The sequence below is a fragment of the Frondihabitans sp. OV104 genome (assembly GCF_057787745.1).
The window spans coordinates 1189551-1304526 of the sequence record NZ_CM173541.1 but is presented as its reverse complement, the minus strand read 5'-3'; the positions used below and the strand labels follow the sequence as shown (position 1 = coordinate 1304526).

The window sequence follows — 114976 nt, the reverse complement described above, 5'->3', positions numbered from 1 at the left end:
CTCTGAAGTACGACGTGACCGTGTCCCGCGACGAGGACGCCTGGCGCGTCGAGATCGCCCCGATCGGCGGCACGGCCACAGCCCGCTGGCTGGGCGAGGCCGACGACGTCGCACGTGCCTTCATCGCCGACTTCGAAGACGTCGAGCCCGACACGATCGAGCTCGACATCGTCGTCGAGTACCCGGGAGACGTCGAGGCTCAGCTCGACCGTGCCGCCCAGCTCCGCACTGCGTCCGACGAGGCGCTCGATGCCGAGTGGAACGCCCTCGGCCGCGCCGCCGACCAGCTCGATGCGGCCGGCGTGACCAAGCGCGACATCGGCGACATCCTCGGGCTCGCCGTCCCGCGCGTCCGCAGGATCCTGCGCGGCGGTGCTCGCGAGAACACCTCGCGCCTCGACGCGCAGTAGTCATCGAATGACGCGCAGTAGTCATCGAAGCAATATAAGAAATTCAAGGGGAGTCCCCAGGACTGGTGCCTTGCGCACGGGGGAGGGGTGCGTGCAACACTGGTAGGGCATCACTCGTCGTGGAGTGGAACGCACTCACCACCGTCCACCATCAATCCGAGTCCACGACGAGACTGCCCCGCCAGGCCGCATCCAGGTCTGCGGTTCCGGCGTTCCCCGACGCCCGGCTTCGTCGCGCGCTCCCGGGAGTCCCGTGACCGACACCTCCACAGCACCCCGCACACTGCGCACGCCCCGCGCCGGCGCAGCGCCCGCCGTCGGGCAGCCGCACGAGCTGACACCCCGCGCCGTCGTCGGCATCGCCGTGCTCGGCCTCGCCACATTCTTCGCCATCACGACCGAGCTCATGCCCGTAGGGCTCCTCGGCTCGATGAGCTCGAGCCTCGGCGTCTCGGTCTCGTCGATGGGCCTCGTCATCACGGTCTACGCGGTCGCCGTCGCTGTGCTCGCACTGCCCCTCACACTCGCCACCACGCGCTTCCCGCGTCGGGCGATCCTGGTGGCCACCCTGGGCGGCTACGCGCTCTCGAACCTGCTGATCGCGCTCGCGCCGAGCTTCGCCGTGGTCTGCGCGGGCCGTGTGATCGGCGGCGTAGCCCACGCCCTGTTCTTCTCGGTCGCATCCGCGTACGCCACGAAGATCGTCCCGCCGCGTCTGGCCGGCCGGGCGATCGCGTTCGTCTACTCCGGCTCGTCCCTCGGCTTCGTGATCGGCGTCCCCATCGCCACGACAGTCGGAGAGCACGCAGGATGGCGCCTTGCCGTCGGCGGCGTCGCAGTGGCGAGCGCGCTCCTGGCCGTCGTCGCACTGCTGTTCCTGCCGTCGGTCCGCGGCGAGTCCCAGCCTCACCTGGGCTCCGTGAAGTCCTGGGCGCGATCCGGCCTCATCGCGGTCGCGATCGCCGACCTGCTCCTCTTCGCCGGCCACTACGTCGTCTACACCTACATCGGCCCGTACCTCGAGGGCGCGGGCCTCGGTCACGACTACATCGGCGGCGCGCTGCTCGTCCTGGGCGGCACCGGAATCATCGGGCTCGTCGCGGCCGGCTCGTTCGTCGACCGGGCGCCGCGGCAGACGCTCCTGGTGGCCGTCGCCGTCATGGTCGCCTCGATCGCGGCCCTGCCGCTCGTCCACGGCTCGCTCGTCGGCACGTTCGTCGTCGCGGGCCTCTGGATGGCCGCCAACGGCACGACGGGCACCCTGTTCATGGCGGCGGCGATCCGCACCGGCGGCGTCAGCCCCGACATCGCCGGCGCGATCATCAACGGCGCCTCGAACATCGGCATCGCCGGCGGTGCCGCAGTCGGCGGCGCCGTCTACAGCGGAGCCGGCCTGGGCGTGCTTCCGCTCGCGGCCGCTGCCGTGCTCGTCGTGAGCTTCGGCGTCGTCCTCGCAGCCCGCCGCGGCTTCCCGGTCCACGGTCACTCGCAGGCGACCCTGTCGACGACGTCGATCCCCGTCATCACGACATCAATCCAGGCCATCACGACGTCGATCCCGACCGTGATCACGTCATCGATCCGCACCATTCAGACGCACACGGCCGCGATCCGCACCGTACCGGGCCACGGCGGCTGACGTCGCGCCCCGGGCATCCGCCCGTCCGACCCGAAGCGATCGAGACGAAGACTGTGTCCGCGAGCGGCGGGGGTTCGGTCTCGGGACGCTTTCCCTGGGCGTGAATTCACGCCCAGGGAAAGCGTCCCAGCGAGAACCCCGGGGGGAGCCGCCCCGTCAGGTGCGGTCGGGTCTGCAGCTGAGATCGGGTCAGTAGCTGTCGTCCACGACGAGCTTGCCGTCGACGACCTTGAGCGAGACGTAGACGTTGAAGGTGGTGTCGTACGAGTAGGGGTAGGAGGTACCGAGGAACTCGTCGGTGTACTTCTCGGTGACCGAGCCCGAGCCGCCCTCGCTCGTCACGGAGATCGAGTCGCCGTTCAGCGACACCGCCAGCGTCGGCTGCTTCGTGACCTTGTACGAGACCTTCGTGTAGCCCGAGCCCGGTCCGTAGAAGGGGCAGTCCGAGTCGAGGTCGCCGCGAGTCGACTTCTCGCACGTATCGATCAGGTCGGTGACGATCTTCTCGGCGTCGGTCGTCAACTGGTCCGTGGGCTTCGCCTCGAACTGCGCCGAGGCCCCGTACGACGACGAGCCGGCGCCCACCGCGATCTTCTGGACGGTCGATCCGAAGTAGTCCGTTCCCGCGATCGACAGGTCGTAGACGCCCGGGTAGGCCGTCAGCTCGAGTCCGCTGTCCGACAGCGCGCCCACCGCGGTCCCGCCGGCGGTCACGTCCGAGGTCGCGAAGATCGTGTCGGCCCGCACGTCGACGGTGGACGTCAGGGGCTTGACCTTCCACTCGTCCTTGAAGCACCAGCTCGTCCCGGTGCGCGTGAGCTGCAGGATGGCGTCCTGCTGCTTCCCGCCGACCGAGAAGGCCGCCGCCACGGTGGCGATGTCGCCCGACGTGGTCACCTTTCCGATGGCGACGTCGGTGATGCGCGCCGACGCCTTCGACAGGACGGCGTCCGTCATCATGCCGCCCGCCGCTTTCGCGCTGCCTTCGAGCTTCGCCGCGGCAGTTGCGTCACCGCGCGACAGGTCTCCGAGGTAGGCCTCGGCCACCGGCCCGGGGCCGTAGACGCTGGTGCGGAGCGTCGTCGCGGTGATGGCGCCGCCGACGACCAGCACGATGACGATGCCCGCCGCGATGAGAGATCGAAGCAGGATCCTCCGCGCCCTGGGCGACATCGGCTTGGCGGGGGCGAACACGTTCGACGCACCGACGGCCGTCGGGGCAGTGCTCGTCAGGGCAGTGCTCGTGGGTGCGGTGCCCGTCGCCGCGGCGCCCGCCGCGTCGCGCCCGGCGACGAAAGCGAGCGCCCGCAGCGCTCCCGGCGGAAGCGCGGGGACGACCCGCGGCGCGACGTAGCGCGCGACCGCCTCGATAGCGAGGCCCCACGCGGCCACGACGGCGACCGTCCACGGGGTGACGCCGGCGGAGCCTCCGCCGCCCAAGGCCGAGACCTGCACCGAGAAGACGACGGTGCCGACGATGAGCAGGCCGAGGCCGGCGAGGGCGTAGACGACGGGAGCGACGATCCAGTCAAGGAGGTCTCGGCGCGATCCGCCGCGGCGCACGGCGAGTGCGAGCCCCGCAAGCACTGCCGACGCCACGACGGCCACGACGAGCAGCCAGTACCAGCCGGGCGAGTGCGCGAAGACGGTCGCGGTCTGGGCCGGCGCCGAGTTGCCGCTCGCCATCGAGAGGAGCGATCCGACCGAGTCGGACGTCGACACGCCGCCGAGGAACCCGAAGGCGATCGCGACGGCCACGATGTTGCCGATCAGCAGCGGGTAGGCGCCCGCGGAGCTCGGCCGGGTGATGAGCGCCATGACGACGATCACCAGTCCGATCAGAAGACCCAGCGCCGCGAACTGCAGCGCGGCGGTGCGGATCCATCCCAGGATGCGCGTCGCCGTCGGGTGGACGCCGGCGAGCCGGACGTCGCGCGCGAGGAACGACCCCGCGAATCCGACGACCAGGGCCACCACGATGGCGAGGCCGGTGACCGCGTTGATGCGGTGGATGCCTGACAGCGCCTCGGTCGGCAGGCGGATTCCGAGCGCCAGGCCGATCAGCAGCGTCGTCAGTGCCAGGGCCAGGCCGGTGATGGCCGACGTGACCAGCGTCTGGCCGCGATCGAGGCCAGGTCGACGCGCGTACCGGGCGAGCAGCACGATCGCGGCGATCTGGGCGAGCGCGATCATCACCGGGACGAAGCCGAGGTGGGCCGAGCCGGACACCGTCGTGAGGTACTCGAGGCTGCCCGCTATGCGGAGGCGGCCGAGGTCGGCCAGCAGCACCAGCTGGGCCGGCGCACCGGCGAGGATCGTGAAGATGCTCGAGGCGTCGACCTGCGGAAGCGACGACGTTCCGGGCAGGGGCGACGCGTCGCCCGTCGAGGTCGATCCTGCTCCCGATCCGGACGCCGACGCAGCCAGCACGAGTGCCGTCAGCAGGAGCGACAGCACCGCCACGACGTAGGCCGCCACGAATCCGGCCACGCCCGTGACGGCCGCGACGATCCAGTCGCGGCCGGTCAGCGAGCGCATCACCAGCGAGACGCGCGAGGACGCCTCAGGCGGGGGTGGGGCCACGGGCGGCACTCCGGCCGGCTGAGAGGGCGCGAGGCTCTCGGGACTGCTGTCGTCGCTGCTGCCGGTGCCCGGCACAGGGGGAATGGTCACGTTCTGATCCTCTCGGTGTGTCGAGAGGTCGGATGGACCGGTTGAGTGAATCGCGCCCCCCGACGATGCGTCAATGCTACGGGAACCTGAGGATGCCCTGTGACTCGGTCCGAAGAGGGGTCGAATGCCGGCGCGATCGGCGTGCACGAGCCCGCAGATGCGTTTCGGGTGTGTTGCAGTATCCGATGGAGCCCCTCCGCGGCGTGCCGGCGGTGCGAGAATGAGCCCATGTTCGGCAGACGACTGCGAGGCACCGACTCGCCCATCACCCGTGACACGGGATTCGGCATCGGGGCGCAGGTGCATGTGGTCGACTCGCTCGAAGACCCCGCCTCGCCGTTCCCCGACGGACCCACCGGCATAGTCGTGCGCGCCGGCGGCTCGGCCTGGCAGCCGGTCTCGGTCATCGGCGGGTCGTCGCGCGTCTGGACCATCCAGTTCGACACCCCGCAGTACACACCCGACCTCGAGGGGCCGATCGCGATGTGCCAGCTTCCCGAGCGCCAGCTCCGCCTCGCCCCGCCCGTCGATCGCTGAGCCGCAGGCGGGTCACCCGTTCGAGGGGCGCTCGTTATGGGACTTCCAGGGCGCAGGAACCGGCCCGTACGGTCGTCGCATGATCTCTCCGCGCCTGGCCATCGCCGCCACCGTCCTCACGGTCGCCATCGCCGTGCCGTCGGTCGTCGTCGCGGCCGAAGCCTCGTCGGCCAGCACCGTTCACACCTCGTCCGTGAACAAGGTGACCCCCAAGTCGACCACGTACAAGAACTGCACCGAGATCCACAAGCACTGGTCGGGTGGCATCGCCAAGAAGGGCGTCACGACCAACACGACGCACTCCAAGGGCAAGACCTACCACCGGGCGCTCAAGGGCACGGTCAAGCACGACACTGCTCTCTACAACGCGAACAAGAAGTCGGACGCCGACAAGGACGGCATCGCCTGCGAGAAGTCCTAGGCGACCCGTTCTCTCCTCCGCCGGCGCGCGATTCCCGACCTCTTCCGAGAGGCCGGGAATTTCTGCGTCCGGGCCGCGTTGAACCGAACTGTATGCAGACGCATACAAACGGAGGTAGGGTAGAGGTCATGAGCAACGAGAGCGGCATGCAGTTCGGAATCTTCAGCGTCGGCGATATCACCACCGACCCCACGACCGGCGTCACGCCGACCGAGCACGAGCGCCTGAAGGCGATGATCACCATCGCCAAGCACGCGGAGGAGGTCGGCCTCGACGTGTACGCCGCCGGCGAGCACCACAACCCGCCGTTCGCGAACTCGAGCCCCACGACGCTCCTCGCGATGATCGCGGCACAGACCGAGAAGATCATCCTGAGCACGGCTACCACGCTGATCACCACGAACGACCCGGTGAAGATCGCCGAGGACTTCGCACTCCTGCAGAACATCACCGACGGGCGCGTCGACCTGACGCTGGGACGCGGCAACACCGGCCCGGTCTACCCGTGGTTCGGCAAGGACATCCGCCAGGGCATCAACCTCGCCATCGAGAACTACGCCCTGCTGCACCGCCTCTGGACGGAGGAGGTCGTCGACTGGAAGGGCCACTTCCGCACCCCGCTGCAGGGCTTCACAGCCACGCCGCGCCCCCTCGACGGCATCGCGCCGTTCGTCTGGCACGGCTCGATCCGGTCCACCGAGATCGCCGAGCAGGCCGCATACTACGGCGACGGGTTCTTCGCCAACCACATCTTCTGGCCCGCCTCGCACACCGCTCAGATGGTGCAGCTCTACCGCGAGCGGTTCGAGCACTACGGACACGGCAAGGCCCACCAGGCCTACGTCGGCCTCGGCGGCCAGGTCTTCATGGCCAAGAACTCGCAGGACGCGGTCAGGCAGTTCCGGCCGTACTTCGACAACGCCCCGGTCTACGGCCACGGACCCTCGCTCGAGGACTTCACCGCGCAGACGCCCCTCACGGTCGGCAGCCCGCAGGAGGTCATCGACCGCACGCTCGGCTTCCGCGGCTACGTCGGCGACTACCAGCGTCAGCTCTTCCTGATCGACCACGCCGGCCTGCCCCTCAAGACCGTGCTCGAGCAGCTCGACCTGCTCGGCTCCGAGGTGGTGCCGGTGCTCCGCCGCGAGTTCGCCATCGGGCGTCCAGCCGACGTGCCGGATGCACCCACGCACGCGAACCAGGTGGCTCGCGCCGCCGAGGCGACTCCGGCTGTCTCCTCGGCCGACCCCGCAGCTGTCCCGGCGCTCCGATGAGCGCCGCACCCTCGGGCCTGCCGGCCAAGCGCATCGCCGTCGTCTCGGCCGGGCTCAGCCAGCCCTCGTCGACCCGTCTGCTCGCCGACCGCCTCGCCGAGGCCACGACCCGCGGCCTGGCGTCGCTCGGGGAGTCGGCCGACGTCGAGGTGATCGAGCTGCGCGATCTGGCGCACGACATCACCGACAACCTGCTGACCGGCTTCCCGTCGCCGGCCCTCGAGGCGGCCATCGCGGCCGTCACGAGCGCTGACGGCGTCATCGCCGTCAGCCCGGTGTTCACGGCGTCGTACAGCGGCCTGTTCAAGTCGTTCTTCGATGTCGTCGACAAGGATTCGCTCGCAGGAACTCCGGTCCTCATCGGCGCCACGGCCGGCTCCCCGCGCCACTCCCTCGTGCTCGACCTCGCCCTCCGGCCCCTGTTCGCGTATCTGCGCTCGGTCGTCGTGCCCCTCGGCGTCTTCGCCGCATCGGAGGACTGGGGCTCGGGCGACGAGACCACCACGACCCTCCCCGACCGTGTCGCCCGCGCCGGCGAGCAGCTCGCCGAGCTCGTCGCCGGTCACACGACGCGCCGCCCGGGTGCGTTCGACGCCGACGCCGTCGTGCCGTTCGAGGAGCAGCTCCGGCGCCTGTCGGCCGAATAGCAGGCCCGCCCCCGTCGGATCGGCACGGCCCCTCCCGATCCCGGGAGGGGCTGTGCCGTCTCGGCGGGGGCAGCAGGAAATGTCGGAGGCCTCCCGTACGTTGGGCCCACCATGAACGACACCGCCATCGCCTCCGCCACCGCCGAACTCGAGCGCTACCGCCAGCGCCGCCGTGAGCGAGCCACCGGCCCGCAGGGCTTCCTCGCCCTGACGAACACGCAGTGGGTCGACTCGGCGCAGCCGGTGTGGGGCGTGCCGGGCACCTGGGCTCCGGCGCCGAAGGGCCTCGGCGGCCTCGCCCTGACGGCGACGGAGGCCGACGGCGTCGTCGTCGACGGCGACGTGGTCGACGGCACGGTCTACGTCGCCGGCGACGACGCCATGGTGCCGTCGACGCTCCGCTTCGCGTCGGGGGCGACCGGCACCGTCATCGCCAACGACGACCGCTCGTCGTACGCCCTCCGGGTGTGGGACACCTCGTCCGACGCCGCGCAGGCGTTCGGCAGCGTCGACTCGTTCGACTTCGACCCGTCGTGGGTGGTCACCGCCGACTTCGTCCCTACCGAGGAGGGCGCGCAGGTCGACATCCGCCACCAGAAAGACCTCGAGCTGAGCCGCCCGCAGCCGTTGCCCGGCCTGATCCGCTTCAGCCGCGACGGCGTCGACTACGAGCTCGCCGCCTTCCCGTCCGGCGACGGCGACCGCCTGCAGCTCGTGTTCGGCGATGCGACGAACGGCGACAGCACCTACTCGGTCGGCCGCTTCCTCTTCCCGACGCCGTCCGACGACGGCACGATCACGCTCGACTTCAACCGCGCGGTCCTTCCACCCTGCGCCTTCTCGTACAACTTCAACTGCCCGATCCCGCCGAAGCAGAACCGCTTCGCGATCCCGATCGAGGCCGGCGAGAAGAACGTGCTCGCGAAAGACGGCTCGCTGCTTCACGCCTAGGCTGACGACATCCCGCGCGCCGGTAGAGTCGAACGTATGTTCACCGTGCTCGCCCGCCTGCCCGGCGAGGGGGTTCGGGCGACGCCGGTGACGCGGGGGCGCGGCGGCGCACTGGAGGTCGGCGAGGGGCGCGAGTTCCTGCCGTCCGAGATCGATGACGTGATCGTCGAGGGCGAGCACGCGGCGACGCGCTGGGTGTGGGACGACACGGCGCGCTGGTACCCGCGGCTGCTGGAGCGCGGCCTCCGGGTCGAGCGCTGCGTCGACCTCCGGCTGCTGCATGCGATCCTGCGGCGCTCCGCCTTCGCCGTCGGCGCTGAGATCCACGGGGAGGCCCCGGGCGTGTGGGACGCCCCTCAGGCCGCTCCGCACGACTCCGGCGCGCTGTTCGTCGTCGAGCCGGAGTCGCTGCCCGACCCCGTGGGCGAGTTCCTGCGCCAGAGGGCCGCGATCGAGGCCAGCGTCGAGCGACCGCGACTGGAGCTGCTGGCGGTGGCCGAGTCGACGGGCGCGCTGATCGCCGCCGAGATGCGGCACCGGGGCATCCCGTGGTCGGCTGAGCGCCACGACGACCTGCTCACGACCCTGCTGGGGCCTCGGTCGTCGATCGGCGCACGGCCGGCCGCGATGCAGCGCGACCTCGCCGAGATCCGCGTGGCCCTCGCATCACCCGACCTCAACCCCGACTCGCCCGGCGAGCTGCTGAAGGCCCTTCGCGGCGCCGGTCTCGACGTGCGGACCACCCGCCAGTGGGAGCTCCGGGAGCTGGAGCATCCCGTCATCGAGCCTCTGCTCGCCTACAAGAAGAAGCAGCGCCTGTTCGCCGCGAACGGCTGGGCGTGGGTCGACGAGTGGATCGTCGGCGGGCGGTTCAGGCCGGAGTACGTCCCGGCCGCCGCCGCGACGGGCCGGTGGGGCACCTCGGGCGGCGGAGCGCTGCAGCTGCCGAAGGCCGTGCGCGGCGCGGTGATCGCCGACGACGGCTGGACGCTCGTCGTGGCCGACGCGTCGCAGCTCGAGCCGCGGATCCTGACCGCCCTCTCGCGCGACCGGGCCATGGCCCGGGCCGGCGCCGGAGACCTCTACGAGGGGATCGTCGCGACCGGGGCCCTGGCCACGCGCGCCGAGGCGAAGGTCGCCATGCTGGGCGCGATGTACGGCGCGACCTCGGGCGACGGCGGCCGCCTCATGCCCCGCCTCACGAGAGCGTTCCCCGACGCGATCGCGTTCGTCGAGAAGGCGGCGCGCGAGGGAGAGCACGGGGGAGTGGTGCACACCCTCCTCGGCCGGACGTCGCCCAAGCCGGGTGGCGAGGCGCTCCCGCCGGAGATGGGCACCGGAGACGTGGGCACCGCTGAGCGTGCCTGGGGCCGTTTCACGCGCAACTTCGTCGTGCAGGGCACCGCCGCCGAGTGGGCCCTGTGCTGGATGGGGTCGTTGCGGCGCCGTCTGGCCGAGCGCTTCGGCACCGACGACGACGCGCCGCACCTGGTGTTCTTCCTGCACGACGAGGTCGTCGTGCACGCGCCCGAGCAGAGTGCGGCCGAGGTCGCGGGCCTGGTCGAGGAGGCCGCGGCGGAGGCCGGGCGCCTGCTGTTCGGGTCGGCTCCGGTGCTGTTCCCTGTCACGGTGGCGACCGTGCGCTCGTACGCCGATGCCAAGTAGAGGGCGATTCCGGGTTCCCGGGGATTACACAGTTGTGATTTCCAGGCTTGATCGGCCATAATTCACACAGAACCACCACGAAGCATCCGTTCACCAGGTCGATGGGGAAGTCGCACCTAATCGAACGGAGGAATCGTGGCTGCAACAACCAACACTGCGTCGGTGGCGCAGGGCGTCCTTTTCGTCCACTCGTCCCCACGTGCTTTGAGCCCGCATGTCGAGTGGGCTGCTGGTCGAGCCCTCGGCCGTGCGGTCAACTTCACGTGGGCTGATCAGCCTGTCCTGAAGGGCTCGCTTCGCGCTGAGTTCCACTGGGAGGGCCCCGCCGGCACCGGCGCCGCCATCGCGTCCGCGTTGCGCGGGTGGGAGCACCTGCGCTATGAGGTGACCGAAGACCCGTCTGACGGGGCTGACGGCGGGCGCTGGATGCACACGCCCGACCTCGGCGTCTTCTTCGCGCAGACCGACTCCGTGGGCAACACGGTCGTGCCCGAAGACCGGATCCGCTACGCGATGGAGATCGCAGGATCGAACACCCTCGAGCTCCACCGCGAGCTGCGTCTCGCCCTCGGCCAGGCGTGGGACGACGAGCTGGAGGCGTTCCGCCACGCCGGCGAGGGCAACCCCGTCGTGTGGCTCCACAAGGTCGGCTAGACGCGTCAGACTGCACCACGTGCGGCCCCATCGACACGGGGGCGTGCAAGACGAAGGCCCGGTCGCGAGACCGCGCCTTCGTGCGTCCGCCAGACCACGGATCGGCCGCAGGCGGCCGCCGCTCAGACGGCGGTGGTGGTCACCGGAGACGCCGGACGACCGGAGCCTGTCGAAGGTCCGGCGCCGCAGGCGACCGCCGCTCAGACAGCGGTGGTGGTCACCGGAGACGCCGGACGACCGGAGCCTGTCGAAGGTCCGGCGCCGCAGGCGGCCGCCGCTCAGACGGACCTGAGGGCGACGACCGCGTTGTGCCCGCCGAACCCGAACGACGTCGAGATCGCCACGATCGGCTCGTCGCCGATGGCGCGCGGCTCGGTGACGAGGTCGATGTGGATGCTGTCGTCCATCTGGGTCGTATTGATCGTCGGCGGCAGCGTCTTCTCGGCGAGGGCCTTGACCGTGAACGCGGCCTCGATCGCCCCGGCACCGCCGAGCAGGTGACCGGTCGACGACTTGGTGGCCGAGATCGCGATGCTGCCGAGATGGTCGCCGAACACGCGCTCGAGGGCGCGGATCTCGGCGATGTCGCCGACGGGCGTCGAGGTCGCGTGGGCGTTGATGTGTGCGACGTCGGTGCGCTCCACTCCGGCGCGCTCCAGGGCGTTGATCACGGCGCGGGCGCCACCGGTGCCCTCCGGGTCGGGAGCGGTGATGTGGAAGGCGTCGCTGGTGACGGCGCCGCCGAGCAGCTCGGCGTAGATGCGGGCACCGCGGGCGAGGGCGTGCTCCTCGGTCTCGATGACCAGGGCGGCACCGCCGGCGCCCAGGACGAAGCCGTCGCGGGTGACGTCGTAGGGGCGCGATGCAGTGGCCGGGTCGTCGCTGCGCGAGGAGAGAGCGTGCATCGCCGCGAAGGCGGCGAGGGGGAGCGGGTGGATCGAGGCCTCCGACCCGCCGGCGATGACGATGTCGGCATCGCCGTTCTGCAGGTGGTCGTACGCATTGGCGATCGACTCGGTGCTGGAGGCGCAGGCCGACACGACGGTCCGGGCACCGGCACGGGCACCCAGCGCCATCGAGACGGCGGCGGCCGGGCCGTTCGGCATGAGCATGGGGATCGTCATCGGGAGGACGCGGCGGGCGCCCTTCTCGCGGAGGGTGTCCATGCCGTCCGTCAGGGTCCAGATGCCCCCGATGCCGGTGGCCCAGTCGACCAGGAAGCGCTCGGGCACGACCTCGGGTGATCCTGCGTCCGCCCAGGCCTCGCGCGCAGCGATGAGCGCGTACTGGCTGGAGGGGTCGAGGCGCTTCGTCTCTTGACGGGTCAGCACCTCGTCGGGCGAGACCTTGACGCTGCCCGCGAAGCGGATGGGGAGGTCGTACGTCTCGACCCACGGCTCGTCGACGGTGCGGATGCCGCTCTCTTTGGCGAGCAGCGCGGTCCAGGTGTCGGCGAACGTTCCGCCGAGGGGGGTGGTCGCACCGATGCCGGTGACGACGATCTTCTTGGTCACAATGGTCTCCTAAACGATCGGGGCGACAGGCCCCGGAAACAGCGCTCGGCCCGCGCCGAGACGACGCGGGCCGAGCTGCGGGACGACTAGCCCTGAGCCTTGGTGATAAAGGTCACGGCGTCGCCGACGGTCTTGAGGTTCTTGACCTCGTCGTCGGGGATCTTGACGTCGAACTTCTCTTCGGCGTTGACGACGATCGTCATCATCGAGATCGAGTCGATGTCGAGGTCGTCGGTGAACGACTTGTCCATCTCGACGGTGTCGGTGGCGATACCGGTCTCGTCGTTGATGAGCTCGGCCAGGCCGGCCAGGACTTCTTCGGTGGACTGTGCCATTGTTGTTCTCTCCTTGAGGTGTCGTTGTGACCGGGGTAAATCCTATTGCACGGTGTCAGCGCGGGTGCACGGCACGCTGGACCGGTGGTTTTCGAAGGGCTCCGCTCGGCTTCGAGGGCGCAGGAACTCGGGCCCCTACGGCAGCACGACCACCTGGGCCCCGAACACCAGGCCGGCCCCGAACCCGATCTGGAGCGCGAGTCCGCCCGAGAGCTCCGGGTGCTCCGCGAGCAGGCGGTGCGTGGCGAGCGGGATGCTCGCCGCCGAGGTATTGCCGGTGGTCTCGATGTCGCGCCCGATCACGACCGTGTCGGGCAGGCCGAGCTGCTTCGCGAACTCGTCGATGATGCGCATGTTGGCCTGGTGCGGCACGAAGGCAGCGAGATCGGAGGCCTGGATGCCGGCCTTCTCGAGGGCGAGCTTCGCGGCCTTGGCCATCTCCCACACGGCCCAGCGGAAGACCGTCTGGCCCTCCTGGCGGATGGTCGGCCAGGCGATGTCGCCGGCTCCCTCGCGGTAGGCGCGGGTCGTGGCGGTCATGCCGATGGTGTCCCACTTCGACCCGTCGGAGCCCCACACGGTGGGCGAGATGCCGGGGGTGTCGCTGGGGCCGACGATCGCGGCGCCCGCGCCGTCGGCGAGGAGGAACGAGATGGAGCGGTCGGTCGGCTCGATGATGTCGCTGAGCTTCTCGGCGCCGACGACGAGGACGTACTCGGCGATACCCGACTTGATGAGGGCGTCGGCCTGGGCGATTCCGTAGGCGTACCCAGCGCAGGCGGCGCTGATGTCGTAGGCCGCGGCGGGGTTGGCCCCGACGCGCTCGGCGAGGAGCGCCGCCATCGACGGGGTCGGCACGGTGTTGCTGATCGTCGCGACGAGCACGGCGCCGATCCGCGACGGGTCGATGCCGGCCTTCTCGATGGCCTCGCGCGACGCGGTCTCGGCGAGGTCGATGGCCTCGACGTCGCGGCTGGCGCGCATGCGGGTGATGACGCCGGTGCGCTGGCGGATCCACTCGTCAGACGAGTTGATCGGCTCGATGATGTCGGCGTTGGGCACCACAACGTCGCCGCGCGCGGCGCCGAACGAGTAGATGCGCGTGAACTCGCGGGTGGGGTTCTGGAGGAGGGTCGGGGTCATGAGGCTGCTCCCTGCAGGAGGTCGACGGCGGCCCGGAGGTCGTCGGGGGTCTTGATGGCGACGGTCGGAAGCTTCTCGCCCGACGGGCTCTTCAGACCGCGCTTGGCGAGGCCGACGAGGGCTCCGGCGGGGGCCAGCTCGATGAGCCCGGTCACGCCCGCGGCGGTGAACGACTCCATCGTGCGGTCCCAGCGGACGGGCGAGGCGACCTGGTCGACGAGCAGGTCGACGAACCGGCGGCCGTCGGCGATCTCGGACCCGTCGAAGTTGGTCCAGAGGCGCGTCGTCGGGTCGGACGTGGCGATGGCGGCTGCGGCCGTGCGCAGGGGGTCGACGGCCGAGCCCATGTAGCGGGTGTGGAAGGCGCCGGCCACCTGGAGGGCGATGACGCGGGCCTTGGCCGGAGGCTCCTCGGCCAGGCGGGCGAGGGCGTCGAGCGCACCCGCCACGACGATCTGGCCGCCGCCGTTGAAGTTGGCGGGCTCGAGGCCCAGCTCTGCGAGCTTCGCCAGGACCTCGGTCTCGTCGCCGCCGAGGACGGCGCTCATTCCGGTGGGCTCCGCGGCCGCAGCGGCCGCCATGCCGGACGCCCGGACGGTGACGAGGGAGACCGCGTCGGCCTCCGACACCACGCCGGCGAGAGCGGCGGCGGTGAGCTCGCCCACCGAGTGGCCGGCGACTCCGGCGACGGCGGAGCGGTCGACGCGGTCGAACAGCGCGCGGGCCGTCACGAGGCCGGCGGCGACGATGAGCGGCTGCGCCACCGCGGTGTCGCGGATCGTGTCGGCGTCAGACGAGGTGCCGTGCGCGACGAGGTCGACACTCGATGCGTCCGACAGCTCTTCGAGCTGGGCGCGCGCCGCGGGGTCGTCGATCCAGGGAGTGAGGAAGCCGGGGGTCTGCGATCCCTGGCCGGGAGCTACGAGAACGATCACCGGACCATCCTGCCAACCAATCGAGCCACGGCGCTGTGGCGACTCGACCAAGAATCCGGCCGAGCGTTGTATGAGTCGCTCACTTGGCGGCGCCTCCGCGCTTAATTCGACGCGTCGGGGTGTCGGGATCGGCGATCGAGCCCAGGATCAGGGCGGCCTGCAGGATCAGCGCCTCGCGGGCGCCGGTGGCGTCCCACCCGATCACGTCGGTCACGCGCTTGAGGCGGTACCTCACCGTGTTGGGGTGGACGAAGAGCTCTCGGGCCGTCGCCTCGAGGGATCGGCCGTTGTCGAGGTAGCACCAGAGCGTGGTCAGCAGCTCGGACGAATGCGCCTTGAGCGGCCGGTAGATGCGGTTCACGAGCGTGGTCCGGGCGACGGGATCGCCGGCGAGGGCGCGTTCCGGCAGGAGGTCGTCGGCCTGAGCCGGTCGGGGTGCGTTGCGCCAGGCACGCGCCACGGCGAATCCGGCGAGAGCGGCCTTGGCGCTGCCGGACGCGTCGACGAGCCCGGGCACCTCGTGGCCGAGGACGAGCGGCCCGTCGCCGAAGCCGGGCTCGAGTGCCTGCGCGATCTCGGTGAATGACGGATGCAGCTTGGCGGTCGCCGGCGCGGCGGTGATCGGAGACGAGGCGACTCGTCCTGCCGGATGACCACCGTCGGCGGCCGTCGTGCTGAGCTCGTCTTCGGCGTCGGACTCGGCGCGGCCGATCACGAGGACCAGCCGCGACCCCTGAACGCCGATGAGCACGTCGGCGTCGAGGTGCCGGGCGGTGCGGCGCAGCACGTCGACGTCGAGCATGCGCGGGGCCGTGCCCACGAGCACGGCGACCTCGCCGTGGCCGTGCCAGCCGAGGGCCGCGATGCGCGACGGCAGCTCGTCGTCGTACTCGCCCGAGAGGATCGAGTCGACGACCAGGGCCTCGAGCCTGGCGTCCCACAGGCCGCGCGCTTCGGCGGCGCGGGCGTACACGTCGGCCGCGGCGAATGCGATCTCGCGCGAGTAGAGCAGGATCGCCTCGCGGAGGTAGCTGTCGCGGTCTTGCACGCGGTCTTCGACCACCTCGCAGGTGACGCGGATCAGCTGCAGGGTCTGTTGGAGGCTGACGCTCCGGAGCAGCTCGCGAGGAGCCGCTCCGAACACGTCCGCCGCGATCCACGGCGTCGCCTTGGGGTCCTCGAACCAGCTGATGAACGACGAGATTCCGGCCTGGGCGACGAGGCCCACGGCCGAGCGCCGCCCTGGTGGCATGGAGCCGTACCAGGGCAGCGTCTCGTCGAGCTTCTTGATCGTCGCGGTGGCGAACTCGCCCGAGACGGCCCGAAGCCACGCCAGCGTCTTCTTCTTGGCCGCCGGGTCTTGAGTGCGCGGGGCGCTCACGACCGGATCAGCTCTCCCCGCCGGCCGACCCCGAGGTTCCGGCCGTCACCTCGTGCAGCTGGTAGCGGTCGATGGCCTGCTGCACGACGCTCGGGTCGACCTCGCCGCGCTTGGCGAGAGCCTGCAGCGTGCGGACCACCATCGACGGGCCGTCGATCTTGAAGAAGCGTCGGGCGGCCGGACGCGTGTCGGAGAACCCGAAGCCGTCGGCGCCGAGCGTGTAGTAGTCGCTCGGGACGAACTGGCGGATCTGGTCCTGGACGGCGTGCATGAAGTCGGAGACCGCGACGACCGGCCCCTCGGCACCCTGCAGCTTCTGCGTCAGGTACGGGACTTTCGGCTCGTCGTTCGGGTAGAGGAAGTTGTGCTCGTCGGCGGCGAGGCCGTCGCGGCGCAGCTCGGTCCAGCTCGTGACGCTCCAGACGTCGGCCGCGACGTTCCAGTCCTCGGCCAGGAGCTGCTGCGCCTCGAGCGCCCACGGGACGCCGACGCCCGAGGCGAGGAGCTGCGCGCGCGGCCCCAGGTTCTGCGCCTCGGAGATGCGGTGGATGCCCTTGACGATGCCCTCGACGTCGACGCCCTCGGGCTCCACAGGCTGCTGCATCGGCTCGTTGTACACCGTGATGTAGTACATGACGTTGGGGTCGGGGTGGCTCGCGTTGCCCTGGTCGTCGGTGCCGTACATGCGCTCGACTCCGGCCTTGACGATCTGGCCGATCTCATAGCCGTACGCCGGGTCGTAGCTGACGACGGCCGGGTTGGTCGAGGAGAGCAGGTGCGAGTGTCCGTCGGCGTGCTGCAGGCCCTCGCCGGTGAGCGTGGTGCGGCCGGCGGTGGCGCCGATGATGAAGCCGCGTGCCATCTGGTCGCCCGCGGCCCACATGGCGTCGCCGGTGCGCTGGAAGCCGAACATCGAGTAGAAGACGTAGACCGGGATCAGCGGCTCGCCCTGCGTCGAGTAGCTGGTGCCCGCAGCGGTGAAGGCCGCGAAGGCGCCGGCCTCGTTGATCCCGACGTGGATGATCTGGCCCTGCGGGCTCTCCTTGTAGGCCAGGAGCTGCTCGCGGTCGACCGACGTGTAGGTCTGGCCCTTGGGGTTGTAGATCTTCGAGGTCGGGAAGTACGCGTCCATGCCGAACGTGCGCGCCTCGTCGGGGATGATCGGGACGATGCGGTGGCCGAAGCCGGGTGCGCGCAGCAGGTCTTTCAGGAGGCGCGCGAACGCCATGGTCGTGGCGACCTCCTGCTTTCCCGAGCCCTTCTTGACGACGCCGTAGGCGGCCTCGTCGGGCACGGGGATCTGCGTGAACTTCGATCGGCGCTCGGGGATGTACCCGCCGAGCTCGCGACGGCGCGCCTGGAGGTACTCGATCGCCTCGTCGTTCTGACCGGGGTGGTAGTACGGCGGCAGGTACGGGTTCTCTTCGAGAGTCGCGTCGGTGATGGGGATGCTCATCTCGTCGCGGAACTTCTTGAGGTTGTCGAGTGTCAGCTTCTTCATCTGGTGGGTCGCGTTGCGGCCCTCGAACGACGGGCCCAGGCCGTAGCCCTTGACCGTCTTCGCCAGGATGACCGTGGGCTGGCCCTTGTGCTCGACCGCCGCCTTGTAGGCCGCGTAGACCTTGCGGTAGTCGTGGCCGCCGCGCTTGAGGTTCCACACGTCGTCGTCGGAGTAGTTCTTGACGAGCTCGAGGGTGCGCGGGTCGCGGCCGAAGAAGTTCTCGCGCACGTAGGCGCCCGACTCGGCCTTGTACGTCTGGTAGTCGCCGTCGGGGGTGCGATTCATCAGGTTGACGAGCGCGCCGTCGTCGTCGCGGGACAGCAGTTCGTCCCACTCGCGACCCCAGACGACCTTGATGACGTTCCAGCCGGCTCCGCGGAAGAAGCTCTCGAGCTCCTGGATGATCTTGCCGTTGCCGCGGACCGGGCCGTCGAGGCGCTGCAGGTTGCAGTTGATGACGAAGTTCAGGTTGTCGAGGCCGTCGTTGGCCGCCACCTGGAGCTGGCCGCGGCTCTCGACCTCGTCGAGCTCGCCGTCGCCGAGGAACGCCCAGACCTGCTGGTCGGAGGCGTCCTTGATGCCGCGGTTGGTGAGGTACTTGGCCTGCTGGGCCTGGTAGATCGCGTTGATCGGTCCGAGGCCCATCGACACGGTCGGGAACTGCCAGTAGTCGGGCATGAGCCGCGGGTGCGGGTACGACGACAGGCCGTCGACGCCGTGCGACTTCTCCTGGCGGAATCCGTCGAGCGCGTGCTCGTCGAGGCGGCCCTCGAGGAAGGACCGGGCGTACATGCCGGGGGAGGCGTGGCCCTGGAAGAAGATCTGGTCGCCGCCGCCGGGAGCGCCCTGCGCACGGAAGAAGTGGTTGTAGCCGACCTCGTAGAGAGCGGCCGACGAGGCGTAGGTCGAGATGTGGCCGCCGACCGAGATGCCGGGTCGCTGCGCGCGGTGCACGGTGATGGCCGCGTTCCAGCGGATCCACTTGCGGTAGCGGCGCTCGAGGTCTTCGTCGCCCGGGAACTGGGGCTCGTTCTCGGGGGCGATCGTGTTGATGTAGTCGGTGGTCGGCACCATCGGCACGTTGACGTGCAGATCGCGCGACCGCGACAGGAGACTGAGCATGATCTCGCGAGCGCGCTCGTGGCCGTGAGTCGCGACGAGGGCGTCGAGCGACTCTCTCCACTCCGCGGTCTCTTCGGGATCCCTGTCGAAATCGTCGACCGAATACGGATCCTGATCGTTTACCGACACCCTTGACCTCGTTCGTTTTGTAGGCAGACACAGTCGTGTCGAGCACATCATCGTCCGGGGGTGGGGACGGGTCGGGCCCGACGACAACACTCTACTGACTCCGGCCGGGAGCGCCTCTCAGTCGCAGTCCTTGCATTCCCGGAGCGCAGGCGTAGCATTGCCAGCCGTGCCTCGCGCCACCTCTGCGAGCCACGATCTGAGAGGACAACACAGCATGGCTCTGGAGAACGACGTCCGGGCTCCCGACTTCGACCTGCCGAACCAGTACGGCGAGCACGTCCGTCTGGCCGACTTCCGCGGCGTCAAGCCAGTCGCCCTCGTGTTCTTCCCGCTCGCCTTCTCGAGCACCTGCACCACCGAGCTGTGCCAACTCCGCGACAACATCGCCCTCTTCAAAGACCACCGGATCGAGCTCATCGGCATCTCCGTCGACTCGAAGGCGACGCTCCGATCGTTCGCCGAGACCGAAGGCTACGACTTCACGCTTCTCGCCGACTTCTGGCCGCACGGCGAGGTCGCGAAGGAGTACGGCGTCTTCCTCGAGCACAAGGGCTTCGCCAACCGTGCGACGTTCCTGATCGACATCGACGGCGTGATCCAGGAGCATTTCGTCACCGCGCCGGGTCAGGCGCGCGACATGGCCGACTACCGGGCTGCGCTCGACGCGCTCGTGCCCGTGGGCGTCTGATCCGCTTCCTGAACTGAGCCGCTTCCTGAACTGAGCGTCATCCTTGCCCAAGGACGAGGGCGCGCTTCGCGAGGATCTCGCCCCGTGAGTGCGAGCCCCACGAGGAAGCGCGGAGTTCCTGCGCCCCCTCACAAGGACGAACCCCTCGAGCGTCCTTGCGAGCAGAGCGGTTCTAGCGCAGGAACTCGCTGACGACCGCCTCGCCCGGCCTCGCCGGCGCGTCCGCGCCCGCCCGCCGACGCCCGAGCAGCCAGAGTCCGAGCGGCAGGGCGAGCGCGCCGATGACGGCGAGCCTCAGGTCGAGGCCGTCGAGCATGACGGCGAACGGCGGTGCGATCAGCAGGACGGCCGCCACCGCGATGACCCACGCCGCAGGACCCCGACGCCCCGCTGGCAGCGCCGCCGGCGGCTTCTCGAGCCGGCCGACCACCAGCGAGACGGCGAAGGCCAGGCCGATGACCGCGAGGTACATCGGGATGCGGGTCAGCCACCAGACCCGCGATCCCGGGTCGGGGAAGGGCGCGCCGACCGCGAGCAGGGCGCCGTTGACGATGATCAGCAGCGGCAGGTGCCACAGGTAGACGGTCATGCCGCGGCTGCCGACCAGAAAGACGACGGCCCGCGCCGCCTTCGTCTGCATGAGCCGCGCCAGAGCCGGGCGGAGCAGCCGCAGCAGGCAGAGCTGAGCGATGGCCAGCAGCATGAGCGGCGTCATCGGCGGGTTCAGGTCGACGAGCATGTTGGCCGACCAGCGGTGCGATCCGGTGAGGGGGAGCATCGCGAGGTACGCCGCCGCCGCCACGACGATGAGGACGACCGGCCGGGCGCGCTCCAGCCAGCCCGCCGCGTAGGCGAAGCCGAGCTGCTGCGCGAAGAGCCACACGAAGACGAGGTTGAGCAGCCCGACGTTCGTCACGTGGGTCTGGTAGCGGACGACGTCGACCGCGAAACCGCCGACGAACAGGACGATGAGCGTGACGACCGGGCGTGTCGCCTGAAGGTGCGCCATCGCGGGCACGAACAGCTGCGTGATGCCGTAGGCGGCGAGGAACCAGAGCGGGGAGCCGATGCCCGCGGCCGTCTCGTCGAGGACCCCGGCGTCGACGCCGAGCGCGGTCGCCACGAGGAGGCCGACCGCCAGGAACACGTAGATTCCGGCCGCCGGGCGTCCCAGGCGCTGCAGTCGTCCGCGGACGTAGTCGCCGGCGTCGCCGCCGCGGCGTCTCGTCGACGCCCACGCCGTGGCGCTGGCGAACCCGCCGACCACGAAGAACAGCGGCATGATCTGCCCGACCCAGGTGGCCGCGTCGAACCACGACTCGCCCTCGAGGGGCCTGGTGGTGACGATCCCGCCCGACGCGTCGACACCCACGCCGACCATCAGCACGTGGATGACGACGACGAGGAGCACGCAGGCGACCCGGGCGAGGTCGACAGTAAGGTCTCGACCCGACAGATCCGCGCCGCCCCCGCGCGAACCCTGAGCAGCAGCGTTCATGACGGCACGCTAGCCCGCCGCGCCCCGAAAGCGCATCATCCTCTCGGCCGGTCTTGGCTAGCATGGACCCTGCGCACGCTCCCGACGGAGTGCTGCGGGCCTTTAGCTCAGTTGGTAGAGCGCCACGTTTACACCGTGGATGTCATCGGTTCGAGCCCGGTAGGGCCCACTCCCGCACCCGCAGTGCCACGCCCCGCCACCCGCACCCGCTAGGGTGCCGCACGTGACCACCGTCGAGAGCAGCACGCCGGCGGAGGCCGCCGTGCCGCGCCGACATCGACTGCGCCTCGAGACGACGGCGGCCGTGTCTGCCGTGACGGTGACGGTCGCGCTCCTGCTGTTCCTCGGGGCGACGCGCAGCTCGCCGGTGTTCTTCGGCGACGAGATCGGCTACCTCGCCAACGCCATCGCGCTGGCCGGGGGGCCGCACCTGCAGCTCGACGCCGGCTCGTACTACCCGGGCTGGTCGTTCGTGCTGGTGCCGCTGTGGTGGGCGTTCCGCGACCCGCTGGCGATGTACCAGGGCGCGGTCGTGCTCTCGGCGCTGTCGCAGGTCGCGACGATCCCCGTGCTCGCGCTCCTCGGCCGACGCCTCGGTCTCACGACCGGGCAGTCGCTCCTCGCCGCGTGCGCCGTCGTCGCCCTTCCGGCGCACGCCCTCCTGGCGGGATTCGCCCTCGCCGAGAGCTTCGCCGGCCTCCTCGTCGCCGCGACCGCCCTCGCCGTAGTCGCCGCCGCGCAGACCGGCGACCGCCGCTGGTTCGCGGCCGCCGGTGCCCTTGCGGGCGCCGCGTTCGTCACCCACGGCCGCCTGGCGCCGCTCGTCGCGGCCACTCTCGTCTGGGCAGCCCTCCTCCTCTGCCGCAAGAACCGGCGTGCCGCCGCCGCCCTCGCCCTCCCCGCCCTGCTCGTCGCAGGGGCAGGCTACGCCGTCTACCGCCATCTCGAGCTCACGGTCTACGGATCGACGGCCCGCGAGTCGACGGGGATCGCCCGCCTGCTCGGCAGCGAAGCCGGCCCGACGGCGCTCGGCGGCAGCGGCCAGGCCTGGTACGCGCTGGTGGCGACGGCGGGCCTGGCGATCCCGGGCGTGCTGCTCGGCGTGCGGGCCGTGGTCGCCGAGGTGCGGGCGCGCCGGTTCGGGTGGGCGTCGTGGGGCGCGGTCGCGTTCCTGGGCCTCGTCGCCATCGGCGTCACCTACGTGAGCCACGCCGTCGGCCGGAGCGAGCGCCTCGACCTGTTCTTCTACGGCCGGTACCTGCAGCCGGCGACCGACCTGGTCGCCCTCCTGGGGCTCGTGCAGCTCGTGCGGCTGAGACCCCGGCACCGGTTCAGGAACTCGGCCCTCGTTCTCGCGTCCCTGATCGCCGCCGCCGCGGCCTACTGCCTGCTCGCGGCCGCCGCCGTGCCCGCCTCGCGCGAGACCCGGGCCGGCTGGAACGCCATGAACGTGCTCGGACTGTCGCCGTTCACCTGGCACCACGGCCGCGAGGTCACAGTGCCCGCGGTGCAGGCCTCGCTCGTCGCCGCAGCGGCCCTGGCTCTGCTGCTCGTGCTCCGAAGGATCCCGCGCGGCCCGACCTGGATGCTGACCGCCGCAGTCGCTCTCGCCCTCGCGGGGTCGATCGTCGGCCAGGCGCGCACCGTCGTGCCCGCCTACTCCTCGTACGCGAGCGCGTTCGTGCTTGCGCCGCTCGTCGAGAAGGAGCCCGGCGCCAGCGTCTCGTTCGACGTCAGGCGCAACCCGCTCCGCCCCGTCACCGGCACCGCCATCAGCCAGAACGCGTACCAGTTCTTCCTCGCGCCGACCGTCGTGCCGGTCATCGACACCGGCGACGCGATGCCGACGACCGACCTCGTCATCACGCGCAGGAACTGGCCGGCGGGCATAGCCGCCGGCTGGAGGCTCATCGCCAACGACGCCCGCTACGACAACTCGCTGTGGGCGAGGCCCTGAGCCGTCGGGGTCAGCCGAGGAACGTGCGCGAGCCCCAGCTCGTCGTCGTGCCGACGGCCTTGCGGGACGGGAACGGGTTCGCGGAGTCGCCCGTGCCGGCGAAGACGTACATCTGGCCCGACTTGCCGATGGCCATCAGGTCGGCCTTGCCGTCGCCGGTGAAGTCGCCGGGCGTGAAGATCTTCGTGTAGTTGCTCCAGCCGGTCTGGGGCACGGTCGTCTTGACGAGGCCGGCGACGGTCGGGATGTGCGTGTAGAGGGCGAGACCGCCTGACGAGTCGCGAGCCAGCAGGTCGGAGTACCCGTCGCCGTTGAAGTCGGAACCGCCGACGACCAGGTTCTTGGAGTTCCAGCCGGAGGCCAGCTGCACGCGGCCGCTGAACCTCCCGGTCTTGTCACCGAGGTAGAGCCACAGGACGCCGACCTTGTCGACCGCGGTGATGTCGGCGTAGCCGTCGCCGTTGAAGTCACCCGCCGACGCGATCTTCGTCATGGTCGACCAACCCGACGCCGCGGTCACGCGCGTGCCGAGCGAGCCCTTCGGGCTGACGGGGAAGTAGTACAGCGAGCCCGAGGTGCCGCGCGCGTAGAGGCCCGGGTTGCCGCTCGACGTCGCCGTGCCCACGGCGGCGAACGCGTTGTACGAGTTCATGCCGGTGCCGAGCGACACGTTGGCGGGGGAGAGGAAGGCGCCCTTTCCGTCACCCCGGTAGTCGTAGAGCGTGCCGGTCGAGGTGATCGCCAGGATGTCGGTCCTGCCGTCGGCGTTGTAGTCGTGCAGGCGCGTCGTCGGCGTGTTGGTGAACTGGTACGTCGGATCGGCCAGCAGGCGGAGCGACGTCATCGTGCCGTTGTAGGCGTCCTGGTCGCCGGGGAAGGGCGACTCCTTGTCGGAGTACTGCCAGAGGGACCACGCCGCCCAGTTCTTCGGGACCGCTCCGGGGCCCGCGGCGGCGTTCGACGTGTACTTCGCGAAGAACAGCGGGTTGGCGGTGAAGCTGGTGGTCGAGCTGCCGACGCACCTGGCCCAGAAGTCGGCGTTGGTGTAGATGACCGGGATGCGGGTCGTGTTCTTGGCGACCTGAGCCGAGAACGCGGAGATCCACGAGCGCATCTCCGACTGCGACATGTCATAGCAGGCACCGATGTCCGGCTGCTGGGCCTTCGTGTTGACCTCGAGGTCGAGCATCGGCGGCAAAGTCGATCCGCCGGGCGACCAGAGCGCCCCCTGCGGCGTCTTCGACCTCTGCGAGTTGAAGTAGTCGGCCTGCTGCACGGCGCGGCCGGCGTTCGTCGAGGCGGTCCCCACGTTCGGCGCAGCCAGGTGATAGGCGCCGCGGACGTAGCCGGCCTTGAGAGAGCCGTTCCACTGCGCAGCGAAGTTGTCGTTGACGACCTTCACACCACCGCTGGCCTTGATGTACACGAACCGCGCCTTGTACGCGCCGCTGTAGAGCGACGACCACTTGGCGTCCGAGATCGCTCCCTGGTACTGGCTGACGTCGAAGCCGCGGATGCCGGTCGGTGCGGTGGTGGCGGCATCGGCCGGCGCGACCCCCGCGACGGCGACGAACCCGGACACGACGAGACTCGCGAGGCCGACGATGGCGACGCGACGAATGGAACGGTGCATGGAGCGATTCCCCCTGTTGGTGCGATGGTCGTCTTCAGCGTACGTCGCGGATCACTCCGTTCCCACCCGTCTGCAGGATGACCTGCCCGAGGCCGTCCCTCGCGCCACCGCCTGACGCCGGAGCCGGGCGGGTTAACCCGCTCCCCGGCGCGTCCCCCCGCCGACGGCGGCAGGGAGCACATATCATTCCGCCATGAAGTACCAGCGGGAATCGAGTGTGGCGGGGACGGTGACGGCCATCATGGACGCTGACGAGCACCCGATCCGACACGCGATCTACACTCCCGCCGACGGCGTCCCGATCGTCCGTGCGGATGACGATCCCGCCTTCATCGAAGACACGCTGCCCCGGTCGCCGCGGTCCGCGTTCGACGCCGCGCCGGCGACTCCGGTCGCGCCCGAGCCCGACGAGACCAGGCCCAGCGAGACCAGGCCCAGCGAGACCGAGCCCGACGAGACCGAGCCCGACGAGGCGTTCCCCGAAGAGACCGTTCCGTACGCTCCCGGCGACGTCCCCGAGCCGATCGACGACGGGCTGACCGACGAGGAGCGCGGATACCCGATTCCGCCTCAGCGCGGGTCCCTCGACGACGACGTCCTCGTGCCCCTGGTCGAGCGCCACACCACCGACACCGCGACCATCGACCTCATCGGCATCGTGCAGGCTCAGATGAAGCTCCGACTCGCCGAGGCGCGCCGCTTCGCCGAGTGGGAGGCGCAGATCCAGCGGATCGGCACCGACGAGGCACTCGAAGAGCTGGAGCGGACCCGACTGCACTTCACAGGCGTCATCCCGATCCAGACCGGCCCCACCGTCATCTCGATCGTGCAGTCCCCGCCGCCCGTGCTCATCACGATCGACCAGGCCCCGACCGGCGAGGCCCTCGTGCCCGAGCGCATCCTGCCGGTCATCGAGACGTCCCCGATCATCCCCGCCGGCACGGTGCCCGACCCCGCAGTGAGCACCAACGCGCACGTCGAGCGCGCACGCATCTCGGATGAGGAGCTGCTCGACACTCCCGGCGAGGCAGCCCCGGCCTCTCGGGCCGCCGCGAAGCCCGCCCCGTCGTCGCTCACGCTGACGCGCACGGCGATCCCCGCCCTCTCCGTCCTCGCGGCGCTGGTCGTGATCGCCGGCATCGTCACCACCGCCGTCGGAGCACCCCTCGCGGTGTCCGGCGCCCTGGCGGCGGTCTCCGTCCTCGCCGCCGCCTGGCTCGGCATCGTCGCGGGCCGTCAGGCTCTCCGGCTCCGCTCCTCGGGGGCGGCGACCGGCCGCACCGGCGCCGCGCTGGTCGCGGGGCTCGTCCTCGGCACGGCCGTCGGCGAGGGCCTCGTCACCTCGCCCGCACCCGAGTTCGCCTGGCAGGGCTACCTGCTCTCGCTCGCGAACGTGCAGGGCGTCGACACGCTCCTGTCGGTCGTCGCCGGCTGCGTCGCGGCCCTGGTGCTCGCGTTCGTCGTGGTCGTCGTCGTGGACCGCACGAGCGAGTCCGCCCCGGCGTCGTAGGCGTCCTGGGCGCGAGGTCCGCGCAGACTACGCTGGGAGGCGTGGTCACACTCGATGCCGTCGGCGCAGCCGTCGAACGCCTCTGGCCCCTCAGCGGCGCCTCCTCCTGGGACTCCCCGGGGCTCGCCGTCGGCGATCCCGCTTCGGAGGTCCGGCGCATCCACCTCGCCGTCGACGCCGTGCTCGACACCGCCGACGAGGCCGTCGAGGTCGGGGCCGATCTGCTGCTCGTGCACCACCCGCTGCTGTTCCGCGGCGTGACGACGGTGGCGGAGTCGACGACGAAGGGCGCCGTGATCGCTCGGCTGATCCGGGGATCCTGCGCCCTCCTGGCGGCCCACACGAACGCCGACGTGGTCGTCACGGGCACATCTCGCGCCATCGCCTCGCGCCTCGGGCTGACCGGACAGCGTCCCATCGAGGCGAGTACGCCTGACACGGGCATCGGGATCGTCGGGCGCGCCGCGCAGCCGATAACCCTCATGACCCTCGCGCGCGCCCTCTCGGACTTCCTCCCGCCGACGGCCGGGGGAGTCCGCGTCGCCGGCGACCACGACCGCGTGGTCGAGACGATCGCCCTCTGCGGAGGGGCCGGCGATTCCCTCCTCGACGACCCGTCGGTCGTCGCCTCCGACGTGTACATCACGAGCGACCTGCGCCACCACCCCGCCTCCGACGCCCGCGACCGCATGCTGCTCGGCCGAGGCCCCGCCCTCATCGACATCTCGCACTGGGCGAGCGAGTGGCTGTGGCTCGAGCAGGCGGCAGTCGAGCTCCGCGCCGAGCTGCCCGGCGTCGAGATCACCGTGAGCGAGCTCCGCACCGACCCCTGGGACTTCGCGGTCGTCCGCTGACCCGCCCCCTTTTTCGACACACGATCCGAGTGAGAACCCCATGCCATTGACAGCCAGCCCCGCCGACCAGGCCCTCCTGCTCGACCTGCAGCGACTCGACACGTCGCTGCAGCAGCTCGCGCACCGCGCTCGCGCCCTTCCCGAGAACGCGAAGCTGGCCGACATCGAGAAGCAGGTCGCGTCCCTGCGGGTCCGCCTCACCTCCGAGGAGGCCGTCTCGGAGGCGGCCCAGCGCGAGCTGACCCGCGTCGAGTCCGACGTCGCCGTCGTCGACGCCCGCGTCGAGCGCGACAACGCGCGCCTGCAGACCTCCTCGTCGCAGAAAGACATCCAGGCCCTCGAGCAGGAGCTCGCCGCCCTCGCTGGCCGCAAGAGCGACCTCGAAGACACGGAGCTCGAGGTCATGGAGCGGCTCGAAGGGGCGAACGGCGTCGTCGCCGGCACGCGGGGCGAGCTCGACGAGCTCGGTGCTGCCCGCGCCGCACTCGAGGCTGCGCGCGATGCGTCGCTCGAGGTCGTGGAGGGCGAGCGCGTGCAGGCCACGGCCGATCGGGCGACGCTCGCGGGCCGAGTTCCTGCGGACCTCCTGGCCCTGTACGAACGCCAGCGCGAGCGCTACGGAGTCGGCGCCTCGCACCTCCGCGCCCGCGTGTCGAGCGCGAGCGGAGTGGAGCTGACCGGCAGCGACCTGGCCATGGTGCGCGCCGCCGCCCCCGACGACGTCGTGCTCTGCCCCGACAGCGAGGCGATCCTGGTGCGCACCGACGAGTCGGGCATCTGAACCCCTCTAGACTGGGTGACGCGAATGGGTCGGCAAGACGGTCGCGTCGCCTCACCTCCGGGTGCGGCGCCGAGGAACGTCCGGGCTCCACAGAGCAGGGCGGTGGGTAACACCCACCCGGGGCAACCCGCGAGACAGTGCAACAGAAAGCAGACCGCCACGGCGCACCTCTTCGGAGGTCGCCGGGGTAAGGGTGAAACGGTGGTGTAAGAGACCACCAGCGGTTCGGGTGACCGGCCGGCTCGGTAAACCTCGCCCGGAGCAAGGTCAGACAGAGAACGATTCAGGCGGCTCGCCGAGTTCTCGGGTAGACCGCTGGAGCGCTGCGGCAACGTAGCGCCGAGATAGATGACCGTCCATGCCGTGCAGCGCCGAGAGGCGCCACACGGCAAGACAGAACCCGGCGTAGCAGCCGGCCCATTCGCCCCCGGATCTCTCTGGGAGATCAGTCTCCCTGGGAGATCAGTCTCCCTGGGAGATCAGTCTCTCTGGGAGATCAGTCCCTTCGAGAGATCAGAACTCCGGCTGCGACTCCGCGGCCAGAGCGGCCGCACCCATGATGCCCGCGTTGTTGCGCAGCTTCGCCGGCACGATCTCGGCCCGCAGGCTGAGCAGGGGCAGGAACTCGTGGTACTGCTTCGACACGCCGCCGCCGACGACGATCAGCTTCGGGTACAGCAGCGCCTCGAGGCGCGAGTAGTACTTCTGCAGGCGCTTGGCCCAGTGCTTCCACGACAGCTCGTCGCGCTCCTTGGCGGCGAACGACGCCTTCGTCTCGTAGTCCTTGCCGTCGATCTCGAGGTGGCCGAGCTCGGCGTTCACGATCAGCACGCCGTCGTTGATCAGCGCCGTGCCGATGCCGGTGCCCAGCGTCGTCATGATGACCAGGCCGTCGACGCCCTTCGCGGCGCCGTAGCGCGCTTCGGCGTAGCCGGCGGCGTCGGCGTCGTTCACGAAGTGGATAGCTCGACCGAGAGTGCTCTCGAAGAGCTTCTCGGCCTCGAAGTCGATCCACTTCTTCGACACGTTCGCAGCCGACAGCGTCTTGCCGTCCATGATCGCCGCCGGGAAGCAGACGCCGACGTGCAGGTCTCTCGCATCGTCGCCGAGCTCGTCGAGGATCTCCTTGACGACGCCGACGATGTCGTCGGGCTCGCCGCCCTTCGGGGTCGACTTCTTGATGCGGTCGGTGACCAGCTCGCCGGTCTCGACGTCGACGATCGCGCCCTTGATGCCGGTGCCGCCGATGTCGATGCCCACAGCCTTGTTTGCCACGGTCGTGCCTCTCGTTTGAACGCTAATAGGTGGTGAGAACTTCTGCGCCGCGCTCGGTGACGACGAGCGTGTGCTCGAACTGCGCGGTGAGCGAGTGGTCGCGGGTCGCGACGGTCCAGTCGTCGCCCCAGATGTCGGCGTCGATGCCGCCGAGGGTCAGCATCGGCTCGATCGTGAAGACCATGCCGACCTCCATGACGTCGTCGAACTGCGGAGCGTCGTAGTGAGGGATGATCAGCCCCGAGTGGAACGCCCGGCCGACGCCGTGCCCGGTGTAGTCGCGGACGACGCCGTAGCCGAAGCGCCTGGCGTACATCTCGATGGCGCGGCCGACGACGTTGACCTCGCGACCCGGCGCGACGGCCTTGATGCCGCGCTCGAGGGCGAGGCGGGTGCGCTCGACGAGGTCGACGACCTCCGGGGTGCCCTCCCCGACGACGAAGGTGCGGTTCGTGTCGCCGTGCATGCCGTCGAGGTAGGCCGTGATGTCGATGTTGATCAGGTCGCCGTCCTCCAGGACGGTGTCGTCGGGGATGCCGTGGCAGATGACCTCGTTGACCGACGTGCAAACCGACTTGGGGTAGCCGCGGTAGCCGAGCGTCGACGGGTACGCCCCGTGCGAGACGACGTAGTCGTGGCCGACGCGGTCGAGCTCGTCGGTCGTGACTCCGGGTCGGATCGCCTCGCCGACGGCCGTGATGGCGTCGGCGGCGATGCGGCTGCTGCGGCGGATGGCCTCGATCTCGTCGGGGGAGTAGAGGTCGCCCAGACCGGTCTCGTGGGGCTCGGCGTGGCCGACGTACTCGGGACGGTCGATCGACGGTGGGACCGGACGCTGCGGCGAGATCCGGCCGGGGGTCAGGTGACCGCGTGAATCCCGGGGCATGCGATCCAGCTTAGGGTCTCGGCCGTGCGGCGGGTGACCGCAGGGACGCATCGAGGCTGTCCACTGTCGCTCGGCAGAGAACCCGTCTAAGCTCCGGCTAACTGAATATCTGTCGACTTTTTCGCTAAGTCGACGTGAGAAGAATGCGACACCCGAATGTCCTTCCCGATCTCTCCGATGCGAACGGCGACGGCCTCCGTGGTCGTGGCGCTGTGCGTCGCGCTGACCGGATGCGCGCTGATCCCCGGCGCGCCCGGCGGCAGCAGCACGCCCCTGCCCACCGTCACGTCGGCGCCGTCCACGAAGGCGAAGACCTCGCCGGCGGTCTCCGATGCCCAGATGGTGCAGTGGCTCGACAGCGCGCCGGTTCCTGCGCTGTGCACCGCCCCGGCCGGCACCCTCGAGGCGGGCCGGCTGCCGGCGTTCACGGGTCAGGCCGGTCAGGAGGTGGGCCTGCCCTGGGTGACCGACGCGCGCGGCCGCCTCAAGCAGGACCTCATCGCGCTCGGCACGTTCGGCCCCGGAAGCGCGACCCTGATCGCCACGCCCCTCTGGTGCACCGGGGGAACCTCCTCGACCGAGCAGCTCGCGATCTACCAGAGCGCAGGAACGAGCCTCAAGCTCGTCACCACGTTCGATCTGGGCGCGGCGAAGCAGGCGAACGCCCACGTCATCAAGATCACCGCCGACGACAGCCGCCTCGAGGTGCTCTGGGGGACGCCGGCGATCGACCAGGACTCGAGCGACACGGGCCTCTGGTCGCGGGCGTCCTTCGTCGTGGTCGGCAGCATCATCACGGAGTCGGGCCTGCAGTCGAGCGCGAGCGTGCCGCAGTAGGCTCCAGCTCATGGCTGAAGAATTCTGGTTCAACACGAAGACGCACCAGGTCGAGGAGGGCATGGTGTCTCCCGCCGTCGACCGCGCCGGCCCGTACGCGACCCGCGAAGAAGCTGAGCACGCCCTCGCCCAGATCAAGGCGAACAGCGACCGATGGGCCGCCGAAGAGGCCGAAGACCGCTAGAGGACGGTCGGGCGGTACGTGATCGGCAGGCGCCGGTCGCGACCGAACGCCATGCCCGAGATCTTCGGCCCGATCGCGCCCTGGCGGCGCTTCCACTCCGAGCGGTCGACGAGCTTGGTCACCTCGGCCACCACCTCGGCGTCGTAGCCGAGGGCCACGACGTCGGCGGCACCGAGCGCCTTCGTGATGTACGCGTCGAGGATCCCGTCGAGGATCTCGTACGGCGGCAGGGTGTCCTGGTCGACCTGTCCGGGGCGCAGCTCGGCCGACGGCGGCTTGGTGATCGAGTTCTCGGGGATCGGGCCGCGCAGGCCCTGCGCCTCGGCGAACTCGTTGCGCCAGCGAGCGAGCTCCCAGACCATGGTCTTCGGGACATCCTTGATCGGAGCGAATCCGCCGACCGAGTCGCCGTAGATGGTCGAGTAGCCGACCGACAGCTCGGTCTTGTTTCCCGTCGTGAGCACCAGGTGGCCGTCGAGGTTGGACAGCCCCATCAAGATGAGTGCCCGGGCCCGCGCCTGCACGTTCTCGGCGGCGAGTCCCGTCAGCTTCAGTTGACGCTCGAACGGCTCGACCAGGTCTCTGATCGGCTCGACCGAGTACTTCACGCCGATGCGCTCGGCTACATCGTCGGCGTCGCTGCGCGAGTGGTCGGACGACCACTGCGAGGGCATGGACACGCCGTAGACCCGGTCGCCGCCGAGCGCATCGGCCGCGATGGCGGCGCAGACGGCCGAGTCGATGCCTCCCGAGAGTCCGAGGATGACCGACGTGAAGCCGTTCTTCTGCACGTAGTCGCGGAGGCCGGTGACCAGGCCGTCCCAGAGCTGCTGGCGGTCGTCGGGCAGCTCGGCGACGTCGGGAGCGATGGGCTCGAGCTGGCCGAAGGCCGGGGTCTCGACGTCGACGCGACGGATGCCGGCGGGCATGGTGCGGCCGGTCGAGTGCTCGGGATCGAGGTCGACGACGAGCAGGTGCTCACGCCACTGCGGGGCCCGCGCCACGATCGTGCCGGCACCGTCGACGACGACGCTGTCGCCGTCGAACAGGAGGTCGTCCTGGCCTCCGACGATGTTCACGTAGGCGACGAACGTGTCGTTCTCGGTCGCGCGGTGCTGGACCAGGGGCAGGCGCACCTCGTCTTTGTCGGCGATCCACGGGCTGGCGTTGACGACGAGCAGAACGCCCGCGCCCGCCTCCATGACGCGGGCGACAGGGCCGCCGTCGCGCCAGAGGTCTTCGCAGATGATGACCGCGACGTCGATGCCCTTGACCCGCACGACGAGCAGCTCGTCGCCCGGGATGAAGACGCGGTACTCGTCGAAGACCGAGTAGTTGGGCAGGTGGTACTTCGCCGTGGTCGTCACGACACGCCCGCCCTGCAGCACGCTCGCGCAGTTCTTCGCGATGGCGGTCGGCGCGTTGGAGGTGTCGAGCAGCCTCGGCTCGAACGGCCCGTCGGGGTGCCCGACGATCACGGCGAGATCGCCGAGGCCCTCGGCCTCGAGACGCTCCGCGAGCTTCTCGACCGCGTGACGCGAGGCCTGGAGGAAGCTGGGGCGGGAGGCGAGGTCTTCGATCGGATAGCCGGTGAGGCTCATCTCGCCGGCGGCGACGAGGTCGGCGCCGGCCTTTCGGGCTGCTTTCGCGGCGGCGACGATCTGGTCTGCGTTGCCCGCCAGATCGCCCACGGTGGGGTTTGTCTGAGCGAGCGCCAAGCGGAGTCGGGGCATGTCCACTAGCCTACTGATGGCGCTTCGCCGCCCGGTCGGCACACGCAGAAAGGCCTGAATGGACAAGCAGACGGACTTCGTTCTTCGCACCATCGAAGAGCGGGGCATCAAGTTCATCCGACTCTGGTTCACCGACGTGATCGGAACCCTGAAATCGGTGGCCATCGCGCCCGCCGAGGTCGAGGGCGCATTCGCCGAGGGCGTCGGCATCGACGGCTCGGCCATCGAGGGCCTCACCCGCTCCTACGAGGCCGACGTGCTGGTGCACCCCGACCCCACCACGTTCCAGATCCTCCCGTGGCGCGGTACCGAAGACCCCACCGCCCGGATGTTCTGCGACATCGCGACGCCCGACGGCGCGCCCGGCGTGTCCGATCCGCGCAACGTCCTCAAGCGCACGCTGGCCCGCGCCGGCGACCGCGGCTTCACGTTCTACACGCACCCCGAGGTCGAGTTCTACCTGCTCAAGTCGTCGAAGGTCGGCCCCGAGGGCCCCGAGCCCGTCGACCAGGCCGGCTACTTCGACAACGTCCCCGGCGGCACCGCCCACGACTTCCGCCGCCGCTCGGTCCGCATGCTCGAAGACCTCGGCATCTCGGTCGAGTTCAGCCACCACGAGGCGGGCCCCGGCCAGAACGAGATCGACCTGCGCTACGCGGATGCGCTGACGATGGCCGACAACATCATGACCTTCCGCACCGTGGTGAAGGAGGTGGCGATCGAGCAGGGCGTGTACGCGACCTTCATGCCCAAGCCCCTCCAGGGCCACCCGGGCTCCGGCATGCACACGCACCTCTCGCTCTTCGAGGGCGACGCCAACGCGTTCTACGAGGCCGGCGCCGAGTACCAGCTGTCGAAGATCGGCCGTCAGTTCATCGCGGGGCTCCTGCGCCACGCGCCCGAGATCACCGCCGTCACGAACCAGTTCGTGAACAGCTACAAGCGCCTCTGGGGCGGCGACGAGGCTCCGAGCTTCGTCACCTGGGGTCACAACAACCGGTCCGCCCTCGTGCGCGTTCCGCTGTACAAGCCCAACAAGGGCCAGTCGAGCCGGGTCGAATACCGCGCGATCGACTCCGCGGCCAACCCGTACCTCGCCTTCTCGCTGCTCCTGGCCGCCGGTCTCAAGGGCATCGAGGAGGGCTACGAGCTCCCCGCCGAGGCGGAGGACAACGTGTGGAGCCTCTCCGACGCCGAGCGCCGCGCCCTGGGCTACAACCAGCTGCCCGCCAGCCTCGACCACGCCCTGTCGCTCATGGAAGACAGCGAGCTCGTCGCTGAGACGCTGGGCGAGCACGTCTTCAACTACGTGCTCAAGAACAAGCGCCAGGAGTGGAAAGACTACCGAGCTCAGGTGACGCCGTTCGAGCTCCGCTCCAACCTCGAGATGCTCTAGCAGCCGCACCCCTGCGAGACCTCCCGTGCCCCGATCTGCGACCGCCCTCACCGATCTGGCACGGGCGGGGTTCGCCGACCTCCGGGTGAGCCGCGACCTGCTCGACGCTCTCATCGACGTCGAGCCGCAGGTCGCCGAGTTCGTGCGCGCGCTGTCGCAGAGCCCCGACCCCGACGGCGGGCTGCAGAGGCTCAGCCGCCTGATCGAGCGGGCTCCGGAGGCGGTGGGCGAGTTCCTGCGCGCGGAATCCCTGCCGAGCCCGACGGCGAGCGAGGAGCGCCCCGGCGACCGGCTGATGCTCGTGCTGGGCGCCTCGGAGGGGCTGGCCGACTTCCTGTGCCGGCGCCCCGCCTCGCTGCGGAGCCTGCTGCGCAAGACCTGGACGGTCCCGCACCAGGACGACTACGAGCGCGACCTCCTGGCGGCCGTCGCCGGCCTGACGGGCGACGACGCCCGGACGGCCCTGCGCGTGGCCTACCGCGAGCACCTGGTCTCGCTGACCGCGTTCGACCTGTCGCTCTACGACCCGGTCGCCGGCCTCGACGTCGTGGCGGCCGCGCTGGCCGACCTGGCGGGGGCCGCTCTCGAGGCGGCTCTCGATGTCGCGCGCCGTGAGGTGTCGTTTCCCGAGCACGAGATCGGACGCACACGGCTGGCCATCATCGCCATGGGCAAGGCGGGCGCCCGCGAGCTGAACTACATCAGCGACGTCGACGTCATCTTCGTCGCCGACGCCGCCGACGGCCTCGACGCCGAGCGAGCCGTGCAGATCGCGACGCGGCTGGCCGTGCACACGACGCGCACGCTCTCCGACCTCGCGCCGGAGGAGCCGCTCTGGGAGGTCGACGCCAACCTGCGCCCCGAGGGCAAGAACGGCGCGCTGGTGCGCACGCTCGCCTCGCACGTCGCCTACTACGAGCGCTGGGCGAAGCCGTGGGAGTTCCAGGCCCTCCTGAAGGCCCGTCCGATCGCCGGAGACCTCGCCCTCGGCGGCGAGTACGTCGAGAAGCTCGCGCCCATGGTGTGGCGCGTGGCCTCGACCGAGAACTTCGTCGAGTCCACGCAGCGGATGCGGGAGCGTGTGCTGTCGCACATCCCGCCCGCCGAGGTCGACGTGCAGCTGAAGCTCGGGCCCGGGGGCCTCCGCGACATCGAGTTCACGATCCAGCTGCTGCAGCTCGTGCACGGCCAGGGCGACCCCGACATCCGCCAGCGCTCCACGCTCGGGGCGCTCGGCGCCCTGGCGATCGCGGGGTACGTCGGCCGCGCCGAGGCGGCCGAGTTCGACCGCGACTACCGCGAGCTGCGTCTGCTCGAGCACCGGATCCAGCTGTCGCGCATGCGCCGCACTCACCTGATGCCGCGCGATGAAGACGACCTGCGCGTGCTGGCCCGGGCGACCGGGCTCGCCCCGAGCGCCGAGGAGCTCCGCGAGCACTGGCACGGCATCCGCCGCCGGGTGCGCCGGCTCCACGAGCGCCTGTTCTACCGGCCGCTGCTGTCAGCCGTGGCCCGCCGCCCCGAGGAGGAGCTCTCGCTGAGCACCGGCTCGGCCGTCGCCCGCCTGCAGGCGATCGGCTTCCGCGACCCCAAGGGCGCGCTCGCCCACATCGCGGCGATGACGGCTGGCGTCTCGCGCCGCGCGAGCATCCAGCAGCATCTGCTCCCGGCCATGCTGCAGTGGTTCGCCGACGGCACCGACCCCGACCTCGGCCTGCTGGCCTTCCGCCGCCTGAGCGATGGGCTGGGTGAGACCTACTGGTTCCTGCGCATGCTCCGCGACTCGTCGGGCGCCGCCCAGCGGCTCACGACCGTGCTGTCGAGCTCGCGCTTCGTCGCCGACCACCTCGAGCGCATCCCGGAGGCTGCGGGCTGGCTGGAGTCCGACGACGACCTGCGTCCGCGCACCCTCGACGAGCTCCGGGCCGAGGCGAACGCGACGGTCGCACGGCACGAGGGCGACGACCAGGCCGCCCAGGTGCTTCGGATGGCACGGCGCCGCGAGATCCTGCGTCTGGCCCTCGGGGGCATCGTCGGCGTGATCTCCATCGACGAGATCGGCCGCGGCCTGTCGGACATCATGACGGCCGCCATCGGGGGAGCCCTCGACCTGGCGCGCCGCGGCGGCCGGGCCGACGGTCTCGAGTTCGCCGTCATCGCCCTGGGCCGGTACGGGGGGCAGGAACTCGGGTTCGGCAGCGACGCCGACGTGCTCTACGTCTACCGCAGCCTCGACCCCGCCGACACGACCGCTCAGGCGCGGGCGGTGGCCATCGTGGCCGACCTCCACCGCCGCACCGACGACCCGCAGATGCCCCTCGACCTCGACGCCGGGCTCCGCCCCGAGGGCAAGAACGGCCCCGTCGTGCGCTCCCTCGACTCGTACGCCGCCTACTACGGCCGTTGGGCGCTCACATGGGAGGCCCAGGCGCTGCTGCGGGCGCGCGGTGCCGTCGGCGACGCCGGGCTGCTGGCCGACTTCGAGTCGCTCGCCGACACGGTGCGGTACCCGGCGCGGCTGTCCGAGCAGGACGTCCGCGAGGTGAAGCGCCTCAAGGCCCGCGTCGAGTCGGAGCGCCTTCCCAAGGCGGCCGACCCGACCCGTCACCTCAAGCTCGGGCGCGGCTCGCTCAGCGACGTCGAGTGGTTCGTGCAGCTGCTGCAGCTGCAGAACGCCGCCACCACGCCGGGCCTCCGCACGCCGTCCACGCTCGACGCCCTCGCGGCCTCGGTGGAGGCGGGGCTCGTGACGGTGCGCGATGCCGACCGGCTCCGCGACGCCTGGGTCATCGCCTCGCGGGCTCGCTCGGCGGTCATGCTGTGGACGGGGCGCACGAGCGACAGCCTCCCGGCCGACCGCCGCCAGCTCGAGGCCGTCGCCCGCCTCCTGGAGTACCCGCCGAACTCGGCCAGCCAGCTCGAAGAGGACTACCTCGCCGTGACCCGTCGTGCGCGCCACGTGTTCGAGGCCGGTTTCTACGGGCTCGAGAAGTCGCCTGAGCCGAGCGTCTGACACGCTCCCGCAGGCCCGGGCGTCTCTGCGACACGCCCGGGATGCGCTGCTCGGCGACAGCCCGGCGAAAAACTTGAGCTGTACCCCGGAATCGAGCGTTGTACCCCGCAGAATGTGACGGCCAGGTTACGAGGGCGTGTCCCCCGATCATCGGCGGGACGAGTGCCGCCGACGGGGGCCAACCGAATGGGGGTCATGGCGGAGCCGCTATCGAGACGAGGCCCCCGCCCAAGCGCCTGCTGGCCTGCACGCGATGCTGAGCATGGCTCGGAGACACCGCGGACCTCTCAAACGGGGGACACGAATAGGCAGAGAGTGTCGGGCGTGTCTCGTGTCGGCATTTCGCACGACACGAAACCGGGGACTCCGACGTACCCCGATCGGCGAGGGCCGCTCGCTCCGTGCGGACCGCTTGTAGCCCCGTATCGATTGGGCTAGAAATTGAGTCACCCGAACGACCGATTCCCCGATGACGCGGAAGCCACCCCCACCGAGTACATGCAGGCGGCACCGTGCTGACGTTCATTCTTCAAATCCGACACGAGATCCAGGGACACCCCGAGGTGTACCTGTTCTCGGTCTACTCGATCATGATCTGGGTCATGTGGATCATCAAAGTGGTGATCTCCCGGAACTACCGTCCGTTCACCGGGCACTTCACCGGCACCGCCAGTGTCGTGGTCCCCGTGGTGGACGAGCCAGAGGACCTCTTCAGGGACGTCATCGGCCGCATGGTCGAGCAGGGTCCCGACGAGATCATCGTCGTCATCAACGGCAAGCCCAACCCGACGCTGCAGGCCATCTGCGAGGAGTTCGCGCCCCTCGTCACCTGGACGCACACGCCGATCCCGGGCAAGCGCAACGCCGTCATGATCGGCACGGAGCTGTCCAAGGGCGACATCACGGTGCTGGTCGACTCCGACACCGTCTGGACTCCCGGCACGCTCGAGGAGCTCCTCAAGCCGTTCGCCGAGGCGAACATCGGCGGCGTCACGACGCGTCAGCGCATCCTGGAGCCCGAGCGCAGCTGGATCACCCGCTGGGCCGACTGGCTCGAGAACAGCCGCGCGCTGTACTCCATGCCCGCTCAGAGCGTGCTCGGCCAGATCGGCTGCCTCCCGGGCCGCACGATCGCGTTCCGTCGCGACATCCTCGTCCGCGTCATGGACAAGTTCATGACCGAGAAGTTCATGGGTGTCTTCCTCGAGGTCAGCGACGACCGCACGCTCACGAACCTCACTCTCAAAGAGGGCTACCGCACCGTGTACCAGTACACGAGCCTCGTCTACACGGACGCCCCGTTGAAGATCAAGAAGCTCTTCAAGCAGCAGCTCCGCTGGGCTCGCGGCAGCCAGTACAACACGCTGCGCATGATGCCCTGGATGCTCGGCCACGCGCCGATGCTCGCGTTCTTCTTCGCGATGGACATCGTGCTCCCGTTCGTGCTCCTCGGCGTCGTCGGCGGCTGGATCTACAACGGCATCACCGGTCAGGGAATCAACCTCTACACGGGGATCCTGCACGAGTACGGCTTCCGGGCAGGCATCCTGGCGATCGTCGCCCTGATGGTCCTCTCGTCGGTCCTCAGCATGGCGATCCGCCAGATGCGCCACCTCAGCGAGAAGCCGGGCGACTTCATGCGGCTTCCGGTCTTCATCATCGTGTCGACGTTCTTCCTGATGCCCATCCGCATCATCGGCTTCTTCCGCATGGGCCACTCGGCCGGCTGGGGGACCCGAGCCGGTGCCTACAGCGGCGGCGAGGTCACCGAGGAGGTGGCCGCCGAGGTGGAGCGTCGCGAGGAGACCATGGTCACGCCCATCGACGCCCTCGAGGCCCAGTTCGACGACGTGCCCGGTCAGCCCTCGGTCGACACCCTGTTCGACTTCGGCACGCAGGCCGACCCCGAGTCGGGCACGGTCCTGATCAAGAGCCGTCGCGCCGCCACGACCGCGGTCGTGGACGCACCGACCCCCAAGGCCGCACCCCGCCGCCGCTTCAACATGAAAGCCGGATGGCCGTACCTCATCGGTACCGCGATCCTCGTCCTGGAGGCACTCTTCATTGTCTGAGTACCGAGAGTCCGTGATCACCCCGCTCAGCCGGCCCGCCGGCAGCGCCTGGTGGACCACCGGCAAGAAGAACTCGCGGATGAGCGCGCTGGGCGCCACGATCATCGTGGTCGCGCTCGCCCTCATCACGTGGCTGGTCTGGATGTCGCCCACCGACAACGTCGTGCGCAAGGTCGTCGGCGATGTCGTCAAGCCCATCTCGACGAACATGGAGCTGAAGAACGACCGCGCCGACCTGCTGACGCAGCTCGTCTCGACGAAGTCGCGGATCAACGACCAGTCGGCCGAGCTCGCGAAGCTCAAGACGGAGCTCGCGGCAGCGACCGGCAAGTCGACCGCCCTCGAGACGAAGCTCTCGAAGGCCATGGCGACGTCCTCCAAGTCGGCCGGCCAGGTGAAGGACCTCAAGTCGCAGATGGCCTCGTCGGGATCCTCGGCCTCCGGCACCGCGGGCTCCGGCACGTCGAACGCGGCCTCGTCGGGTTCGACGACTCCGACGACGACGACGGGCGACACTCCCGGAGCGCCGAGCGGCGGCACCACCACGACGCCGACCAGCCCCATCGTGACCGGACCGACCATGCCGACCACGCCCAGCCTCGCGTCGATCAAGAAGCCGACCTCGAAGTACTTCGGCCTCTACACGCAGCAGTCGCCCTTCAACTGGGCTGAGAACGACGACGTGTCATCGAAGGTCGGCGTCAGCCCGAACATGTCGGGCTACTTCCAGGGCTTCGACTCCGACTTCCGCGCCGACGCCGTGCAGCGCTCGTGGGCCAAGGGCCAGCTGCCGTTCCTGACCTGGGAGACCCAGCCGCTCAAGGCCGCCAACAACCTCAACACCCAGCCCGACTACGCGCTCTCCAAGATCATCGGCGGCGACTACGACGCCTACCTGACCAAGTACGCGAAGGCCGTGGCCGCCAACAAGCAGCCGCTCGCCATCCGCCTTGACCAGGAGATGAACGCCGACTGGTACCCCTGGGGCGAGAACACCAACGGCAACTCCAAGGGCCAGTTCGTGCAGATGTGGGACCACGTGCACCAGATCTTCGCCGACAACGGAGCCAACGACTACGTCGTCTGGGTCTGGTCGCCCAACCGGGTCGACAACCTGAACTCCACTCAGTCGCAGCAGGCGTACCTGGCGAACTACTACCCCGGTCCCGACGAGGTGGACTGGGTCGGGATGTCGGGGTACCTCCGCCCGCCGTACTCGAACTCCGAGACCTACTCGTTCCAGCACACGTTCCAGAACACGCTGACGCAGCTCCGGGCGATAGCCCCGGACAAGCCGATCGTGCTCTCCGAGATCGGAGCCAGCGAGAACGGCGGCCAGAAGGCCAAGTGGATCACCGACCTGTTCACGAACCTGGACGCCCCCGTCAACTCCGACATCATCGGCTTCGGCTGGTTCAACCACACGGTCACGTCGACGACGAACGGCACCCAGTACACCAACGACTGGCGCATCGACTCCTCGGGCAGCTCCATCACGGCCTTCACGAACGGCATAGCCACCGTCCAGGACCAGTACAAGCTGAAGCCCACGGGGTAGGAGCCCACCACGCTTGCCCATTCGGCTGCCGCGGTGTCTCGCACCGCGGCAGCCACCCCCTCATCTGCTCCACAACCACAGGTACGTTCGGCGTACCCGCATCAGGGAGACCATCATGACCGCATCGAAGAAGCCCTCCGCCCCGGCGGACAGCGCCCCCAAGCCCGTCATCTCCGTCATCGGCACCGGCTACCTCGGCGCTACCCACGCGGCCGCCATGGCCGAGATGGGATTCGACGTCATCGGCGTCGACACCGACCCCGCGAAGGTCGAAGCGCTCAGCGCCGGCCGCGTCCCGTTCTTCGAGCCCGGCCTGCCCGAGCTCATCGTCAAGCACGTCGGCACGGGGCGCCTCCGCTTCACCAGCGACCTCGCCGACGCCGTGTCGCTCGCCGACGTCCATTTCATCTGCGTGGGCACCCCGCAGCGTCGGGGCAGCCACGCCGCGAACCTCACCTACGTGGAGGCCGCCACGAAGGCCGTCGCCGAGTCGCTCAGCCACGACGGCATCATCGTCGGCAAGAGCACTGTGCCGGTCGGAACCGCGGCACGGCTCCGCAAGCTGGTGGCCGACGCCAAGCCGGCCGGCATCGACACCCAGGTCGTGTGGAATCCGGAGTTCCTGCGCGAGGCCCACGCAGTGGAAGACACCCTGCGCCCCGACCGCATCGTCTTCGGCGGCACGGACGCCAAGAGCGAGGCGATCCTCCGCGAGGTCTACGCGGCTCCGATCGCGACCGGAACGCCGGTCATCTCGTGCGACCTCGCCACCGCCGAGCTCGTCAAGGTGAGCGCCAACGCGTTCCTCGCCACGAAGATCTCTTTCATCAACGCCATCTCGGAGCTGTGCGAGGTCGCCGGCGCCGATGTCCGCGTCCTCGCTGACGCGCTCGGCCACGACGACCGCATCGGCCGCAAGTTCCTGAACGCCGGTCTCGGCTTCGGCGGCGGCTGCCTCCCGAAAGACATCCGCGCCCTGATGTCGCGCGCCAACGAGCTCGGTGCGGGCCGCGTCGTCGGCCTGATGCAGGAGGTCGACGAGATCAACATGCAGCAGCGCCAGCGCGTCATCGACCAGGCGATCGACGCCTGCGGCGGATCGGTGCTCAACCGCAAGCTCGCCATTCTCGGCGCGGCCTTCAAGCCCGACACCGACGACGTCCGCGACTCGCCCGCCCTCAACGTGGCCGCCGCACTGCACCTGCGCGGCGCCCAGGTGCTCGTGGTCGACCCGGAGGCCTCGCAGACGGCCCAGCGCTCGTTCCCGACGCTGTCGTTCGCCGACAGCCTCGACGAGGCCGTCACCGACGCCGACGCCGTGCTCCTGCTCACCGAGTGGCCCGTCTTCGTCAACGCCGACCCGGAGCACCTCGCCGAGCTCGCCGCCAACCCGGTCGTGCTCGACGCCCGCAACGCCCTCGACTCCGAGGTGTGGTCGGCCGCCGGCTGGGAGGTGCGCCCCCTCGGTGGGCGCATCGTCGCTCGCCAGCGCCGCGTGCTCGAGGGAGCCGCGCTTCCCGCGTAGCCAGTCCCGTCCTCTCGAGCGTCGGCCTCGCCCCTCCGGGGGCGGGGCCGTTCGCGTGTCCGCAGCGGCCGTCGTCTCCGGCCCTTCCGCACGACGGAGCCCCGCCCGTCCGCACGACGGAGCCCCGCCTCCCGCGCGAACGCGGGGACGGGGCTCCGGGGGAGACGACGGCCTACTACACGCCGAAGTACATCTCGAACTCGAACGGGTGAGGACGCTGCGCCATGGGCAGGATCTCCTTCTCGCGCTTGTACGCGATCCAGGTCTCGATGAGGTCTTCGGTGAAGACGTTGCCCTTGGTGAGGAACTCGTGGTCCTCCTCGAGAGCGAGCAGAGCAGCGTCGAGCGAGGCGGGGACCTGGGGGATGTTCTTGGCCTCCTCCGGGGGGAGCTCGTAGAGGTCCTTGTCGACGGGCTCGTGCGGCTCTATGCGGTTCTGGATGCCGTCGAGACCGGCCATGAGCTGGGCGGCGAACGCGAGGTACGGGTTCGAGGCGGCGTCGGGGACGCGGAACTCGATGCGCTTGGCCTTCGGGTTGGTGCCCGTGATCGGGATGCGGATCGCAGCCGAGCGGTTGCCGGCCGAGTAGACCAGGTTGACGGGGGCCTCGAAGCCCGGGATCAGGCGGTGGTACGAGTTGATCGCCGGGTTCGTGAACGCGAGCACGGCGGGGGCGTGCTTGAGCAGGCCGCCGATGTACCAGCGGGCGAGGTCGCTGAGTCCGCCGTAGCCGTTCTCGTCGTAGAAGAGCGGCTTGCCGTCCGACCAGAGGGACTGGTGCGTGTGCATGCCCGAGCCGTTGTCGCCGAAGAGCGGCTTCGGCATGAAGGTCGCGACCTTGCCCCACTGCTCCGCGGTGTTCTTGACGATGTACTTGAACTTCAGGATGTCGTCGGCCGCGTGGACCATCGTGTCGAACTTGTAGTTGATCTCCTGCTGGCCGCCGGTGCCCACCTCGTGGTGCGCACGCTCGAGCTCGAGGCCGGAGTCGATCAGCTTGAGGCTGATGTCGTCGCGGAGGTCGGCCGTCTTGTCGACGGGCGAGACCGGGAAGTAGCCGCCCTTGTAGGCGGTCTTGTTCGCGAGGTTTCCGCCCTCTTCGGCGCGTCCGGTGTTCCAGGCGCCCTCTTCGGAGTCGACCGAGTAGAACGAGCCGTTCTGCTTGACGTCGTAGCGCACGTCGTCGAAGACGTAGAACTCGGCCTCGGGAGCGAAGAAGGCGGTGTCCGCGATGCCGGTGGAGGCGAGGTAGCGCTCGGCCTTCTTCGCGACCTGACGGGGGTCGCGCGAGTAGAGCTCGCCGTTGCGCGGGTTGAAGATGTCGAACACCAGGATGAGCGTGCGCTCGGCGCGGAACGGGTCGACGTAGCCCGTGGTCACGTCGGGGATGAGCTGCATGTCGGACTCGTGGATCGACGCGAAGCCGCGGATCGACGAGCCATCGAACAGCTGACCGACGGAGAAGAACTCCTCGTCGACCGTGGATGCGGGGATGTTGAAGTGCTGCTGGACACCGGGAAGGTCGGTGAACCGGATGTCAAGGAACTTGACGTCGGTGTCCTTGATGAAGCTCAGCACCTCGGAAGAATCTTTGAACATACGCGAAGTCTCTCCAATGGCGTGGAACGTGGGCGAAAGCTGGACGCCTCCAGTCATGAGGCTATTGACGGGGGGTTTCGGTGCGGTGACCAGAATGTTTCCGGGATGTTACGGGTGCCGTGCTCAGAGTGCTCCCGCAGGGCATCGATAGGCTCATCCCCATGTCGAGCAGCGCCCCGCCCCCACTCCCGCCGAGCGACGACCGCCCGCCGTATCCGGGGCACGACCTCGGGCTCCCCGAGTCGGGTCCGCGCTCGATCGGCCGGTTCGGCCGACGCCTGATCGCCCTGGTGATCGACTGGGGGATCGCCGTGCTGGTCTCGGTGCTGTTCTTCCACTACAACTCGCTTGCGACGCTCGGCGTCTTCGCGCTCATGCAGGTGCTGTTCATCATCACCCTCGGCGGCAGTCTCGGCCATATCGCCTGCCGCATGCGCGTCGTGCCGCTGCCGACCGGCTACATCGGCGTGTGGCGGCCCATCGTCCGCACGATCCTGCTCTGCCTGGTGATCCCCGCCGTCATCTACGACCGCGACCAGCGGGGCCTGCACGATCGCGCCGTCGGCGCTGTCCTGGTCAGGATCTAGCCTCGAGCGCGACTCGCGATCAGCGCGGACGCCCCGAGCGCATGCGCATCGGGTCGACGCCCTTGGGGATCGGCAGCTTGTTCTGGCCGAGCGACTCGAGGCGGTTCGACACGGCGAGCACCTCGTTGCGATCGATGGCCTTCTTGACCTTGTTCATGCGACGAGCCAGCTTGTGCAGCGGGATCGAGTCGGCGTCGGTGCCGACACTGAGGACGGTGATCGGGACGCCGGGCGTGATCCGCGCGACCTTGCGCTTCTCTTCGTCGACGATCTTCTGAGTCTGGCCCCGGGTGCCCTCGGTCACGAGGACGACGCCGGGTCGGCCGATGGCGCGGTAGACGGCGGCCTGGCTGCGGCCGTTGACGGCGACCGGCATCTCGCTCGCCCGCCACTGGCGACGGAGGCCGCTCTTGAAGACGGCGCCGACCGCTCCGGGCTGGCCGGCGATCTGCGAGTAGGCGGCGCGCTCGGCGAGGCGTCCGAGCACGAGCATGAACAGCAGCACGCCGAGCATGACGCCGACGACGATGTAGAGGATCGTGCCGAGGATGTTGCCCCCGGCGACGAGAGCGAGCACGACGAACGCGATGACGGGCACCACGAACGACGCCAGCATGAGCCAGATCGACTTGGGGTCGTGACGCCGGGTCATGGTGAAGACCTGGTACATCTGCTTGATGCGACCGGGCTCTTTTTCAGGGGTCGAAGATGCGTTCTCCGAAGACTTGCTGCGTGCCATGCTGACTAGGATACGTGGTCCCGCGCCGGGTGGCGGTCCGGCTTCGGGTTGCGCGCGGCCCGCGTTACTCACCGCGGGGATCGGTCCACAGGGTCCCCGATGATCCACAGGCGCAGGAACTTCCGTCCGGCCCCCTCCCGCTCCGCCAGGCTCGACGGCATGTCCTCCTCCGTCGCCGCGGCCGTCGCGCCCCACGTGCTCGCCGAGTCGCCCCGCGCCCGCCTCCTCGTCTGGCCGTCCGCCCCGCAGACCGTCGCGAAGGTCTTCCTCGGTCCCGACGGCCGCCGCCGGGCGCTGGCCGTCGCCGCTGCGCTGGCTGCGGTCGACCACCGCCATATCGCGCCCCTCCTCGGAGTCGTCGAGGTCGACGGCCGTCCGGCCGTGCTCCTCCCGCGCTTCGTGCCGCGGCCCGTGTCCGAGCTCCTCGCTGCGCGCGGGCGCCTGTCGGCGGGCGAGGCGGTGACGCTGCTGGTCCCGCTGCTGCTCGCGCTCCTGCACGTCGAGCGGCGCGGCCTCGACGACCGCGTCGATCTCGCCTCGAGCCTGACGCTCGATGACGTCCTGCTGGACGCCAGCGGGGCGCCCGTGCTCGTCAGCCTCTCGGCCGCACCACCGCGGGGTGCCGTGAGCCTCACGCGGGACGCCGGTGCCGCCGGGGCGGCCCGCCGCATCGTCGCCGAGGTGCTGGCGTCGACGCCGGGCGGTCGCAGCACCGTCCGGACGGCGCTCGGCGACGCGACCCGACCCGGCGGCTTGGGCATCGACTCTCTTATCGAGCTGCTCTTCGACCTCGACGATCCTGCGCCGCTGGAGGAGCCGCTGGCGCGGCCCGCACCGCCGCCCGAGGCGTCGACCGCTGCGCCGCCCACGGCACCGCCCGCCCATCACCTCGACGGCGTCGTCCCGGGCCTCGACCTGGCGCGCGCCGCCGTCGGCGAGCCCGGCGGCCTGGCCGCTGACGCATTCGGCCTGGCCGCGCACGTCATCGGCCGCGCCGTGGCCGCGGCGCGCGATGTCCGCCCGAAGGTCTGGCTCGGTGCCGGGGTCGTGGCGGCATCCGCCTTGGGCGGCCTCGTCCTGACCGAGACGGAAGGTCCGCCCGCCGAGCCCGGCACCCGGTCCGGTCCTGCCCCGGCACGAGCCGACGCACGGCGCACTGATCCCCCCGAGGCTGCCGGCCGCTCATCACCGCCAGTCTCCACCGGAGGCACGACAGCCGACGCTCTCCTCCGCGGCGACGACGCGACCGCGGCCGCCCGAGTGCTGCTGCGCCTCCGCGAGGACTGCCTCACGGCGCTCGATGCCGCATGCGTCGCGGGCGTCGACCAGGCCGATTCGCCGCTGCTGGCCGACGACCTGGCGGTGGTGGCTGATCCTGCGCGTCTGGCGGAGGCGCGTTTTCCGAGCATCGCCGGGATGGCGGGGGAGTACGGCGGGGCCGTCCTCTTCGAGCTCGGCAGCGGCCCGGACGACGAACCGGCCTCCCTCCTCGTGACGAGGACGGAGGCCGGTTGGCGACTGCGAAGCCTGGGCTGAGGCTTGCGGGTGGAGCTAGATGCCGAGCTTCCCGGCGAAGTCGCCTCCCTCGAGGCGGTTCTTGACCGCGACGAGGAAGCGGGCGGCGTCGGCACCGTCGACGATGCGGTGGTCGTACGAGAGCGCCAGGTAGACCATCGAGCGGATCGCGATCGACTCCGAGCCGTCGGCCGTGACGACGACCGGCTTCTTGACGACGATGCCGGTGCCGAGGATGGCCACCTGCGGCAGGAACACCACGGGGGTGTCGAACAGCGCGCCGCGCGAGCCGGTGTTGGTCACCGTGAAGGTGCCGCCGGACAGCTCGTCGGGGGTCAGCTTGTTGTCGCGGGTGCGACCGGCGAGATCGGCGATCGACGCGGCCAGGCCGGCCAGGTCGAGCGACGCGGCATTCTTGATCACCGGGGTAAGCAGGCCGCGCTCGGTGTCGACGGCCATGCTGATGTTCTCGGTGTCGGGGTAGACGATCGAGTCGCCCTCGACGGTGGCGTTCAGCTTCGGGTAGGCCTGGAGGGCCTCCGCCGCTGCGAGCGTGAAGAACGGCAGGAACGACAGCTTGTTGCCGGTCTTGGCCTGGAAGTCGCCCTTGACCGCATCGCGGAACTTCGCGACCTTGGTGACGTCGACCTCGACCACGCTGGTGAGCTGCGCGGTGGACTGCATCGACTCGACGGCGCGCTGGGCGACGACCTTGCGGAGGCGGGTCATCGGCACCGTGGTGCCGCGCAGGTCGGACACCGGCAGCGGCTCGTAGGACGACGAAGCCGCGGGGGCCGAGGCGGCGGGAGCAGCGGCGGCCGGAGCGGCCTTCGCAGCGGCCTCGGCCGCGGCCAGGACGTCTTCCTTGCGGATACGGCCGCCGACGCCGCTGCCGGAGAGCGTCGACAGGTCGATGCCCTTCTCGTTGGCGAGCTTGCGGACGAGAGGGGTGACGTAGCCGACGGGCCCGCCGGCCGAAGCCGGGGCTGCGGGCGCAGCGGGCGCCGGAGCAGCGGGCGCCGGAGCAGCGGGCGCCGGAGCAGCGGGCGCCGGCGTGGCAGGCGCGGGAGCAGCGGGCGCTGCAGGTGCCGGTGCGGCGGCGACCGGAGCCGGCGATGCGGGTGCCGCGGCGGCCGGAGCCGGGTCGACGGCCGGAGCGGGCTCGGGAGCCTCGGCCGGGGCGTCCTCGCCGGGGGCGGGCGCTGCATCGGAGGGGACCTCGGCGGGAGCCTCGGTGGCGGGCGACGGCGACTCGTACCCTTCGGACGACTCCTCGGTCTCGGAGTCCGCGGCGGGGGTGTCATCGGTCGATGCCGGACCGGTGCCCGGAGCCTCGGCCTCAGGGGCATCGCCCGTGCTTCCGGTATTGCTGCCGTCGCCGATCTTGACGAGGGCGGTGCCGACCTCGACGGTCTCGTCCTCGGCGACGAGGATCTCCTCGATCACGCCCGCGATCGGCGACGGGATCTCGGTGTCGACCTTGTCGGTCGAGACTTCGAGCAGAGGCTCGTCGACCTCGACCCGGTCGCCGACATTCTTCAACCAGCGGGTGACCGTGCCCTCGGTGACACTCTCACCGAGTGCCGGGAGGTTGACGGATTCGCTCATCAGGGGAACTCCTTCTGCGGTTCTAACTATGAATTGTGGGACAGCGCCTCGGCGGGGATGGTGCTGTGAAGCTACATCGCGTGGAGCGGCTTGCCGGCAAGCGCCAGCATCGCCTCGCCCAGGGCCTCGTTCTGGGTCGGGTGCGCGTGGATCAGGCTCGCGACGTCTTCGGGGTAGGCCTCCCAGTTGACGGTGAGCTGCGCTTCGCCGATGAGCTCGCCGACGCGGGCGCCGATCATGTGAACTCCGATGACGGGGCCGTCGACGACGCGGATGACCTTGATCGACCCGGCAGTGCCGAGGATCGAGCTCTTGCCGTTGCCGGCGAGGTTGTAGTCGTAGGCGGCGATCTTGTCGGCGCCGTACTTCTCGGTGGCCTTGGCGGTCGTGAGGCCGACGGAGGCGACCTCGGGGTCGGAGTACGTGACCTTCGGGATGTTCGCGTCTTCGATGACAACCGGCTTGAGGCCGGCGATCTCCTCGGCGACGAAGATGCCCTGCTGGAAGCTGCGATGGGCGAGCTGGAGGCCGGGGACGATGTCGCCGATGGCGTAGACGCCGGGGACGCTGGTCGCGAGGCGCTCGTCGGTGAGGACGAAGCCGCGGTCCATGGTGACGCCGATCTCCTCGTAGCCGAGGTCGGCGGTCACCGGGCCGCGACCGACAGCGACCAGGAGGATGTCGGCCTCGAACGTCTTGCCGTCTTCGAGCGTGACGACGACGCCCTGGTCGTCCTGGGTCACGCTCTGGAAGCGGATACCGAGACTGAAGGCGATGCCGCGCTTGCGGAACGCCCGCTCGAACGACTTGGAGATCGACTCCTCCTCGTTGGGAACGAGGTGGGGGAGAGCCTCGATGATCTGCACCTCCGAGCCGAAGGACTTCCAGACGCTGGCGAACTCGACGCCGATCACACCGCCGCCGAGGATGGCGACGCGCTTCGGGATGTAGTCGAGCTCGAGGGCGTGCTCGCTCGTGATGACGCGGCCGCCGATCTCGAGACCGGGCAGGCTGCGCGAGTAGGAGCCGGTGGCCAGCACGATGTGCTTGCCGGTGATGGTGTCGTCGCCGACCTGGATCGTGCTCGGCGACGTGAGGCGGCCGGCACCGGCGATCGTGGTGATGCCGCGCGACTTGACGAGGCCCTGCAGGCCCTTGTACTTGTGCTCGACGATGTCGCGGCGGTACGTCGTGACGCCGGCGATGTCGATGCCGTTCAGCTGGGTGTGGACGCCGTACTTGGCCGACTCGCGCGACACGTCGGCGACCTCGGCCGCGTGCAGGAGCGCCTTGGTGGGGATGCAGCCGCGGTGGAGGCAGGTGCCGCCGACCTTGTCTTTCTCGACGAGGGCGACGGAGAAGCCCAGTTCGGAGGCGCGGAGGGCCGCGGCGTAGCCGCCGCTGCCGCCACCGAGGACCACCACGTCAAAATTCTGTTCCGACACCCAGCAACTCCTTCGTGCATTGGCCAAGGAGGCGGCCGTGGTCGCGGATGTCGACCACGGCCGCACGCCTTGCAAAACGGCGGGTTTCTCCCGCCCTCAACTACCCTAGTACGCCGCTCAGAACGAGACTGCCAGGTCGATCAGAGTCCTGACGGCGATCCCCGTGGCGCCCTTGGTCGTGAAGCCGTAGCCGCCCGCCTTGTTCTCGCTCGGGCCGGCGATGTCGAGGTGAGCCCACGGGATCAGCTCGTCGGTGCCCTCGCGCTTCCCGACGAACTCCTTGAGGAACACCCCCGCGAGCAGCATGCCCGCAGCCGTGTTGCCCGGAGTCGCGTTGACGAGGTCGGCGACGTCGGAGTTGAGCCGCGCGCGCAGCTCCGGGGCGAGCGGAACCCGCCAGAACGGCTCGGACGCCCCGTCGGCGACCTCGACGACCCGAGGCGCGAAGTCGTCGGTGCCCATGACTCCGACGTAGCGCATGCCGAGGGCGACGACCTGCGCACCGGTGAGGGTGGCGACGTCGACGATGGCGTCGGGCTGCTCCTCGCTCGCAGCCGAGATGCCGTCGGCGAGCACGAGCCGGCCTTCGGCGTCGGTGTTGGTCACCTCGACGGTGGTGCCGTTCTTGATGGTGAGGACGTCGTCGGGGCGGATGGGGTCGGCGCCGAGCATGTTCTCGGAGATGCAGAGCCACGCGGTCAGGCGAACGGGCAGGGCGAGACGCGCGGCGGCGATCGTCACCGCGAGAACCGTCGCGGCGCCGGTCATGTCGTACTTCATGCCGAGCATGGCGCCGGCCGGCTTCAGCGAGAGCCCGCCGGTGTCGTAGGTGATCCCCTTGCCGACCAGTGCGAGGTGCTTGGCGGCGCCGGCGGGGGAGTAGGCGACCTTGACCAGGCGGGGCGGGCGTGCCGAGCCCTGGCCCACGCCGACGATGCCGCCGAATCCTGCGTCGCGCAGCTCGTCGCCCGCGAGCACGGTCACGGTGAGGTCGCCGGAAGGCGACTCTGCGGCGAGGCGGACGGCCTCGTCGGCGAGAGCAGCGGGCGGCAGGTCGATCGGGGGCGTGGCGACGAGGTCGCGGACGGTGTGGACGGCGGTGGCGACGGCTGCGGCCTTCTCGACTGTCGCGGCGTCGACGGCGGCGGCCGTGACGAGCTCGATCGACGACGCGACGCGACGGGTCGGGCTGGCCGAGGTGTGCTTGTAGGTGTCGAAGACGTAGGCGCCGACAGCTGCGCCCTCGAGCACGGCGAGAGCCTCGGCCTCGTCGGCGACGGGGAGGCCGAGAGCGATGCGGTCCTTTCCGGTGAGCTGGCGCGCGGCGGATCCGGCGGCGTAGCGGAGAGTCTCGATCGAGACGGCGCCGCCGAGGCCGACGAGGGCGACCACGGGTGCGCTGCCGATCGGCGCCGCACCCTCGCCGAGGGCCGAGGCGGGAAGGCGCGTGAGCTCGTCCTTGCCGGCGACCACCCCGAGTTCCTGCAGGGAGCCTGCCAGCACCGGGGCGTCCCAGAGCAGAGTGGGCGGCTCGTCTCCCTTGCCGGGGGTGACGCCGATGACGAAGACCTCGGCGTCGGTGGCTTCTGCGGACACGGTGAGAGCGGCGACTGTCATGCCGTCGATCGTATCGAGGTGTTCGCTGTCAGCTTGCCTCCGACGGACGTTCACGAGGGTGCGCGTGCCTAGCATTGACAGCATGTCCGATCCTGCAGACCTGTACCAGCTGTCGCCCGACTCGTCCGGCGTGCCAGCCGGGCTCCCGCTCGTCGCGGGACTCACCGGGTTCGCCGACGCCGGCTCGACCGTGGCGCAGATCACCCAGTACCTCGGCGACACGCTCGACGGCGACGTCGTCGCGACGTTCGACGCCGACATCCTCCTCGACTACCGCGCACGCCGCCCCATCATCACCTTCGATCAAGACCACATCGCCGACTTCCAGGCCTCGACGCTGACCCTGTCGCTCATGAAGGACGAGATCGGCCAGCAGTTCCTCCTCCTGTCGGGCTTCGAGCCCGACTTCCGCTGGGAGGCGTTCACCTCGGCCGTGATGCAGCTCGTCGAGCGGTACGGGGTGTCGACCACGACGTGGGTGCAGGCGATCCCGATGCCGGTGCCGCACACGCGCCCCCTCGGCGTCACCGTCTCGGGCAACCGGGTCGACCTCATCGAGTCGCTCTCGGTCTGGCGCCCCACGACGCAGGCCCCCGCGAACGCGCTCCACCTGGTCGAGCTCCGCCTCTCGGCGACGGGCCACCCCACCGCCGGCTTCGTGCTCCTGGTGCCTCATTACCTCGCCGACACGGAGTTCCCCGACGCCGCGGTCACCGCGCTGTCGAGCATCAGCGCCGCGACGGGGCTCATCTTCCCGAGCGACAGGCTGCGCGAGGAAGGGCGCGAGTTCTTGAGCAAGGTCGACGAGCAGGTCACGGGAAACCAGGAACTGACACGCCTCGTGCAGACCCTCGAAGAGCGTCACGACACCTACATGGAGGGCAACCCCCTGCCCTCGCCGCTGATCGGCCTCGACGGACAGGTCCCGAGCGCCGACTCGATCGCGGCCGAGCTCGAGAAGTTCCTCTCGACCCGCCAGGTGGACGACGACGGCGGCCCCTCGCTGGGCTAGAGCCCCGGCCCCGCTAGGGTTGCGGGGTGAATTCCGCTCGCGCCTGGCTCGTCTGGGGCGCCGCGGTCTTCGCCTACGTCGTCGCCGTCCTGCAGCGCTCGTCGCTCGGCGTCGCGGGCGTCGACGCCCAAGACGTCTACTCCATCTCGGCGGCGACGCTCTCGACGCTCGCGGTGACCCAGATCGTGGTGTACGCCGGGCTCCAGGTGCCCGTGGGCGTCATGCTCGACCGGGTCGGGCCGAAGTTCCTGCTCGTGCTGGGGGCGGTCGTGCTCGGTCTCGGCCAAGCGGTCGTCGCCGTCTCGCCGCCGCACATCGGCGTGGCCATCGCGGGCCGCATGCTCGTCGGAGCGGGTGACGCGATGACCTTCATCTCGGTGATCCGCCTGCTGCCGTCGTGGTTCCGCGGGCCGGTGCTGCCTCAGGTCTCGCAGTGGACAGGCAACCTCGGGCAGATCGGGCAGATCCTCTCGGCGATCCCGTTCGCCGCCGTGCTGCACACGGCCGGCTGGAGCACGGCATTCGCGGTCGCCGCCGGTGTCGCCGGCGTATCGGTCGTCGTGCTGATGCTGGTCGTGCGCGACTCTCCCGTCGGCCGCACCGAGCTGCCCGTCGTCGCCTCGTGGGCCGCCGCCGGACGTCAGCTCGCCGAGAGCGTCAAGCGCCCCGGAACCCGGCTCGGCTTCTGGTCGCACTACGTGACCCAGTCGTCGGGCACCGTGTTCAGCCTGCTCTGGGGAGTTCCCGCGCTCGTGGGCGGCCTCGGCTTCAGCCGCGGCGAGGCGTCGGGGCTGCTCGCGCTGCTCGTCGTCACAGGGGTCGTCGCAGGCCCCCTCCTGGGTCTGCTCACCGCGCGGTTCCCGCTCCGCCGGTCGAACCTCGTGCTCGGCATCGTGTCCGTGCTCGGGCTGATGTGGACCCTCGTGCTCGCGTGGCCCGACCGGCCGCCGCACTGGCTCGTCGTCGCGCTCGTCGTCGCCCTCGGGGTCGGCGGGCCGGGCTCGCTCATCGGCTTCGACTTCGCACGCACCTTCAATCCGCTCCGCAGCCTCGGCGTAGCCAACGGCATCGTGAACGTCGGCGGGTTCCTGGCGAGCTTCGTGATGATGTTCCTGATCGGCATCGTGCTCGACGCCCTCCACGGCGCCGGGGTCGCGGCGGGGGATCCGCAGCCTCTCTTCGCCTGGTCGAACTTCCGCGTCGCCTTCTGCGTGCAGTACGTGATCGTCGGAGCGGGAGTGGTCGGGCTGGTCGTCGACAGGCGACGCACGAGGCGCCGCATGCACCTCGAGGAAGGAATAGAAGTGGGCCCGCTCTGGGTTGCACTCTCCAGGAAGTTACGCCGCCACTAGCAGTGAATGCCCCCTTTTGTAAACGGGTCGCTCTCGGGCGTGCAATAATTACTCACGGACCCTTTCTTGTCCCTTGGTGAAATGCCTCGGGGCTTGACATGGGTCCTTGCTGTGCCGCTTTGGCAGGCACAGTCACCCGAACCGAACTGCCCGAAACCGAACTCTCTGGCCGACGACAAGCAGGATCAGCGTCGTCGTCCTCCCCGCCTTGCAGTCGCAGAACCACCGACGGCGCAGGGCCTCCACCGACTTTTCGAAGCCCGAGTGAAAGGTGCACCCAATGGCTACTCGCACCAAAGCCCCCGTCGCCGCCGCCGTGACCGACACCGACGACATCACCACCGAGGACGCGGCTGTCGCCGCCCCCGCCGCCAAGAAGCCCGCTGCGAAGAAGGCTCCTGCCAAGAAGGCGCCGGCCAAGGCGAAGGCATCGCCCGCCAAGGCCAAGGCCGCCGGCAAGTCGGCTGACGACGACGAGGAGGACGACGAGCCCGAGGTCGTCGTCGCCGACGACACCGCCGAGACGACCGAGACCGCGGACGGCACCGAGACGGCCGACGGCGAGGAGACCACCGACGCCGAGAAGGCCGCCGACGAGGTCCTCCCCACCGGCGCCCTCGTCATCTCGCAGGACGACGACGACGAGATCCCCGTCTACTCGTCGACCATCACCGGCGCCACCGCCGATCCGGTCAAGGACTACCTCAAGCAGATCGGAAAGGTCGCGCTCCTGAACGCGGCCGAAGAGGTCGAGCTCGCCATGCGCATCGAGGCGGGCCTGTTCGCCGACGACAAGCTGGCCAACTCGACGGGCCTCTCGAAGGAGCTCGAGCGCGAGCTGCGCTGGGTCTCCCGCGACGGCCAGCGCGCCAAGAGCCACCTGCTCGGCGCCAACCTCCGACTCGTGGTGAGCCTGGCCAAGCGGTACACCGGCCGCGGCATGCAGTTCCTCGACCTCATCCAGGAAGGAAACCTGGGCCTCATCCGCGCGGTCGAGAAGTTCGACTACACCAAGGGCTTCAAGTTCTCGACGTACGCCACGTGGTGGATCCGCCAGGCCATCACCCGCGCGATGGCCGACCAGGCCCGCACCATCCGCATCCCCGTTCACATGGTCGAGGTCATCAACAAGCTCGCCCGCGTGCAGCGCCAGATGCTGCAGGACCTCGGCCGCGAGCCCACCCCCGAAGAGCTGTCGCGCGAGCTGGACATGACGCCCGAGAAGGTCGTCGAGGTCCAGAAGTACGGCCGCGAGCCCATCTCGTTGCACACCCCGCTCGGTGAAGACGGCGACAGCGAATTCGGCGACCTCATCGAAGACACCGAGGCCGTCGTGCCCGCCGACGCCGTGGGCTTCACGATGCTGCAGAAGCAGCTCGAGTCGCTGCTCGACAGCCTCTCCGAGCGTGAGGCCGGCGTGATCCGCATGCGCTTCGGGCTCGGCGACGGGATGCCCAAGACCCTCGACCAGATCGGCGACACGTTCGGAGTGACGCGCGAGCGCATCCGCCAGATCGAGTCGAAGACGATGGCCAAGCTGCGCCACCCGTCGCGGTCGCAGTCCCTCCGCGACTACCTCGAATAAGAAGCACCCATCGCCGACGCAGCCGACGCTAGGAATCCTTTGAAGTACGTTCTCCCCATCCTCCTCGGGCGTCTCGTCCGCGTTCTCGCAAGGGCCCGAGGGGGTGGGTCGGCGTACCCCGGCTACCTCGTCCTCAAGCTGCTCCCGACCTTCCTCACGGATGTCACCAGGCAGTTCGACCGGGGCGTCCTGTTCGTGCTCGGCTCGAACGGCAAGTCGACGACGACGCACATGCTGTCCGACATCATGCGCTCGCACGGCCTGCGCGTCTTCACGAACCCGACCGGGGCCAACCTGCCGCAGGGCATCGCGTCGGCGCTCCTCTCCGAGGTGAGCCTGTTCGGGCGACTCAAGGCCGACGTCGGCGTGCTCGAGGTCGACGAGGCGTTCGCCGTCGAGCTCTCCGGTCATCTGCACCCCTCGACGGTCCTCATGCTCAACGTGCAGGTCGACCAGCTCTACCGCTTCTACGAGACCTCGCGCGTCGCCGACATGATGACCGACACGGCCGCCACCGCGGGCACCCACGTCGTCACCAACCGCGACGACGAGTACCTCGGCCCGTTCGAGAGCGCCACGCTCGACGTCACCCGCTTCGGCGCGTCGCCGGCCCTGGTCGCCGCGGCGCCTCACGGGCTGCAGAATGCCAGCGCGTACGACAAGGGCGCAGGAACGCGCGCTCTCACCGCCGAGGCCGAGGTCACCGCGCTGACCGCCACCGGCGCCACCATCGCGCTCGGAGACCAGGCCGTCGACGTCCGGCTCCCCGCCAAGGGGCTCCACTACGCGGTCGACGCGGCCGCCGCGATCCAGACCGCCCGCGTCGCGCTCGGCCCCGAGTTCGACTCCCAGAAGGCCGTCGCGGCCTTCGCCGCGATGAAGCCGGCCTACGGCCGTGGTGAGCGCCTGAAGATCGGCAGCGACGAGGCCGAGTTCGTCATGTTCAAGAACGCGGCGAGCCTGCAGTTGAACCTCGACGCCCTGGCGACGGCGCCCGAGCAGGTGCTCCTCGCAATCGACGAGGGCACCCCCGACATCTCGTGGATCTACGACGTCGACTTCTCGTCGCTCGACCACGTCGACGTGGTCTCGGGCGCGAAGGCCTGGCAGATCGCGCTACGCCTGGAGCATGCAGGCATCCCGATCGGCACCGTCGAGCCGCAGATCGAGAAGGCCATCGACCGGATGAAGGCCCTGCCGTCGCCGTCGGGCAAGACGAAGAACTTCATCGTGAACTACGAGCAGATGATGATCGCGCGCAAGATGCTCGGCTACCCCGACCTGGAGAAGCGAGCATGACCGACCTGACCATCCTCCAGCTCTATCCCGAGCAGCTCGGCGTCTCGGGCGACGGCGGCAACGTCGTGACACTCGCCGAGCGCGCCCGGCGCGGCGGCCTCGACGTGGCCGTGACCGAGCACCGCCCCGGAGACGCGCTTCCCGCGGCGGCCGACGTCGTGCTCATCGGCAGCGGCCCGCTGTCCACTCTGCGCGCCATCCACTCCGATGTGCTGCGGTTCCGCGACCTCCTCTCGGACTGGTCGGACGCCGGGGTCCCTGTCGTCGCCATCGGCGGCGGCATGGAGATCCTCTCGCGCGGAATCAGCGGAGAGGGCGCCGACCTCGAGGGCCTCGGCTTCTTCGACGCGAGCGCGCACCGGGGCGCCCAGCGCCGTGCCAACTACTTCAAGGTGAGCACGCCCTACGGAGGTGGCTCGCTCGACCTGCTCGGCTTCGAGGACCACGCGACGCGCTTCGAGCTCGGCGCCGGCGCGAGCCCGTTCGGCGCCGTCGTCAGCGGCGGTGGCAACGGCGACGGACGCGAGGGCGTCATCCGCGGAGCCTCCTTCGGCACGCAGATGAAGGGGCCGGCGCTGCCCCTCAACCCGGCGCTCACCGACCGAGTGCTCACGGCGGCGGTCGCTCGCACGGGCGGCGCGTACGCCGTGGCCGAGGCCCACGCGACGCTCGACGAGTACGCGACGAAGTCGCGCGAGGTCATCTCGGCGAACCTGGAGCATGTCTTCAAGGCGATGTGACGGCGGCGGGTGGCAGTTCCTGCGCCCGCTTCTCGCTAGCGTGGCACCATGCCCACCCGCGTGACCCTCGTGTCAGACACTCACGTTCCGAAGCGCGCCAAGCAGCTGCCGGAGACCGTCTGGCGGGCCGTCGAGAGCGCCGACGTCGTGATCCACGCCGGAGACTGGGTCGAGCTGTCGATGCTCGACGACTTCGAGCGGCGATCGAGGCGCCTCCTCGCCGTCCGCGGCAACAACGATGGGCCGGAGTTCGAGCCGCGCCTTCCGCTGGTGGCGACGGCCGACATCGAAGGCGCGCGCATCGTCGTGGTCCACGAGACCGGCCCCGCGCTCCGCCGGGAGGAGCGCGCCGATGCGGAGTACCCCGAGGCCGACGTGATCGTCTTCGGCCACAGCCACATCCCGTGGGACTCCGTGACAGCGGCGGGTACGCGGATGCTCAACCCGGGGTCGCCGACCGACCGGCGCCGCCAGCCGGCATGCACGTTCATGACCCTGGTGCTCGACGACGGCCGTGTTCGCGATGTCGAGGTCGTGCGGTTGCCTCTCCGGTCGTCGCCGAAGTAGGTAGGGGAGAACGGCAGAAGACCCGCACCCCGGTGGGGGAGCGGGCCTTCTTGGAAAGTCTGTAGGTGAGGAGCCGGGCTCTTAGTGGAGCTTGGCCGTCTCGTCGAGCCATTCGATGGCGTTCGGCTGCAGCTTCTCCTTGAACTTGGCGCCGTGGTGGGCGCAGAACAGGAGCTCACCGCTCGCCATGGTCGCTCGGATGTACGCCTGGGCTCCGCAGCTGTCGCAGCGGTCTGCTGCCGAGAGCTGGTAGCGGGAGCCGAGCTCGTCGACGGCTGTGTGGTCGGTGGCCATCTGAGTCATGTGATGCTCCTCCAATACGGTGGTGCGCGGGTTCGTGACACTCATCAAAACACGGGAACGTTTCGTCCGTGCGACATTTCGCCGGATTTCGCTGTTCGCGTACGGGATTGGACGACCCCAGTCCGGGGAGCCCTCCCGTGCGGGTGTCGGGCACGGAATGGCCCGGTGACGCACGTATTCTTAACGCGTCGCTTGTGCGGATTCATTCCTGGGCAACGACGAAGAAGCACCTGAATGGAGATCCGTGGCAACCACCCCGCCGTCCCAGTACGAAGCACGTCACCTGTCGGTGCTCGAGGGTCTGGAGGCGGTGCGCAAGCGCCCGGGCATGTACATCGGCTCGACCGATTCGCGCGGCCTCATGCACTGCCTCTGGGAGATCATCGACAACTCGGTCGACGAGGCCCTCGGCGGCTTCGGAACGTCGATCGACGTGGTCCTGCACGCCGACGACAGCGTCGAGGTCCGCGACACCGCCCGCGGGATCCCCGTCGACATCGAGCCGAAGACCGGCCTCACGGGCGTCGAGGTCGTCTTCACGAAGCTCCACGCGGGCGGCAAGTTCGGCGGCGGCTCCTACGCGGCATCCGGCGGCCTGCACGGCGTCGGAGCCTCGGTCGTGAACGCCCTCTCGGAGCGCCTCGACGTCGAGGTCGACCGTGGAGGCAAGACGCACGCCATGTCGTTCCACCGCGGCGAGCCCGGCACCTTCGCCGACGGCCCCGACGGGCCCACACCCGACGCGACCTTCACGCCGTTCGAGAACGGCAGCGTGCTCCGCGTCGTCGGCAAGGCGCCGAAAGCCGCCACCGGCACGCGCATCCGCTACTGGGCCGACCGGCAGATCTTCACCAGGGGCGCCGCGTTCGTCACCGACGACCTCGTCAAGCGCGCCCAGCAGACCGCGTTCCTCGTTCCCGGCCTCACGATCCGCGTGCGCGACGAGCGCCCGGTCACCACCGCCGACACCGAGGGCAATCAGCCCCTCGAGTCCGTCTTCTCGTACGAGGGCGGCATCTCGGAGTTCGTCGACTTCCTCGCTCCCGACAAGGCCGTCACCGACACCTGGCGCCTGCAGGGCACCGGGCACTACACCGAGACCGTCCCCGTGCTGAACGACCACGGGCAGATGGTCTCGACCGACGTCAAGCGCGAGTGCGAGGTCGACATCGCCCTGCGCTGGGGCGAGGGCTACGAGACTGTCACGCGCAGCTTCGTCAACATCATCTCGACGCCCAAGGGCGGCTCGCACCAGACCGGCTTCGACGCCGGGCTGCTGAAGTTCTTGAAAGACCAGGTCACGTCGAACGCCCGCCGCTTGAAGGTCGGCAACGACAAGCTCGAGAAGGACGACATCCTCGCCGGTCTCACCGCCGTGCTCACGGTGCGACTGCCCGAGCCGCAGTTCGAGGGCCAGACCAAGGAGGTGCTCGGAACCCCCGCCGTCCGCCAGATCGTCTCGAACGTCGTCGCCAGAGAGATGGCCGCGATCTACGCGTCGCCGAAGCGCGACGACAAGACGCAGGCCGCCGCGGTGCTCGACAAGATCGTCACCGAGATGAAGTCGCGCATCGCCGCCCGCGCTCACAAAGAGACGCAGCGCCGCAAGAACGCGCTCGAGTCGTCGTCGCTCCCGTCGAAGCTCGTCGACTGCCGTTCGAGCGACGTGTCGTCGAGCGAGCTGTTCATCGTCGAGGGCGACTCCGCGCTGGGCACCGCACGGGCGGCCCGCAACAGCGAGTACCAGGCGCTGCTGCCGATCCGCGGCAAGATCCTGAACGTGCAGAAGGCGTCCGTCAGCGACATGCTGTCGAACCTCGAGTGCGCGTCGATCATCCAGGTGATCGGCGCCGGATCGGGTCGGTCGTTCGACCTCGACGTCGCCCGCTACGGCAAGGTCATCATCATGAGCGATGCCGACGTCGACGGCGCGCACATCCGCACGCTGCTGCTCACGCTGTTCTTCCGCTACATGAGGCCGATGATCGAGGCCGGCCGCGTCTTCGCCGCCGTGCCGCCATTGCACCGCGTCGTCGTGATCAACCCCGGATCGAAGCCGAACGAGACCATCTACACGTACTCCGAGGCCGAGCTGCACGGTGTTCTCGCCGGGCTGAAGAAGTCGGGCAAGAAGTACCAGGATCCGATCCAGCGCTACAAGGGCCTCGGCGAGATGGACGCCGAGCAACTGGCGACGACCACGATGGACCGCACCAACCGCATGCTTCGCCGCGTGAAGGTCGAAGACGCCGAGAACGCCGGCCGGGTGTTCGAGCTGCTGATGGGCAACGATGTGGCGCCGCGCAAGGAGTTCATCATCGACGGGGCCGGCCTGGCGCGCGAGCGCATCGACACCTAGACGCCGCTCCGAAAGGTCCGAGCCGTTCTGGAGGGTCCGGGCCGTTCTGGAGGGTTCACGCGGCGGGGTCGCGACAGCCCCGTCGTCCCCGCCGAATCGGCTCGCGCCCGCCGTCGCGTCGGCGGGGGTGTCCCGATTCGGCGGGCTCAGCGCCGCAGCCGGCTCAGGCGACAGCGCCACCGATCGACCCGACCACCGAGTCGAGCGGCGTGCCCGACGCGTCGCGCCGGGTGAGCGTCGCCGGAAGCTGCCTCACGCCGCCGTCGGCTCCGACGGCCAGCGCCGGGGCAACGCCGACCCAGGCGACCGCGAGGCCGTCCTCGCCCTTGAGCAGGGCGTGGGCGCGCACACCGCCGGTGGCGCGGCCCTTGGCGGGGTAGTCGACGAAGTCGCTGACCTTCGCGCGCCCGGGATCGGCCCCGGCGATGGTCGCCGCCGAGGTCGAGATCGTGGCGACCACGGCGTCCGAGCCGCCGGGCACGACCCCGAAGAAGAGCGCGTTGTCTCCGGCGCCGAGCGAGATGCCGGCGACGCCACCGCCGGCCGGCCCCTGCGGGCGCACCAGCGAGGCCGAGTAGCGGAGCAGCTGCGTCTTCGCCGTCACGAACACCATCTCGTCGCTGTCGGGACCCTGCGCGACCCCGACGACCGAGTCGCCGGCCTTGAGCGCGATCACCGGGAACTCCGGCTTCGACGGCCAGGCGCCCGGGGTCACGCGCTTCACGATGCCCTGCGCCGTCCCGAGCGCCAGCGGCTGATCGAGGTCGAGCGACACGAGGCCGAGCACGGTCTCGCCCTTCGCCCAGGACGGCAGCGCCAGGTAGTCCTTGATGGGCACTCCGGCTCCGAGCTGCACCGACGACGGCGGCGCCGCAGGAACGTCGACCGGCGTGAACCGGATCAGCCGCCCGGTCGAGGTGACCGCCCCGATCTCTGCCCGGGTCGTGGTGACGACGCTCGACCGGATCGCATCGTGCCTGGTGCGGCGCGATGGCGGCACGGGTGCTGCGCCGTCGGACTCGGCGAGATCCACGCGCAGGATCCGCCCGGTCGTCGACAAATACACCTTCGTGGGCACGTCGGCCACCTCGAGCACGGGCGCGTTCTTCCGCGCCGACGAGGCGATGGACGGCGCGGCCTCGGTGAGCAGGGTGCGACGCGGCGTGCCGAACTGGTCGGCGATGTCGGCGAGCTCGCTCGACACGAGGGCGCGCAGCTTGGCGGGGTCGCCGAGGAGCTCGCGGAGTTCCTGGATCGCCGCCCGCAGCTCGTCTCGCTCGGTCTCGAGCTCCATGCGGCTGAACTTCGTGAGACGGCGGAGGCGCAGCTCGAGGATGTACTCGGCCTGCAGGTCGCTCAGGTCGAAGACCTCGCGCAGACGCGTCTTGGCCGCGTCGGAGTCGTCGCTCGTGCGGATCACCTGGATGACCTCGTCGATGTCGAGGATCGCGATCAGGAGGCCCTCGACCAGGTGCAGGCGGTCTTCGCGCTTCTGCAGGCGGTAGCGGCTGCGCCGGGTGACGACCTCGAGGCGGTGCGCGACGAAGACCTCGAGCAGCTCCTTCAGGCCGAGCGTGCGGGGCTGGCCCTCCACGAGGGCGACGTTGTTGATGCTGAAGCCGTCTTCGAGCGGCGTGTGCCGGTAGAGCTGCTCGAGCACGGCCTCGGGGCTGAAGCCTGTCTTGATCTCGACGATGAGGCGCATGCCGTGGTGGCGGTCGCTGAAGTCGTTGATGTCGGAGATGCCCGTGAGCTTCTTCGCGTTGACGCCGTCTTTGACCTTCTCGATGACCTTCTCGGGCCCGATCAGGTAGGGCAGCTCGGTGAAGACGAGGCCCTTCTTACGGGCGGTGAGGTTCTCGATCGAGACCTTGGCCCGGACCTTGAAGCTCCCTCGGCCGGTCGCGTAGGCGTCGCGCACGCCGGCCAGGCCGGCGATCGTGCCGCCGGTTGGGAGGTCGGGGCCGGGCACGAAGGCCATGAGCTCGTCGAGCGTGGCGTCGGGGTGATCGATCAGGTGACGAGCCGCCCCGACGATCTCGACGAGGTTGTGGGGCGCCATGTTCGTCGCCATGCCGACGGCGATGCCGGAGCCGCCGTTGACCAGGAGGTTGGGAAAGGCCGAGGGGAGGACCTCGGGCTGCATCAGCTGGTTGTCGTAGTTGGGCACGAAGTCGACGACGTCTTCGCCGAGGCCCTCGTTCATCGCCATGGCGGCCGGGGCGAGGCGGACCTCGGTGTACCGAGCGGCGGCGGGCGGGTCGTCGAGCGAGCCGAAGTTGCCGTGGCCGTCGATGGTCGGGAGGCGCATGGTGAAGTCCTGCGCCAGGCGCACGAGGGCGTCGTAGATCGCGGAGTCGCCGTGCGGGTGGAGCTTGCCCATGACCTCGCCGGTGACGCGCGCGCTCTTCACATGGCCGCGGTCGGGGCGCAGGCCCATCTCGGACATCTGGTACAGGATGCGGCGCTGCACCGGCTTGAGGCCGTCGCGAGCGTCGGGCAGGGCGCGGGAGTAGATGACCGAGTAGGCGTACTCGAGGAACGACCCCTGCATCTCGGTCGAGACGTCGACCTCCTCGATGCGCTCGCCCTCGTAGGCTCCGCCGGTGCTGTCGGTCGTCGTCATTCAGTCCTTCTACTGTTGCCACGAAACCCGGCCGCCGCGGCTGTGCCAGACTGGGCCGGATGACGACCATGGTACCGGCGCGAGACCCCGCGACCCGGAGCCTGGCCGACGTGCTCCCAAGCTGTGTCGCGGCGCTCCGCGGCGAGGCGAACGCCCTCGGCTTCCCGGCGGCGACGCAGATCGTGGTGGTGATCGTCGACGGGCTCGGCGCCGCCGCACTCAAGCAGCGAGCCGCCTACGCGCGGACGCTGGCCGCCGCGTCCACCCCGTTCTTCTCGGGCTTCCCGACGACGACCGCGGCGTCGCTGGCGACCATCACCACCGGCACGCTCCCCGGCCAGCACGGCCTCGTCGGCTACAGCGTGCTCGACGGCGCCCACGACCGAGTGGTCAAGCAGCTCTCGGGCTGGGACGACAGGCTCGACCCGCTCACCTGGCAGCGCGTGCCGACGGTCTTCGAGACGCTGAAGGCGGAGGGCGTCGCCTCGTACGCGGTGGGCCCGGCGCGGTACGCCCGCACCGGACTCACGCACGCGGTGCTGCGCGGTGCCACGTACACGTCGGCCGACTCGGTGGAGGCGAGGTTCGACGCCGCGGCGCGGTTGCTCGGAGTTCCTGCGCCCTCTGTGACGTATCTCTACGTGCCGGAACTCGACGTGGCGGGTCACCGGTCGGGGTGGGAGTCTCCGGAGTGGTCGGCCGCCCTCGAGCTCGTCGACTCGCAGCTGCGCACGCTCGTGGCGGGCCTGCGCCGAGACCAGGCCGTCGTCGTCACGGCCGACCACGGCGTGCTCGACGTGAAGCCGTCCAAGCACGTCGTCTTCGGCGGCTCGCCCGAGCTCGTCGACGGCGTGCGCCATGTCGCGGGGGAGCCGCGGTGCCTGCAGCTGCACTTCGAGCCCGACCTGTCGCCGTCCGACCGGGCGACGCTCGTCGGGGCCTGGCACGAGTCGGAGGACGACCGCTCGTGGGTCGTCACCCGTGACGACGCGATCGCCGCCGGCTGGTTCGGCGAGGTCGCACCCGAGGTGGCACCGCGTATCGGCGACCTGCTCGTCGCGGCCCGGAAGGGCATCGCCTACTACCGCTCCGCCGACGAGCGCGGCCGCGGGATGATTGGGCAGCACGGCTCGTGGACGGCGGAGGAGACGCAGGTGCCGCTGGCGCGGTTCGGGGCGTTCGCGTGAGGTTCGGCGTCGTTCGCTGAGGCCCTGTCATCGCTTCTTCGTCGCGAGGGCCTGCCTCAGCGACGGCGGACAGATTGCTGGACGCCGGCGCCCACGCCGTGCTCGGCCTCGAAGGCGGCGAGACGGCGCGTGCCGACGATCCGCTCGCGGAGGCCCACCACGATCCAGAACACGGCCATGGCCAGGTAGGCCCAGGCGAACCACCGTGACGAACCCGACGCGATCAGCTCCCCGAGGCTCAGGACCACGAAGACGAAGCCTCCGATCAGCGCGAACAGACCGTAGTTGCGACGCCGGTCGATCGCCATGCGCTGCTGGATCAGGGAGGGCATGGCTCGACCCTACGACTCCGACGCCGAGGATGTCTCGACGACGCGGAACCGCTCCAGCACGACCATCGTCGAATCGTCGAGGGTGAAGTCGCGGCCGAGCTCGGCTCGGAGCGGCTCGGAGGTCCAGAAGCGCTCGTGCCCGGCGCGCCACTGGGCGACCGACGCGTAGCCCTCGCCCTCGGCGACGGCGTGCTCGAGCGTCACGTCGCCGAGCCGCACGACATCGACGCGGGTCGTCTCGAGCACGAAGCGCGGGCGGCCGTCGGAGTCGATGGCGGTGCCGCGAGTTCCTGCGACCGGAATCGGCTCGCCCTCGACCTCGTACTCGAGCAGCAGGGAGCTCGTGCTCGTCTTCGCGCCCGACGCGACCGCGGCGAGGAGGCTGTCGCGGAGGGGACCGGGGAAGGCGAACTCGATGGGCGGGAGGTCGTGGTGCATGGGTCGAGTCAATCAGCGCTGGTTGCTCGCCGGGGATGTTCGGGCGGGGTGTCCTCGGGAACGTGCGCTGGGCGGGGGTCGATCCTTGGGGGGCATGCACGATGGGGCTGAGATCCTTGCGAGCGCGCACGGCGTCCTCAGACGAGGATCACGCCGCCAGTCGGTACTCGCCGCGCCGCGCCGCCACCGCGTCGCCGTGCAGCCGCCGCGCCACGCCTGCCGTCAGGTCGAGCAGCGAGGCGTCGAGCGATGCGCCGATGGCGGCCAGGATCTCGCTCGACGGCTCCTTGATGCCGCGCTCCACCTCCGAGAGGTACTGCGGCGACACGCCCGCGCGCTTGGCAACCGATCGCAACGACTCGTCACGAGACTCGCGTCGGCCGCGGAGCTGCTCTCCGACGAGCTCGCGCCAGAGGGCGGGCTTGCGGGTGGTGGGGGCGTCGTCCTGAGGCGTCATGTCGCGAGTAAATCAGGTGCGGGGCGCCGGACGCCGGGCAGTCCGCTCTCAGCAGACGCGGCGCGCGCCGCACATGCGACCGGGAGCCCGCACCCGCCTCACCCCAGCAGCGCCTCGATCTGCGCCACCACCAGGTCGGGCCGCGTCACGAAAGGGTGGTGCCCGGTCGCGAGCTCGGCCGACCGGGTCGCCCGCGCGGCGTGGAATCGCTGCAGCTCGACGGACGTGCTGCGGTCGTCAGCGCACACGAGGTACGTCGAGTCGACGCCCTGCCAGCCCGCTGCGGTCGTCGGAGTCAGGAACGCGCCGGCGTCCTGAGCGGTGACCCGGCTCCAGCCGTCTTCCTGAGTCGCAGCGTCGGCGTCCTGAAGAAAGCGCGCTCCGAACGACCGGGCGTCGTAGCCGTCGCCGGCAAGGCGTCCGTCGCCGGCGTCGCGGATCTGCACCGGGTCGGTCTCGCCGCCCATGATCGCGCCCTGCGACATCCCGATGTCGGGCAGATACGACGACACGTAGACGAGGTGCGCCACGGCGGGATGCGCGCCGGCCTCGGCGATGACGGTGCCGCCGTAGGAGTGACCCACCACGATGGCGGTGTCGGCGGTGGCGTCGAGTTCCTGCATGAGTGACGCCGCGTCAGCGGCCAGGCCGGTCGCGTCGTCGCGGGCAGGGATCTCGCCACAGGACGGCAGAGCCACCGCGCGGCTGCGGATTCCGGTGCGGGCGGCGAGAAGCTCGGCGGTGCGGTGCCACCACCAGTCGCCGTCGCGGACGAGGGCGCCGTGCACGAAGAGGAGTTCCATGGGTCGACCCTACGGAGGCAGCGGGCCTGCCGCGCGCGCCTCTGCTGAGGGCGGTCGCGCGGTCGGCACCACGTTCGGGACTCCACAGACGAGAAGGACTCTGTGCCGAGTCCTCACCAGCGCGCGACGGACTGGTCTTACTCGCCCCGCCGCGACTCGCTGCGCTGCGAGACCGCGCCGCGCGGCCACACCACGATGAGCGCCGTCGCCAGGGGCCCGATGAAGAGCGACGCCACGAACCAGCGCCACCGCGACCTGCTCTTGCTTTCGGCGAGCCCGGCGTTGATCAACGCGAGCGTCAGCCAGCCGATGGGCGCGAGGCCCGAGTCTGTGTAGTCCATGAGATCCCCCTCTCGACGACAGTACCGGTGAGCAGCGGGGGTACGAACCTGAACCCGGCTCACGACCCCTCCGTTAGCGTGTCGTGATGACAGAGACCCCCGAAGACAGGCTCAGCGGCGAGCTCCAACCCGGCGAACGCCTGCTCTGGTCAGGATGCGGCGATCCGTCTGTCGTCTTCGCTCGCTCTGACGTGTTCCTGATTCCGTTCAGCCTGCTCTGGGGAGGGTTCGCGATCTTCTGGACCGCTCAGGCGGCGGCATCCGGCGCTCCGCCCTTCTTCCTCGTGTTCGGCGGCCTCTTCTGCCTGATCGGCCTCTTCTTCATCGTCGGACGCTTCTTCGTCAAGGCCCACCGCAAGCGCACGACGACCTACGCGATCACCGACCGTCGCGCCCTGTCGAGCGACGGCCGGTCGACCCGGCAGACACGCCTGCCCGGCCCCGACCACACCGTCACCTGGTCGTCCGACCGCGCGCACGTCTCCGTCGTCTGGAACCAGCCAATCGCCGGCGGATTCTTCACCGGCAACCGCACACCGTGGCCCGTCAACTCGGGCATGGACGGTCTGTTCGGCACGCCGTCGCCCCTCGGGTTCTACGACGTCCGCGACGGTGCCGCCCTCGTCTCGGCTCTCCAGGCGGCCTACCGATGACGACCCCGGGCGCAGGAACTGCCCGTCGCCGCCCGTCCCTCGTCGTCGTCCTGATCGGCGTCGGCCTGCGTCGCTGCGCCGCCTCTCACGAGCCCCAGCTGGCCGGCGCGGCCGCCTGACCTTCGGCCCACGATCGGGACTCGGCACCGCAGATCATCGTGGTGTGCAGTCCTGATCGCGGTGCGGCCAGCGGCCCGGTGGTGTGGAGTCCTGATCGTGGTGCCGAGGCCGGTGTGGTGGTGCGGCGTCAGGCCGGATCGTCGTCCGAGCGCGCGCCGAACACGATCTCGTCCCAGCTCGGCATCGACGCGCGGCCCTTGCGCGCGCGCGGCACCTTGCGCGCCTCGGACACGCGCGACTCGGAGGGACGGGGCTCCGACGCACGCGGCTCGTCGGCGGGCGCAGACGCCGGTCGGCGCGATGCCGTCGGGTGCGTCGCGAGCGGCTTCGTGACGCGAGGCGCCTCGGCCTCGGGAGTGACACCTGAGCTCGAGGCCGCGCCGTCGGCTGAACCGCCGAGCGTCTCATCGAAGTCGTCGAGCGGCACGTCGATCACCCGGATGCCGCCGGTGGAGGGGTGCGCGGCCCTCGCGCCGGCCAGCGGGTCGTCGTCACCGAAGCGGGCGGCCTCGCGCTCTCCGCGGCGGCGGCGGAGCGCGTCGAGGAGGTCGGCGGTCTGGTTGTGGGCGCTCTCGGCTTCAGGCGCACGGTTCATCGCTGCGAGCGACGCGGCGCTCCAGCCCTCGCGGGCGCGGGCGTGAGCGCTCGTGGGGGCGGGCTCGGCGGGGGCGGGCTCCTGCTGCACCTCGAAGGCGCCGCTGTCGAAGCGACCGCTGTCGTCGGGGTTCGACGATCCGGCCGGGGCGGCAGTTCCTGCGGGGAAAGCGGGGGAAGCGGGGGAGTCGGACACGGCTCGGAGCCGCGGCACGAGGGAGGAGTGGTCGGCGTCCTGGCGCGAGAGGGTGTGCGCGTCGCCGGAGAGCGGGGCGAGCCCCTGCTTCTTCGGGTCGAACCGCCAGGCGGCGTCGCGCTCGACCTCGCTGGTCGTGTAGCTGACGTGGACGATCCAGCCCTCGGCGTCTTTGTAGCTGGTCCAGTCGCGCGCCGTCGCCTCGGCCTCGTCGAGGCGGGAGTCGATGACGGCGCCGAACCGAGCCGACTCGGAGGCGCCGACTCCGGCGACGCTGACCGGGACGGCACGCGCCGACTCGAGCAGGAAAGCGCGCTCGTCGAGCACGGGCCCCTCGAAGCGCCGGACGTAGCCGATCTCGGCGCCGGTGTCGGCGGAGACCTGTTCAGCCGTACGGCCGGCGCGGATGCTCGCCTGGATCTCGCGCGGGGACACCCGGTGCTTCACGGGGGTCTGGTCGGGGTCGGCCTGGCGAAGCTGCGACTGCAGCGAACCGGTCACGGGCAGGCGGAATTCGCTCCCGGCATCGGTCGCGACGAGCAGTGCGCCGCTCTCGACTCCGACGACTCGCAGATCTTGCATGGTGTCCCGCCTTTCGCCTTCGCGATTAGCGCTCAGGATGCCACGGCAGGGGCGCTGATCCGGGGAATAACGCGGGCGTGCCGCAAGTTGTGGTCGTGCGGCTTCGGGCAGTCGACGAGGCCCTCCGGCGGGTTTGCCATCGACTTTCATCTGATGCAAACTGTGGCCGCCGATTTCGGCACACGGCCGGATATTCGCAGCAGGACTGAGACAGAACTGGAGTGGCATGGCCACCGACTACGACGCACCTCGCAAGACCGACGACGATTCCGAGTCGATCGAGGCGCTGAAAGAGCGGGTTCCCGACTCGATGTCGGGTGTAGTCGACGTCGACGACGCCGACAATCCCGGAAGCTTCGAACTCGCCGGGCAGGATCTCAGCGATCTCGACCTCGACGTCGTCGTGCTGCCCCCGCAAGTCGACGAGTTCACCTGCGTCGAGTGCTTCCTGGTCAAGCACCGCTCGCAGCTCGACCACGAGACCAAGCTCGGGCCTATCTGCCTGGAGTGCGCGGCCTGATCCCGTCGATCGCCGCCGACAGCCGAGTCGGGTGGCGAGTCGAGACGAGCCAGTAGGGCGCCGGGTCGTCCGGGTCGGTCAGATCGATCTTGAGCACCGGCTTGACCCAGCCCCGAAACAGCGTCCAGGCGCGGGCATCGAGCCGCGTTCCCCGTTGGGCCGTCGCATCCTCTCCGGAGAACGCGGCGGCCTCTCCTATCTCTCCCGGGTAGAGGATCGCCCGCCCGGCGCGGAACCCCTCGTCGTCGACGGTCAGCACGGGCGACCCGAACCAGAGCATCAGACCGAAGACGGCGAACAGCCCGACGCCAACAGCCCAGCCGACCGGCACATTGATGGGCAGGAACACCAGCACGCTCGCGGGCACGACCATCAGCAGGGCGAGGAAGACTTGCGGCGGGGGAGAGAGGCGTTCGCGGTACGAGGTCATAGGACTATTCGACCAGACTTCTGCACTACCCTCGACACGTGCCTCAGCCACTCGATGTCCCGTTCGCCCCGCTGGGCGAGGCGGACGCACCCTCGTACGCGCACCCCGGCGACGCCGGCGCCGACCTGACCAGTCGCGAGAGCCTCACGCTCAAGCCCGGTGAGCGCGCACTCGTCTCGACCGGCGTCTCGATCGCCCTCCCCGAGGGCCACGTCGCATTCGTCGTGCCGCGCTCGGGTCTCGCCGCCAAGCACGGCATCACCGTCGTGAACTCCCCGGGCACCGTGGATGCGGGCTACCGCGGCGAGATCAAGGTGACCCTGCTGAACACCGATCCCCGCACCGCGTTCGAGGTCGGGGTCGGCGACCGCATCGCCCAGCTGATCGTGATGCCCGTCGTGCGCGCCGCCTTCGTACCCGTCGAGACGCTCCCCGAGAGCGCCCGCGGCGCCGGCGGCTTCGGCTCGACCGGCACGACGGCCTTCGCCGCGTCCACCCCTCCAGCAGCCGCATCGACCGGCACCTCGACAACCGCGCCCGCCGAGGGCGCCCCGACAGAAGGCAACTGATGAGCAGAAAGTCCCGGCGCGAAGCCGCAGAAGCAGAGGCCGTCGAGTCGGTCGAGGTCGACGCCGTCGAGATCGCGAGCGACGACGACGCGGTCGAGCTGGTCGAGGCCGAAGAGGCCGAGACCTCTCTCATCTTCGACGACAAGTCCGCGCCCGCCGACCGTGCCGAAGAGGGCCCGCTCGACGAGACCGAGGCCAACCCGGTGCGCCCCTACGTCGACCTGGGCGGCGTCAAGATCGTGCCGCGCGAGGGCCTGCACCTCCGCCTCGAAGTCGAAGAGGGCTCCAAGCGAGTCGTCGCCGTCGGTCTCGACTTCGCCAAGTCGACGCTGCAGGTGCAGCCCTTCGCCGCGCCGCGCTCGACGGGCCTCTGGCACGAGATCCGCGACCAGATCGCCGACCAGATCCGCAAGCAGGGCGGCACGACCAGCGAGGTCGAGGGCCCGTTCGGCCCCGAGATCCGGGCTGAGATCCCCGTCGCCGCCGGCGCCGAGGCGACCGCCGGCCAGACCTCGCGCCTGGCGCGCTTCGTCGGTGTCGACGGTCCGCGCTGGTTCCTGCGCGGCGTCATCGCCGGCGACGCCACCGTCGACCCCGAGGCCGCCGAGAAGATCGAGGAGCTGTTCCGCAGCGTCGTCGTCGTGCGCGGCACCGAGCCCATGCCCCCGCGCGACCTGATTCCGCTGCACATGCCGAAGTCGACCCCGGGCGACGCGGGCACGACCACCGTCTGACGCCGTGACCGATCCCCACCGCGACGACGAGCCCGCCACCTCCCTCTCGGCCCAGCTGCGCGCGGCCGCGCAGCGCGCCGGCATCGGCCAGGTCGCTCCGGGCGAGGTGCCCACCGGCCACGCCCTGCTCTCGGCGATCGGGGGAGTCCGCGGCCTGGTCGAGTCGATCCTCCCCGGTCTCGCGTTCCTGGTCATCTACACGGCGACGCAGGAACTCCTGCCCTCCGTCCTCTTCCCCGTCGCCATGGGAGTGGTGTTCGTCGTGATCCGCCTCGTGCAGCGGGGCCCGGTACCCCAGGCGTTCGCGGGCCTGCTGGGCATCGCCATCTCGGCCGCCCTCGCGCTGCTCTCGGGCCGCGCCGTCGACAACTTCCTCCCGGGCATCGTCATCAACTCCGTGTCGGCGTTCGTGCTGCTCGTCAGCCTCGCGGCGCGCTGGCCGCTCATCGGCATCGTCGTCGGCCTGCTCACGAACGAGGGCGGAGCCTGGCGAGCCGACCGCGCCAAGCGACGCGTGCTCACGCTGGCGACCTGGCTCTGGGTGCTGCTCTTCGCCGTGCGCCTCGCCGTCGAGGTGCCGCTCTTCCTGGCGAACGACGTGTCGCTGCTCGGCGCCATGAAGCTCATCCTGGGCGTGCCGTTCTATGCGGCCATGCTCTGGGTGACGTGGCTGCTGGTGCGGACGGTCTACGCCGCGCGCGCCGCCGACGAGGCTGCTGCGTCGTAGCCGGCGCGCAGTTCCTGCGCCATCTGCCCAGGTCGGGGGTTCTCGCCGCCGAGAAGCCCCGACCGGGGAGAGTCGCGAGCCCGAACCGCAGCGACAGTGCTAGATTTATCTCGACATCAAGATAAATCGACGCGGGCGGCCCTGCTGGGCGCCGCGGACTTAGGCTGGCCTTGCTGGTGAAGCGGTTCGTTTCGCCGGGATGATGAGGCCAGTCAGCGCAAGGGAGACGGCACGTGTCAGACGTAAACAGTTTCGGCTCGAAGAGCACTCTCACCGTCGGTGAGAAGACGTACGAGGTCTACCGCATCGACGCGGTACCGGGCTTCGACAAGCTGCCCTTCAGCCTCAAGGTCCTGCTCGAGAACCTGCTTCGCACCGAAGACGGCGCGAACGTGACCGAGTCGCAGATCAAGGCCCTCGGGTCGTGGGTACCCGAGTCCGAGCCCGACACCGAGATCCAGTTCACGCCGGCCCGCGTGGTCATGCAGGACTTCACCGGCGTGCCGTGCATCGTCGACCTCGCCACCATGCGCGAGGCGATGGCCGACCTCGGCGGCGACCCCACCAAGATCAACCCGCTCTCGCCGGCCGAGCTGGTCATCGATCACTCGGTCATCGCCGACCTGTTCGGCTCCGAGAACGCCCTCGAGCGCAACGTCGAGCTCGAGTACGAGCGCAACGGCGAGCGGTACCAGTTCTTGCGCTGGGGCCAGACCGCGTTCGAGGACTTCAAGGTCGTGCCGCCCGGAACGGGCATCGTGCACCAGGTCAACATCGAGTACCTGGCGCAGGTGACCTACACGCGCACAGTCGACGGCGTGCTGCGCGCCTACCCCGACACCCTCGTCGGCACCGACTCGCACACCACGATGGTCAACGGCCTGGGCGTGCTCGGCTGGGGCGTCGGCGGCATCGAGGCCGAGGCCGCGATGCTCGGCCAGCCCGTGTCGATGCTGATCCCCAAGGTCGTCGGCTTCAAGCTGTCCGGCGTGATCCCGACCGGGGTCACCGCGACCGACGTCGTGCTCACGATCACCCAGATGCTGCGCAAGCACGGCGTCGTCGGCAAGTTCGTCGAGTTCTACGGCGAGGGCGTCGGCGCGGTGCCGCTGGCCAACCGCGCCACCATCGGCAACATGAGCCCCGAGTTCGGCTCGACCGCCGCCATGTTCCCCATCGACGACGTGACCCTCGACTACCTGCGCCTCACCGGCCGCAGCGACGAGCAGGTCGCCCTCGTCGAGGCGTACGCGAAGACGCAGAGCCTCTGGCACGACCCGTCTGTCGAGCCGAGCTACAGCGAGTACCTCGAGCTCGACCTCGCCACTGTCGTCCCGTCGATCGCCGGGCCGAAGCGCCCCCAGGACAGGATCGAGCTCTCGCAGGCCAAGAGCCAGTTCGAGGTCGACCTCGGCAACTACGCCGACGCCGAGGAGCACTCGGGCGTCGACGAGGCCGTCGAGGCGACGTTCCCGGCGTCCGATCCTGTCGGTCTCACCGCCCAAGACGAGACCTCGGCTCACGAGCACTCCCACACCCATGCCGCCTCGGCCACGCCGTCGCACGCGTCGAAGCCGTCGCCGGTCACCCTGTCTGACGGCTCGGAGTTCACGCTCGACCACGGCGCCGTCGCCATCGCGGCGATCACGAGCTGCACGAACACGTCCAACCCCTCGGTCATGCTGGCCGCCGGCCTCCTGGCCCGCAACGCCAGCCAGAAGGGCCTCAAGGCCAAGCCGTGGGTCAAGACCACGCTCGCTCCCGGCTCGAAGGTCGTCACCGACTACTACGAGAAGGCCGGGCTCACCGCCTACCTCGAAGACCTGGGCTTCTACACGGTCGGCTACGGCTGCACCACCTGCATCGGCAACTCCGGACCGCTGCTCGACGAGATCTCGACCGCGGTGCAAGACAACGACCTCGCCGTCACGGCCGTCCTCTCGGGCAACCGCAACTTCGAGGGCCGCATCAACCCCGACGTCAAGATGAACTACCTGGCCTCTCCGCCGCTGGTCATCGCCTACGCCCTCGCCGGCTCGATGAACTTCGACTTCGAGACCGATGCTCTGGGAGTCGACGAGTCGGGCGCCGACGTCTACCTGCGCGACATCTGGCCCGAGGCCTCCGAGGTGCAGAAGACGATCGACGAGTCGATCGACACCGGCATGTTCACGCACGAGTATGCCGGCGTCTTCGACGGCGACGAGCGCTGGCGCGGACTCCCGACCCCCGAGGGCTCGACCTTCGAGTGGAGCGACGAGTCGACCTACGTGCGCAAGCCCCCGTACTTCGAGGGCATGACGATCGAGACGACCCCGGTCACCGACATCTCGGGTGCCCGTGTGCTCGCGAAGCTCGGCGACTCGGTCACCACCGACCACATCAGCCCCGCCTCGACCATCAAGGTCGACAGCCCGGCCGGCCGCTACCTCGCCGAGCACGGGGTCGAGCGCAAGGACTTCAACAGCTACGGCTCGCGCCGAGGCAACCACGAGGTCATGATCCGCGGAACGTTCGCGAACATTCGCCTGCGCAACCAGCTCCTCGACGGCGTCGAGGGCGGCTACACGCGCGACTTCACGAAGCCCGACGCCCCGCAGTCGTTCATCTACGACGCCAGCGCCAACTACCAGGCCGAGGGCACCCCGCTCGTCGTCCTGGCCGGCAAGGAGTACGGCTCCGGCTCGTCGCGCGACTGGGCGGCCAAGGGCACCTCGCTGCTCGGGGTCAAGGCGGTCATCACGGAGAGCTTCGAGCGCATCCACCGCTCCAACCTCATCGGCATGGGCGTCGTCCCGCTGCAGTTCCCCGCGGGCGAGACCTGGGACTCCCTCGGCCTCGACGGCACCGAGTCGATCAGCATCGCCGGGCTCACCGAGCTGAACGACGGCACGACGCCGAAGACGGTCCACGTGACCGCCGAGCCGACGGAGCACTCGCCTGCGGGCAAGCAGACCGTCGAGTTCGACGCCGTCGTCCGCATCGACACCCCCGGTGAGGCCGACTACTACCGCAACGGCGGGATCCTCCAGTACGTCCTGCGTTCTCTGGTGTAGTCCTCTCGAGCGATCGCCCTGCACCCCTCGTATCGGGGTGCGGGGCGTTCGTCCTTTAACAGGCCTCGACGCCTAAACTTCAGACGTGGCCGACGTACCCGGGTCACGGAAAGCGAGCACCATGAGCCTTCTCGAGACCATCCACGGTCCCCGCGATCTCGACGGACTCAGCCACGAGCAGATGCTCACCCTGGCTGCCGAGATCAGGAAGTTCCTCGTGACCGAGGTCTCGAAGACGGGCGGCCACCTCGGCCCGAACCTCGGAGTGGTCGAGCTGACCCTCGCCCTCCACCGCGTCTTCGACTCACCGAAAGACGCGATCGTCTTCGACACCGGCCACCAGTCGTACGTCCACAAGCTCGTCACCGGGCGACAGGACTTCTCGAACCTGCGCCTCAAGGGCGGCCTCGCCGGCTATCCGCAGCGCAGCGAGTCCGTGCACGACATCGTCGAGTCGTCGCATGCGTCGTCGTCGCTCTCCTGGGCCGACGGACTCTCGCGCGGTTTCACCCTCACCGGCCACGGCGACCGCCACGTCGTCGCGGTCGTCGGCGACGGCGCCCTGACCGGCGGCATGACGTGGGAGGCCCTGAACAACATCAGCGACGACAACACGCGTCGCCTGATCATCGTCGTCAACGACAACGGGCGCTCGTACGCGCCGACCATCGGCGGCATGGCGCGGTTCCTGAACTCGGTGCGCACGGCTCAGGCCTACCGCGACATGCACGTCACGTCGCGTGCCGCCTTCGACCACCTGGGCTCGCCGGCCCGCGCGTTCTACCGCGGCGTCCGGGGAGGCCTCCACGGCTTCCTGAGCCGCTTCACGAACAACGAGGCGCTCTACTCGAACCTCGACATCAAGTACATCGGGCCGGTCGATGGGCACGACCAGGCCGCGATGGAGGAGGCGCTCGAGCAGGCCAAGAACTACGGCGCCCCGGTCATCGTGCACGCGATCACGCAGAAGGGCCGCGGCTTCGAGCCGGCCCTTCAAGACGCCGCCGACCAGTTCCACGCCGTGGGCCACATCGACCCCGAGACCGGCGAGGCGCTCGACCCGTCGAGCGCGCCCGGCTGGACCAGCACCTTCGCCGACGAGATCGTCTCGATCGCAGATCACGATCGCAGGATCGTGGGCATTACCGCCGCCATGCTCCGCCCCGTCGGCCTGCACCGCATGGCGGAGAAGTACCCCCAGCGCGTGCTCGACGTGGGCATCGCCGAGCAGCACGCCGTCGCCTCGGCGGCCGGCCTCGCCTACGGCGGCCTGCACCCCGTCGTGGCGCTCTACGCCACCTTCATCAACCGCGCCTTCGACCAGGTGCTGATGGACGTCGGTCTGCACAAGGCCGGCGTCACGTTCGTGCTCGACCGCTCCGGGGTCACCGGCCCCGACGGACCGAGCCACCACGGCATCTGGGACCTGGCGATCCTCCAGGTCGTCCCCGGAATCCGCATCGCCGCACCCCGCGACGCCACCCGCCTCCGGGAGGAGCTGCGGGAGGCCGTGACGGTCGACGACGGACCCACGGTGGTGCGGTTCCCGAAGGGCGAGGTGGGCACGGACATCCCGGCGCTCGAACGGCTCCACGACGGCGTCGAGGTGCTGGCCCGCGGCGACCGGCCCGACGTGCTCATCATGGCGGTGGGGCCGATGGCGCGACTCGGCCTCGACGTCGCCGAGCGGTTGGCCGATCAGGGCATCGGGGCGACCGTCGTCGACCCGCGGTGGGTGGTGCCCGTTCCTGCGTCGATCATCGAGCTCGCCGCCGAGCACCGTCTGGTCGTGACGATCGAAGACGGCGTGCGCGTCGGCGGCATCGGCACGAGGGTGCGGCAAGACCTGCGGGCCGCTGATGTCGACACCGCCGTGACCGAGCTCGGCCTCCCCGACGAGTTCATCGACCATGCCTCGCGCTCCGAGATCTTCGCGGCCGCCGGGCTCACGGCTCAGGCCGTCGCGCGCGACGTGACCGCGATGGTCCTCGGCTCGAAGCTGCCCGTGGCCAGGCGCGAGGGCGAGCCGGCGAGCCGCACGCGCGAGTAGGCGGTAGGCCTGCTCGTCTGGCGCCACTGACTCCTGACAGGGCAGAACCCTCCAGGTCGGCCTCTCCGACAGTCCGCGGACTGACGGAGAGGCCGAGCGGGAGGATCTGGCGGGCGGCTAGGCGACGCCGACGATCGCCGGCTCGTGGAACCTGCGGCCGCGTACGCGATCGGATGCCCCGACCCGGTCGAGGTATGGCGTCACACCGCCCATCTGGAACGGCCAGCCCGCGCCGAGGATCAGGCACAGGTCGACATCCTCCGCCGCCGCGACGACACCGTCGTCGAGCATGCGGCCGATCTCGTCGGCGAGGCCGTCCTCGATGCGCTGCTGCAGCTCGGCCTGCGTCATCGCCGTGCCGGAGCCGCCCACGATCTCGACCGCGCGCCTGTCGAACCCGGTCCGGTTGCCCTTGGCGTCTCGCGAGAAGATGTGACCGTAGTCGGCGAGCCGGTGCAGCGCCTCGCTCTCGAAGAACCGATCGGGGAACGCGGCGTGGTGCGTGTCGAGCACGTGGGCGCCGACGGTGAGTCCGACGAGCTCGAGCAGCTCGAACGGCGTCATGGGAAGGCCGAACGGCGCCGTGGCCCGGTCGACGACCTCGAACGGGGTGCCAGTCTCGACCGCGTGCATCGCCTCGCCGAGCAGCTTCGCGAGCACCCGGTTGACGACGAACCCAGGGGCGTCTGCTGTGATGACAGCGCTCTTGCCCAGCGTCTTCGCCACGACCATGGCGGTCGCGAGGGTCTCGTCGTCGGTCGCCTCGGTGTTCACCACCTCGACCAGCGGCATCACGGCCACCGGGTTGAAGAAGTGGAACCCCACGAGGCGCGACGGGTTCGAGAGAACCGAGCCGATGGCCGTCACCGAGAGCGACGACGTGTTGGTGGCCAGCACGCACTCCTCGCCGACGACCTTCTCGACGCGTGAGAAGACATCTTGCTTGACGCCGAGCTCTTCGAAGACGGCCTCGATCACCCAGTCGCAGTCGGCGAAGTCGGCCAGGTCGGTGGTGCCTGAGATGAGCGCCTTCAGCCGGTTCGACTCGTCGGGCGAGACGCGGCCCTTCGCCTGCATCTCGTCGATCGAGGCGCGGATGCCGTCGACGCCGCGGGTGACGCGCTCCTGGTCGATGTCGGTGATGACCACCGGCACCTTCAGCTTGCGGACGAACAGCAGGGCGAACTGCGAGGCCATGAGGCCCGCGCCGACGATGCCGACCTTGGTGATCTTCCGGGCGAGGTCGGGCGACGGCGCGCCTGCCGGGCGCTTGGCTCGCTTCTGCACGAGGTCGAAGGCGTAGATGGACGCCCGGAACTGGTCGCCCGACACGAGGTCGGCGAGAGCTTCGTCCTCCGCCCGGAACCCCTCTTCGCGCGTCGCCTTCTTGGCCCCGGCGAGCAGCTCGAGAGCGGCGTACGGCGACTTGGCGACCGTGCCGATGCGCTTCTCGAGCGTCTTGCGGGCGATGCCGATCGCGGCGTCCCACTTGAGGGCGCGCTCCACCTTGCCGGGAGCGTGCGGGCGCTTCACCGTGATGCGACCGCTCACGACGCCGTCTGCCCAGGCGATGCTGTCCTCGAGGAAGGAGGCCGATCCGAACATCGCGTCGGCGATCCCGAGCTCGTAGGCCTCCGCGGCCTTCAACGTGCGATTGTTCTTCAGCGGGTTCGAGACGATCACGTTCAGCGCGTTCTCGATGCCGATGAGGTTCGGCAGCAGCCAGGCCCCACCCCAGCCCGGGATGATCCCCAGGAACACCTCGGGGAACGCGAGGGCCGGAGCGGTCGAGTCGACGGTGCGGTAGTCGGCGTTGAGGGCGATCTCCAGGCCGCCGCCGAGGGCGAGGCCGTTGATGAAGACGAACGTGGGCACGCCCGCGTCGTGCAGCTTGCCCAGCGCCTCGTGGCCGAGCTGTGCCATCTGGCGGCCGGCCTCGCGCGACGGGATCTGGCCGACCTTCGACAGGTCGGCGCCGGCCGCGAGGAAGTACGGCTTGCCCGTGACCGCGATGGCCTGGATCTCGCCGGCCGCCGCTCGCTCGCGGAGGCGGTCGAGCGTGGCCGAGAGCTCGACGAGCGTGACCGGGCCGAGCGTCGGCGGGCGACGGTGGTCGCGGTCGTTGTCGAGGGTCACCAGGGCGAGGGTCCCGCCCGAGGGAAGGCGCACGTCGTTCACGTACGAGTGAGTCACCACCTCGTCCTGCGACATCTCGAGCAGCTGTGCGGTGTCGACGCTCATTTCGTTCCCTTCCGGCCGTCGAAGTGCGGGTTCTCCCAGATGACGCTGCCGCCCTGGCCGAGGCCGACGCACATGGCGGTCAGACCGTAGCGGACCTCGGGGTGCAGCTCGAACTGACGGGCGAGCTGGATCATCAGGCGCACGCCCGACGAGGCCAGCGGGTGCCCGACGGCGATCGCGCCGCCCCACGGGTTCACCCGCGGGTCGTCGTCGTCGATGCCGAAGTGGTCGAGGAGCGACAGCACCTGCACGGCGAACGCCTCGTTGAGCTCGAAGAGGCCGATGTCGTCGATGGAGAGGCCGGCCTTGCGGAGGGCCTTCTCGGTGGACGGGACGGGGCCGATGCCCATGATCTCGGGCTCGACGCCCGCGAAGGCGAAGCTGACCAGGCGCATCTTGGGTGCAAGCCCGGCGCGCACTGCGGCGTCTTCGGACGAGATCAGCGAGACCGTGGCTCCATCGTTCAGGCCGGAGGAGTTGCCCGCTGTGACGCGGCCGTGTGGGCGGAACGGCGTACGGAGCGCGGCGAGACCCTCCATCGTCGTCTCGGGGCGCGGCGCTTCATCGCGGTCGGCGAGCCCCCAGCCCTCGGCGGTGCGGATCGCGACCGAGACCAGGTCGGGCTGGATGTGCTCGTCGACGTAGGCGGCCGCGAGCTTCTGCTGCGACCGGAGTGCGTAGTGGTCGGAGCGCTCCTTGGTGAGGTTCGGGAACCGGTCGTGGATGCGCTCGGCCGTGTTACCCATGTTGAGGGCCTCGCCGCTGACGAGGCGCTCGGCCACGAACCGCGGATTCGGGTCGGCGTCGAACCCCATCGGGTGCCGGCCCATGTGCTCGACGCCGCCGGCGAGGGCGAAGTCATAGGCGCCGAACGCGATCGCACCGGCGACGGAGGTGACGCTGGTCATGGCGCCGGCGCACATGCGGTCGATGGCGTAGCCGGGCACGCTGCGGGGGAGTCCGGCCAGCAGAGCCGTCGTCCGGCCCAGGGTGAGACCCTGGTCGCCGGTCTGCGTCGTCGCGGCGATGGCGACGTCATCGATGTCGGCGGGATCGAGCCCGGGATTGCGACCCAGCAGCCCCTTCATCGCCTTGACGACGAGGTCGTCCGCTCGCGTCTGCCAGTACATGCCCTTGTCGCCCGCGCGCCCGAACGGGGTGCGGACCCCGTCGACGAAGACGACTTCTGTTCTCTCGGCCACATTGCCTCCTGAGTTCGATCTCTCTGGATCTTAGGAGCGACACCTGTGGGCTGGGCATCCTTTGCGGGTTGCTACGAAGCCGCTGGGCCGCCGTCCGCGAGCGATTGGTGAGCCTCGACAAACGCCTGAGTGATGGTCGGGGCGGTGGCCGAGATCTGCCACTCGCGCGCCCCCGCCTGGCGGAGGGCCTCCGAGATGTGGGCGACATCCATGACAGCCGGGGCGTCCCACGCGACACGGCGCAGGTGGTCGGGAGTCAGCAGGTTCTCGACCGGGATCGACATGGCGTCCGACATGTGCTGCATCCGCGGGCGCGCCGCCTTGTAGCGGGCGTCGGCCTCGGGCGCGCGGTCGGCCCAGGAGCGGGGCGGGGGCAGCGTGTCGGTGCTCGGTCCGCGCAGCGACGGCAGGTCGGAGCTGGCGCGGCCGCGCTCGAGGGCGTCCCACCAGCGGGCCAGCTCGGAGCGGCTGGCACGCCCGACGAACGACTTCAGGGCACCGAGCTCGCGCTTCGTCGCGGGGTTCTCCCGGACGGCGGCGATGATCGACGAGTCGGGAAGCAGGCGGCCCGGCGCGGTGTCGACCTCGCGGGCGTACTCGTCGCGGGCCTCCCAGAGATCGCGCACGAGGCCGAGGGCGCGCTGGCCGCGGAGGGTCGAGAGACCCGTCGTGCGGCGCCACGGCTCCTGCCGCGGCGGCTTCGCCTCGCGCTCGAGGGTCGCCTGGAACTCCTCCTCGGCGATCTCGACCTTCTCCTGCTCTTCGAGAACGGCGTACATGGCGTCGCGGAGGTCGACGAGCAACTCGACATCGAGCGCGGCGTAGACGAGCCAGCTCTGCGGCAGCGGCCGGGTCGACCAGTCGGCCGCCGAGTGCTCCTTGGCGAGGTGGATTCCGAGAAGCTCCTCGACGACAGCACCCAGGCCGACGCGCGCGAAACCGGCCAGACGCGCGCCGAGCTCGGTGTCGAAGATGCGGGTCGGGTCCATCCCGACCTCGCGGAGGCACGCCAGATCCTGGCTCGCGGCGTGGAAGATCCACTCCTCGTCGCGGATCGCCTCGCCCAGCTCGACCATCGTGCCGAGAGCCGGCGGATCGAAGAGGAAGACACCCGAGCCGCGGCGGAACACCTGGATCAGGTACGCGCGCTGCGAGTAGCGGTAGCCCGACGCCCGCTCGGCGTCGACCGAGATCGGACCGGTGCCGGCGGCGATGGCGTCGACGGCCGCGAGGTAGGCCTCGCGGGTGTCGATGACGTCGACGAAGGCGTGGTCGTCGTCGGCGGAGCGGACGGCGGCGGCCAGGGTCTCGGCGGCCGACGACGACGCGCCGGCCACGACCTCGGCGGCCTCGGGAGTGGTGGGTGCGGTCGAGTCGGCGGCGCTGCTACTGGTCACGCCCGACCCTTCGTGAGGCGAGCAGGGTGACTCCTTCGGACGTCGGCGGGAGGCCGGCGAGGGTGCAGATGAGATCGGCCCAGGCGGCGACATGCGGCGCGAGGCCGTCGTCGCCGGGCGACCAGGAGGCTCGGAGCTCGAGCAGCGCGCCGTCGCCCTGAGGGGCGAGCTCGCCGTAGCCGCTCGAGAGGATCTTCGTGGCGGTACCCGACGCCGCCGAGTAGGCGGCGCCGCTGGCGTCGAGCGAGTCGATCAGCCAGCTCCATGCGACGTCGGCCACGAACGGGTCGAGCCCGATCTCGGTCTCGAGCGGGGCCTGCGCGAACGAGACGACCCGCCACGTTCCGCCCCAGGGCTCCGGCTCTTCGTCGTCGTACAGCACGATGAACCGGCCGGTGCCGAGCTCCGGGTCGGCGACGCCGCGGACGCCGACGACGTCGGCGGCCAGCGCGAACGCGTGGGGCGCGAGGCCCTGCGGCGCGGGGATCTCGGTGACGACCAGGTCGTCGCGCGACTCGAGCGCTCGGATGGCCTCGACGGCCGTGCGGAAAGGCACGGGTCCGCTGAGAATCGGAGCACCTGAGGGAGTATCGGACACGTAGGAAGACTAGGCTCGCAAGCGAACCCGCGGCCAGAGGCACGCCGATGCGGTGCCCGATGGCGTGACCGACCAAGGGACCCCCATGACGCCTGACGTCCACCACTCCGAAGCCCTCCGCCGCGCCCCGAAGCCCGTCGCCCGCCTGGTCGGCACCATCGCCGCCATCTCGGCCGGAGGCGCCGCCGTCGCCGCCGTCGCGGGCTTCGCGGGCCTCGCCTACGCGGTCGCCCGCTTCGTCGTCACCCCGGCGAAGTCGCACCACGAGCGGCTCCGCGTCGTCGCCGTCGACCGCGGGTCGGCGACGGTCTCGCTCGAGTCGACACCCGACACCCGGCTTCCGGGCCGCTACGGCTTCCACTTCGACGACGGCCGCGGCTACGCCCGCCTGGGCGACGTCATCAGCGACGACGGCCGCATCGTGGTGCGCCACATCGAGGCCGTCGACGAGGGAGACCTGTCGAAGGCGCGCCGCGGCGGGTTCCTCGGCTGGTACTACCGTCGGCCGGCCGACCTCGGCCTGCCCTTCACCGACGTCGAGATCGCCACGCCGATCGGGCCCGCCCCGGCCTGGCTGGTGCCGCCCGTCGACGCCGACCCGACGCACGACGAGATGTCCGACCGGTGGGCGGTCGTCGTGCACGGGCGCGGCGTGATGAGGGCGGAGACGCTGCGCGGAGTTCCTGCGTTCCGAGAAGAGGGCTACGCCACGCTCGTCGTCTCGTACCGCAACGACGGCGAGGCACCGCATTCCGACGACCACCGGTACGGCCTCGGACTCACCGAGTGGGCCGATGTCGAGGCCGCGGTCGACTACGCCGTCGAGCACGGGGCGACGAGCGTCGTGCTGATGGGCTGGTCGATGGGCGGCGCTCTGGTGCTGCAGACCGCGCTCCGCTCGAAGCACCGCGGCCTGATCGACGGCCTGGTGCTGGAGTCGCCGGTCGTCGACTGGCGCACGGTGCTCACCTACCAGGGCGACCACCTGCACCTGCCGCGGTCGGTGCAGCGGGCCGTCTTCAGGATTCTCGGCGGGGCGCGCCTGTCGACGATCACCGGCCAGTCGACGCCCATCGACTTCGACGCCCTCGACCTCGTGCTCGGCGCGACGAAGCTGACCGCGCCGATCCTGCTGCTGCACAGCGACGACGACGGCTTCGTCCCGTCGACCGCGAGCCGGGCGCTGGCCGAAGCCCGACCCGACCTCGTCGACATCGAGAGCTACTCCGTCGCCCGGCACACCAAGCTCTGGAACGTCGACCCCGAGCGCTTCGACCAGCGGATCAGAGGCTGGCTGCAGGCTCTCCCGGCGCGGAGTTCGGCAGCACCTTCCAGCGGGCGTACAGCGACGAGAGGTCGTCGATCAGCAGCTGATCGAGGCTGAGCGCCGACGCGTCGAAGCGCTCCGTCCCGAACACCGGCAGGCCGCTGCCGATGACGATGGGCGAGGTCGAGAGGCAGAGCTCGTCGACGAGCGAATCGTGCAGGAACTGCCCGGCCAGCGACGGGCCGCCCTCGCAGACGAGCGACCTGAGCCCGACGCCCCGGAGCGCCTCGACGATGTCGGCCGGCGCAAGACGGCCGGCGACATCCGGGCACACCAGCACGGTCGCCAGCTCTCGCAGCGGACGCCCGAGCGATTCGTGCACGCGATCGAGAGCCGCAGCGGGGCAGATCACGACGACGCGATCGGCGCGCTCGGGGGCGATGCGGTGGCCGCTGAGGTCTCCTGAGCTCGTAACCACGACGAGCTTGGCGGTGAGGGGCACCCTGTAGCCCTCGGCGCGGACGCTGGCCGCGCCGACGACGACCGCGTCGGCGACGTCGCGGATCGCCCGCAGGATCGAGCGGTCGGCCGGGTTGGAGAGCGAGTCGCTCGTGCCGTCGACGCCGGCCGCGTCACCCGAGACCGCCGCGATCAGGTTGATCCGCAGCCACGTGTCGGCCGGCGGGCGGTACCACTCCTTCAAGATCTCCTGCGTCTCGTCGCAGCCGACCTCGAGGCTCGTGGGCACGTCGGGGCCGGCCTCGCGCGACCGGTGCAGGAGCCGGAGGATCACTGGGCCGCGGCCCGCTCGCGGATCTGCCGCTTGGCCCGGCCGAGCAGCGCGGTCATGCCGCGGATGCGCAGAGGGCTCACCGCCTCGACGAGGCCGATCGTCTGCGGATAGTCGTCGGGCACCGCGAGGGCCTCCTCGACCGTGAGCCCATCGAGGCCCTGGGCGATGATCGAGGCGAATCCGCGCGTGGTCGGCGACTCGCGCGGAGCCGTCGCGTGCAGGCGCACGCGGCCCCCCTCCACCTCGGTGAAGATGAACACCGGCGACTGACACTCGACGACCTGCTCGAGAAGGTCGGGATGGTCGGCGTAGCGCTGCGGGAGCTCGGGCAGCTCGTTCGAGAACTCGAGCAGCAGCTGCAGGCGGTCTTTCACGCCCAGGTCGAGGAAGTCGCGCTGGATCTCAGCCAGCGCCTCGGGCAGAGCCGCCCCGGGTTCCACGTCGCTCACCGCGTCAGCCTCGCTCATCGGGCCGAGACGCCGACCGCCGCCGGCGCCTCGCCGGGCTCGGCGCCCGTGACGATCGGCACGCGCACGGCGGAGCCCCACTCGGTCCACGACCCGTCGTAGTTGCGGACGTTCTCGAAGCCGAGGAGGTGGTGCAGCACGAACCAGGTGTGGCTCGACCGCTCGCCGATGCGGCAGTAGGCGATGACGTCGTCGCCGGTCTGCAGGCCGGCGCCGTCGCGGTAGACGGCGTCGAGCTCGGCGACCGAGCGGAAGGTGCCGTCGTCGGCCGCGGCCTTGCCCCACGGCACGTTCTGGGCGCTCGGGATGTGGCCGGCGCGCAGGGCCCCCTCCTCCGGGTAGGCCGGCGCGGTCGTGCGCGAGCCGTCGTACTCCTCGGGCGAGCGGACGTCGATGAGGGGGCTGCCGAAGTGGGCGAGCACATCGTCTTTGAACGCGCGGGCGACCGAGTCGTCGCGGACCGGCACCGGGTACTCGGCCGCCGCGACCTCCGGCTGGTCGAGCGTGTACTCGCGGCCCTCGGCCTCCCACTTCGCGCGGCCGCCGTCCAGAAGGCGCACGTCGGCGTGGCCGAACAGGGTGAAGACCCAGAGGGCGTAGGCGGCCCACCAGTTGTTCTTGTCGCCGTAGATCACGACGGTCGTGTCGGGAGCGATGCCCCGCTCGCTGAGCAGCTCGGCGAATCGCTCGGCCGAGACGTAGTCGCGCTGCACGGGGTCGTTGAGGTCGGTGTGCCAGTCGAGCTTGACGCTGCCGGGGATGTGGCCGGTCTCGTAGAGCAGGACGTCTTCGTCCGACTCCACGACGACGAGGCCCGGTTCGCCGAGGTGCTCCGCGAGCCACTCGGTCGACACGAGGCGCTCGGGATGCGCGTACTCGCTGAACTTCGGTGCGGGATCGACTTCGACTGACATGAAACTCCTCCTGTCGTCGCCTCTCGGCGACACGTGCTCTCTGTGCCTGGCGGCGTAGGATCTCAACGCTAGGCGCGCTGCCGATATGCCGCATCGGGCCCGTACGACTCTGACATACAGAAGACCGCGACACACACAGGACGCCCCGCACTCCGGCTCCTGACTCACCGAGAGGCGCCACTGCATGGCCGACGAGAGCACGCAGACCACCGAGTCGCTCGTCACGCGCACCCCGACCATCACGTCCGCCGAGATCGTCGCCCACCTGGTGCCGCCGCGCCAGTTCGACGGGGCGTCGATCGAGAACTACCGGCCCGACCCCGCCTACCCCTCGCAGGCCGAGGCCGTCGAGGCCGTCCAGTCGTTCGCTGCGGCCCCGGCGCCCACCCGTCGACTGTTCACGCGCAGGAACGCAGCCCGACCTCTGCCGGGCCTCTACCTCGACGGCGGCTTCGGCGTCGGCAAGACCCACCTCCTCGCGGCGCTCTGGCACCGCACCGACGGAACGAAGTACTTCGGCACCTTCATCGAGTACACCGCCCTCGTCGGCGCCGTCGGCTACCAGGGCGCCATCACGCAGCTGTCGGGCGCCGCGCTCATCTGCATCGACGAGTTCGAGCTCGACGACCCGGGCGACACCATGATCATGACCCGGCTGCTCGGCGAGCTCGCCGACGGCGGCTCGCGCATGGCCGCGACATCGAACACCCCGCCGAACGCACTGGGGGAGGGCCGCTTCGCGGCGTCCGACTTCCTGCGCGAGATCCAGGCGCTCTCGGGCCGGTTCCGCACCCTGCGCATCGACGGCACCGACTACCGGAGGCGCGAGGTCGAGGCCCACGCGGTCGTCGCCGACGACCTGTCTGCAGCTGTCGCAGCCGCGACCGGGCCGGTCTCCGCCGACGAGTTCGACGCCGTCATCGAGCACCTCGCGACCGTGCACCCCTCCAAGTACGTGAAGCTCATCGACGGCCTCGACACCGTCGTGCTGCGGAACGTGGGGCCGCTGCACGACCAGACGCAGGCCCTGCGGTTCGTCGCGTTCGTCGACCGCCTGTACGACGCCCAGGTCGCCGTGCGGGCCTCGGGCATCCCGCTCGACGAGGTCTTCGGCGCCGACATGCTCGCCGGCGGCTACCGCAAGAAGTACCTCCGGGCGATGTCGCGGCTCGTGGCGCTCACTCTGCTGTAGAAATCACGGGTCGCTCCGGCCTCATCACCAGACTGCCGAAACGTGTTGTTTACAAAAGGCCGAATCGTGTTACATCGGCGAAACATGCACGCGCACGAACCGAAACGTGTGGCCGCCAGGATGACTGCATCCCGAGTCAGCACTGGCGTCGCCCCTGCACTCCCAGCGTCGCGCAGTCCGGGAACCCTGCACTGCACAACTGAGAGGTGACACCACATGCTCGACCAAGGCAATACCGCCTTCATCCTGATCACGGCCGCCATGGTCCTGCTCATGACCCCCGGCCTGGCCTTCTTCTACGGTGGACTCGTCAAGGCCAAGAGCGTCATCAGCATGATGATGCTCAGCTTCGGTGCGATCGGCCTCATCGCCGTCCTCTGGGTCCTGTACGGCTACTCCATCGCCTTCTCGAACGGCCCGACCGGCTCCGCCGGCACCGACACGTTCATCGGAATCGACGGCTTCCTCGGCTTCGACCCCGCGATGTTCGGCCTCAACTCGCTGATCGGGCAGGAGGGCGCGTTCCCGCAGCTCGCCTTCGCCGCCTTCCAGGCCACCTTCGCGATCATCACCGTCGCCCTCATCTCGGGCGCGATCGCCGACCGCGCCAAGTTCGGCGCGTGGATGGTCTTCGCCGGCGTCTGGGCCACGGTGGTCTACTTCCCGGTCGCCTCGTGGGTCTTCAACTTCACACTCGGCAAAGACGGCTCGGTCGTCGACGGCGGCTGGCTCGCCAGCCTCGGCCTCATCGACTTCGCCGGTGGCACCGCGGTCCACATCAACGCCGGCTCGGCCGGTCTCGCGCTGGCCCTCGTCCTCGGCCGCCGCGTCGGCTTCGCCAAGGGCGCCTACAAGCCGCACAACCCTCCCTTCGTGATGCTGGGCGCCGGCCTCCTCTGGTTCGGCTGGTTCGGCTTCAACGCCGGCTCGGAGCTCGCCGCTGACGGCACCGCCTCGCTCGCCTTCGTCAACACGCTCGCGGCTCCTGCCGCGGCAGTGCTCGGCTGGCTCATCATCGAGAAGATCAAGGACGGCAAGGCCACCTCGGTCGGAGCCGCCTCGGGTGCCGTCGCCGGCCTCGTCGCGATCACGCCGGCCTGCGCCGCCCTGACCCCGTTCTGGGCGATCGTGCTCGGCATCATCACCGGCGCCGTCTGCGCCATCGCCATCGACCTCAAGTTCAAGCTCGGCTTCGACGACTCGCTCGACGTCGTGGGCGTCCACCTCGTCGGCGGTCTCGTCGGAACCCTGTACATCGGCTTCTTCGCCAAGGACAACGTGGGCCTCTTCTTCGGCGGCGGCTTCCACCAGCTCGGCGTGCAGGCTCTCGCGGCCGTCGTCGTCATGGTCTACTCGTTCGTCCTCGCCTACGTGATCGGCCTCATCATCGAGAAGACGATGGGCTTCCGCGTCACCAACGAAGACGAGGTGGCCGGCATCGACACCGCCGTCCACGGCGAAGAGGGCTACGTCCTCATCGACGAGAAGGTCTGACCCGCACCCGCTCCGGATCAGCAGAAGGGCCCCGCGGCGATTGCCGCGGGGCCCTTCCGTTTCTGCCTTTGCGCGCTAGCGTATTCACTATGTTCAGTGAAAATATTAGCCACGACCAGTGGTTCTACGAGATCGAACAATCGGCGGCCGAGCTCATCCGCCGACCTCGCCTTCGAGCCTTCGCCGTCCGCGACGATGAGGGCGGGGGTCTCGTCGATACACGGCTGTCCGGCGACGGAACGACGTACGTCGACGTGGCGTATCCGGACCCAGTCAGCAGCGGGTCTCCTGAGCCCGCCATGATCGTCGCGTCGACAGCGAGCGATGACCTGGAAACCCTCTTGTCGGTCTTCGATCTGACGCGATCGGTGCATCTCGAGCGAGATGGGCCCGTTCTCCGGGGGAGTGTTCCCCAGCGCATGGAGACGCTGCAGGCACCTCCCGGCATCCGTGCCTGGTGCCGGACTACCGACGGAGCGGCGGTCGTCGTCGTCGATCGGGGGGGCATCATCTCCACAACCAGCGTCATCGTCGAGACACCCCACCCCGCTCGAATCGTCATCGATTGGGTCGATCGCGTGCGACTTGCGGTCAATAGAATCTGAAATGTAGATGTGACACGTCAACCCATCGAATGGAAGGACTGTCAATGACGACTCGAAACAGGCGAAGACTCACGGGGTCGCTGCTGACTGGCGCCGCGGCCACGTCGATGATTGTCGCCGGGCCCGTCTCTGCCCGTGCAAGCGAGGCGACGCACGCAGAAGTCACAGTGCCACTCGTGGCCGACTGCAGCACCCTGACGGACCGCGGGCGCGCATATTTTCGTGCCAACGACATCCAGATCTGCGGTGTCGGCGGCAGCTCGAGAGGGGTTGTCAGCGGCAACTGCGGAACGTCGACCATCTACGTCGACAGGCTGGGGAGCGGCCGCGGCCGCGTGAGCTGGAGCATCTTCGCCGGGGGAGGTTCGACGATGGTCTTCCGCAACATCGCAATCAACTGGGGCCCGGCTGCCGGCGGTTCCTTCGCCGACGTGAGTCCCATGGCCGGGCTGGCGTACTCGAAGTCGCGCCTGGTGAACGGGAAGGGAAAACTGAAAGCCTCCATCTCGGGATCAGTCAAGCTCGTGGGCAAATACCTCACTTGCACCATTCCTCGCCACGAGGCGGCCAGCGCGACCTTGTAGGCAGCAGAAGGGCCCCGCGGCGATTGCCGCGGGGCCCTTCGCGTGGTGCGTGGCGACTAGGCCGTGACAGCGGCCTTGTCGGCGACCGAGCCGGTCGACGTCGAGCGCGCGCCGCCGAGGCGGAACGACGCGCCGCGGTGCTCCTCGGGCAGCCGGTCGCCGCGGCCGAACAGCTTCTCGCGCAGCGAGCCCTCGACGTAGGCGTCGGGGTAGGCGCCGCGCCTGCGGAGCTCCGGGATCACGTGCTCGATGACGTCCTCCCAGGTGCCGGGGGAGACCGCGTAGGCGAGGTTGAATCCGTCGACGTCGGTCTCGGCGACCAGTTCCTGCAGATGATCCGCCACGTCGGAACCCGAGCCGACGAAGATCGGCCCGAGCCCGCCGATCGCGCCGAAGCGGGCGATGTCGCGCACGGTCCACTCGCGGCCGTCGAGCTTCGCCGACTCCTTGAAGTTCTCGATGACCGACTGGATGGCGTTGCCCTGCACGTCGCCGATCGGCTGGTCGAGGTCGTACTGCGACAGGTCGATGCCGGTCCATCCCGACATGAAGACGAGTGCGCCCTCCTCGCTGGCGTAGCGGAGGTACTCCTCGTGCTTGGCCTGGGCGCCGGCGGTCGTCTCGTCGGTGATGATCGTCAGCAGGGTGTAGATCTTCGCCGAGTACCGGTCGCGGCCGGCCGCCTCGAGGGCGTCGCGAATACGCGACACGGTCGCCTTGAGCACGGCGGCCGTCGGCGCCGACACGAAGATCGCCTCGGCGTTGTCAGCGGCGAACGCGACGCCGCGGGGCGACGCGCCGGCCTGGTAGATCACGGGGGAGCGCTGGATCGACGGCTCCGACAGGTGGATGCCCGGCACTGTGTAGTTCTCGCCGCGGTGGCCGATCTCGTGGATCTTCGCAGGATCCGTGAAGACGCCGCCCTCTCGGTCCTCGACGACGGCGTCGTCCTCCCACGACCCCTCCCACAGCTTGTAGAGCACGTCGAGGTACTCGGCGGCGACGTCGTAGCGGGCGTCGTGCTCGAGCTGGTCGTCGTGGCCCATGTTGCGGGCGGCGCTCGGCAGGTAGCCCGTGACGACGTTCCAGCCGACACGCCCCTTGGTCAGGTGGTCGAGCGACGACATGCGGCGCGCGAACGGGTACGGGTGCTCGTAGGCCGTGCCGGCGGTCACGCCGAAGCCGAGGTTCTTCGTGACGGCCGCCATCGCCGACACGAGCAGCAGCGGGTCGTTGACGGGCACCTGAGCGCCGTTGCGGATCGCGGCGACGTTGTTGCCGCCGTAGACGTCGTAGGTGCCGAGCACGTCGGCGATGAACAGGCCGTCGAACGTGCCCGATTCGAGCAGCATCGCGAGGTCGGTCCAGTACTCGAGGTCGTTGTAGTGCCGCGAGCGGTCCTTCGGGTGCCGCCACAGTCCGGACGACTGGTGGGCGACGCAGTTCATGTCGAACGCGTTGAAGCGGATCTGTCGGGTCATGGGTTCATCCTCCGGCGTGTGGTCGAGAAACGCTCTCGGGGTCGTAACGGGGCGTCACGCTGGGTCATCCGTCCGGTGCCGTCTACTTCGCGTCGACCGGCAGCAGGATGTTCTTCACGTCGGCGTTCGACTCGAGGAAGGTCTGCACGCGCGGGTCCTGGAACGCCTTGATGAGCTTCTTGACGTTGTCGCTCTTCAGGTAGTCCGTGCCGACGGTCAGCTGCCCGGCGAACGCGTCGGGCGCGGCCGGCGCGTAGATCTGCTCCGAGATGGGGATGCCCGCGGCGAGGTAGTACTCGGTGTAGCCGACGGCGGCATCGAGGTCGTTCAGCGACCGCGACTGCGCGGCGAAGTCGAGCAGCGTGAACTTGAGGTGCTTCGGGTTGCTCGCGATGTCGTCCTGCGTGGCGGTGCTCTTGTCGATCCCGGCCTTGAGCGTGATGAGACCGGCCCGCTCCAGGATCCACAGACCCTGAGCCTCGTTGGCCGGGTCGGAGTACAGCGAGATGGTCGCCCCGTCGGGGATCGCCGACGCGGTCTTGTACTTGGCGCTCCATAGCCCGAAGCTCCAGCGGAAGACGGGCGTCGCCGCGGTCTCCTTGAAGTCCGGGTTGGCTGCGAGCACCTGCTTGAGCCAGCGCTTGTGCTGGTACACGGTGCCGGCGACCTCGCCATCGCTGACAGCGCGGTTCAGCGTCGTCGAGTCCGACAGTCCCTTGAACTTGACGGTGATGCCGTAGTCGGGCGCGACGTCCTTCGCCACGTAGTCGACCAGCGCCTCCTCAGCGGCGTTGCCCTCGGCGGTCACGACGTACAGCGTCGCGCCCTTGGTGTCATTGGCGCTGGCCTGCGGGATCAGGCGGGGCACGGTGACCCCGGCGGCGATCGCGACGACGGCCACGGCGCCTCCGACGACGAAGGGCCAGCGGCGGCGCTTCCTCAGGGTGAAGCCGTGCGAGTCGGGGGTGCTGGTGGGCTCGGTAGACATGGCTGTGCTGCTTTCAGGTGTGGTGGGTCGAAAAGAGGAGGCTCAGGAACTCGGGGCGGCCGGCAGCGAGACCGGCGACGGGGTCTGTGCGGGGCTGGTGCTCCGAGTTCCTGCGCCCTGGAGAAAACGAAGTCGTGGGGTCAGGCGGCGGGCGATCCTGTCGCCGGTCAGCTGCACCAGGGCCACGAGCACGACGAGCAGCACGATGGTCGCGAGCATGACCCGCGTGTCGAAGCGCTGGTAGCCGTAGGTGACCGCGACGTAGCCGATTCCGCCGGCGCCGATCGTGCCCGCGATGGCGGAGTACTCGATCATGGCGATGGTGTTGATGGTCAGGCCGCCGACGAGCGAGGGGATCGCCTCGGCGAGCTGGGCGGTGCGGATCACCTGAAGACGCGACGCCCCCGCTGCCCGCGCGATGGTCGTGTACTCGGCCGGGACCGAGCGGAGGGCGTTCTCGACGATGCGCGAGAAGAAGGCGATGCCCGCGATCGACATCGGGACGACCGCGGCGGGGATGCCGATGTTCGTGCCGGTGATCAGGCGGGTGAACGGGATGATCGCGGCCATCAGGATCAGGAAGGGGAGGCTGCGGCCGAGGCTCACGATCCAGCCGCTCGCCAAGTGCAGCGCGCGGTTCTCGTACAGGCCGCCTCGGCCGGTGTTGTGCACCAGGGCGCCGATCGGGACGCCGAAGAGCACGACGATCACCATCGTGATGCCGACCATGAGCGCCGTGTCGCCGAGGGCGGGCAGCAGGAGGCCGGGGATCTGGTCGAGCGGGACGATGTTGGGGTTGACGGCTGCGGCGCTCATGCGGCGGTCTCGATCTCGTCGTCGTTCAGGAGGGGGAGCGGGTCGGCGTCGCGTCGCGTCTGGATGCCCAGGCGAGCGAGCGCGTCGCGAGCGGCGTCCGCGTGCGAGGCCGGGACCCCGACGGTGACGGTGCCGACGGTCGTTCCGTCGACGACCTCGACCGCCGCGCCCAGGAGGCCGACGGGCTCGCCCAGCTCGGCCGAGACGCGCGCCAGCCAGTCGGCCGGGACGTCGGGGGAGCCGTAGGTCGCGAGGAGTGCCACCTGGCCGTCTGCCGCCGCCGCGGATGCCCGCTGGGGCTGCAGGTCGGCGCCCAGCTGCGACGACTGGTCTTGCAGCAGGTCGACGACTCGGCCACGCTCGGTGAAGCGACCGGCCTCGAGGCGCGCCACGGTGTCGGCGATCTCGCGGACGGCCTCCATCTCGTGCGTGATCAGGAGGATCGAGAGGTCGAGGTCGTCGCGCAGCTCGCGAAGCAGGCCCAGGATGGACCGGGTCGACTCGGGGTCGAGGCCCGAGGTCGCCTCGTCCGAGAGAAGCACGCGCGGCCGCAGAGCCAGGGCGCGCGCGACGCCGACGCGCTGGCGCTGGCCGCCCGAGAGCTGGTGCGGGTAGTGGCGGGCCTTGTCGGCCAGCCCCACGCGCTCGAGAAGCTCGGCGACGCGCGCCCGCGACTCGGCCGGGGTGACGCCCAGGAACTCGAGGGGGAGCGCCACGTTCTCGGCGGCGGTGCGGCGCGAGAACAGGCCGTCCGACTGGAAGATCGTTCCGATGGCTCTGCGCGCGGTGCGGAGGTCGCGCTCGCTCGACGCGGTCAGGTCGACGCCGTCGACGATGACGGAGCCGCTCGTCGGGCGCTCGAGGAGCGTGACGCACTGGGCGAGCGTCGATTTGCCGGCGCCGGAGCGCCCCACGACGGCCGCGATCTCACCGCGGCCCACCTCGAAGTCGAGCGAGTCGAGGACCACAGTGCGGGTGCCGGCGTGCTCGTACGCCTTGGTGAGCTGGTCGATTCGGATCATGCGGCGACAGTAGGGAACATCGCGCGGGCGCGGGGGAGCGCGTCGTCATGTGACCGGTTGTGACGCTTTGTGACGGGGAAGATGCCGTCAGGCAGGAGAGAGGGCGGCCTGCGCTGGGCAGCAGGCAACGGCACGGCCCCGGCGGTGCAGCCGCGCGGAGGCGTTGGGGGAACGCCTCCGCGCCCGCCTCGCCGTCCTGATCCTGCAACCCACTGCGAGACGCCTCCGCCTAAGACGGAGCTACACCGACAGGGCCGGGCCGGTGCGCTGAACAATACTCACGTTGAACAGAATGAGCAATCAGATCGGTCGAGCCGACAAGCAGTCGCTTCAGCAGGCCTCCGTGCCGAGCGAACAAGTGCCGCCGGATCAGGGTCCGGCGGCACTCGGGGCGATCTGGGCACCCGATCCCATTCGGGGCCGAGGCGATTCGGGTTTGCTGCGGTCAGTCGTCGCGCGTGACCTTGCCCGGGATGACCTTCGCCGTGTCGGCCACGTCGATGCGCGTCGTGCCGTCGGGAGACTCGCTGGTGACGATCCGCGGGGCGGCGTCCGACTCGTCCGACTTGGCCGCCCGGGTCAGCTGATCGTGCCGCTTCTCTTCGAAGCTCATCTCGTCTGTGCTTTTCGCGTCGTCTTCACTCATGACCACAGTCTCTTCCACAGCCCGTGGAGACGACCGACTGACATGAGACTCCCAGCGTGGGGCGCTGCCGCGGAATCCGGCCACGGCAGCGCCCGCCGCCCCTCCTGCAGGAGACCTGCGTGAAGAGACGTCACAGCGACTAGGGAATCGCCTTGAGAGACGGTAGGCGCGTTCACGGCTTCGTGCCGTAGGTTGACACGAGATCGTCAGGGGCCGCTCAGGCCGTGTCCACAACCATCCACGCGAACGCGGCTCTGTCCATCCCCGAACAGATACGTTCGGCCGTGGGATGATGAGATCTCCTCGATGGGATCAGGGTCGGGGAGACGCGGGGGGCGCGAGTCGCCTCCCGCGTTCCTGCGCGGCTGCCGTCACACCCGGCTCGGCGGCGCGTCCGCGACGGCGGGATCGGATGACGAGTCCGTCGCGATGACCTCGAGGTTGCCGCCCTGGAACTTTCGCAGCTTGACGAGAAGAACGGTGCAGACCGAGTGCGGGCAGTAGATCGAGAGGGGTTCGTCCTCATCGCCCGTGATGACCCGCAGCTCGCACCCGCGAGCCGCGTGCAGCTCGATGACCGCCCGGATCTCGCCCCGCTCGAGTCGGGCGAGCTCCTTCTGCTCGTCGCCGATGACGCAGCCGACGATGAGATGCGACTGGGTCTCGACGAGTTCGAACGAGGTACCCCTGACATCCCACTTGAGGACGGAGTGCGGCTTCATGCGCGGAGCTTATTGCCGCACTGACACCTCGGCAAAATCGTCCGTGGGAGAGCGGCGGGCTCCAGCGAGTGAAGCCCGGCCTGATGGGATCTGGGCAGAACACCAGGCCGGGAGCAAGTGAGGCCGACCTGAGGAGAGGGCCACCGGAACCCGAATCCGGTGGCCCTCCCACGACTCCGGCGCTGGAGGCGTTCGGTGGCGCATAAGGGGTGGAGCGTCGCCGAGAACCCTGATTCATCACAGCGAGTGGAGCCGTCTCTCCTGGTGAGGGAGACCGGCAGGGGATGCCGGTGAGAAGAAAGCTACATCGAGCGACCCTGCCGGGCCCCACCCCGTTCGGGGGCTGGACATAAGCGATTTCCTGCGCGCACGGAAACGCCCCCGACCCGGATCAGGTGGGCGGGGGCTGACTCCGCCAGGCGAAGGTAGACGAAGAATGACAGGCGCAAGGCAACACCCGCTAGTACCGACCGTCCAGTCAATCGCGGTCCGCGCCTCGACTTCGCCAAACGCCACGGGAAAGGTGAGGGAGCCAAGTCCCGTGGCTCCCTCACCCGGGAACGAACGACCCGAATCGTCCGCCTGATCCGATACCCGATCGGACTTCGATTAGACGCCCTGGCTTCTCGGCGAGTGCGGCACAGTGAACGACTTTCACGGTATTCCCAGGAAGGGGCGTCGAGGGCTGCCACGACACCACCAGCGATCGTCCCGCCGGCGCCGAGGCTCGCCCAAAGGACGCGGACCGCGGCGGCCGCAACGGGAAGAGGCCCGACGTGACTCGTGGAGTCAGGCCGGGCCTCTCTAAGTGAGCGATACTGGGATCGAACCAGTGACCTCTTCCGTGTCAGGGAAGCGCGCTACCGCTGCGCCAATCGCTCATGGGTTCTTTACTTGTGGGGTGTCTCATCGAGCAGAGCGTGGAGGTGGGGACGGGATTTGAACCCGCGTGCCCGGCTTTGCAGGCCGGTGCCTCGCCTCTCGGCCACCCCACCATTCGTCTCGAACGACGTGAGTTGAGCTCCAAGAGGGGAAACCCACCACACAGGTGGATCACCCATCTGGTGAGCTTTCACTCGAGCGGATGACGAGATTCGAACTCGCGACCCTCACCTTGGCAAGGTGATGCGCTACCACTGCGCCACATCCGCATTGGGGAGGTTGACTTCCCCTGGTTGTTTTCGCCGCATCTCTGCGACCTCAGGAACTCTATCCGATGGTTCGCACGAATTACAAACTGAGACTTGTTCGTGTCTACACGGGTGCGCCGAATAGGAGTTCAGTCTCCATTTCCAGTAGTATCGACGAGTCCCACGGGCGATTGGCGCAGTTGGTAGCGCGCTTCCTTCACACGGAAGAGGTCATCGGTTCGAGTCCGGTATCGCCCACCAGAATCAGTCACACGCGCAGTGCGTCGCGCGCCGTCGTGGGCGGGACGCCGGGCCCGACGGTGCCGAGTCCTGATCGTGGTGCGGACGCCCCGTCAGGGCGCGACGGCGGCAACCTCCCGCACCAGCACGGCCACGCCCTGCGGCGCCAGCACCAGGCCGGCGCCGGGTGCGCCGGTGAGCGCGTCCGTGCCGAGCAGGTCGAGCGCGGCGTCGGCCGAGCCGTGGTTGATCGCGATCGTCGCCGACCCGCGCTGCACGAACTCGACGCCGGCGACCCGCGGGAGCGTCGCGACACCGGCCTCGGCGATCACACCGGCTGCGAAGCGGGCGAGTGTGGCGTCGTCGGGCAGCGTGGCGACGTACCAGCCGGTCCCGGCACCGCGCCCGTTCCGCGTGATCGCCGGCTGCCCGTCGAGCACCCCGCCGTCGAACGAGGCCGACACCGTGGCCCCCTCGACGCGCACGGACTCGCCCCACAGCGTCGCGGCGCCGGCTCCTCCGACGGCATCCCCTCGCAAGGCCAGCGGCGCAGGAACTCCGCCCCCCGTAGCCGCGAGATCCGGCGCCGTCGGCGGCGCGAACTCCTCGACCCACACCCCGAGGGTCTGCCGCAGCGCCCCGAGGTACCCGCCCAGCCGGATGTGCAGGTTCTCGTCCACGATGCCGGTCTGGAACGACGCCACGAGGGTGCCGCCGCTCGCGGTGTAGGCGTCGAGGGCGGCGAGCTGCGCATCGGTTGCGACGAAGAGCGACGGAGCCACGACCACGGCGTAGGGCGCCAGGTCGCTGTCGGGCGACACGAAGTCGATCGTGACGCCGACGGCCGTGAGCGCCCGGTACCAGGCGAAGACGCCCTCGACGTACGAGAGCCGCGTGGGAGAGGCCTCCTGCTCGATCGCCCACCAGGAGGTCCAGTCGAAGACGACGGCGACGCGGGCCTCGACGCGCGAGCCGAGCAGGCCCGTGGCGGAGAGGTCGGCGAGCTCGGCGCCGAGTTCCTGCACCTCTCGGAACACGCGGGTGTCGGTGCCGGCGTGGGGGACCATGCCGGCGTGGAACTTCTCGGCCCCGGCCTTGGCCTGGCGCCACTGGAAGAAGAGGATCCCGTCGGCGCCGCGACCGATGCACTGGTACGACCAGGCGCGCATCTGGCCGGGACGCTTGGCGGCGTTGCGCTCGCGCCAGTTGACGGCGGAAGGGGACTGCTCCATCAGGAGCCACGGCTTGCCGCCGCCCAGCGAGCGGATCAGGTCGCGCTGCATCGCGCCGTACACCGGTGACAGCGGGTCTCCGGGGTCGGGGTAGGAGTCGTCTGACACCACGTCGACCTCGCGGGCCCAGGCCCAGTAGTCGGCGCCCTTGAAGAAGCCCATGAAGTTGGTCGTGATCGGCACCGAGGAGCTCGCGCGGATGACCGCGACCTCGACGCGGTAGCACTCGAGCAGCTCGTCGGCCGAGAAGCGGTCGAAGTCGAGCAGCTGCGTCGGGTTCTTGAACGACGGAGCCGCGCGGGGCGGCAGGATCTCGTCGAACGAGTCGTATCGCTGCGACCAGAACGCCGTGCCCCAGGCGTCGTTGAGTGCCTCGACCGTGCCGTAGCGGGTGGCGAGCCAGGCGCGGAACGCCACGGCCGACGCATCGCAGTAGCAGTGGCTGACGTGGCAGCCGTACTCGTTGCCCACATGCCACAGCTCGAGCGCCGGGTGGTCGGCGTAGCGCTCGACGATCGCGGTCACCAGGCGGGCCGCGTAGCGGCGGTAGACCGGCGACGACGGGCAGTACGCCTGGCGGCTGCCCGACGAGAGGGTGACGCCCTCTTCGGTGACGGGGAGCATCTCGGGGTGCTTCAGCGCCAGCCACGGCGGCGGCGAGGCGGTCGCGGTGGCCAGGTCGACGCGGACGCCGCCCGCATGGAGCAGATCGAGCACCTCGTCGAGCCAGGCGAAGTCGAACTCGCCGTCGCGGGGCTCGAGGCGGGCCCACGAGAAGATGCCGACGCTGGCGAGGTTGACGCCGGCCCGGTTCATGAGGGTGACGTCGTCGCGCCAGACGTCTTCGGGCCACTGCTCGGGGTTGTAGTCGCCGCCGTAGGCGAACGCGGACCCCAGGACGCCGCTCATTCCTTCACGCTGCCCGAGGCGAGACCGGTCTGCCAGTACCGCTGCAGGAAGAGGAAGGCGATGATCAGCGGGATGATCGAGACCATCGAGCCGGTGATGACCGTCGAGAACATCGCCTGCGAGCCGCCGCCGCCCGCGCTCGTCGCCTGCTGCTGGGCGAGGCCGACGGTGAGCGGGTACAGGTTCGACGAGTTCAGCATGATCAGGGGCAGGAAGTAGTTGTTCCAGGTCGCGACCAGCGCGAACAGGAACACCGTGACGATGCCGGGGCCGAGCAGGCGCAGGCCCACCTGCCAGAAGATGCGCCACTCGCCGGCGCCGTCGACGCGGGCGGCCTCGATCATCGAGTCGGGGATCGCGTCGGCCGCGTACACCCGCATCAGGAAGACGCCGAACGGGCTGACGAGCGACGGCACGATGACCGACCAGGGGGTGTTCGTGATGCCGAACTGGCTGAAGATCAGGTACGTCGGCAGCGCGAGCGCGGTCAGGGGGATCATGATGGCGCCGAGCACGACGCTGAACATCAGGTTGGCTCCGGGGAAGCGGTACTTCGCGAAGGCGTAGCCCGCCATCGTCGCCAGGAACGAGGCGCCGAGCGCCGAGACCGCGGCGTAGATGACCGTGTTCAGCGCCCACTGCAGGTAGATGCCGCCCGAGACCGTGAACACGTCGTGGATGTTCTGGAACAGGTTGAAGTGGCCGAACGCGTAGCCGAACGTCGAGAACAGGTCGGAGTTGTCTTTCGTGGAGGCGATCACGAGCCACGCGATCGGCAGCACGAAGTACAGCGCGCAGAGCCAGAGCAGCACGGTGAGGAGCGTCGAGCGCCGCTTCTCGCTGCTGTAGGCCCTGGTGGTGCGTCGCGGCGCGAGGTCGCGGGCTCGGACCGGGGCGGGCTCCGCCCCGGCGACGGGCTTTCCGGTGGCTGCGGTCGTCATGAGGCTTTCGCTTCCCTTCGCTGCGTCGACAGCTGGACGACGTACGACACGATCGCGATGACGATTCCGAGGAGGAACGCGATGGCGGCGGCGTAGTTGACGTCCTGGTTGACGAACGCGAGGTTGTACGCGTAGTAGTTGGGGGTGAAGGCGTTGTCGATCACGTTGGGCGCGAGGCCCTTCAGCAGGCTCGGCTCGTTGAAGAGCTGGAACGTGCCGATGATCGAGAAGATCACCGTGAGCATGATGGCCGGGCGGATCGCGGGGATCTTGATGCTCCAGGCGATCCGGAACTGCCCGGCGCCGTCGATCTCGGCGGCTTCGAACAGCTCCGACGGGATCGACCGCAGGGCCGCGTACATGATGATCATGTTGTAGCCGACGAACTCCCACGTCACGATGTTCATGATCGAGCCGAGGATCGATGAGGCGCTCAGCAGGTTGGGGGCGCCGAAGCCGAGGGCCCGGAAGACCTGCGCGATCGGGCCGAAGTCCTGGCCGTAGAGATAGCCCCACATCAGCGTCGCGACGACGCCCGGGACCGCGTACGGCAGGAAGACCAGCAGGCGGATCGCCCCGGCGCCGCGGGCCCGGCCGGAGTCGATGGCCAACGCCAGGAACAGCGCGAGCACGAGCATGATCGGCACCTGGATGATCAGGAAGAGCCCCATGCGCCCGACGCCGGCCAGGAAGTCGGCGTCGGTGAACGCGCGGATGTAGTTGGCGAACCAGGCGAACTGCGAGCCGCCGACGAGGCGGGTCGCGAACAGGCTGAGGTAGCCCGAGTAGAACAGCGGCACGAGCAGCATGAGCACGAACACGAGCAGGAAGGGCGCGACGAACAGGTACGCCGCCCGGTGCTGGCGACGCTGGTTCGCGTTGGCTCGCTTCCTCGTGCCCGGGCGCGCCCCGCGAGGGGCGACGACGGACTGGGTCATGTGGAACTCCTTCGTTCACGTCCAGAGGGGGAGAGGCGGGGCGGCCCGGAGGCCGCCCCGCCGGCACTGCTATTTGTTGACGCTGAAGCCCTGCTGGGTGCCGTAGTCGACGAGGGACTTCTGCCAGGCGTCGAGCCCGGCCGAGAGGTCGCCCTTGGCCGCCAGCGCCTTGCCCATCGTCTCGTTGTAGCTCGAGTAGGCGTAGTCCATGTAGGGCAGCCACTCGAACTTCGTGTCGACGGTTCCGGAGATCCCGGCGAACAGCTTGTTCACCTGCTGACCGCCGTAGAACGGCGCCTTCTGGTCGGTGAACTCGGTGCTCTCGAGGGTCTTCGTCGAGGTCGGGAACAGGAACTGCTTGTTCGCGAAATCGAGCGTCGACTCGGCGTCGTTGTTGATGAACTTCGCGAGCTCGTAGGCGGCGATGGGGTTCTTCGACGTCTTGAGCACGGCGTCGGACGACCCGCCCCAGTTGCCCGAGACGCTCTGACCCGCCTCGTACTGGGGGAGCGGAGCCGCCTCCCACTTGCCCGACGTCTTGGCCGCGGTGCCCTGCAGGAAGACGGGACCCCACGCGGCGGTCAGCCAGCCGGCGTACTTGCCGCTCGCCAGGCCCTGGTACCAGCTGTCGGTGAAGTCGGGGTCGGTCGAGACGTAGCCCGCCTGGATCAGCTTCTGCCAGTACGCGGCGACCTCCTTGGCCTTCGCGCCGTTCACGTCGACCGTGACGCCCTTGTCGCCGTCGTAGCCGAACGGCTTGACGCCGGCCTGCCAGAGCAGACCCAGCATCTGGCCCGCCTGGCTCGAGGCGAGGTCGGACATGTACGAGCCCGTCTTCTCCTTCACGAGCTTGGCGTCGGCGGCGTACTCGTCCCAGGTCTCGGGCGCCTTGGTGACGCCCGCCTTGGCGAGGATGTCCTTGCGGTAGAGGTTGCCCATGGGGCCGGCGTCCTGCGGGATGCCGTAGACGGCGTCGCCGCGCTTGACCTGGTTCCACACCCACGGCGTGTACTCGTCGGACAGCTTGGAGGCGCCGTACGGTGCGAGGTCGAGCAGGTTGCCGGTCACGTTGAAGGACGAGATGTACTGGTACTCCATCTGGACGACGTCAGGAGCCCCCTTGCCGGCCTTCACCGCCGTGCGGATCTTCTGGTAGTGCGGAGCACCCTGGCCGACGTTCTCGACGTTGACCTTGATGTCCGGGTACTTCTTCTCGAAGAGGGCGACCTCGTTCTTGATGTCGGGAACCCAGGTCCAGAAGTTCAGGGTGGTCGGCGTGCTCATCGCCTTGTCGATGTCGGCCTGCGAGACCGTCTTGGTCGCGCTGCCTCCGCCGCCGCCGCTGGAAGCGGTGCAGCCCGACAGGACAAGGGTCACAGCAAGGAGGCCGGTGCCCAGCGCCACTGCTGTTCTCGGTGCGTTCTTCCTCATTGGTTCTTCCTTCATTCTCGGGTTCGTCGATCGGCTGCGATGGACGAACTCACCCGTCGACCAGGGCCAGGGAAGACCACGGTTCCAGGGAGATCTCGGTGCCGGCGAGGTGCCGGGCAGGGTCTGCTTCGGTGAGGTCGGAGACGTCGTGGGGGACCGTCACGGTCGCGCCTGCGGCCGACCAGTTGTGGACGAACCAGGCGCGCGCGCCGTCGGGGAGGGTGCCGGAGGCGACGGTGACCGTGTCGCCGCGCGTCCACCCCGCCGCGATGGGCTGCGGAACGGCGTACCGCACCACGTCGGCGGAGAGCGCGCCGTTCGGGACGGTGCCGACGTAGGTGATGCGGCCCGTTCCTGCGCCCCTCGTCGTCACGGCCGGGAAGCGGCCGAACGAGGAGTGCTGGTAGGTGGCGAGCACGTCGGCGCCCTCGACGACGAGTCCGTCGGCCCAGTCGGTCGCTCGAGCCTCGGGGCTGAGCGGGAGGGCCTCGCTGCCGGTGACGGCGAGCTCGTCGTCGAGGTTCGTGAACTCCTCGTACCAGACGCCGGCCGCGTCGTGCAGCGTGTCGGGGGCGACCGCCAGGCGGGCACGGGCCTCCTCGTCGGCGTAGCCGGTGCGCGGCCCGACGATGAGGTGGCCGCCGGCCTGGGCGTAGTCGGCCAGCAGCTGCAGCTCGTCGTCGTCGGCGATGTACACGGCCGGTGCGACGAGCACGGGGAAGCGCCTCACCAGCTCGGCGGCGCCGATCGCGACCGCCTGGGCGACGTGCAGGATGCGCGCCTGAGCACCCGCCCCGATGACGCCGGCGTGGAAGGCGTCGACGATGTGCTGGTAGCTGTCGCGACGCCCGGTCGTGCCGTCGACGTTGAGGGGCGGCGTGAAGTCGAAGGCGAATCGCGTCGCCGTGGACCACAGGATCGCCACGTCGGCGTCGGGCTCGTACCCGTCGAGGCGGGTGCCGATCTGCTTCAGCGCGGCCCCGATCTCGGCGACCTCGCGGAACACGCGGCCGGGCCTCTGGCTGTGCGGCAGGACGCCGCCCCAGTACGTCTCGGTGCCGAAGTGGAGGGTGTGCCAGTGCCAGTACTCGATCTGGGTGGCGCCGCGGGCGATCAGTGCGAAGGCGGACTGCTTGAGCTGCCCGGGGTAGGGCGGGTAGTTCTGCGAGGCGCCGCCGATCGACCAGGCGTTCGTCTCGGTGACGAGGAAGCGCCGCTGGTTCGATGAGAAGAGGCGATCGGCCTGACGGTACAGGCCGGCGACGCCTGTCGAGGTCCACGACGTCGGCACCGGCTTGACGTGGTCGAGCGAGAGGTGGTCCTGCATGCCGTAGTACGGGTTGCCGGCGGTGATGTCGAGGGCCGCGACGAGCTTCTCGTCGTCGATCGCCGGGCGCGGGTAGGCGATGCAGGTGGTGACGAACTGCTCCGGGCGGGAGTACTCGCGGACGATGTCGGCCTGCCAGGAGATGAACTCCGTGGTCACCTGCGCCTGGAACTGCCGCCAGGCGAGGTCGTACTGGGGCTGCGCGTTGCCGTCGGGCGTCCAGAGCTCCGACCAGTCGGCGATCCGGTGCGACCAGTAGACGAGGCCCCAGGCCTTGTTGAGCTCGTCGACCGTGCCGTACTTCGCCTTCAGCTGCCGGACGAAGCGGCGGAAGGTGGACGGGTTGTGGAAGAGCAGCATGCCGGGCTCGTTGTCGACCTGGAAGCCGATCACGGCGGGGTGGTCGGCGTAGCGCTCGACGATGGTGCGGATGACGCGCTCGGCGTGGAAGAGGAACGCGGGGTGGCTGTAGTCGACCTCCTGGCGGGAGCCCCAGGGCATCGGCTCGCCGGTCTTCGTCTGCGCGGCGATCTCCGGGTGGCTCTGCTGCAGCCACGGCGGCACGGCGTAGGTCGGGGTGCCGAGGATCACCGAGATGCCGCGGGCGTGGGCGCCGTCGAGCACGGGCAGGAGCCAGTCGAGGTCGAACTCGCCGTCGCGGGGCTCCCAGGTCGACCAGACCGACTCGCCGACGCGGATCACGGTGAAGCCCGCCTCGACCATGAGGTCGAGGTCGGTGTCGAGGCGGTCGCCGAGCTGGTACTCGGCGTAGTAGGCGGCCCCGAAGAGGATGCGGTCGGGGGTGGCAGCGGCAGTGAGGGGCTGCGGGGTGTGTGCGGTCGCAGGGTGCATCGTCATCGTGCGGGAACTCCATCGTCCAAGCCGGTGTTAGCGGTAACATCGTTGTCGAGAAGGACCATATCCCGTTCTTGTTACCGGTCACAAGCCCCGTGTCGAAACTGTTACCGATTCGGCTGCCCCGCATCGCAGCCGACTGGAGGCGGGGCATCGCAGCCGACTGGAGGCGGGGTACCGCTGTCGACTAGAGGCGGGGCGCCGCCGTCGACGACCGCACCACGAGCTCCGCCGCGAACCGCGGGTCGACCCGCTGGCCGCTCGCCGTCGAGCCGTCGATCAGCGTGAGGATCTGGCCGAAGGCGATCCGGCCCTGCAGATCGAAGTCGAGGCTGACGGTCGTGAGCGGCGCCGGGAAGTACGGCGCCTCGGGGATGTCGTCGAATCCGACGACGCTCATGTCGGCCGGAACGGACAGCCCGCGCTCGGCGAGGGCGCGCATCGCCCCCAGGGCCATCTGGTCGTTCGCCACGACGAGGGCGGTGGCGCCGCGGTCGAGGGGGAGCTCGAGCGCCGCCCGGTAGCCCGACGCCGGCGACCAGTCGCCGTGCGCGCGGCCGACCTCGGTGAGCCCCCGCGCCCGGGTGGCCGACTCGAACGCGAAGAGGCGGTTGCGGGCCGAGATCCACGCGCCGGGTCCGGCGATCTGCAGCAGGCGCGTGTGGCCGAGGTCGGCGAGGTGGTCGATGAGCATCGCGACGCCCTGGCCGTTGCGGGTGAGCTCGTGCTCGCCGACGCTGTCGTCGTCCTCGCCGGCGATGAACCAGGGCACGCTGAAGCCCGCCGTCGAGAACGCGTCGAGGACCCTGTCGGTCGAGCCGAACGCGATGATCCCGGCGAGGTCGCGCGAGTCGGCGATGCGCAGGGCCCGCTGGATGTCGGCGTCGTTGCCGGGGTCGAAGCTGACGATGTCGAGGAGGTAGCCGGCGTCGCGGGCGCCGCGGCTCGCGCCCTGCAGGATCTTGGCCGGGCCGACCTGCTCGATCTCGTGCGTCAGCGCGCCGATCCGGTGCGAGCGGCTGGTGGCCAGGGAACGGGCCGTGAGGTTCGGCCGGTAGTCGAGCTCCTCGAGCGCCCGCTCGACGCGCTCGCGCGTCTCGGGCCGGATCCCCTCGTAGCCCTTGAGCAGCCGGCTGACCGTCTGGTGCGAGACCTGGGCGAGCTTCGCGACGTCGTAGATGGTCGGGGCGCGACGGAGGGCGCCGGGCACCCGGACCGGTCGGACCCCGCCGGGAACCGCCACCGATTCCACCCGCGCGGGCGCCGTGCCGTCGTCCATGGCGCGCTCCCGTCTGTCGTTCTCAGAGTATCGACCCGCGCGATCCCCGCCGACCAGCCTGCGGCCCCCATCCTGGGCGGTTTCTGAGACGCGGCCGACGGGAGCCGCTAGGGCCGCGGCATCCGCACCTGGGCGAGCGGCAGGCCGTGCAGCGGCTCGGTGACCCAGGCGGCGGCGAACGTCCCCGCAGACTGGTCGAGCTCGACGACGAGGCGGTGGGGCGTCTCGATGAAGGCGACGTCGAGGCGGACCCCGCCGGCCTCCCCGGGCGACGCCGACGCCGCGACGGCGTCCGACACGAGCCACTCGCCGTCGCCGAGGGGGAGGCGGAGGGGGAGGCCCTGGTCGACGAGGGTCGCCGTACGGCCGGCGCCGAGCACGACGCTCGTGAGGGTGGGCAGGCGGTTGCCGGGGCCGGGCTCGAAGGAGGCCGGCTCGAGCGTCACCCCGGTGCCCGGCGGCACGGGGAGGGCCAGCGAGGCCAGACGCGCCGCGAGGGCCGTGTCGGACGAGGTCGACGCGGTTCCTGCGCCCACGGCAGGGAGGAGGTGCGCCCAGACGGCGTCGAGGACGGCCTGCATGTCGATGCTCTGGCCCGTCATCGCGACGACGAGGTCGAGCTCGGGGAGCACGACCGCGAACTGGCCGTAGGCGCCGTCGCCGCGGAAGCCGTGCGTGGCCATCCAGAACTGGAAGCCGTAGCCCTGCGACCAGTCGGGGGAGCCGCCGACGGCCGCATTGTCGACCTGGAGGCGCGTCGCCTCGTCGACGTAGGCCGTCGGGACGAGCTGCACGCCGTTCCAGACGCCGCCGTTCAGGTAGAGCTGGGCGAGCTTGGCCACGGCCGAGGTCGGCGCGTGGAAGCCGCTGAACCCGAGCTGCTCGCCGCTCGGGTGCGTCAGCCAGCCCACCTCGCCGATGCCCAGCGGGTCGAAGAGACGGGGCCTCAGGTAGTCGACGAGGGTGCCGCCGGTCGCGCGCTGGATGATCGCGCCGAGCGTGTAGGTGCAGGGCTGGTTGTAGCAGAACAGGGTGCCGGGCTCTTCGTCGGGAGGCATCAGCAGGAAGCCGCGGACGAGGTCGGCGGGGTCGAGGGTGCTCGCGCGCTCCACCGTCTCCTCGCGGTGACCGCTCGCCATGGCCAGAAGGTGGCGGACCGTGATGCGGCGGGTGCGCTCGTCGGTGATCTCGGCGTCGAGCTCGGGGAAGTGGCTGATGATCGTGTCGTCGAGCGAGAGGAGGCCCTCCGCGGTCGCGATGCCCACGGCCGTCGAGGTGAAGCTCTTGCTCAGCGAGTAGAGCAGGTGCTGCCGGTCGGGCGCGTACGGGGCCCACCAGCCCTCGGCGACGACCTCGCCGCCGCGCAGCACCATGAGGCTGTGCGGCTCGACCTCGGCGGTGCTCTCGAGGGCGTCGATGAGCGCCTCGATCCCTCCGGCGTCGATGTCGTGGGCGGACGGGGAGCTGCGGGTGAGGGCGTCGTTGGTCACGAGGCCCACGCTAGTCGCGGATGGCGGCATCACGGCCCGGGATCCCGACATGGCACCAGGAATTCGCCTGGTGCGATGTCGCGATCACGGGTCGGGACGACTACCGCTTGCTGCCCTTCAGCAGCAGGATCCCCGACAGTCCGACCGCCCTAGGGTCAGCGGTCGGCGCGAGCGAGTGCAAGCGCGTGCAAGCGCCGTGTGAGCGCCCCGGCGCACGCTCTTCTCATCCGGCCCGCACAGGGCCGCCACCGAACCACGAACGAGAGGACAGCCCCATGGCCACCAACAGCGACTGGGCCGTCGAAGCCCACGGCCTGGTCAAGGTCTTCGGCGAGAACCGCGCGGTCGACGGCGTCGACCTCAGCGTCCGCGCCGGAACCGTCTACGGAGTGCTCGGCCCGAACGGCGCCGGGAAGTCGACTACGATCAGCATGCTCGCCACCCTGCTCCGCCCCGACGCCGGCTCGGCCACGATCTTCGGCCACGACGTGCAGCGCGAGGCGCAGATCGTCCGCCAGCTCATCGGCGTCACCGCGCAGTTCGCGTCGGTCGACGAGAAGCTCTCGGCCACCGAGAACCTCATCATCTTCTCGCGCCTGCTCGGCCTCTCGCGCAGCCAGGCCCGTCGCAAGAGCGCCGCCCTGCTCGACGAGTTCGGCCTGACCGAGGCTGCGACCCGCCCGCTCGCGAAGTTCTCGGGCGGCATGCGCCGCCGGCTCGACCTCGCGGCCAGCCTCATCGCGCAGCCGCCGCTCATCTTCCTCGACGAGCCGACCACGGGCCTCGACCCGCGAACCCGCTCGCAGATGTGGGACACCATCCGCCGCCTCGTGAACGAGGGCTCCACCGTCCTCCTCACGACCCAGTACCTCGAGGAGGCCGACCAGCTCGCCGACCGCATCGCCGTCATCGACACCGGCCGCGTCGTCGCCGAGGGCACCGCTGAAGAGCTGAAGGCCTCCGTCGGCGAGTCGTCGCTCCAGCTCCGACTGGCCGACGGCGGCGACGTGGACGAAGCACGCCGCGTCATCCGCGAGACCCTGGGCGTCGACGCCGTCATCTCGCCCGAGGCCGGTCGCATCACGGCCCCCATGGCCGACCCCGATCGCGTGACCGACCTGTTCATCCGATTCCGCGAGACGGGCATCCGCCTCAGCGAGATGAGCGTGCAGAAGCCCACGCTCGACGAGGTCTTCCTCACCCTCACCGGCCACGGGGTCGACTCCGACTCCGTGGCAGCCGAGACGATCCAGAAAGAAGAGGTGCACGCATGACCGCGATCACCACGGCGACCCTCGAAGGGCGCCCGCTCAAGAACCACGTCAGCCTCGGCCAGTCGGTGCGCAACTCGTTCACCATGGCCTACCGCGGCATCCTCAAGATCCGCCGCACCCCCGAGCAGCTCATCGACGTCACCGTCCAGCCGATCATCTTCACCCTGATGTTCACGTACATCTTCGGCGGCGCGATCGCGGGCTCGATCGCCGACTACCTGCCGATGATCATCCCCGGCATCCTCGTCCAGACGGTCATCACCGGCTCCGTCGTCACCGGCACGCAGCTCCGCGAAGACATGGACAAGGGCGTGTTCGACCGCTTCAAGTCGCTGCCGATCGCGCGCATCGCCCCGCTCGCCGGCGCGCTGCTCGCCGACACCGTCCGCTACGCGATCGCCACGACGCTCACGCTGGTGATGGGCGTCATCCTCGGCTGGCGCCCGGGCGGCGGCCTGGGCCACGTCGTGCTCGCCGCCGTTCTCGTGATCGTCTGCGCCTGGGCGATCAGCTGGATCTTCGCCTTCTTCGGCGTCGTCGCCCGCAGCGCGTCGAGCGTCCAGGGCATCTCGTTCCTGGTGCTCTTCCCGCTCACGTTCCTCTCGAACGCGTTCGTCCCGGCCGACACCCTGCCGAACTGGCTCAAGGCGTTCGTGAACGCGAACCCGGTCTCGCACCTGGTCACCGCGGTCCGCGACCTCGCCAACACCGGCACCGTGACCGGAGACCTGTGGCTCGCGCTCCTCGGGGCGGCCGTGATCGTCGCGGTGTTCGCGCCCCTCACGGTGCGGTCGTACATGCGCAAGGCCTGACGGCCGAGGGGCGCAGGAACGGGCGGCTCGACTCCGGGCTGCCCGTTCCTGCGCCCCTTCGCCCTGCCTGCCGGGGCTCGGACTCAGCGCCGCAGCCGGCGGTCGCTCAGCAGCGCGATGGCCTCGCGGCGGGCGTCCGCCGACGTCATGGCCGTGACGTCGGGGATGCGGCCGGTGTCGAGCAGCCGGGCGTGCTCGAGCGACGGGATCTCCTGCCGGCCGTGCATCGCGATGCCGAGCTGCGCGAGCCGGATGCCTCTCGCCTCGAACTCGGCCGGGAGGCAGGCGAGGATCCACGAGGCGAGGGCGAAGACGGCCGCTCCGGCGATCGGGACGTCCTGGAACGCCTGAGGCACGCGGCTCTGCGCGATGAGGCGGGTGCGGAGGCGGGTGGCCATGCGGCCGACGTGCCTGTCGTGCTCGGCGCCGCCCGTGCGAGCTCGCAGGTGGGCCGACAGGGCGGCGGCCTCCGAGAGCGCGATGATCGGCGAGCGGAACCGGCTGCGGTCGTCCCGGATGCCCAGGACGGCCTCGTCGTACATGCCGAGCGCGTCGGCGTGCCGACCCTCCAGGAAGGCGATCTCCGCGAGGCCGCAGCGGGCGAACACCCGGACGTCCTGATCGCCCTCGGGCGTGGGGCCGGCGTCGTCGAGGAGCGCGGCGAAGCCCGCCCGGGCGCCGTCGACGTCGCCCAGAGCGATGCGGGCGCTCGCCTGGCGCCATTCCACCTCGGCCAGGTCGCCGACGGCGCCGAGCGAGACCAGGCCGGTGCGGGCCTTCTCGGCCCACTCGAGAGCCTCGCGGGGCTGGGCCTCCTGGGCGTGGAGCTGAGACAGGAAGCCCGCACTCGTCGCCGTCGCCCAGGCGTGGCCGTTCTGAACCGTGCTGTCGTAGGCCCGCCGCGCGTGGACGAACGCGTTGTCGATGCGGCCGTCGTTCTCGGCGATCTGGGCAGTGATCACGGAGCCGAGCTCGACGATCACCGAGTCGCTCGAGGCGGCCATCCGCGCCAGGTGGCCCTGGAACGCCTCGACGCCGACGAGGGTCGCCAGGAAGAGGCCGGTCAGGGCCTCGAGGCGGGCGTCGGCGGCCGGGCCGTCGCGGCGGAGGCGGCGGAGGCGACCCAGCGCCAACGTGCCCGCTCGCCCGCCGCCGAACAGGTGCTGGCTGCCGGCCACGGCGCACGCCAGCAGCTCGGCGTCGCGGTGCTCGGGTGCCGGCCACCCGGTGCGGAGCACGCGCACGACATCGGGCGCGAATGCCGTGACGTCGGCGTGGCTGGCGTTCAGCGACCAGAAGTAGCCGAGCACGGCGAACGCGTCGGCGACGGTGCCACGGCGCTCGACGTCGACGGCGAGGCGCAGGACGTGCACGAGGTCGTCCTGCTCGGCCGCCATGACGGCGAATCGGCGGACCTGGTCCGGGCCGTCGAGGTGCGAGCGGATGTAGGACGAGAACCACTCCGCCCACCGGAACATGGCCTCGCGCACGTCGTCGGACTCGCCCGACGCGATCAGCTGAGCGTCGCCGAACTCGCGCACCGTCTCGAGCATCCGGTAGCGGACGCGGCCGGTGCGGTGCTCTTCGGAGACTCCCACCAGCGACTGGCGGACGAGGCCGTCCAAGGCGTCGGCGACGTCGTGCTGGTCGGCCGAGCTCGGGCTGCCCACGATCTCGGCGGCGTCGGCCGAGAAGCCGTCGGGGAAGCGCGACAGGCGGGCGAGCAGGACCCGCTCGTCGTCGGCGAGGAGGTTCCACGACCAGTCGATGACGGCCGTGAGGGTGCGGTGGCGCTCGGGCGCGGAGCGGTCGCCGGAGGTGAGCAGGGCGAACCGGTTGCCGAGGCGGCGCTCGATCTCGTCGACGGCCATCGAGCGCACGCGTGCGGCGGCGAGCTCGATGGCGAGCGGCAGGCCGTCGAGACGTGCGCACAGGCGCTGGACGGCCTCGCGGGGGAGCGCCACGCCGGGGCGCGCCGATCGGGCGCGCTGCTCGAACAGCTCCACGGCGACGCCCGCACTCGGCAGGGTCTCGAGCGGGTGCACGACCTCGGCGCCGATCGACAGCGGCGATCGGCTCGTCGCGAGTACGCGCACGTCAGCGGTCTCAGCCAGCATCTCGGCGGTCAGCTCGGCCGCCGAGCCGATCACGTGCTCGCAGTTGTCGAGGACCAGCAGGGTGGGCATCTCGAGCAGGGCGTCCGCCAGACGCTCGCGAACGCCTCGGCGCACGCCGGGGTCGGCCAGGCGCAGTCGCGGCGCGCCGACCTCCCGCACGCCGAGCGCACTCGCCACGGCGAGCACCACGTCGTCGTCGCTGCGGACGGCGGCGAGCTCGACGACGACCACCCGCGCCGTGCTGTCGCCGGCGCGGCGGGCCACCTCCTGGGCGAGACGCGTCTTGCCGAGACCGCCCGGCCCGAGGATGGTCACGAGGCGCGACGTCGTCAGGCCGTGCTCGACGGCGGCGATGTCGGCGGCACGGCCGAGAAGCTCGTTGGGCGCCGTGCGGAGGCCGACGGCGATGCGGGTGCGGCGAGGTGTCGGTGTCGTGGAGCTCGGAGGAACGGCCTCGGCAGCTGCCCTGGCCGCTTCAGCCCCGTCGTCGGCCTCGGTCAGCAGGGCCGTGTTGGCGGCGATCAGGAGGGCCGACGGCGACGAGCCCAGCTCGTCGGCCAGAGCCTCGCGGTGAGCCGCGAACACGCGGAGAGCCGCGGTGCGCCGGCCGTCCGCGGCCAGCGCCCGCATCCTCAGGGCCACGTCGCCGTCGTCGGTGCGGCGACCGCGCTCGGCGAGGAGCGAGTCGAGCTCGTCGAGAGCGGCGAGGGCGCCCTGGCCGTCGCCGACGGAGCAGCGCGCTGTCGCGGCGGTGCGCAGGGCGTCGGCCCGGAGGCCGGCCGCCTCGGCGACGAGGTCGTCCACGAGCTCGAAGCCGTCGAGGTCGGCCGCGGGGGAGCCGCGCCAGGTCGCGAGCGCCGTGGTCGCGAGGTGGTCGGCTTCAGCAGGCTCCGCGCCGGCCGCCTGCGCCAGCAGGGTGCGCACCGCGTGGAGGTCGGTCGCCTTCGGGTCGCCCAGGCGGTAGCCGGTCGGAGTGGACACGACGAGGTCGTCGGCAGCGGCGTGACGGACCCGGGAGACCAGGGTCTGGAGGGCCGCCTTGGCCTGCCGCGGGGGCGTGTCGCCCCAGAGGTCGTCGATGAGGCGGGGGGAGGTGACGCCGGAAGCTCCTGCGACCGACAGAGCGACGATGAACGCCTTCGCGCGCGGGCCCGCCGGCTCGACGAGCGTGCCCGGCTCGCGGCCGGCGACGCGGACGGGACCCAGCACAGCGACGAGGACACGGGCTGGAGGCACCCGGCGAGTCTAGCGCGCTGGTCAACGCCAACGATACGTCAGCGACCTATCGCTATGGGGCGCCTCGCTTAGTCGTCTGGCCGCGGTTCGTCGTCTGGCCGCCGTTCGTCGTCAGGCCGCGGTATCGGTCTGGAACCAGATCTCGTCGAAGGCGCGATGCTCGGCGCCGCGGGCGAACGACGAGCGGAGATCATGCGAGGCGCCGCCCACGACCAGCACCTCGAGGCCGCGGGCGAGAAGCCCGTCGAGCAGCTCACCGACGAAGCCGTGGTCAGCGAGCGCCACCAGGCTGGCGTCGATCTCGACGTGCGCGGCGGCGTCGCTCGGCACGCCGTCCGCGAGGGCGCGCCCGGTCGCCGCGTCGGCGACGAGCGGGGGCAGGGTGAGGGTGAACATCTGGTCGAGAATGGTACCCCTCGCCCCGCCCGCGCGGGTCTGGCCGCAGTATTCCGAGTCGTAGGCGTTCTTCTCGGCGTTCAGCGTGATGGCGCCGTGACGCTTCGGCGAGATGGCTCCCCGCGTCGCCGCGTGGCCTGCGACCCGACGCGCAAGGCCATCTCGCGTGCCCGACCTCGGAGGAGGTTCCACGAATTGTGAAAGGTTCGCCGCGCCCGCGACACTCCTCTAGTGAAGGGGGTGGAAGTGGAACTCACACATGAGGCAGACGCAGACCTGGTCCGACGCACGATCGCCGGCGACCGGGACGCGCTCGCGCTGGTCTTCGACCGGTTCGCGCCGACGGTGACCCGCTACGCGTGGGCACTGGCATCGAGCCGGATGGACGTCGAGGAGATCGTGCAGGACACGTTCCTGACGTTCTGGCAGAAGGCGGAGTCCGTATCGGGCGCGACGACGACGGGGGAGTCGTCGCTGCTGCCCTGGCTCCTGGTCGTGTGCCGCAACCACGCGCTCAACCTGGCACGCAAGAGGGCACGCCACGAGAGCGACGAGCTGACCGACGAGGTCGCGGCTCCGGCCGACGAGGCCGACGCCCGAGAGCGGCTGCGCTGGGTGCGCGACGAGATCGCCGCCCTCTCGCCGCTCGACCAGCGCGTGTGCGAGCTCTGCCTCATCGAGGGCAGGCCCTACGCCGAGGTCGCGGAATCCCTCGGGATCACCGTGACCGCCGTCACCCAGCGGGTCTTCCGCTCCCGAGCACGACTGAAGAAGGCGGTGACCGACCGTGAACACTGAGCCACCCACCGGAGACGACCTGAACCGCATGCTCGTCTCCATGAAGCAGAACGTCCTCGAGGGCGCCGTCGCGCACCCGGTGAAGCGCCGGCGCCGGAACTGGGGCATCGCCCTCGGCGTCATCGCGTTCCTGGGCCTCGGTGCGGCCTCCGGCGGGGTCGCCCTCGGTCTGGTCCCCTCGCCGTTCACGGCCTCGGCCCCCGTCGCCCCCGTCACCTCGGCTCCGCCGGCCCCGTCGCCGACGGCCACCACAGCTCCGCCTCCCCAGCCCAGCAAGACGGCCACGCCGGTAGCGGGCCCGCGCAGCACGGTGCCGATCACCTGCAGCGCACTCGGCGAAGCCGGCGACCTCCAGCGGCTCGCTCCGGCGCTCGCCTGGATCGCGCCGACGTCCGCGTCGCCAGTGACGGCGACGATCAAGAGCGAGGGCGTGCTGACCTGCTCCTACTCCGACGATGCATCCGGGATGGGGACGTCGCTGCAGATCTCGGCATTCGCCGACGCGGCCGAGGGCCGCAAGCAGATCGCGGGCTGGATCGCGGGCGGCAGCGAGACGGCGGCCAATGTCGGCAGCGTCTCGGCTCAGTACTGCGGGGGTCCATACGAGGACTGCTCGGTCAACTTCGTCGCGGGCGACTTCTGGGTCGTTGCCAGCTACATGGCCGCCGACCACCCGACCGTCGTTCCCGCCGCCCTGACGTCGGTGATCCGCGACATGGCGAGCGCGCTCGCCCCGCTCACAGCCGTGGAGCCGTGGACTCCGCCGACCTCGATCTGGACCGACGTGACGACCTGCGACGCGATGGCCACTGCCACGCCGATCGACGAGATTCTGGGCACGGCTTCGGTGACTGAGCCCTTCGCCACCGGGACCGACGGCGGGGACGTCATCTCGAACTCGCATGTGAGCCTGCTCTGCTCTTGGCAGGCGAGCACGCCGGGTGTCGATGAGAATGAGTCCATGAACGCCGATCTCTCCGTCGGAGGCGCAAGCCAGCTCGAGGGCCTGGCTCGGAAGGGCGACGCCGGGACGCCGATCACGGTCGAGGGCGCGGACTCCGCGTTCTC

At 70.1% G+C, this 114976-nt stretch carries 96 protein-coding genes, 5 tRNA genes and 1 other RNA gene (2 of these 102 only partly in view); 51 read left to right on the top strand and 51 right to left on the bottom strand.

From position 1 onward, the window contains the following. Positions 1-410 carry the 3' portion of a hypothetical protein gene (locus AC3CBB_RS06130; protein WP_123504716.1) on the top strand. It extends 7 nt beyond the left edge of the window, so the window shows 410 of its 417 coding nt (coding positions 8-417); the start codon falls outside the window, past its left edge; it ends in the stop codon at positions 408-410. A gap of 253 nt (positions 411-663) precedes the next feature. Continuing rightward, a complete protein-coding gene (locus AC3CBB_RS06125) occupies positions 664-2049 on the top strand; it encodes an MFS transporter (protein WP_123504715.1) in 1386 nt (461 codons plus the stop codon). Between the two features lie 189 nt (positions 2050-2238). Here the strand turns inward: AC3CBB_RS06125 and AC3CBB_RS06120 are convergent, their stop codons facing one another. Then, complete coding sequence (locus tag AC3CBB_RS06120; RefSeq protein WP_488626355.1) at positions 2239-4722, bottom strand: hypothetical protein; 2484 nt, start codon at positions 4720-4722, stop codon at positions 2239-2241. Between the two features lie 228 nt (positions 4723-4950). Here AC3CBB_RS06120 and AC3CBB_RS06115 point away from each other — a divergent pair, with 228 nt between their 5' ends. The 7 genes from AC3CBB_RS06115 (at position 4951) to AC3CBB_RS06085 (ending at position 10871) form a co-directional block, all read left to right on the top strand. Further along, positions 4951-5259 (top strand): hypothetical protein, encoded by a 309-nt coding sequence (locus tag AC3CBB_RS06115; protein ID WP_123504712.1) that lies wholly within the window; start codon positions 4951-4953, stop codon positions 5257-5259. Positions 5260-5338: 79 nt separating this feature from the next. Next, positions 5339-5680, top strand: a complete 342-nt coding sequence (locus AC3CBB_RS06110; protein ID WP_123504711.1) for an excalibur calcium-binding domain-containing protein — start codon at positions 5339-5341, stop codon at positions 5678-5680. Positions 5681-5826: 146 nt separating this feature from the next. Continuing rightward, on the top strand, positions 5827-6954 hold the full coding sequence (locus AC3CBB_RS06105; protein WP_488626717.1) for an LLM class flavin-dependent oxidoreductase: 1128 nt from the start codon (positions 5827-5829) through the stop codon (positions 6952-6954). Beyond that, positions 6951-7601 carry an FMN reductase gene (locus AC3CBB_RS06100; RefSeq protein ID WP_488626354.1) on the top strand — a complete coding sequence of 217 codons (651 nt, stop codon included), beginning with the start codon at positions 6951-6953 and terminating at the stop codon, positions 7599-7601. The genes AC3CBB_RS06105 and AC3CBB_RS06100 overlap by 4 nt, the downstream gene beginning before the upstream one ends. A gap of 111 nt (positions 7602-7712) precedes the next feature. Continuing rightward, entirely contained in the window at positions 7713-8552 is an 840-nt protein-coding gene (locus AC3CBB_RS06095) for a DUF1684 domain-containing protein (RefSeq protein ID WP_488626353.1), read from the top strand. 36 nt (positions 8553-8588) lie between these two features. Further along, entirely contained in the window at positions 8589-10217 is a 1629-nt protein-coding gene (locus AC3CBB_RS06090) for a bifunctional 3'-5' exonuclease/DNA polymerase (RefSeq protein ID WP_488626352.1), read from the top strand. Positions 10218-10352: 135 nt separating this feature from the next. Continuing rightward, complete coding sequence (locus tag AC3CBB_RS06085; RefSeq protein WP_488626351.1) at positions 10353-10871, top strand: DUF3145 domain-containing protein; 519 nt, start codon at positions 10353-10355, stop codon at positions 10869-10871. A 278-nt stretch (positions 10872-11149) separates the two neighbouring features. Here the strand turns inward: AC3CBB_RS06085 and AC3CBB_RS06080 are convergent, their stop codons facing one another. The 6 genes from AC3CBB_RS06080 to aceE all read right to left on the bottom strand — a co-directional run bounded on the left by AC3CBB_RS06080 (position 11150) and on the right by aceE (position 18931). Beyond that, on the bottom strand, positions 11150-12385 hold the full coding sequence (locus AC3CBB_RS06080; protein ID WP_488626350.1) for a beta-ketoacyl-[acyl-carrier-protein] synthase family protein: 1236 nt from the start codon (positions 12383-12385) through the stop codon (positions 11150-11152). An 86-nt stretch (positions 12386-12471) separates the two neighbouring features. Further along, positions 12472-12720, bottom strand: a complete 249-nt coding sequence (locus tag AC3CBB_RS06075; protein WP_123504706.1) for an acyl carrier protein — start codon at positions 12718-12720, stop codon at positions 12472-12474. 135 nt (positions 12721-12855) lie between these two features. Further along, positions 12856-13863: a beta-ketoacyl-ACP synthase III gene (locus AC3CBB_RS06070; protein WP_488626349.1), complete on the bottom strand. Its 1008-nt coding sequence runs from the start codon at positions 13861-13863 to the stop codon at positions 12856-12858. Beyond that, positions 13860-14798 carry an ACP S-malonyltransferase gene (locus AC3CBB_RS06065; protein WP_488626348.1) on the bottom strand — a complete coding sequence of 313 codons (939 nt, stop codon included), beginning with the start codon at positions 14796-14798 and terminating at the stop codon, positions 13860-13862. The genes AC3CBB_RS06070 and AC3CBB_RS06065 overlap by 4 nt, the downstream gene beginning before the upstream one ends. A 79-nt stretch (positions 14799-14877) precedes the next feature. Next, the gene (locus AC3CBB_RS06060) at positions 14878-16179 is read right to left on the bottom strand and encodes a PucR family transcriptional regulator (RefSeq protein ID WP_488626347.1); all 1302 of its coding nucleotides are present in this window, start codon (positions 16177-16179) and stop codon (positions 14878-14880) included. Positions 16180-16186: 7 nt separating this feature from the next. Beyond that, on the bottom strand, positions 16187-18931 hold the full coding sequence (gene aceE / locus AC3CBB_RS06055) for a pyruvate dehydrogenase (acetyl-transferring), homodimeric type (RefSeq protein ID WP_488626346.1): 2745 nt from the start codon (positions 18929-18931) through the stop codon (positions 16187-16189). Positions 18932-19145: 214 nt separating this feature from the next. Here aceE and AC3CBB_RS06050 point away from each other — a divergent pair, with 214 nt between their 5' ends. Beyond that, positions 19146-19619 carry a peroxiredoxin gene (locus tag AC3CBB_RS06050; protein WP_123504701.1) on the top strand — a complete coding sequence of 158 codons (474 nt, stop codon included), beginning with the start codon at positions 19146-19148 and terminating at the stop codon, positions 19617-19619. A 172-nt stretch (positions 19620-19791) separates the two neighbouring features. Here AC3CBB_RS06050 and AC3CBB_RS06045 read toward each other — a convergent pair whose 3' ends face one another. Next, positions 19792-21117 carry an acyltransferase family protein gene (locus AC3CBB_RS06045; protein ID WP_488626345.1) on the bottom strand — a complete coding sequence of 442 codons (1326 nt, stop codon included), beginning with the start codon at positions 21115-21117 and terminating at the stop codon, positions 19792-19794. Positions 21118-21213: 96 nt separating this feature from the next. Here AC3CBB_RS06045 and AC3CBB_RS06040 point away from each other — a divergent pair. Continuing rightward, positions 21214-21286 (top strand) — tRNA-Val (locus AC3CBB_RS06040). A 54-nt stretch (positions 21287-21340) separates the two neighbouring features. Next, positions 21341-23074 (top strand): hypothetical protein, encoded by a 1734-nt coding sequence (locus AC3CBB_RS06035; protein WP_488626344.1) that lies wholly within the window; start codon positions 21341-21343, stop codon positions 23072-23074. Positions 23075-23084: 10 nt separating this feature from the next. Here AC3CBB_RS06035 and AC3CBB_RS06030 read toward each other — a convergent pair whose 3' ends face one another. Then, a complete protein-coding gene (locus AC3CBB_RS06030; RefSeq protein ID WP_488626343.1) occupies positions 23085-24707 on the bottom strand; it encodes a GH25 family lysozyme in 1623 nt (540 codons plus the stop codon). Positions 24708-24900: 193 nt separating this feature from the next. Here AC3CBB_RS06030 and AC3CBB_RS06025 point away from each other — a divergent pair, with 193 nt between their 5' ends. The 4 genes from AC3CBB_RS06025 to rnpB all read left to right on the top strand — a co-directional run bounded on the left by AC3CBB_RS06025 (position 24901) and on the right by rnpB (position 28276). Continuing rightward, positions 24901-26217: a hypothetical protein gene (locus tag AC3CBB_RS06025; protein WP_488626342.1), complete on the top strand. Its 1317-nt coding sequence runs from the start codon at positions 24901-24903 to the stop codon at positions 26215-26217. Positions 26218-26258: 41 nt separating this feature from the next. Continuing rightward, a complete protein-coding gene (locus AC3CBB_RS06020; RefSeq protein WP_488626341.1) occupies positions 26259-27071 on the top strand; it encodes a Nif3-like dinuclear metal center hexameric protein in 813 nt (270 codons plus the stop codon). Between the two features lie 40 nt (positions 27072-27111). Continuing rightward, complete coding sequence (locus AC3CBB_RS06015; RefSeq protein ID WP_148061123.1) at positions 27112-27852, top strand: zinc ribbon domain-containing protein; 741 nt, start codon at positions 27112-27114, stop codon at positions 27850-27852. Positions 27853-27877: 25 nt separating this feature from the next. Further along, positions 27878-28276, top strand: an RNA gene (gene rnpB / locus AC3CBB_RS06010) — RNase P RNA component class A. Positions 28277-28365: 89 nt separating this feature from the next. Here rnpB and ppgK read toward each other — a convergent pair. After that, a complete protein-coding gene (gene ppgK / locus AC3CBB_RS06005) occupies positions 28366-29127 on the bottom strand; it encodes a polyphosphate--glucose phosphotransferase (RefSeq protein ID WP_123504694.1) in 762 nt (253 codons plus the stop codon). A 22-nt stretch (positions 29128-29149) separates the two neighbouring features. Next, complete coding sequence (map, locus tag AC3CBB_RS06000; RefSeq protein WP_488626340.1) at positions 29150-30013, bottom strand: type I methionyl aminopeptidase; 864 nt, start codon at positions 30011-30013, stop codon at positions 29150-29152. A 177-nt stretch (positions 30014-30190) separates the two neighbouring features. On the opposite strand from map, the gene AC3CBB_RS05995 reads away from it, so the two are divergent. Continuing rightward, positions 30191-30850 carry a hypothetical protein gene (locus tag AC3CBB_RS05995; protein ID WP_488626339.1) on the top strand — a complete coding sequence of 220 codons (660 nt, stop codon included), beginning with the start codon at positions 30191-30193 and terminating at the stop codon, positions 30848-30850. 10 nt (positions 30851-30860) lie between these two features. Further along, positions 30861-31034 carry an SPOR domain-containing protein gene (locus AC3CBB_RS05990; protein WP_123504690.1) on the top strand — a complete coding sequence of 58 codons (174 nt, stop codon included), beginning with the start codon at positions 30861-30863 and terminating at the stop codon, positions 31032-31034. Here the strand turns inward: AC3CBB_RS05990 and AC3CBB_RS05985 are convergent. Further along, entirely contained in the window at positions 31031-32767 is a 1737-nt protein-coding gene (locus tag AC3CBB_RS05985; protein WP_488626338.1) for an NAD+ synthase, read from the bottom strand. The two genes, AC3CBB_RS05990 and AC3CBB_RS05985, sit on opposite strands and share 4 nt — an antisense overlap. A 58-nt stretch (positions 32768-32825) precedes the next feature. Here AC3CBB_RS05985 and AC3CBB_RS05980 point away from each other — a divergent pair, with 58 nt between their 5' ends. The 5 genes from AC3CBB_RS05980 (at position 32826) to AC3CBB_RS05960 (ending at position 42331) form a co-directional block, all read left to right on the top strand. Next, on the top strand, positions 32826-34163 hold the full coding sequence (locus AC3CBB_RS05980; protein ID WP_488626337.1) for a glutamine synthetase family protein: 1338 nt from the start codon (positions 32826-32828) through the stop codon (positions 34161-34163). 25 nt (positions 34164-34188) lie between these two features. Next, positions 34189-37176, top strand: coding sequence for a bifunctional [glutamine synthetase] adenylyltransferase/[glutamine synthetase]-adenylyl-L-tyrosine phosphorylase (locus AC3CBB_RS05975; protein WP_488626336.1), 2988 nt, complete (start codon positions 34189-34191; stop codon positions 37174-37176). Positions 37177-37688: 512 nt separating this feature from the next. After that, on the top strand, positions 37689-39248 hold the full coding sequence (locus tag AC3CBB_RS05970) for a glycosyltransferase (RefSeq protein ID WP_488626335.1): 1560 nt from the start codon (positions 37689-37691) through the stop codon (positions 39246-39248). A gap of 13 nt (positions 39249-39261) precedes the next feature. Next, positions 39262-40806: a glycosyl hydrolase gene (locus AC3CBB_RS05965; RefSeq protein WP_488626334.1), complete on the top strand. Its 1545-nt coding sequence runs from the start codon at positions 39262-39264 to the stop codon at positions 40804-40806. Between the two features lie 115 nt (positions 40807-40921). After that, complete coding sequence (locus tag AC3CBB_RS05960) at positions 40922-42331, top strand: UDP-glucose dehydrogenase family protein (RefSeq protein ID WP_488626333.1); 1410 nt, start codon at positions 40922-40924, stop codon at positions 42329-42331. A 175-nt stretch (positions 42332-42506) separates the two neighbouring features. On the opposite strand, the gene glnA is transcribed toward AC3CBB_RS05960, so the two are convergent. Beyond that, the gene (gene glnA / locus AC3CBB_RS05955; protein WP_123504683.1) at positions 42507-43931 is read right to left on the bottom strand and encodes a type I glutamate--ammonia ligase; all 1425 of its coding nucleotides are present in this window, start codon (positions 43929-43931) and stop codon (positions 42507-42509) included. 161 nt (positions 43932-44092) lie between these two features. Between glnA and AC3CBB_RS05950 the strand changes: the two genes are divergently transcribed. Further along, positions 44093-44518 carry an RDD family protein gene (locus AC3CBB_RS05950; protein WP_488626332.1) on the top strand — a complete coding sequence of 142 codons (426 nt, stop codon included), beginning with the start codon at positions 44093-44095 and terminating at the stop codon, positions 44516-44518. A 19-nt stretch (positions 44519-44537) separates the two neighbouring features. Here the strand turns inward: AC3CBB_RS05950 and AC3CBB_RS05945 are convergent, their stop codons facing one another. Continuing rightward, positions 44538-45257, bottom strand: a complete 720-nt coding sequence (locus tag AC3CBB_RS05945) for a DUF4191 domain-containing protein (RefSeq protein WP_123504682.1) — start codon at positions 45255-45257, stop codon at positions 44538-44540. A 159-nt stretch (positions 45258-45416) separates the two neighbouring features. Between AC3CBB_RS05945 and AC3CBB_RS05940 the strand changes: the two genes are divergently transcribed. Continuing rightward, positions 45417-46793, top strand: coding sequence for a hypothetical protein (locus AC3CBB_RS05940; RefSeq protein WP_488626331.1), 1377 nt, complete (start codon positions 45417-45419; stop codon positions 46791-46793). Between the two features lie 15 nt (positions 46794-46808). Here the strand turns inward: AC3CBB_RS05940 and sucB are convergent, their stop codons facing one another. From sucB to AC3CBB_RS05925, 3 genes are all read right to left on the bottom strand, one after another. Beyond that, the gene (gene sucB / locus AC3CBB_RS05935) at positions 46809-48380 is read right to left on the bottom strand and encodes a 2-oxoglutarate dehydrogenase, E2 component, dihydrolipoamide succinyltransferase (protein ID WP_488626330.1); all 1572 of its coding nucleotides are present in this window, start codon (positions 48378-48380) and stop codon (positions 46809-46811) included. Positions 48381-48451: 71 nt separating this feature from the next. Next, positions 48452-49825 (bottom strand): dihydrolipoyl dehydrogenase, encoded by a 1374-nt coding sequence (gene lpdA / locus AC3CBB_RS05930; protein WP_488626329.1) that lies wholly within the window; start codon positions 49823-49825, stop codon positions 48452-48454. Between the two features lie 117 nt (positions 49826-49942). Beyond that, the gene (locus AC3CBB_RS05925) at positions 49943-51442 is read right to left on the bottom strand and encodes a leucyl aminopeptidase (protein ID WP_123505162.1); all 1500 of its coding nucleotides are present in this window, start codon (positions 51440-51442) and stop codon (positions 49943-49945) included. An 82-nt stretch (positions 51443-51524) separates the two neighbouring features. Between AC3CBB_RS05925 and AC3CBB_RS05920 the strand changes: the two genes are divergently transcribed. The 6 genes from AC3CBB_RS05920 to AC3CBB_RS05895 all read left to right on the top strand — a co-directional run bounded on the left by AC3CBB_RS05920 (position 51525) and on the right by AC3CBB_RS05895 (position 57997). After that, positions 51525-52454 carry a proteasome assembly chaperone family protein gene (locus tag AC3CBB_RS05920; protein WP_488626328.1) on the top strand — a complete coding sequence of 310 codons (930 nt, stop codon included), beginning with the start codon at positions 51525-51527 and terminating at the stop codon, positions 52452-52454. Positions 52455-52480: 26 nt separating this feature from the next. After that, positions 52481-53806, top strand: a complete 1326-nt coding sequence (locus AC3CBB_RS05915) for an MFS transporter (protein WP_488626327.1) — start codon at positions 52481-52483, stop codon at positions 53804-53806. Positions 53807-54086: 280 nt separating this feature from the next. Beyond that, positions 54087-55391 carry an RNA polymerase sigma factor gene (locus AC3CBB_RS05910; RefSeq protein ID WP_123504676.1) on the top strand — a complete coding sequence of 435 codons (1305 nt, stop codon included), beginning with the start codon at positions 54087-54089 and terminating at the stop codon, positions 55389-55391. A 39-nt stretch (positions 55392-55430) separates the two neighbouring features. Beyond that, positions 55431-56690, top strand: a complete 1260-nt coding sequence (locus AC3CBB_RS05905) for a MurT ligase domain-containing protein (protein ID WP_488626326.1) — start codon at positions 55431-55433, stop codon at positions 56688-56690. Beyond that, complete coding sequence (locus tag AC3CBB_RS05900) at positions 56687-57430, top strand: type 1 glutamine amidotransferase (RefSeq protein WP_488626325.1); 744 nt, start codon at positions 56687-56689, stop codon at positions 57428-57430. The genes AC3CBB_RS05905 and AC3CBB_RS05900 overlap by 4 nt, the downstream gene beginning before the upstream one ends. Before the next feature lie 48 nt (positions 57431-57478). Then, positions 57479-57997: a metallophosphoesterase family protein gene (locus AC3CBB_RS05895; RefSeq protein ID WP_488626324.1), complete on the top strand. Its 519-nt coding sequence runs from the start codon at positions 57479-57481 to the stop codon at positions 57995-57997. An 81-nt stretch (positions 57998-58078) separates the two neighbouring features. On the opposite strand, the gene AC3CBB_RS05890 is transcribed toward AC3CBB_RS05895, so the two are convergent. Continuing rightward, positions 58079-58300, bottom strand: a complete 222-nt coding sequence (locus AC3CBB_RS05890; protein ID WP_123504672.1) for a DUF7455 domain-containing protein — start codon at positions 58298-58300, stop codon at positions 58079-58081. 244 nt (positions 58301-58544) lie between these two features. On the opposite strand from AC3CBB_RS05890, the gene AC3CBB_RS05885 reads away from it, so the two are divergent. Next, positions 58545-60659: a DNA gyrase/topoisomerase IV subunit B gene (locus tag AC3CBB_RS05885; protein ID WP_123504671.1), complete on the top strand. Its 2115-nt coding sequence runs from the start codon at positions 58545-58547 to the stop codon at positions 60657-60659. Positions 60660-60822: 163 nt separating this feature from the next. Here the strand turns inward: AC3CBB_RS05885 and AC3CBB_RS05880 are convergent, their stop codons facing one another. Continuing rightward, positions 60823-63285, bottom strand: a complete 2463-nt coding sequence (locus tag AC3CBB_RS05880) for a DNA gyrase/topoisomerase IV subunit A (protein WP_488626323.1) — start codon at positions 63283-63285, stop codon at positions 60823-60825. A 59-nt stretch (positions 63286-63344) separates the two neighbouring features. On the opposite strand from AC3CBB_RS05880, the gene AC3CBB_RS05875 reads away from it, so the two are divergent. Continuing rightward, positions 63345-64472: an alkaline phosphatase family protein gene (locus tag AC3CBB_RS05875; protein ID WP_488626322.1), complete on the top strand. Its 1128-nt coding sequence runs from the start codon at positions 63345-63347 to the stop codon at positions 64470-64472. 56 nt (positions 64473-64528) lie between these two features. Here AC3CBB_RS05875 and AC3CBB_RS05870 read toward each other — a convergent pair whose 3' ends face one another. The 5 genes from AC3CBB_RS05870 to AC3CBB_RS05850 all read right to left on the bottom strand — a co-directional run bounded on the left by AC3CBB_RS05870 (position 64529) and on the right by AC3CBB_RS05850 (position 66843). Further along, positions 64529-64804, bottom strand: coding sequence for a hypothetical protein (locus AC3CBB_RS05870; protein WP_488626321.1), 276 nt, complete (start codon positions 64802-64804; stop codon positions 64529-64531). Positions 64805-64813: 9 nt separating this feature from the next. Next, positions 64814-65242, bottom strand: a complete 429-nt coding sequence (locus AC3CBB_RS05865) for an ASCH domain-containing protein (protein WP_488626320.1) — start codon at positions 65240-65242, stop codon at positions 64814-64816. Between the two features lie 148 nt (positions 65243-65390). Continuing rightward, positions 65391-65699, bottom strand: coding sequence for a helix-turn-helix domain-containing protein (locus tag AC3CBB_RS05860; protein WP_123504667.1), 309 nt, complete (start codon positions 65697-65699; stop codon positions 65391-65393). A gap of 98 nt (positions 65700-65797) precedes the next feature. Beyond that, positions 65798-66502 carry an alpha/beta hydrolase gene (locus AC3CBB_RS05855; protein ID WP_488626319.1) on the bottom strand — a complete coding sequence of 235 codons (705 nt, stop codon included), beginning with the start codon at positions 66500-66502 and terminating at the stop codon, positions 65798-65800. Between the two features lie 137 nt (positions 66503-66639). Continuing rightward, the gene (locus AC3CBB_RS05850; protein ID WP_123504665.1) at positions 66640-66843 is read right to left on the bottom strand and encodes a hypothetical protein; all 204 of its coding nucleotides are present in this window, start codon (positions 66841-66843) and stop codon (positions 66640-66642) included. A gap of 86 nt (positions 66844-66929) precedes the next feature. Here AC3CBB_RS05850 and AC3CBB_RS05845 point away from each other — a divergent pair, with 86 nt between their 5' ends. After that, on the top strand, positions 66930-67496 hold the full coding sequence (locus AC3CBB_RS05845) for a hypothetical protein (protein WP_488626318.1): 567 nt from the start codon (positions 66930-66932) through the stop codon (positions 67494-67496). Beyond that, on the top strand, positions 67493-67615 hold the full coding sequence (locus tag AC3CBB_RS05840) for a hypothetical protein (protein WP_255410930.1): 123 nt from the start codon (positions 67493-67495) through the stop codon (positions 67613-67615). The genes AC3CBB_RS05845 and AC3CBB_RS05840 overlap by 4 nt, the downstream gene beginning before the upstream one ends. Before the next feature lie 128 nt (positions 67616-67743). On the opposite strand, the gene sepH is transcribed toward AC3CBB_RS05840, so the two are convergent. Beyond that, on the bottom strand, positions 67744-68988 hold the full coding sequence (gene sepH, locus AC3CBB_RS05835; RefSeq protein WP_488626317.1) for a septation protein SepH: 1245 nt from the start codon (positions 68986-68988) through the stop codon (positions 67744-67746). A 226-nt stretch (positions 68989-69214) separates the two neighbouring features. Here sepH and AC3CBB_RS05830 point away from each other — a divergent pair, with 226 nt between their 5' ends. Further along, positions 69215-69508: a DUF4193 domain-containing protein gene (locus tag AC3CBB_RS05830; RefSeq protein WP_488626316.1), complete on the top strand. Its 294-nt coding sequence runs from the start codon at positions 69215-69217 to the stop codon at positions 69506-69508. On the opposite strand, the gene AC3CBB_RS05825 is transcribed toward AC3CBB_RS05830, so the two are convergent. Continuing rightward, positions 69483-69938, bottom strand: coding sequence for a DUF3093 domain-containing protein (locus AC3CBB_RS05825; protein ID WP_123504661.1), 456 nt, complete (start codon positions 69936-69938; stop codon positions 69483-69485). The two genes, AC3CBB_RS05830 and AC3CBB_RS05825, sit on opposite strands and share 26 nt — an antisense overlap. Positions 69939-69976: 38 nt before the next feature. Here AC3CBB_RS05825 and dut point away from each other — a divergent pair, with 38 nt between their 5' ends. The 5 genes from dut (at position 69977) to dxs (ending at position 77074) form a co-directional block, all read left to right on the top strand. After that, complete coding sequence (dut, locus tag AC3CBB_RS05820; protein WP_488626315.1) at positions 69977-70507, top strand: dUTP diphosphatase; 531 nt, start codon at positions 69977-69979, stop codon at positions 70505-70507. After that, positions 70507-71241 (top strand): DUF3710 domain-containing protein, encoded by a 735-nt coding sequence (locus AC3CBB_RS05815; protein ID WP_488626314.1) that lies wholly within the window; start codon positions 70507-70509, stop codon positions 71239-71241. Before dut ends, AC3CBB_RS05815 begins: the two co-directional genes overlap by 1 nt. A 4-nt stretch (positions 71242-71245) precedes the next feature. After that, positions 71246-71968, top strand: a complete 723-nt coding sequence (locus AC3CBB_RS05810; protein WP_488626313.1) for a DUF3159 domain-containing protein — start codon at positions 71246-71248, stop codon at positions 71966-71968. 233 nt (positions 71969-72201) lie between these two features. Next, the gene (gene acnA, locus AC3CBB_RS05805) at positions 72202-75024 is read left to right on the top strand and encodes an aconitate hydratase AcnA (protein ID WP_123504657.1); all 2823 of its coding nucleotides are present in this window, start codon (positions 72202-72204) and stop codon (positions 75022-75024) included. 121 nt (positions 75025-75145) lie between these two features. After that, positions 75146-77074 (top strand): 1-deoxy-D-xylulose-5-phosphate synthase, encoded by a 1929-nt coding sequence (gene dxs, locus AC3CBB_RS05800; RefSeq protein ID WP_488626312.1) that lies wholly within the window; start codon positions 75146-75148, stop codon positions 77072-77074. Between the two features lie 117 nt (positions 77075-77191). On the opposite strand, the gene AC3CBB_RS05795 is transcribed toward dxs, so the two are convergent. From AC3CBB_RS05795 to AC3CBB_RS05780, 4 genes are all read right to left on the bottom strand, one after another. Further along, positions 77192-79315 (bottom strand): 3-hydroxyacyl-CoA dehydrogenase NAD-binding domain-containing protein, encoded by a 2124-nt coding sequence (locus AC3CBB_RS05795; protein ID WP_488626311.1) that lies wholly within the window; start codon positions 79313-79315, stop codon positions 77192-77194. Next, positions 79312-80517, bottom strand: coding sequence for a thiolase family protein (locus AC3CBB_RS05790; RefSeq protein ID WP_488626310.1), 1206 nt, complete (start codon positions 80515-80517; stop codon positions 79312-79314). The genes AC3CBB_RS05795 and AC3CBB_RS05790 overlap by 4 nt, the downstream gene beginning before the upstream one ends. Positions 80518-80588: 71 nt before the next feature. Further along, positions 80589-81914 (bottom strand): HRDC domain-containing protein, encoded by a 1326-nt coding sequence (locus AC3CBB_RS05785; protein WP_488626309.1) that lies wholly within the window; start codon positions 81912-81914, stop codon positions 80589-80591. Then, positions 81904-82470, bottom strand: coding sequence for a DUF3000 domain-containing protein (locus AC3CBB_RS05780; protein WP_488626308.1), 567 nt, complete (start codon positions 82468-82470; stop codon positions 81904-81906). Before AC3CBB_RS05780 ends, AC3CBB_RS05785 begins: the two co-directional genes overlap by 11 nt. A gap of 127 nt (positions 82471-82597) precedes the next feature. Between AC3CBB_RS05780 and AC3CBB_RS05775 the strand changes: the two genes are divergently transcribed. Then, complete coding sequence (locus AC3CBB_RS05775; protein WP_488626307.1) at positions 82598-83896, top strand: alpha/beta hydrolase family protein; 1299 nt, start codon at positions 82598-82600, stop codon at positions 83894-83896. On the opposite strand, the gene AC3CBB_RS05770 is transcribed toward AC3CBB_RS05775, so the two are convergent. From AC3CBB_RS05770 to AC3CBB_RS05760, 3 genes are read right to left on the bottom strand one after another with little or no spacing between them, the layout of a single operon-like run. Beyond that, positions 83796-84572 carry a dihydrofolate reductase family protein gene (locus AC3CBB_RS05770; RefSeq protein WP_123504651.1) on the bottom strand — a complete coding sequence of 259 codons (777 nt, stop codon included), beginning with the start codon at positions 84570-84572 and terminating at the stop codon, positions 83796-83798. The genes AC3CBB_RS05775 and AC3CBB_RS05770 overlap by 101 nt on opposite strands. Then, complete coding sequence (locus AC3CBB_RS05765) at positions 84569-85021, bottom strand: SufE family protein (RefSeq protein ID WP_488626306.1); 453 nt, start codon at positions 85019-85021, stop codon at positions 84569-84571. The genes AC3CBB_RS05770 and AC3CBB_RS05765 overlap by 4 nt, the downstream gene beginning before the upstream one ends. Before the next feature lie 14 nt (positions 85022-85035). Further along, the gene (locus AC3CBB_RS05760) at positions 85036-85953 is read right to left on the bottom strand and encodes a sulfurtransferase (protein ID WP_488626305.1); all 918 of its coding nucleotides are present in this window, start codon (positions 85951-85953) and stop codon (positions 85036-85038) included. A gap of 184 nt (positions 85954-86137) precedes the next feature. On the opposite strand from AC3CBB_RS05760, the gene zapE reads away from it, so the two are divergent. From zapE to AC3CBB_RS05740, 4 genes are all read left to right on the top strand, one after another. After that, entirely contained in the window at positions 86138-87145 is a 1008-nt protein-coding gene (gene zapE, locus AC3CBB_RS05755) for a cell division protein ZapE (RefSeq protein ID WP_488626304.1), read from the top strand. Between the two features lie 216 nt (positions 87146-87361). Next, the gene (locus tag AC3CBB_RS05750; RefSeq protein WP_488626303.1) at positions 87362-88639 is read left to right on the top strand and encodes an ammonium transporter; all 1278 of its coding nucleotides are present in this window, start codon (positions 87362-87364) and stop codon (positions 88637-88639) included. 89 nt (positions 88640-88728) lie between these two features. Then, on the top strand, positions 88729-89244 hold the full coding sequence (locus AC3CBB_RS05745) for a hypothetical protein (protein ID WP_488626302.1): 516 nt from the start codon (positions 88729-88731) through the stop codon (positions 89242-89244). A gap of 176 nt (positions 89245-89420) precedes the next feature. Then, positions 89421-89828 (top strand): hypothetical protein, encoded by a 408-nt coding sequence (locus AC3CBB_RS05740; RefSeq protein WP_488626301.1) that lies wholly within the window; start codon positions 89421-89423, stop codon positions 89826-89828. A 56-nt stretch (positions 89829-89884) separates the two neighbouring features. Here the strand turns inward: AC3CBB_RS05740 and AC3CBB_RS05735 are convergent, their stop codons facing one another. The 9 genes from AC3CBB_RS05735 to AC3CBB_RS05695 all read right to left on the bottom strand — a co-directional run bounded on the left by AC3CBB_RS05735 (position 89885) and on the right by AC3CBB_RS05695 (position 96654). Next, entirely contained in the window at positions 89885-91309 is a 1425-nt protein-coding gene (locus AC3CBB_RS05735) for an LLM class flavin-dependent oxidoreductase (protein WP_488626300.1), read from the bottom strand. 82 nt (positions 91310-91391) lie between these two features. Further along, positions 91392-92297, bottom strand: coding sequence for a MetQ/NlpA family ABC transporter substrate-binding protein (locus tag AC3CBB_RS05730; RefSeq protein ID WP_488626299.1), 906 nt, complete (start codon positions 92295-92297; stop codon positions 91392-91394). 42 nt (positions 92298-92339) lie between these two features. Then, on the bottom strand, positions 92340-93113 hold the full coding sequence (locus AC3CBB_RS05725) for a methionine ABC transporter permease (RefSeq protein ID WP_123504642.1): 774 nt from the start codon (positions 93111-93113) through the stop codon (positions 92340-92342). Next, on the bottom strand, positions 93110-94135 hold the full coding sequence (locus tag AC3CBB_RS05720; protein WP_488626298.1) for a methionine ABC transporter ATP-binding protein: 1026 nt from the start codon (positions 94133-94135) through the stop codon (positions 93110-93112). The genes AC3CBB_RS05725 and AC3CBB_RS05720 overlap by 4 nt, the downstream gene beginning before the upstream one ends. A 445-nt stretch (positions 94136-94580) precedes the next feature. Then, positions 94581-94781 carry a multidrug transporter gene (locus AC3CBB_RS05715; protein ID WP_488626297.1) on the bottom strand — a complete coding sequence of 67 codons (201 nt, stop codon included), beginning with the start codon at positions 94779-94781 and terminating at the stop codon, positions 94581-94583. A 371-nt stretch (positions 94782-95152) separates the two neighbouring features. After that, positions 95153-95503, bottom strand: a complete 351-nt coding sequence (locus tag AC3CBB_RS05710) for a hypothetical protein (protein ID WP_488626296.1) — start codon at positions 95501-95503, stop codon at positions 95153-95155. Positions 95504-96312: 809 nt separating this feature from the next. Continuing rightward, a tRNA-Val gene (locus tag AC3CBB_RS05705) sits at positions 96313-96384 on the bottom strand. Positions 96385-96424: 40 nt separating this feature from the next. Then, a tRNA-Cys gene (locus tag AC3CBB_RS05700) sits at positions 96425-96498 on the bottom strand. 84 nt (positions 96499-96582) lie between these two features. Continuing rightward, a tRNA-Gly gene (locus tag AC3CBB_RS05695) sits at positions 96583-96654 on the bottom strand. A gap of 164 nt (positions 96655-96818) precedes the next feature. Between AC3CBB_RS05695 and AC3CBB_RS05690 the strand changes: the two genes are divergently transcribed. After that, a tRNA-Val gene (locus AC3CBB_RS05690) sits at positions 96819-96894 on the top strand. Between the two features lie 92 nt (positions 96895-96986). On the opposite strand, the gene AC3CBB_RS05685 is transcribed toward AC3CBB_RS05690, so the two are convergent. The 7 genes from AC3CBB_RS05685 to AC3CBB_RS05655 all read right to left on the bottom strand — a co-directional run bounded on the left by AC3CBB_RS05685 (position 96987) and on the right by AC3CBB_RS05655 (position 107275). Continuing rightward, complete coding sequence (locus tag AC3CBB_RS05685; protein WP_488626295.1) at positions 96987-99014, bottom strand: beta-galactosidase; 2028 nt, start codon at positions 99012-99014, stop codon at positions 96987-96989. After that, entirely contained in the window at positions 99011-99955 is a 945-nt protein-coding gene (locus AC3CBB_RS05680) for a carbohydrate ABC transporter permease (protein ID WP_123504636.1), read from the bottom strand. Before AC3CBB_RS05680 ends, AC3CBB_RS05685 begins: the two co-directional genes overlap by 4 nt. Continuing rightward, entirely contained in the window at positions 99952-100893 is a 942-nt protein-coding gene (locus tag AC3CBB_RS05675) for a carbohydrate ABC transporter permease (RefSeq protein WP_488626294.1), read from the bottom strand. Before AC3CBB_RS05675 ends, AC3CBB_RS05680 begins: the two co-directional genes overlap by 4 nt. Positions 100894-100962: 69 nt before the next feature. Then, the gene (locus AC3CBB_RS05670) at positions 100963-102324 is read right to left on the bottom strand and encodes an ABC transporter substrate-binding protein (protein WP_233579759.1); all 1362 of its coding nucleotides are present in this window, start codon (positions 102322-102324) and stop codon (positions 100963-100965) included. A 49-nt stretch (positions 102325-102373) separates the two neighbouring features. Then, positions 102374-104509: a beta-galactosidase gene (locus AC3CBB_RS05665; RefSeq protein WP_488626293.1), complete on the bottom strand. Its 2136-nt coding sequence runs from the start codon at positions 104507-104509 to the stop codon at positions 102374-102376. Positions 104510-104693: 184 nt separating this feature from the next. Further along, the gene (locus AC3CBB_RS05660; protein WP_488626292.1) at positions 104694-105785 is read right to left on the bottom strand and encodes a LacI family DNA-binding transcriptional regulator; all 1092 of its coding nucleotides are present in this window, start codon (positions 105783-105785) and stop codon (positions 104694-104696) included. A gap of 107 nt (positions 105786-105892) precedes the next feature. Next, positions 105893-107275: a serine hydrolase domain-containing protein gene (locus AC3CBB_RS05655; protein ID WP_488626291.1), complete on the bottom strand. Its 1383-nt coding sequence runs from the start codon at positions 107273-107275 to the stop codon at positions 105893-105895. 275 nt (positions 107276-107550) lie between these two features. Between AC3CBB_RS05655 and AC3CBB_RS05650 the strand changes: the two genes are divergently transcribed. Together AC3CBB_RS05650 and AC3CBB_RS05645 are read left to right on the top strand one after the other, a co-directional pair. Beyond that, positions 107551-108549, top strand: coding sequence for an ATP-binding cassette domain-containing protein (locus tag AC3CBB_RS05650; RefSeq protein ID WP_123504632.1), 999 nt, complete (start codon positions 107551-107553; stop codon positions 108547-108549). Further along, positions 108546-109361 carry an ABC transporter permease gene (locus AC3CBB_RS05645; RefSeq protein ID WP_123504631.1) on the top strand — a complete coding sequence of 272 codons (816 nt, stop codon included), beginning with the start codon at positions 108546-108548 and terminating at the stop codon, positions 109359-109361. Before AC3CBB_RS05650 ends, AC3CBB_RS05645 begins: the two co-directional genes overlap by 4 nt. Positions 109362-109444: 83 nt before the next feature. Here AC3CBB_RS05645 and AC3CBB_RS05640 read toward each other — a convergent pair whose 3' ends face one another. Next, positions 109445-112714, bottom strand: a complete 3270-nt coding sequence (locus AC3CBB_RS05640; RefSeq protein ID WP_488626290.1) for an AfsR/SARP family transcriptional regulator — start codon at positions 112712-112714, stop codon at positions 109445-109447. Between the two features lie 111 nt (positions 112715-112825). Beyond that, positions 112826-113110, bottom strand: coding sequence for a hypothetical protein (locus tag AC3CBB_RS05635; protein ID WP_488626289.1), 285 nt, complete (start codon positions 113108-113110; stop codon positions 112826-112828). 246 nt (positions 113111-113356) lie between these two features. Here AC3CBB_RS05635 and AC3CBB_RS05630 point away from each other — a divergent pair, with 246 nt between their 5' ends. Continuing rightward, on the top strand, positions 113357-113908 hold the full coding sequence (locus tag AC3CBB_RS05630) for an RNA polymerase sigma factor (protein ID WP_488626288.1): 552 nt from the start codon (positions 113357-113359) through the stop codon (positions 113906-113908). Continuing rightward, positions 113898-114976 carry the 5' portion of a hypothetical protein gene (locus AC3CBB_RS05625; protein WP_488626287.1) on the top strand. It continues 157 nt past the right edge of the window, so the window shows 1079 of its 1236 coding nt (coding positions 1-1079); the start codon lies at positions 113898-113900; its stop codon lies beyond the right edge, outside the window. Before AC3CBB_RS05630 ends, AC3CBB_RS05625 begins: the two co-directional genes overlap by 11 nt.

Coding starts and splice junctions, on each gene's coding strand:
- AC3CBB_RS05960 (WP_488626333.1), top strand. CDS start 40,922: ATGACCGCATCGAAGAAGCCCTCCGCCCCGGCGGACAGCGCCCCCAAG.
- AC3CBB_RS06115 (WP_123504712.1), top strand. CDS start 4,951: ATGTTCGGCAGACGACTGCGAGGCACCGACTCGCCCATCACCCGTGAC.
- dxs (WP_488626312.1), top strand. CDS start 75,146: ATGAGCCTTCTCGAGACCATCCACGGTCCCCGCGATCTCGACGGACTC.
- AC3CBB_RS06110 (WP_123504711.1), top strand. CDS start 5,339: ATGATCTCTCCGCGCCTGGCCATCGCCGCCACCGTCCTCACGGTCGCC.
- AC3CBB_RS06090 (WP_488626352.1), top strand. CDS start 8,589: ATGTTCACCGTGCTCGCCCGCCTGCCCGGCGAGGGGGTTCGGGCGACG.
- AC3CBB_RS05890 (WP_123504672.1), bottom strand. CDS start 58,300: ATGACTCAGATGGCCACCGACCACACAGCCGTCGACGAGCTCGGCTCC.
- AC3CBB_RS06075 (WP_123504706.1), bottom strand. CDS start 12,720: ATGGCACAGTCCACCGAAGAAGTCCTGGCCGGCCTGGCCGAGCTCATC.
- AC3CBB_RS05635 (WP_488626289.1), bottom strand. CDS start 113,110: ATGTTCACCCTCACCCTGCCCCCGCTCGTCGCCGACGCGGCGACCGGG.
- AC3CBB_RS06105 (WP_488626717.1), top strand. CDS start 5,827: ATGCAGTTCGGAATCTTCAGCGTCGGCGATATCACCACCGACCCCACG.
- AC3CBB_RS05860 (WP_123504667.1), bottom strand. CDS start 65,699: ATGACGCCTCAGGACGACGCCCCCACCACCCGCAAGCCCGCCCTCTGG.
- AC3CBB_RS05745 (WP_488626302.1), top strand. CDS start 88,729: ATGTTCAGTGAAAATATTAGCCACGACCAGTGGTTCTACGAGATCGAA.
- AC3CBB_RS05750 (WP_488626303.1), top strand. CDS start 87,362: ATGCTCGACCAAGGCAATACCGCCTTCATCCTGATCACGGCCGCCATG.
- AC3CBB_RS05760 (WP_488626305.1), bottom strand. CDS start 85,953: ATGTCAGTCGAAGTCGATCCCGCACCGAAGTTCAGCGAGTACGCGCAT.
- AC3CBB_RS05715 (WP_488626297.1), bottom strand. CDS start 94,781: ATGAGTGAAGACGACGCGAAAAGCACAGACGAGATGAGCTTCGAAGAG.
- AC3CBB_RS06025 (WP_488626342.1), top strand. CDS start 24,901: ATGAAGTACCAGCGGGAATCGAGTGTGGCGGGGACGGTGACGGCCATC.
- AC3CBB_RS05685 (WP_488626295.1), bottom strand. CDS start 99,014: ATGAGCGGCGTCCTGGGGTCCGCGTTCGCCTACGGCGGCGACTACAAC.
- AC3CBB_RS05870 (WP_488626321.1), bottom strand. CDS start 64,804: ATGCCCTCCCTGATCCAGCAGCGCATGGCGATCGACCGGCGTCGCAAC.
- AC3CBB_RS05825 (WP_123504661.1), bottom strand. CDS start 69,938: ATGACCTCGTACCGCGAACGCCTCTCTCCCCCGCCGCAAGTCTTCCTC.
- AC3CBB_RS05840 (WP_255410930.1), top strand. CDS start 67,493: ATGACGACCCCGGGCGCAGGAACTGCCCGTCGCCGCCCGTCCCTCGTC.
- AC3CBB_RS05660 (WP_488626292.1), bottom strand. CDS start 105,785: ATGGACGACGGCACGGCGCCCGCGCGGGTGGAATCGGTGGCGGTTCCC.
- map (WP_488626340.1), bottom strand. CDS start 30,013: ATGCCCCGGGATTCACGCGGTCACCTGACCCCCGGCCGGATCTCGCCG.
- AC3CBB_RS06015 (WP_148061123.1), top strand. CDS start 27,112: ATGCCATTGACAGCCAGCCCCGCCGACCAGGCCCTCCTGCTCGACCTG.
- AC3CBB_RS05990 (WP_123504690.1), top strand. CDS start 30,861: ATGGCTGAAGAATTCTGGTTCAACACGAAGACGCACCAGGTCGAGGAG.
- AC3CBB_RS05895 (WP_488626324.1), top strand. CDS start 57,479: ATGCCCACCCGCGTGACCCTCGTGTCAGACACTCACGTTCCGAAGCGC.
- AC3CBB_RS05855 (WP_488626319.1), bottom strand. CDS start 66,502: ATGGAACTCCTCTTCGTGCACGGCGCCCTCGTCCGCGACGGCGACTGG.
- AC3CBB_RS05650 (WP_123504632.1), top strand. CDS start 107,551: ATGGCCACCAACAGCGACTGGGCCGTCGAAGCCCACGGCCTGGTCAAG.
- AC3CBB_RS05675 (WP_488626294.1), bottom strand. CDS start 100,893: ATGACCCAGTCCGTCGTCGCCCCTCGCGGGGCGCGCCCGGGCACGAGG.
- AC3CBB_RS06070 (WP_488626349.1), bottom strand. CDS start 13,863: ATGACCCCGACCCTCCTCCAGAACCCCACCCGCGAGTTCACGCGCATC.
- AC3CBB_RS05735 (WP_488626300.1), bottom strand. CDS start 91,309: ATGACCCGACAGATCCGCTTCAACGCGTTCGACATGAACTGCGTCGCC.
- sucB (WP_488626330.1), bottom strand. CDS start 48,380: ATGAGCGAATCCGTCAACCTCCCGGCACTCGGTGAGAGTGTCACCGAG.
- AC3CBB_RS05775 (WP_488626307.1), top strand. CDS start 82,598: ATGACGCCTGACGTCCACCACTCCGAAGCCCTCCGCCGCGCCCCGAAG.
- AC3CBB_RS05845 (WP_488626318.1), top strand. CDS start 66,930: ATGACAGAGACCCCCGAAGACAGGCTCAGCGGCGAGCTCCAACCCGGC.
- AC3CBB_RS05645 (WP_123504631.1), top strand. CDS start 108,546: ATGACCGCGATCACCACGGCGACCCTCGAAGGGCGCCCGCTCAAGAAC.
- AC3CBB_RS06050 (WP_123504701.1), top strand. CDS start 19,146: ATGGCTCTGGAGAACGACGTCCGGGCTCCCGACTTCGACCTGCCGAAC.
- sepH (WP_488626317.1), bottom strand. CDS start 68,988: ATGCAAGATCTGCGAGTCGTCGGAGTCGAGAGCGGCGCACTGCTCGTC.
- AC3CBB_RS06045 (WP_488626345.1), bottom strand. CDS start 21,117: ATGAACGCTGCTGCTCAGGGTTCGCGCGGGGGCGGCGCGGATCTGTCG.
- AC3CBB_RS05995 (WP_488626339.1), top strand. CDS start 30,191: ATGCGAACGGCGACGGCCTCCGTGGTCGTGGCGCTGTGCGTCGCGCTG.
- AC3CBB_RS05670 (WP_233579759.1), bottom strand. CDS start 102,324: ATGAGGAAGAACGCACCGAGAACAGCAGTGGCGCTGGGCACCGGCCTC.
- AC3CBB_RS05920 (WP_488626328.1), top strand. CDS start 51,525: ATGTCCGATCCTGCAGACCTGTACCAGCTGTCGCCCGACTCGTCCGGC.
- AC3CBB_RS05665 (WP_488626293.1), bottom strand. CDS start 104,509: ATGACGATGCACCCTGCGACCGCACACACCCCGCAGCCCCTCACTGCC.
- AC3CBB_RS06100 (WP_488626354.1), top strand. CDS start 6,951: ATGAGCGCCGCACCCTCGGGCCTGCCGGCCAAGCGCATCGCCGTCGTC.
- AC3CBB_RS05680 (WP_123504636.1), bottom strand. CDS start 99,955: ATGACGACCGCAGCCACCGGAAAGCCCGTCGCCGGGGCGGAGCCCGCC.
- AC3CBB_RS05720 (WP_488626298.1), bottom strand. CDS start 94,135: ATGATCCGAATCGACCAGCTCACCAAGGCGTACGAGCACGCCGGCACC.
- AC3CBB_RS05900 (WP_488626325.1), top strand. CDS start 56,687: ATGACCGACCTGACCATCCTCCAGCTCTATCCCGAGCAGCTCGGCGTC.
- AC3CBB_RS05830 (WP_488626316.1), top strand. CDS start 69,215: ATGGCCACCGACTACGACGCACCTCGCAAGACCGACGACGATTCCGAG.
- AC3CBB_RS05710 (WP_488626296.1), bottom strand. CDS start 95,503: ATGAAGCCGCACTCCGTCCTCAAGTGGGATGTCAGGGGTACCTCGTTC.
- AC3CBB_RS05875 (WP_488626322.1), top strand. CDS start 63,345: ATGACGACCATGGTACCGGCGCGAGACCCCGCGACCCGGAGCCTGGCC.
- AC3CBB_RS05940 (WP_488626331.1), top strand. CDS start 45,417: ATGTCCTCCTCCGTCGCCGCGGCCGTCGCGCCCCACGTGCTCGCCGAG.
- AC3CBB_RS05880 (WP_488626323.1), bottom strand. CDS start 63,285: ATGACGACGACCGACAGCACCGGCGGAGCCTACGAGGGCGAGCGCATC.
- AC3CBB_RS05950 (WP_488626332.1), top strand. CDS start 44,093: ATGTCGAGCAGCGCCCCGCCCCCACTCCCGCCGAGCGACGACCGCCCG.
- AC3CBB_RS05945 (WP_123504682.1), bottom strand. CDS start 45,257: ATGGCACGCAGCAAGTCTTCGGAGAACGCATCTTCGACCCCTGAAAAA.
- AC3CBB_RS05815 (WP_488626314.1), top strand. CDS start 70,507: ATGAGCAGAAAGTCCCGGCGCGAAGCCGCAGAAGCAGAGGCCGTCGAG.
- AC3CBB_RS05725 (WP_123504642.1), bottom strand. CDS start 93,113: ATGAGCGCCGCAGCCGTCAACCCCAACATCGTCCCGCTCGACCAGATC.
- AC3CBB_RS05850 (WP_123504665.1), bottom strand. CDS start 66,843: ATGGACTACACAGACTCGGGCCTCGCGCCCATCGGCTGGCTGACGCTC.
- glnA (WP_123504683.1), bottom strand. CDS start 43,931: ATGTTCAAAGATTCTTCCGAGGTGCTGAGCTTCATCAAGGACACCGAC.
- AC3CBB_RS05730 (WP_488626299.1), bottom strand. CDS start 92,297: ATGTCTACCGAGCCCACCAGCACCCCCGACTCGCACGGCTTCACCCTG.
- AC3CBB_RS06095 (WP_488626353.1), top strand. CDS start 7,713: ATGAACGACACCGCCATCGCCTCCGCCACCGCCGAACTCGAGCGCTAC.
- zapE (WP_488626304.1), top strand. CDS start 86,138: ATGGCCGACGAGAGCACGCAGACCACCGAGTCGCTCGTCACGCGCACC.
- AC3CBB_RS05925 (WP_123505162.1), bottom strand. CDS start 51,442: ATGACAGTCGCCGCTCTCACCGTGTCCGCAGAAGCCACCGACGCCGAG.
- AC3CBB_RS05795 (WP_488626311.1), bottom strand. CDS start 79,315: ATGAGCGTCGACACCGCACAGCTGCTCGAGATGTCGCAGGACGAGGTG.
- AC3CBB_RS05910 (WP_123504676.1), top strand. CDS start 54,087: ATGGCTACTCGCACCAAAGCCCCCGTCGCCGCCGCCGTGACCGACACC.
- AC3CBB_RS06030 (WP_488626343.1), bottom strand. CDS start 24,707: ATGCACCGTTCCATTCGTCGCGTCGCCATCGTCGGCCTCGCGAGTCTC.
- AC3CBB_RS05865 (WP_488626320.1), bottom strand. CDS start 65,242: ATGCACCACGACCTCCCGCCCATCGAGTTCGCCTTCCCCGGTCCCCTC.
- AC3CBB_RS05985 (WP_488626338.1), bottom strand. CDS start 32,767: ATGCCCCGACTCCGCTTGGCGCTCGCTCAGACAAACCCCACCGTGGGC.
- AC3CBB_RS05980 (WP_488626337.1), top strand. CDS start 32,826: ATGGACAAGCAGACGGACTTCGTTCTTCGCACCATCGAAGAGCGGGGC.